General features: G+C 44.8%; 99 protein-coding genes and 1 riboswitch (2 of these 100 cut by a window edge). Of the genes, 22 read left to right on the plus strand and 77 right to left on the minus strand.

The window, feature by feature from the left end; genetic code table 11:
• The 12 genes from Q0V21_RS10260 to Q0V21_RS10315 form a co-directional block, all read right to left on the minus strand.
• Positions 1 to 580, minus strand: partial view of a HAMP domain-containing sensor histidine kinase gene (locus tag Q0V21_RS10260; protein WP_301878745.1) — the 5' end (the start) only. 791 nt of this gene lie to the left of the window's left edge; only the first 580 of its 1,371 coding nucleotides appear in the window; the start codon lies at positions 578 to 580; its stop codon lies beyond the left edge, outside the window.
• Positions 577 to 1,251 (minus strand): response regulator transcription factor, encoded by a 675-nt coding sequence (locus Q0V21_RS10265; protein ID WP_285077078.1) that lies wholly within the window; start codon positions 1,249 to 1,251, stop codon positions 577 to 579. The genes Q0V21_RS10260 and Q0V21_RS10265 overlap by 4 nt, the downstream gene beginning before the upstream one ends.
• A gap of 89 nt (positions 1,252 to 1,340) precedes the next feature.
• A complete protein-coding gene (locus Q0V21_RS10270) occupies positions 1,341 to 2,084 on the minus strand; it encodes a hypothetical protein (protein WP_301878746.1) in 744 nt (247 codons plus the stop codon).
• Between the two features lie 148 nt (positions 2,085 to 2,232).
• Complete coding sequence (locus Q0V21_RS10275; protein WP_301878748.1) at positions 2,233 to 3,309, minus strand: sensor histidine kinase; 1,077 nt, start codon at positions 3,307 to 3,309, stop codon at positions 2,233 to 2,235.
• Positions 3,306 to 3,980 carry a response regulator transcription factor gene (locus Q0V21_RS10280; protein ID WP_301878749.1) on the minus strand — a complete coding sequence of 225 codons (675 nt, stop codon included), beginning with the start codon at positions 3,978 to 3,980 and terminating at the stop codon, positions 3,306 to 3,308. Before Q0V21_RS10280 ends, Q0V21_RS10275 begins: the two co-directional genes overlap by 4 nt.
• A 130-nt stretch (positions 3,981 to 4,110) precedes the next feature.
• On the minus strand, positions 4,111 to 4,926 hold the full coding sequence (locus Q0V21_RS10285; RefSeq protein WP_301878750.1) for an ABC transporter permease: 816 nt from the start codon (positions 4,924 to 4,926) through the stop codon (positions 4,111 to 4,113).
• The gene (locus tag Q0V21_RS10290) at positions 4,923 to 5,894 is read right to left on the minus strand and encodes an ATP-binding cassette domain-containing protein (RefSeq protein ID WP_301879536.1); all 972 of its coding nucleotides are present in this window, start codon (positions 5,892 to 5,894) and stop codon (positions 4,923 to 4,925) included. The genes Q0V21_RS10285 and Q0V21_RS10290 overlap by 4 nt, the downstream gene beginning before the upstream one ends.
• A gap of 218 nt (positions 5,895 to 6,112) precedes the next feature.
• On the minus strand, positions 6,113 to 7,513 hold the full coding sequence (locus Q0V21_RS10295) for a family 43 glycosylhydrolase (RefSeq protein ID WP_301878751.1): 1,401 nt from the start codon (positions 7,511 to 7,513) through the stop codon (positions 6,113 to 6,115).
• A gap of 62 nt (positions 7,514 to 7,575) precedes the next feature.
• The gene (locus Q0V21_RS10300) at positions 7,576 to 9,330 is read right to left on the minus strand and encodes a glycoside hydrolase family 2 protein (RefSeq protein WP_301878752.1); all 1,755 of its coding nucleotides are present in this window, start codon (positions 9,328 to 9,330) and stop codon (positions 7,576 to 7,578) included.
• Between the two features lie 86 nt (positions 9,331 to 9,416).
• Positions 9,417 to 9,593, minus strand: coding sequence for a hypothetical protein (locus Q0V21_RS10305; RefSeq protein WP_301878753.1), 177 nt, complete (start codon positions 9,591 to 9,593; stop codon positions 9,417 to 9,419).
• Positions 9,594 to 10,067: 474 nt separating this feature from the next.
• Positions 10,068 to 10,841 carry a family 43 glycosylhydrolase gene (locus Q0V21_RS10310; RefSeq protein ID WP_079344397.1) on the minus strand — a complete coding sequence of 258 codons (774 nt, stop codon included), beginning with the start codon at positions 10,839 to 10,841 and terminating at the stop codon, positions 10,068 to 10,070.
• The gene (locus Q0V21_RS10315) at positions 10,831 to 11,790 is read right to left on the minus strand and encodes an ArsR/SmtB family transcription factor (protein WP_301878754.1); all 960 of its coding nucleotides are present in this window, start codon (positions 11,788 to 11,790) and stop codon (positions 10,831 to 10,833) included. Before Q0V21_RS10315 ends, Q0V21_RS10310 begins: the two co-directional genes overlap by 11 nt.
• Before the next feature lie 194 nt (positions 11,791 to 11,984).
• Between Q0V21_RS10315 and Q0V21_RS10320 the strand changes: the two genes are divergently transcribed.
• Positions 11,985 to 12,257 (plus strand): hypothetical protein, encoded by a 273-nt coding sequence (locus tag Q0V21_RS10320; RefSeq protein ID WP_301878755.1) that lies wholly within the window; start codon positions 11,985 to 11,987, stop codon positions 12,255 to 12,257.
• Between the two features lie 272 nt (positions 12,258 to 12,529).
• On the opposite strand, the gene Q0V21_RS10325 is transcribed toward Q0V21_RS10320, so the two are convergent.
• The gene (locus Q0V21_RS10325; RefSeq protein ID WP_301878756.1) at positions 12,530 to 13,762 is read right to left on the minus strand and encodes a cytochrome P450; all 1,233 of its coding nucleotides are present in this window, start codon (positions 13,760 to 13,762) and stop codon (positions 12,530 to 12,532) included.
• Between the two features lie 323 nt (positions 13,763 to 14,085).
• Between Q0V21_RS10325 and Q0V21_RS10330 the strand changes: the two genes are divergently transcribed.
• Positions 14,086 to 14,745, plus strand: a complete 660-nt coding sequence (locus Q0V21_RS10330; protein ID WP_024634364.1) for a hypothetical protein — start codon at positions 14,086 to 14,088, stop codon at positions 14,743 to 14,745.
• 67 nt (positions 14,746 to 14,812) lie between these two features.
• On the opposite strand, the gene Q0V21_RS10335 is transcribed toward Q0V21_RS10330, so the two are convergent.
• Positions 14,813 to 15,418, minus strand: coding sequence for a TetR/AcrR family transcriptional regulator (locus Q0V21_RS10335; protein WP_024634363.1), 606 nt, complete (start codon positions 15,416 to 15,418; stop codon positions 14,813 to 14,815).
• Positions 15,419 to 15,701: 283 nt separating this feature from the next.
• Here Q0V21_RS10335 and Q0V21_RS10340 point away from each other — a divergent pair, with 283 nt between their 5' ends.
• Positions 15,702 to 17,141, plus strand: coding sequence for a DHA2 family efflux MFS transporter permease subunit (locus Q0V21_RS10340; protein WP_094938594.1), 1,440 nt, complete (start codon positions 15,702 to 15,704; stop codon positions 17,139 to 17,141).
• A 160-nt stretch (positions 17,142 to 17,301) separates the two neighbouring features.
• Here the strand turns inward: Q0V21_RS10340 and Q0V21_RS10345 are convergent, their stop codons facing one another.
• From Q0V21_RS10345 to Q0V21_RS10365, 5 genes are all read right to left on the minus strand, one after another.
• Positions 17,302 to 18,201, minus strand: a complete 900-nt coding sequence (locus tag Q0V21_RS10345; protein WP_301878759.1) for a TetR/AcrR family transcriptional regulator — start codon at positions 18,199 to 18,201, stop codon at positions 17,302 to 17,304.
• A gap of 50 nt (positions 18,202 to 18,251) precedes the next feature.
• Positions 18,252 to 18,785: a GNAT family N-acetyltransferase gene (locus Q0V21_RS10350; RefSeq protein ID WP_301878760.1), complete on the minus strand. Its 534-nt coding sequence runs from the start codon at positions 18,783 to 18,785 to the stop codon at positions 18,252 to 18,254.
• A gap of 42 nt (positions 18,786 to 18,827) precedes the next feature.
• Complete coding sequence (gene tenA, locus Q0V21_RS10355) at positions 18,828 to 19,499, minus strand: thiaminase II (protein ID WP_301878761.1); 672 nt, start codon at positions 19,497 to 19,499, stop codon at positions 18,828 to 18,830.
• A 121-nt stretch (positions 19,500 to 19,620) separates the two neighbouring features.
• Positions 19,621 to 19,719: riboswitch (TPP riboswitch) on the minus strand.
• A gap of 46 nt (positions 19,720 to 19,765) precedes the next feature.
• Positions 19,766 to 19,984, minus strand: coding sequence for a hypothetical protein (locus Q0V21_RS10360; protein WP_301878762.1), 219 nt, complete (start codon positions 19,982 to 19,984; stop codon positions 19,766 to 19,768).
• Between the two features lie 8 nt (positions 19,985 to 19,992).
• Complete coding sequence (locus Q0V21_RS10365; RefSeq protein WP_301878764.1) at positions 19,993 to 21,123, minus strand: NAD(P)/FAD-dependent oxidoreductase; 1,131 nt, start codon at positions 21,121 to 21,123, stop codon at positions 19,993 to 19,995.
• A gap of 241 nt (positions 21,124 to 21,364) precedes the next feature.
• Between Q0V21_RS10365 and Q0V21_RS10370 the strand changes: the two genes are divergently transcribed.
• Complete coding sequence (locus tag Q0V21_RS10370; protein WP_079344389.1) at positions 21,365 to 21,607, plus strand: hypothetical protein; 243 nt, start codon at positions 21,365 to 21,367, stop codon at positions 21,605 to 21,607.
• 297 nt (positions 21,608 to 21,904) lie between these two features.
• Here Q0V21_RS10370 and Q0V21_RS10375 read toward each other — a convergent pair whose 3' ends face one another.
• The 6 genes from Q0V21_RS10375 to Q0V21_RS10400 form a co-directional block, all read right to left on the minus strand.
• Positions 21,905 to 22,474, minus strand: a complete 570-nt coding sequence (locus Q0V21_RS10375) for a TetR/AcrR family transcriptional regulator (protein ID WP_301878765.1) — start codon at positions 22,472 to 22,474, stop codon at positions 21,905 to 21,907.
• A gap of 205 nt (positions 22,475 to 22,679) precedes the next feature.
• Positions 22,680 to 24,158 carry an Lsa family ABC-F type ribosomal protection protein gene (locus tag Q0V21_RS10380; RefSeq protein ID WP_301878766.1) on the minus strand — a complete coding sequence of 493 codons (1,479 nt, stop codon included), beginning with the start codon at positions 24,156 to 24,158 and terminating at the stop codon, positions 22,680 to 22,682.
• 446 nt (positions 24,159 to 24,604) lie between these two features.
• Positions 24,605 to 26,341 carry an NAD-dependent malic enzyme gene (locus tag Q0V21_RS10385; RefSeq protein WP_301878767.1) on the minus strand — a complete coding sequence of 579 codons (1,737 nt, stop codon included), beginning with the start codon at positions 26,339 to 26,341 and terminating at the stop codon, positions 24,605 to 24,607.
• A gap of 323 nt (positions 26,342 to 26,664) precedes the next feature.
• The gene (locus tag Q0V21_RS10390; RefSeq protein ID WP_301878772.1) at positions 26,665 to 27,201 is read right to left on the minus strand and encodes a GNAT family N-acetyltransferase; all 537 of its coding nucleotides are present in this window, start codon (positions 27,199 to 27,201) and stop codon (positions 26,665 to 26,667) included.
• A 68-nt stretch (positions 27,202 to 27,269) separates the two neighbouring features.
• Positions 27,270 to 27,653, minus strand: coding sequence for a hypothetical protein (locus tag Q0V21_RS10395; protein WP_301878773.1), 384 nt, complete (start codon positions 27,651 to 27,653; stop codon positions 27,270 to 27,272).
• A gap of 187 nt (positions 27,654 to 27,840) precedes the next feature.
• The gene (locus Q0V21_RS10400; protein ID WP_079344378.1) at positions 27,841 to 28,446 is read right to left on the minus strand and encodes a pentapeptide repeat-containing protein; all 606 of its coding nucleotides are present in this window, start codon (positions 28,444 to 28,446) and stop codon (positions 27,841 to 27,843) included.
• 221 nt (positions 28,447 to 28,667) lie between these two features.
• On the opposite strand from Q0V21_RS10400, the gene Q0V21_RS10405 reads away from it, so the two are divergent.
• Positions 28,668 to 29,081, plus strand: coding sequence for a MerR family transcriptional regulator (locus tag Q0V21_RS10405; RefSeq protein ID WP_079344377.1), 414 nt, complete (start codon positions 28,668 to 28,670; stop codon positions 29,079 to 29,081).
• A 10-nt stretch (positions 29,082 to 29,091) separates the two neighbouring features.
• Entirely contained in the window at positions 29,092 to 29,448 is a 357-nt protein-coding gene (locus Q0V21_RS10410) for a DUF4260 domain-containing protein (RefSeq protein WP_179132566.1), read from the plus strand.
• Between the two features lie 252 nt (positions 29,449 to 29,700).
• Here Q0V21_RS10410 and Q0V21_RS10415 read toward each other — a convergent pair whose 3' ends face one another.
• The 9 genes from Q0V21_RS10415 to Q0V21_RS10455 form a co-directional block, all read right to left on the minus strand.
• Positions 29,701 to 30,414, minus strand: coding sequence for a glycosyltransferase family 2 protein (locus tag Q0V21_RS10415; protein WP_301878778.1), 714 nt, complete (start codon positions 30,412 to 30,414; stop codon positions 29,701 to 29,703).
• A 136-nt stretch (positions 30,415 to 30,550) separates the two neighbouring features.
• Positions 30,551 to 31,648 carry a Gfo/Idh/MocA family protein gene (locus Q0V21_RS10420; RefSeq protein WP_301878780.1) on the minus strand — a complete coding sequence of 366 codons (1,098 nt, stop codon included), beginning with the start codon at positions 31,646 to 31,648 and terminating at the stop codon, positions 30,551 to 30,553.
• Between the two features lie 12 nt (positions 31,649 to 31,660).
• The gene (locus Q0V21_RS10425) at positions 31,661 to 32,584 is read right to left on the minus strand and encodes an AraC family transcriptional regulator (protein WP_301878781.1); all 924 of its coding nucleotides are present in this window, start codon (positions 32,582 to 32,584) and stop codon (positions 31,661 to 31,663) included.
• A gap of 19 nt (positions 32,585 to 32,603) precedes the next feature.
• Positions 32,604 to 33,608, minus strand: coding sequence for a Gfo/Idh/MocA family protein (locus Q0V21_RS10430; protein WP_301878783.1), 1,005 nt, complete (start codon positions 33,606 to 33,608; stop codon positions 32,604 to 32,606).
• Positions 33,609 to 33,807: 199 nt separating this feature from the next.
• Complete coding sequence (arsC, locus tag Q0V21_RS10435) at positions 33,808 to 34,227, minus strand: arsenate reductase (thioredoxin) (protein WP_301878784.1); 420 nt, start codon at positions 34,225 to 34,227, stop codon at positions 33,808 to 33,810.
• A 25-nt stretch (positions 34,228 to 34,252) separates the two neighbouring features.
• Complete coding sequence (locus Q0V21_RS10440; protein ID WP_301878786.1) at positions 34,253 to 35,548, minus strand: arsenic transporter; 1,296 nt, start codon at positions 35,546 to 35,548, stop codon at positions 34,253 to 34,255.
• A gap of 80 nt (positions 35,549 to 35,628) precedes the next feature.
• The gene (locus Q0V21_RS10445) at positions 35,629 to 35,955 is read right to left on the minus strand and encodes an ArsR/SmtB family transcription factor (protein ID WP_301878787.1); all 327 of its coding nucleotides are present in this window, start codon (positions 35,953 to 35,955) and stop codon (positions 35,629 to 35,631) included.
• A 128-nt stretch (positions 35,956 to 36,083) separates the two neighbouring features.
• The gene (locus Q0V21_RS10450; RefSeq protein ID WP_301878789.1) at positions 36,084 to 41,300 is read right to left on the minus strand and encodes a S8 family serine peptidase; all 5,217 of its coding nucleotides are present in this window, start codon (positions 41,298 to 41,300) and stop codon (positions 36,084 to 36,086) included.
• Between the two features lie 693 nt (positions 41,301 to 41,993).
• Positions 41,994 to 42,653 (minus strand): DUF1232 domain-containing protein, encoded by a 660-nt coding sequence (locus Q0V21_RS10455; RefSeq protein ID WP_443145831.1) that lies wholly within the window; start codon positions 42,651 to 42,653, stop codon positions 41,994 to 41,996.
• A 164-nt stretch (positions 42,654 to 42,817) separates the two neighbouring features.
• Between Q0V21_RS10455 and ytaF the strand changes: the two genes are divergently transcribed.
• Positions 42,818 to 43,441 carry a sporulation membrane protein YtaF gene (gene ytaF, locus Q0V21_RS10460; protein ID WP_079344367.1) on the plus strand — a complete coding sequence of 208 codons (624 nt, stop codon included), beginning with the start codon at positions 42,818 to 42,820 and terminating at the stop codon, positions 43,439 to 43,441.
• A gap of 116 nt (positions 43,442 to 43,557) precedes the next feature.
• On the opposite strand, the gene Q0V21_RS10465 is transcribed toward ytaF, so the two are convergent.
• The 4 genes from Q0V21_RS10465 to Q0V21_RS10480 all read right to left on the minus strand — a co-directional run bounded on the left by Q0V21_RS10465 (position 43,558) and on the right by Q0V21_RS10480 (position 47,747).
• Positions 43,558 to 44,151: a hydrolase gene (locus Q0V21_RS10465; RefSeq protein ID WP_301878794.1), complete on the minus strand. Its 594-nt coding sequence runs from the start codon at positions 44,149 to 44,151 to the stop codon at positions 43,558 to 43,560.
• Positions 44,123 to 45,352 (minus strand): multidrug efflux MFS transporter, encoded by a 1,230-nt coding sequence (locus Q0V21_RS10470; RefSeq protein WP_079344365.1) that lies wholly within the window; start codon positions 45,350 to 45,352, stop codon positions 44,123 to 44,125. Before Q0V21_RS10470 ends, Q0V21_RS10465 begins: the two co-directional genes overlap by 29 nt.
• A gap of 75 nt (positions 45,353 to 45,427) precedes the next feature.
• Positions 45,428 to 46,240 carry an AraC family transcriptional regulator gene (locus tag Q0V21_RS10475; RefSeq protein ID WP_079344364.1) on the minus strand — a complete coding sequence of 271 codons (813 nt, stop codon included), beginning with the start codon at positions 46,238 to 46,240 and terminating at the stop codon, positions 45,428 to 45,430.
• Positions 46,241 to 46,505: 265 nt separating this feature from the next.
• Entirely contained in the window at positions 46,506 to 47,747 is a 1,242-nt protein-coding gene (locus Q0V21_RS10480) for an RICIN domain-containing protein (protein ID WP_301878796.1), read from the minus strand.
• 260 nt (positions 47,748 to 48,007) lie between these two features.
• Here Q0V21_RS10480 and Q0V21_RS10485 point away from each other — a divergent pair, with 260 nt between their 5' ends.
• Entirely contained in the window at positions 48,008 to 48,943 is a 936-nt protein-coding gene (locus tag Q0V21_RS10485; protein ID WP_301878797.1) for a carbohydrate deacetylase, read from the plus strand.
• A gap of 76 nt (positions 48,944 to 49,019) precedes the next feature.
• On the opposite strand, the gene Q0V21_RS10490 is transcribed toward Q0V21_RS10485, so the two are convergent.
• Entirely contained in the window at positions 49,020 to 50,477 is a 1,458-nt protein-coding gene (locus Q0V21_RS10490; protein ID WP_079344361.1) for an alpha-L-fucosidase, read from the minus strand.
• A gap of 113 nt (positions 50,478 to 50,590) precedes the next feature.
• Here Q0V21_RS10490 and Q0V21_RS10495 point away from each other — a divergent pair, with 113 nt between their 5' ends.
• Entirely contained in the window at positions 50,591 to 51,433 is an 843-nt protein-coding gene (locus Q0V21_RS10495; protein ID WP_301879537.1) for an AraC family transcriptional regulator, read from the plus strand.
• Between the two features lie 316 nt (positions 51,434 to 51,749).
• Here Q0V21_RS10495 and Q0V21_RS10500 read toward each other — a convergent pair whose 3' ends face one another.
• The 6 genes from Q0V21_RS10500 to Q0V21_RS10525 all read right to left on the minus strand — a co-directional run bounded on the left by Q0V21_RS10500 (position 51,750) and on the right by Q0V21_RS10525 (position 58,297).
• On the minus strand, positions 51,750 to 53,099 hold the full coding sequence (locus tag Q0V21_RS10500; RefSeq protein WP_079344356.1) for a glycoside hydrolase family 30 protein: 1,350 nt from the start codon (positions 53,097 to 53,099) through the stop codon (positions 51,750 to 51,752).
• 22 nt (positions 53,100 to 53,121) lie between these two features.
• Positions 53,122 to 54,765 carry a type 2 periplasmic-binding domain-containing protein gene (locus Q0V21_RS10505; RefSeq protein WP_079344355.1) on the minus strand — a complete coding sequence of 548 codons (1,644 nt, stop codon included), beginning with the start codon at positions 54,763 to 54,765 and terminating at the stop codon, positions 53,122 to 53,124.
• A 90-nt stretch (positions 54,766 to 54,855) separates the two neighbouring features.
• The gene (locus Q0V21_RS10510) at positions 54,856 to 55,743 is read right to left on the minus strand and encodes a carbohydrate ABC transporter permease (RefSeq protein ID WP_079344354.1); all 888 of its coding nucleotides are present in this window, start codon (positions 55,741 to 55,743) and stop codon (positions 54,856 to 54,858) included.
• Positions 55,744 to 55,758: 15 nt separating this feature from the next.
• A complete protein-coding gene (locus Q0V21_RS10515) occupies positions 55,759 to 56,748 on the minus strand; it encodes an ABC transporter permease (RefSeq protein ID WP_024628363.1) in 990 nt (329 codons plus the stop codon).
• 118 nt (positions 56,749 to 56,866) lie between these two features.
• A complete protein-coding gene (locus Q0V21_RS10520) occupies positions 56,867 to 57,889 on the minus strand; it encodes a LacI family DNA-binding transcriptional regulator (RefSeq protein ID WP_079344353.1) in 1,023 nt (340 codons plus the stop codon).
• A gap of 75 nt (positions 57,890 to 57,964) precedes the next feature.
• The gene (locus tag Q0V21_RS10525) at positions 57,965 to 58,297 is read right to left on the minus strand and encodes a thioredoxin family protein (RefSeq protein WP_301878799.1); all 333 of its coding nucleotides are present in this window, start codon (positions 58,295 to 58,297) and stop codon (positions 57,965 to 57,967) included.
• A 168-nt stretch (positions 58,298 to 58,465) separates the two neighbouring features.
• Between Q0V21_RS10525 and Q0V21_RS10530 the strand changes: the two genes are divergently transcribed.
• On the plus strand, positions 58,466 to 58,603 hold the full coding sequence (locus tag Q0V21_RS10530; RefSeq protein ID WP_161634258.1) for a hypothetical protein: 138 nt from the start codon (positions 58,466 to 58,468) through the stop codon (positions 58,601 to 58,603).
• 121 nt (positions 58,604 to 58,724) lie between these two features.
• Here Q0V21_RS10530 and Q0V21_RS10535 read toward each other — a convergent pair whose 3' ends face one another.
• From Q0V21_RS10535 to Q0V21_RS10545, 3 genes are all read right to left on the minus strand, one after another.
• Positions 58,725 to 59,018 (minus strand): DUF3817 domain-containing protein, encoded by a 294-nt coding sequence (locus Q0V21_RS10535; protein ID WP_301878800.1) that lies wholly within the window; start codon positions 59,016 to 59,018, stop codon positions 58,725 to 58,727.
• Positions 59,019 to 59,191: 173 nt separating this feature from the next.
• Positions 59,192 to 60,400, minus strand: a complete 1,209-nt coding sequence (locus Q0V21_RS10540; RefSeq protein ID WP_301878801.1) for a macrolide family glycosyltransferase — start codon at positions 60,398 to 60,400, stop codon at positions 59,192 to 59,194.
• Between the two features lie 79 nt (positions 60,401 to 60,479).
• Positions 60,480 to 61,448 (minus strand): LacI family DNA-binding transcriptional regulator, encoded by a 969-nt coding sequence (locus tag Q0V21_RS10545; RefSeq protein WP_079344350.1) that lies wholly within the window; start codon positions 61,446 to 61,448, stop codon positions 60,480 to 60,482.
• Positions 61,449 to 61,613: 165 nt separating this feature from the next.
• Here Q0V21_RS10545 and Q0V21_RS10550 point away from each other — a divergent pair, with 165 nt between their 5' ends.
• Positions 61,614 to 63,047, plus strand: coding sequence for a glycoside hydrolase family 1 protein (locus tag Q0V21_RS10550; RefSeq protein WP_301878803.1), 1,434 nt, complete (start codon positions 61,614 to 61,616; stop codon positions 63,045 to 63,047).
• A 127-nt stretch (positions 63,048 to 63,174) separates the two neighbouring features.
• On the opposite strand, the gene Q0V21_RS10555 is transcribed toward Q0V21_RS10550, so the two are convergent.
• The 4 genes from Q0V21_RS10555 to Q0V21_RS10570 form a co-directional block, all read right to left on the minus strand.
• Positions 63,175 to 64,179, minus strand: a complete 1,005-nt coding sequence (locus Q0V21_RS10555) for an ROK family protein (protein ID WP_301878804.1) — start codon at positions 64,177 to 64,179, stop codon at positions 63,175 to 63,177.
• A gap of 117 nt (positions 64,180 to 64,296) precedes the next feature.
• On the minus strand, positions 64,297 to 64,884 hold the full coding sequence (locus Q0V21_RS10560; RefSeq protein ID WP_301878805.1) for a sugar O-acetyltransferase: 588 nt from the start codon (positions 64,882 to 64,884) through the stop codon (positions 64,297 to 64,299).
• 190 nt (positions 64,885 to 65,074) lie between these two features.
• Complete coding sequence (locus Q0V21_RS10565; protein WP_079344346.1) at positions 65,075 to 66,238, minus strand: MFS transporter; 1,164 nt, start codon at positions 66,236 to 66,238, stop codon at positions 65,075 to 65,077.
• A gap of 105 nt (positions 66,239 to 66,343) precedes the next feature.
• Positions 66,344 to 67,102: a TrmB family transcriptional regulator gene (locus tag Q0V21_RS10570; protein ID WP_079344345.1), complete on the minus strand. Its 759-nt coding sequence runs from the start codon at positions 67,100 to 67,102 to the stop codon at positions 66,344 to 66,346.
• Positions 67,103 to 67,310: 208 nt separating this feature from the next.
• On the opposite strand from Q0V21_RS10570, the gene Q0V21_RS10575 reads away from it, so the two are divergent.
• Together Q0V21_RS10575 and Q0V21_RS10580 are read left to right on the plus strand one after the other, a co-directional pair.
• Positions 67,311 to 67,439 carry a DUF4023 family protein gene (locus Q0V21_RS10575; protein ID WP_036664828.1) on the plus strand — a complete coding sequence of 43 codons (129 nt, stop codon included), beginning with the start codon at positions 67,311 to 67,313 and terminating at the stop codon, positions 67,437 to 67,439.
• A 382-nt stretch (positions 67,440 to 67,821) separates the two neighbouring features.
• Complete coding sequence (locus Q0V21_RS10580; RefSeq protein WP_079344343.1) at positions 67,822 to 68,085, plus strand: hypothetical protein; 264 nt, start codon at positions 67,822 to 67,824, stop codon at positions 68,083 to 68,085.
• 76 nt (positions 68,086 to 68,161) lie between these two features.
• Here Q0V21_RS10580 and Q0V21_RS10585 read toward each other — a convergent pair whose 3' ends face one another.
• From Q0V21_RS10585 to Q0V21_RS10595, 3 genes are all read right to left on the minus strand, one after another.
• Positions 68,162 to 69,712: a type 2 periplasmic-binding domain-containing protein gene (locus tag Q0V21_RS10585; protein WP_443146397.1), complete on the minus strand. Its 1,551-nt coding sequence runs from the start codon at positions 69,710 to 69,712 to the stop codon at positions 68,162 to 68,164.
• A 102-nt stretch (positions 69,713 to 69,814) separates the two neighbouring features.
• Positions 69,815 to 70,711 (minus strand): carbohydrate ABC transporter permease, encoded by an 897-nt coding sequence (locus tag Q0V21_RS10590; protein WP_301879538.1) that lies wholly within the window; start codon positions 70,709 to 70,711, stop codon positions 69,815 to 69,817.
• A gap of 40 nt (positions 70,712 to 70,751) precedes the next feature.
• Entirely contained in the window at positions 70,752 to 71,675 is a 924-nt protein-coding gene (locus Q0V21_RS10595; protein WP_079344340.1) for an ABC transporter permease, read from the minus strand.
• Between the two features lie 335 nt (positions 71,676 to 72,010).
• Here Q0V21_RS10595 and Q0V21_RS10600 point away from each other — a divergent pair, with 335 nt between their 5' ends.
• Together Q0V21_RS10600 and Q0V21_RS10605 are read left to right on the plus strand one after the other, a co-directional pair.
• Complete coding sequence (locus tag Q0V21_RS10600; RefSeq protein WP_301878814.1) at positions 72,011 to 73,762, plus strand: sensor histidine kinase; 1,752 nt, start codon at positions 72,011 to 72,013, stop codon at positions 73,760 to 73,762.
• Positions 73,743 to 75,353 (plus strand): response regulator, encoded by a 1,611-nt coding sequence (locus tag Q0V21_RS10605; protein WP_301878816.1) that lies wholly within the window; start codon positions 73,743 to 73,745, stop codon positions 75,351 to 75,353. Before Q0V21_RS10600 ends, Q0V21_RS10605 begins: the two co-directional genes overlap by 20 nt.
• A 146-nt stretch (positions 75,354 to 75,499) precedes the next feature.
• On the opposite strand, the gene Q0V21_RS10610 is transcribed toward Q0V21_RS10605, so the two are convergent.
• The 5 genes from Q0V21_RS10610 to Q0V21_RS10630 all read right to left on the minus strand — a co-directional run bounded on the left by Q0V21_RS10610 (position 75,500) and on the right by Q0V21_RS10630 (position 82,756).
• On the minus strand, positions 75,500 to 77,146 hold the full coding sequence (locus Q0V21_RS10610; protein WP_301878817.1) for an extracellular solute-binding protein: 1,647 nt from the start codon (positions 77,144 to 77,146) through the stop codon (positions 75,500 to 75,502).
• Between the two features lie 305 nt (positions 77,147 to 77,451).
• A complete protein-coding gene (locus tag Q0V21_RS10615) occupies positions 77,452 to 79,113 on the minus strand; it encodes a response regulator transcription factor (RefSeq protein WP_301878818.1) in 1,662 nt (553 codons plus the stop codon).
• 4 nt (positions 79,114 to 79,117) lie between these two features.
• A complete protein-coding gene (locus Q0V21_RS10620) occupies positions 79,118 to 80,869 on the minus strand; it encodes a sensor histidine kinase (protein WP_301878820.1) in 1,752 nt (583 codons plus the stop codon).
• A 75-nt stretch (positions 80,870 to 80,944) separates the two neighbouring features.
• On the minus strand, positions 80,945 to 81,835 hold the full coding sequence (locus tag Q0V21_RS10625; protein ID WP_301878822.1) for a carbohydrate ABC transporter permease: 891 nt from the start codon (positions 81,833 to 81,835) through the stop codon (positions 80,945 to 80,947).
• A 15-nt stretch (positions 81,836 to 81,850) separates the two neighbouring features.
• Positions 81,851 to 82,756, minus strand: a complete 906-nt coding sequence (locus Q0V21_RS10630; RefSeq protein WP_301878823.1) for an ABC transporter permease — start codon at positions 82,754 to 82,756, stop codon at positions 81,851 to 81,853.
• 318 nt (positions 82,757 to 83,074) lie between these two features.
• On the opposite strand from Q0V21_RS10630, the gene Q0V21_RS10635 reads away from it, so the two are divergent.
• Together Q0V21_RS10635 and Q0V21_RS10640 are read left to right on the plus strand one after the other, a co-directional pair.
• The gene (locus tag Q0V21_RS10635; protein WP_301878824.1) at positions 83,075 to 83,740 is read left to right on the plus strand and encodes a potassium channel family protein; all 666 of its coding nucleotides are present in this window, start codon (positions 83,075 to 83,077) and stop codon (positions 83,738 to 83,740) included.
• On the plus strand, positions 83,724 to 85,121 hold the full coding sequence (locus tag Q0V21_RS10640; protein ID WP_301878825.1) for a TrkH family potassium uptake protein: 1,398 nt from the start codon (positions 83,724 to 83,726) through the stop codon (positions 85,119 to 85,121). Before Q0V21_RS10635 ends, Q0V21_RS10640 begins: the two co-directional genes overlap by 17 nt.
• 83 nt (positions 85,122 to 85,204) lie before the next feature.
• Here the strand turns inward: Q0V21_RS10640 and Q0V21_RS10645 are convergent, their stop codons facing one another.
• Positions 85,205 to 88,963: an alpha-L-arabinofuranosidase C-terminal domain-containing protein gene (locus Q0V21_RS10645; RefSeq protein ID WP_301878826.1), complete on the minus strand. Its 3,759-nt coding sequence runs from the start codon at positions 88,961 to 88,963 to the stop codon at positions 85,205 to 85,207.
• Positions 88,964 to 89,351: 388 nt separating this feature from the next.
• On the opposite strand from Q0V21_RS10645, the gene abnB reads away from it, so the two are divergent.
• Complete coding sequence (abnB, locus tag Q0V21_RS10650; protein ID WP_301878827.1) at positions 89,352 to 91,766, plus strand: arabinan endo-1,5-alpha-L-arabinosidase AbnB; 2,415 nt, start codon at positions 89,352 to 89,354, stop codon at positions 91,764 to 91,766.
• Between the two features lie 94 nt (positions 91,767 to 91,860).
• Here the strand turns inward: abnB and Q0V21_RS10655 are convergent, their stop codons facing one another.
• On the minus strand, positions 91,861 to 92,415 hold the full coding sequence (locus tag Q0V21_RS10655) for a helix-turn-helix domain-containing protein (protein ID WP_301878828.1): 555 nt from the start codon (positions 92,413 to 92,415) through the stop codon (positions 91,861 to 91,863).
• Between the two features lie 135 nt (positions 92,416 to 92,550).
• Here Q0V21_RS10655 and Q0V21_RS10660 point away from each other — a divergent pair, with 135 nt between their 5' ends.
• Positions 92,551 to 93,132, plus strand: coding sequence for a LysE family transporter (locus Q0V21_RS10660; RefSeq protein WP_301878829.1), 582 nt, complete (start codon positions 92,551 to 92,553; stop codon positions 93,130 to 93,132).
• 57 nt (positions 93,133 to 93,189) lie between these two features.
• Here Q0V21_RS10660 and Q0V21_RS10665 read toward each other — a convergent pair whose 3' ends face one another.
• Positions 93,190 to 94,161, minus strand: a complete 972-nt coding sequence (locus Q0V21_RS10665) for an MBL fold metallo-hydrolase (protein ID WP_301878830.1) — start codon at positions 94,159 to 94,161, stop codon at positions 93,190 to 93,192.
• A gap of 323 nt (positions 94,162 to 94,484) precedes the next feature.
• Between Q0V21_RS10665 and Q0V21_RS10670 the strand changes: the two genes are divergently transcribed.
• Positions 94,485 to 95,465, plus strand: coding sequence for an alpha/beta fold hydrolase (locus tag Q0V21_RS10670; protein WP_301878831.1), 981 nt, complete (start codon positions 94,485 to 94,487; stop codon positions 95,463 to 95,465).
• A 394-nt stretch (positions 95,466 to 95,859) separates the two neighbouring features.
• On the opposite strand, the gene Q0V21_RS10675 is transcribed toward Q0V21_RS10670, so the two are convergent.
• The 5 genes from Q0V21_RS10675 to Q0V21_RS10695 form a co-directional block, all read right to left on the minus strand.
• Entirely contained in the window at positions 95,860 to 97,341 is a 1,482-nt protein-coding gene (locus tag Q0V21_RS10675) for a DHA2 family efflux MFS transporter permease subunit (protein ID WP_301879539.1), read from the minus strand.
• Positions 97,342 to 97,404: 63 nt separating this feature from the next.
• Positions 97,405 to 97,992: a TetR/AcrR family transcriptional regulator gene (locus Q0V21_RS10680; protein WP_079344325.1), complete on the minus strand. Its 588-nt coding sequence runs from the start codon at positions 97,990 to 97,992 to the stop codon at positions 97,405 to 97,407.
• A gap of 318 nt (positions 97,993 to 98,310) precedes the next feature.
• Entirely contained in the window at positions 98,311 to 99,528 is a 1,218-nt protein-coding gene (locus tag Q0V21_RS10685) for an MFS transporter (RefSeq protein ID WP_301878832.1), read from the minus strand.
• 230 nt (positions 99,529 to 99,758) lie between these two features.
• Positions 99,759 to 100,073, minus strand: coding sequence for a hypothetical protein (locus tag Q0V21_RS10690; protein WP_301878833.1), 315 nt, complete (start codon positions 100,071 to 100,073; stop codon positions 99,759 to 99,761).
• Positions 100,074 to 100,318: 245 nt separating this feature from the next.
• Entirely contained in the window at positions 100,319 to 101,248 is a 930-nt protein-coding gene (locus tag Q0V21_RS10695; protein ID WP_301878834.1) for an NAD(P)/FAD-dependent oxidoreductase, read from the minus strand.
• Positions 101,249 to 101,641: 393 nt separating this feature from the next.
• On the opposite strand from Q0V21_RS10695, the gene cyoE reads away from it, so the two are divergent.
• Positions 101,642 to 102,565 carry a heme o synthase gene (gene cyoE, locus Q0V21_RS10700; RefSeq protein ID WP_379436314.1) on the plus strand — a complete coding sequence of 308 codons (924 nt, stop codon included), beginning with the start codon at positions 101,642 to 101,644 and terminating at the stop codon, positions 102,563 to 102,565.
• Between the two features lie 104 nt (positions 102,566 to 102,669).
• Here cyoE and Q0V21_RS10705 read toward each other — a convergent pair whose 3' ends face one another.
• The 5 genes from Q0V21_RS10705 to Q0V21_RS10725 form a co-directional block, all read right to left on the minus strand.
• Positions 102,670 to 104,439 (minus strand): ABC transporter ATP-binding protein, encoded by a 1,770-nt coding sequence (locus tag Q0V21_RS10705; RefSeq protein WP_301878837.1) that lies wholly within the window; start codon positions 104,437 to 104,439, stop codon positions 102,670 to 102,672.
• Positions 104,436 to 106,181, minus strand: coding sequence for an ABC transporter ATP-binding protein (locus Q0V21_RS10710; protein ID WP_301878838.1), 1,746 nt, complete (start codon positions 106,179 to 106,181; stop codon positions 104,436 to 104,438). The genes Q0V21_RS10705 and Q0V21_RS10710 overlap by 4 nt, the downstream gene beginning before the upstream one ends.
• Positions 106,182 to 106,315: 134 nt before the next feature.
• On the minus strand, positions 106,316 to 107,047 hold the full coding sequence (locus Q0V21_RS10715; protein ID WP_301878839.1) for a Stf0 family sulfotransferase: 732 nt from the start codon (positions 107,045 to 107,047) through the stop codon (positions 106,316 to 106,318).
• 453 nt (positions 107,048 to 107,500) lie between these two features.
• The gene (locus tag Q0V21_RS10720; protein ID WP_301878841.1) at positions 107,501 to 108,319 is read right to left on the minus strand and encodes a copper amine oxidase N-terminal domain-containing protein; all 819 of its coding nucleotides are present in this window, start codon (positions 108,317 to 108,319) and stop codon (positions 107,501 to 107,503) included.
• A 120-nt stretch (positions 108,320 to 108,439) separates the two neighbouring features.
• Complete coding sequence (locus Q0V21_RS10725; protein WP_301878843.1) at positions 108,440 to 109,675, minus strand: MDR family MFS transporter; 1,236 nt, start codon at positions 109,673 to 109,675, stop codon at positions 108,440 to 108,442.
• Between the two features lie 146 nt (positions 109,676 to 109,821).
• Between Q0V21_RS10725 and Q0V21_RS10730 the strand changes: the two genes are divergently transcribed.
• Positions 109,822 to 111,621 carry an ABC transporter substrate-binding protein gene (locus Q0V21_RS10730; RefSeq protein WP_301878844.1) on the plus strand — a complete coding sequence of 600 codons (1,800 nt, stop codon included), beginning with the start codon at positions 109,822 to 109,824 and terminating at the stop codon, positions 111,619 to 111,621.
• A 38-nt stretch (positions 111,622 to 111,659) separates the two neighbouring features.
• Here Q0V21_RS10730 and Q0V21_RS10735 read toward each other — a convergent pair whose 3' ends face one another.
• The 4 genes from Q0V21_RS10735 to Q0V21_RS10750 all read right to left on the minus strand — a co-directional run.
• Positions 111,660 to 112,535, minus strand: a complete 876-nt coding sequence (locus Q0V21_RS10735; protein ID WP_301878845.1) for an SDR family oxidoreductase — start codon at positions 112,533 to 112,535, stop codon at positions 111,660 to 111,662.
• A gap of 31 nt (positions 112,536 to 112,566) precedes the next feature.
• Positions 112,567 to 113,046: a hypothetical protein gene (locus Q0V21_RS10740; protein WP_301878846.1), complete on the minus strand. Its 480-nt coding sequence runs from the start codon at positions 113,044 to 113,046 to the stop codon at positions 112,567 to 112,569.
• A gap of 121 nt (positions 113,047 to 113,167) precedes the next feature.
• On the minus strand, positions 113,168 to 113,725 hold the full coding sequence (locus Q0V21_RS10745; RefSeq protein ID WP_024628760.1) for a MarR family winged helix-turn-helix transcriptional regulator: 558 nt from the start codon (positions 113,723 to 113,725) through the stop codon (positions 113,168 to 113,170).
• 229 nt (positions 113,726 to 113,954) lie between these two features.
• A protein-coding gene (locus tag Q0V21_RS10750; RefSeq protein ID WP_301878849.1) for a PAS domain S-box protein crosses the window boundary here: on the minus strand, positions 113,955 to 115,343 show its 3' portion. It continues 1,248 nt past the right edge of the window; the window shows 1,389 of its 2,637 coding nt (coding positions 1,249–2,637); its start codon lies beyond the right edge, outside the window — the gene reads right to left on this strand; it ends in the stop codon at positions 113,955 to 113,957.

A 115,343-nucleotide genomic window follows, 5' to 3' on the forward strand; every position in this document is an offset into this window, starting at 1 on the left:
CGATCCGTTTGGTCGCCTTTGTCAGTTTTTTGATCGGTCTAACCAGAAATACGGAAGCAATCAGAATGATAATACTTCCTGCAAGCAATGAACAGGTTGCAAAGATCGAAGCCCATTGGACGACAAACAAGGAAGAAGGTGGAGAGAGCGTCTCAAAAAACATTGCTTTCGCTCCCATTTCCGTTTTCACCGGTAAACCTAAAAGAACTGTTGCAATACCGTTCGGATTGTCCTGGACTACGCCTCCATCTAACACTTTCTTTAGTTGCTCTTTCGTCACCGTGGCCGATTTATGTCCGTTAAGCTTTCCATACGACTGGAACTTACCCGATGCATCGTAAATTCGAATATGATATGAATTCAGTAGCTTCATTCCACTCACGAACGATTCTGCTTCACTTAATGGAAGGGTCTTGTAAATCTGCACGACATCTTGGCCGAAGTTACGTATGTTAATTTGAGCATTTTCATTCAATTGATCTTCAAATATCATCGTGGACATAAAAAAAGAAATGACTGTGCCGGCGATGACGGAGACCAGAAATGTCAGGACCACACGGATATATAACGATCTAATCATTCGTAAACCTCAAGCCGGTACCCCAGACCTCGCACCGTTTCGATCCGAAAATCGGGTGTTGTTGCGAACCGTTCACGCAGGCGTTTAATATGTACGTCTATCGTTCGATCATCACCGGCGTAATCAATACCCCAGATTTGATCGATCAATTGCTCACGTGTATAGACTTGTCCGGGTGTTCCAGCGAGTTTATAGAGCAATTCGAACTCCTTCAGCGGCAACGTAAGCGACTCTGTTCCGCTTGTCACCTTGTAGGTTTGTCGATCCAGGATGACGTTGCCGAAATGGATCGTCTGCGTGGAGCCGATTTTGTATCGTTTCAGTAATGCTCGAACACGAGCCGTGAGCTCCAACGGATCAAACGGTTTCGTCAGATAATCATCGGTTCCCAGTTCGAATCCCTTCACTTTCTCCCAGGTCTCCCCTCTCGCCGTCAGCATGAGCAACGGAAGATCAGGATTGGCTCTTCGCAGCTCCTTGCATAACGTCCAACCATCCATGATAGGCATCATGATATCAAGCACAACAAGATCGACATGTGTTGAGCCGTAAACGGTCAGTGCCTCCTTGCCATCCGCAGCTTCTGCCGTTTCGAATCCGTCATTTTTCAAAAATAAACAGACGAGCTCCCGAATATTCGGATCATCGTCAGCAACTAGTATTGTAGGCATTTGTTTCCTCTTTTCCTGTTTCCATGTCATGTAGTCGTAATCATTATACTATTATTGAATTTGTAAAAAGCAAGAAGCACGTAAGAAATTTAATTACGCCATCCCCTCAGAATGTTCTGCATCCCCGCCTTGTTATGAAGAAACTGTGTCACACGAGAGCCGTTGGCACCAGATGGATGAGGGAATCCCCATAAAATTTTCCCATTGTCTATCCGATGTTCATCAAGCAATTGATGAAGTACAGCCTCCACCGACTTTCCTAATGGAATAATAAGAGGATGCTTTAACTGTTCCAATTCAGGCAGAAATGACTCAAGTACAGATTGATACAAAAATTCATTTTTAGTAATGGAAGGCTGGTGTCCATTGTAATTTTGCTTATTCACGAAGACCGGATATCGAATCAGGGAAGTTGTATGTAACAATGTACAGTCTGCTCCAAAAAGCCTTTGCACATGGGGCACTGTTAAGTAGTCATGCAGCCCTATCTCCTGGAGCATTTGAATCAAGTTGGTACGCATGGAGCCGGCCATTCTTGCCGCTATTTTGGCTTCTTTACAGGCTTGTTCGTATGAATGATGTTCCTTCAGAGCTTGGATGGCCGTTCTATAAGCAATCTCCATCTGTTGCCACCCTGGTGTGATGCCTACAAGCATGACTTTTGCGGAAGGATTGATATATTCATTATGCGGAGAATAGAATATCTCAATCTCTCCCGAAGAGCTTAATTTCAGATCATTAATCAGCAGTTGTGCTTTTGTATACTTTGGCTGTATCGGGAATGAATTCATTAGGGTAATCAGATGCTTTTGGTGAGTGGAAGATATCAGCACAATGCTCACTCCTTACGGCCTTATGGGTTTGGCTTCCCTGTAAATTATCACTTGTATCTTTTATTTTGTACAAAAAAAGCCGAATTCATTGAAATAAAAAGGGTAATTGACAGACAACGTCCATCGATTACCCTTTATGGCATTCTTTTTAGGCTGAATGGGCCGGAAGTTGTACTGTGAATGTTGCACCTTCTCCCGGCTCACTAAACACAGAGATGGTGCCATCATGCATCTCCACAATCTTATGCACGATGGACAGACCCAGCCCACTGCCTCCCATGGAACGTGTACGGGATTGATCCACCTTGTAGAATCGTTCGAATATGCGAAGCTGATCCTGTTTGGTGATACCGGGACCACTGTCCGTAATGCGAACACTCACCTTGTCTTCACTCTGCGTAAGGAAAATATCAATCTTTCCACCTTCTGGTGTGAACTTGATTGCATTATGAATCAGGTTGATCCATAACTGAATCATCAAGTCCTCGTCAGCAAAAATTTCAACTTCTTCCAGCTCTACGTTCATATCAATTTTTTTGTCATCCCATTGGGGTTCGCAAGCCAGAACAAGAGTCACCAGCTGCCGATCCAATCGGTAAGATGTTTTATGAGATGCATGCTCGGTTGAATCCAGAACGGCGAGTTTCATCAAATTATCACTGAGTCTGGACAAACGGACACATTCGGTCTCAATGATCGTCAGATACTTTTCCCGTTTCTCCTGATCCATATCTTTATTTTTCAACGCTCTGGCGAACCCGCTGATTGACGTGAGCGGTGATCCGATCTCATGTGATACGTTCGAGATGAACTCCTGACGTAGATCTTCCATCACTTTGAGGTTCGCTGCCATATCGTTAATACTATCTACCAGCTCGGCTAACGGATGATTATGTCCTGGCCTTCCGTTTCTTTTCACATAAGCCGAATCCAGATTTACACGAAAATCGCCACGGGAAATACTTCTTAACGCCTGAATCATCTCGTGTAGGAAGTCATATTCCCTACCTTTGACCAGCGGGCCGATAATGACAATGAATAATCCAAAAAAAATAAATCCGAGCATGGCATTGATGAGTAAACTAATCAAATCATGCGGATTCCACGAAATATAGGCATACGCACTCTTGGTAATGTAGAATGCCGCTGTCCAGCAGGCAAACAGGGCCAGAGATACCAGAATGAAATTTCTGGCAACATGAAGAAATCCGGGCCCCTGCTTCATTGCCTTACCTCCAGACGATAGCCCAAACCTCGCATGGTACGAATGACGAAAGCATGCTCTTCCTCCGGAAACCGTTCACGAAGACGCTTGATATGCACATCAATCGTTCTCTCGTCCCCTTCATAATCATAACCCCAGATCTTTTCGATTAACTGATCCCGGGTAAAGGTCTTGCCAGGATAGCTCGCAAGAGTAAACAACAGTTCAAATTCCTTGCGTGGCAACACAATATCCTGATCCCCCTGCCTGCACTCATACGTATCACGCCGCAGAACAAGTTCTCCAAGGGGTATCACTTGTGAAGTCATAATACGATATCGTTTCAACAAGGCCTTCACCCGTGCGACCAGTACCAGCGGGTCAAAAGGCTTCACTAAATAATCATCCGTCCCAAGTGTAAATCCTTTAATGATCTGCGAAGTTTCCCCTTTTGCCGTTAACATCAGGAGCGGCAAATCCGTCTGCTCTCTCAACTGACGGCACAGCTCCCATCCATCCATACCCGGCATCATAATATCGAGAACGACCAGGTCGACCTTATGGTCAGCGAGTAATCGCAGTGCATCCAGTCCGTCAACAGCCTCGATTACATGCAAACCTTCCTGCTGCAAAAAATGTCCTACCAGCTCTCGGATATGCGGGTCGTCATCAACGACCAATATGCTTGTCAATGTGACCACCTCCATTTTTTCAACCTTGCCTTATACTTCACATTCTGTCAAGAAGGAGACCTTATGCCCTGCGGGCATACGTCTCTTTCCTGACATCCAACACGTTTCAGCAAAATTTCATGACTTTCAATTATGTTCTACGCATATATGCCCGTACGGTCAATGGTGCAAAAATGGCGACAATGACCGCAGCTCCGGCAAGGCTAGTCACCAGATCGGTTCCCATTGTCCCTTGATTCGCCAACTCCCGTACAGCTGAGACCAGATGTGATATCGGATTGACATTGACAACCCACTGAAGCCAATTCGGCATCGTATCTACCGGAACGAAAGCGTTCGAAGCAAAGGTGAGCGGAAACAGCACGAGCATAGAAATCCCCTGTACACTGGAAGCTGTACGAGCAATAACACCGAGAAAAGCAAATATCCAACTGATTGCCCAAGCGCATATAATAACCAGCAATCCTGCCAAAGCGACATGGCCTAGTCCACCTGCAGGGCTATATCCCAATAAATAGCCAATCGTAAAGGTAAGGAACGTTGCAATGGTATATCGAATCGTGTCTGCCAGCAATGCTCCAGCCAGTGGCGCAATACGAGCTATAGGCAGCGATTTGAACCGGTCGAATACCCCTTTATCCATATCCTCACGCAATTGCACCCCCGTAACAACGGAGCTTGTAATTACCGTCTGGACCAGTATACCCGGAATAATAACCAACAAATAAGCTTGAATATTTCCCGAGATCGCACCGCCAAAAATGTACGTAAACATCAAGGTGAAAATGATCGGCTGTAGTGTAACATCAAATAACTGCTCTGGTGTACGCCGAACCTTCAAAATCCCACGATAAGCCATCGTTAAGGAATTCCGGACGGTTTGCCCAAAGCTTGTGTATTTTCTCAGCTTCCGACTTGGGTTTTGTTTCGCTATTGAACTGTTCATGCTCGCAACTCCTTTACTGCATTTGATTTTTGAGATTCTTGAGATGTTTGAGACGCATGGCCACTCGCATCTTGGCCTGTAATGGTCAGAAACACTTCATCAAGTGTAGGTTTCTGGACACTCATCTCTGCCAGATCAATGCCTGCGGAACGGAAGGCGATCAGTAGATCTGCTGCAATATTCGCATTCGCCATAGGTGCAGTAATCTTCCCTGCTTCCGCCGATACACTGGATTCTGTCCGAAGGATCTGCTCCACAATCTGCCGAGCGTGTTCAATCCGTGTCGGTTCCTGGATGCGCAGCTGAAGTGATGCAGTACCAACTGAAGCCTTCAAATCATCCACCGTGCCCTCTGCCACAACATGACCCTGATCGATTACGGCAACACGATCGGCAAGTTGATCTGCTTCATCAAGGTATTGTGTCGTCAGAAGCACTGTTGAACCTGTTTTGACCAACTGCCGGATCGTATTCCACATCTGTGCACGTGTCCGTGGATCGAGTCCAGTCGTCGGTTCATCCAGAAAAATCAGCGGCGGCTGAGCAATAAGGCTTGCTGCCAGATCCAGACGGCGGCGCATCCCTCCCGAGAACCCTTTGATCGGACGTTTCGCCGCTTCCGTCAAGCCGAATTCTTCGAGAAGCTCAGCTGTTTTGCGTTTGGATTCTGCGCGGCCAAGGCCCAGAAGCCGTGAAAATATCATCAAGTTTTCATTGGCACTAAGTGACTCGTCAACGGATGCATATTGTCCTGTGAGTCCAATCAGCTGGCGTACGATATGTGACTCCTTCACCACATCATGGCCAAATATTTTGGCCGATCCTCCATCTGGCCGGAGCAGCGTGCCCAGCATTCGAATCGTTGTTGTTTTCCCTGCTCCATTTGGACCCAGTACGCCGTAGATTGTACCCGCCTTTACATTCAAATTCACACCATCCACTGCATGTTTATCTCCAAACGTTTTCATGAGTCCTTGTGCTTCGATCGCCCATTCTCCAAGGTCATTGCCTGTTGCTCTTTGCTCTGTATTGTTCAATTGTGGTTCCTCCCATATCGTTTATAGGGGAAGAATAACGTACTTTTATGAACTGAATATGAATGGAATGAAGTTTCAATTTTACAACATTAAAACCCCGCCAAGGTCCATATGGGACACTGGCAGGGTTGGGATCGGATTTTAATTTTCTAATTTGCAGGTTTGATATCAAAAAAGTCCAGTTCTCCATATCCTTCACCTTTGGAGAAGCGAATTTTGTTCACACCAGCCTTCAGCTGAATTCTCGCAGTAGACAGTCCCCAGTTCTCCCATCCCTTGTTCGTGATGTAGAAAGGGCTGGCCATGCCTTCATTTACACTCAGCAGCAGGTTGGACCAGTTGCCACCTGCGGTGCCATTCGCCGTCCTCGCCAGGAGAACATACTGGCCAGCAGTCGCTGCATTGACGTTAAATTCCACATAGCTGTCCGCAGTATCAATATGTCCAGCTTTCATGCCTCCTGAACCGGAAGGACTTTGGGAAGCGTAAGCGATCCCGCCATAAGTTCCCTCTTCTCCTTCATATCGAACGACCGGCTTTTCTCCCGAAGGCAAGGCAATAGGAACATTGGGATTCACAGGTGCACCCAAATTCGGGGTATTGTCGGCATTCCAGGTGAACTTCTGTATGCGGATTTCTCGATTCCATCCGGAATTATTGAATTTTGCTGTGTGGTACATGATCCAGTCCTCGGTCCCGTCAGGAGACTTGGTAAAGGAATGATGACCCGGGCCGTAAAGGCCGTTACCGGATTGGAAGATAGGCTGACTGCGCTTGCTCCAGGATGCCGGATTCAGCAAATTGCTTGAGGTGTTGGCAGTAATAAGCCCCAGACAATAATCATTGGTCCAGCTGCCACTTGCCGAGTACACAAGAAAGATGACACCCTTTCGAACGATTACCTGCGGTCCTTCATTTACATTCGGAGAATGATTGGTTTCCCAGGTGTAGGTTGGTCGAGCAATCTCCACACGATTCGAATCGATGGTCCAGGGATTGCTCATATGGGCAATATACAGATTCTGCCGTACATTCGTATCTCCTTCCCATCCCGACCAGAGGAAGTAGAGCTGTCCGTTCACCTGTAATACCGTCCCGTCGATGGCCCATTTGTTGGTTGGGTCCGTAATCTGTCCTTTGTATTGCCAGGTTCCCTGTGTGGGATCAGCTGATGTATTCTCCATAACATACATGCGGTGATTGACGTTATCTCCATCATCCTTGGCATAATAGATATACCATGCACCGTTGATGTAATGAAGCTCAGGGGCCCAGATGCCGCAGCAGCCGGTATTTACAACCGTGGTTGGAGCCGCATCAACGGTTGTTAATTGTGCTGACTTCCAGATGGTAACGTCTCCGCCTGTCGTTTTGGTGAAATAGTAGAATCCGTCTGTGTGCTTGTAAACCCATGGATCAGCTCCATCCTGCATCACCACATTATAGAAGTTATTCTGAACGGTAGCTGCATGTGTCGTCTGTCCCATTGGAAAAATAAGAAATGCACATAAGGCCAGCAACAATTTGCTCCTGTAATTCATGATTTTCATCTACAGTCACGCTCCCTCTCCTATCGGATTATGAATCAAGCACGTAACTAACTCTTCAACGTTCAATCCTCGATAGCAGCCTTGCGGGAATTGATTCGACGAATGATTTCCGGGTCGAATTTGGGACGTCGGTCATAGGTGTACAGTCCATTCACTTCCTGTTCCACATCATACAGCTGGGTATAGCAAAACCCGAACATCTTTGGATGGTCCAGCAGGACATTGGTTAATCCCTCGTAGCGCGCAATGAAAGCCTCTTCGGATTGGGGTCTATCTCCATATCCCCAAGCATTCTCATCTTGCTGATCCGGGTTCCACCAGATACCACCGTACTCGCTGATAAAATAAGGCTGCCCTTCATACGTCTGCCGCTCCGGAAACGTATTGAACACTTCCCCGCCGCTTTTCATCGGTTCATATCTGTCACGGAACGTTTCCGGATTCTGATCATAGTCATGCAAATCGAAGATATCTGTCACCACATGAAAGTTACCGCTGGTATCAATGACAGGACGTGTCGGGTCCATTCGTTTAGTCATCTCATAGACAATACGGAGTACGTCGTTATCCTGACGCGTCCCACCACGATCCCATGTTTCGTTGAACGGACACCAACCGATAAGCGATGGATGATTGAAGTCACGTTCCATACCTTCCATCCATTCCGGCAGGAACCGGGCTAAACTTTCGGTCGTTGTAATATCCAGTCCCCAGTTGGCATGTTCTCCCCATACCAGGTAGCCTAGCTGGTCGGCCCAATACAGGAAACGCGGCTCAAACATCTTTTCGTGCAATCTCGCCCCATTAAAGCCAAGCTCCATAGAGATTTCGATATCCTTGCGCAGGTCCTCGTCGCTGGGTGCCGTATAGATGCCTTCCGGGTAAAATCCCTGATCCAGCACGAGCCGCTGAAAAATGGATTTCTCATTGATACGAAACGCCATACCATCCAGCCTTACCGTCCGTAGTCCAAAATACGAAGCAACCGTATCGCTGGTCTGATCCTGACCATTCAGCTTCAGTTCCAGATCATACAGTTTGGCATGCCCCGGCTCCCATAAATGGATCTCGGATAATGGAACGGTAAGCTTCACCGAAGGACCATGAACAACCGCCGTTGTCGACCCAACATCCTTTCCTTCAAAGCGGGCATTTGCAGTCAGTTCACCTCCAGCAGCGTTACCGCATATATTCGCTTCCAGGTGCACGCATGAATTATCCGGATCAGCGACGACTTTCATGTCGGATAGATACACCTCTGGCACCTGCTCCAGCCACACGGTCTGCCAGATCCCCGTAGTCCGGGTGTAATCACAGCCATGTGAATGGAATTGTTCGCTCTGTTTGCCTCGCGGCTGGCGCCCAGAACGCACATCATCTTCCGCATACACCGTGACTACATTTGTACCCGATGAGACATGGGATGTGATGTCAAAATGGAAGGGTGAGTAGCCACCCCGATGCTTACCAACGGCTTTTCCGTTGACCCAGATCTCCGCTTCATAATCAACAGCGCCAAAATGAAGCAAAATGCGTCCGTTCATCCAGTTATCTGGAATAGAGAATTCCCGTTTATACCATACCGCCGCCATAAAATCGGTATATGCCACACCGGACAGCTTGCTTTCTGGGCAGAATGGGACGGTGATCGTTCCAGCGAGATGATGCCCGGACTGCTCATAGCCGCGTTCTTTTCCGCTTTTTCCATGATCCATTTCAAACTGCCAGGTTCCGTTAAGATTGGTCCAATTGCTCCGCACCCACTGAGGGCGAGGGTATTCCGGGCGGGGTGTCTGTAACATCTTCTCTTTATTCATGTAAAATCACTCCTATTAGTCTTTGATTGAACCGAAGTATACTCATTTTACAAAAAATCAGTGAGATCCATATAAGCGCCGTCATTCTATCCGGCCTCAAGCCCCCCAGGGTAACGTTCGGGATTGATAATGATATCGGGAAGCTCGCCGGATGAGATCATCAGAGTAAAGGCATCCGCCTCCTGTCCAACGGACGGTGTAATAAAGTTCACTTTAATACCGGTCAATTGCTCCACTTGCTTTTGCACGGCTTGATTGTTCATGTCCGGAATGCTGGGATTGGCTGACATGCAAACGTTCAGCGTGGCATCTGTTTTATAGGGATAGGCTGAATAATCGTTGGGAATGATCCGAACATATCCATCCCCCCGCTACGAATTTGAAATCCTCCCCAGAACGTTTTTGATCTGAATAGTAATGTTCTGTATTCGAATCAAAGTATAGTTACACAATAATTAGATGTCAACGTTTTCAATTTAATTTATTGTAACAAATTGCATTTGCCATTCCTGATTGTTTTTCTACAAGAAACATAAGAAAACGAAATGAGTAACTGTAAAATAGCTGAAATACCGCTGATTTAATACAATTCACATGAATTCAATGACAGTAGAAGTATTGCTTTATTCCATGAATGACCGCACGCGTTTCCATCAAATTATTTACTTGTTTTGTTTTTAATTACAAAATATTTGTAACTATAGGCACACTTATACACAATTCTCGAGCCTTAGGTTTCACTCTCCCGATGGAAGTTGAAGCGCATGATCATCGCTGAAAGGCACACCAAAATCAGGTGAACCATCGCCGTTCCATTCAAATTTTTGAATGCGCGTTGCCCGTAAACCCGTATCTGCACCCGGTGCAGGAAGAGCATGATATACAATCCAGTCCTCCAGACCATCCGGTGACGTTGTAAAACTGTTGTGCCCTGTGGCATATACATTATTTTCAATACTTTTTCGAAAAACAGGCTGCAAGGATTTGGTCCATCCCGTTATAGAGTAAGGGTCAGACATCCGCATAATATAGATCGCTGACCCATAGTCCGGAAAATGACCATAACCTGCGTACAAAAAATAGAGCACGCTCCCCCTCTTCAACACGGTGCCATCCAGACCGGGGACAGGAGTTTCCAGTGCCCCCTTCCATACCCAGTCACCTTCCATAGGATTTAAACTTTCATTCTCCAGTACGCAAATTCGCCGTGAATCGTCCCCTCCACCATCATTAGCCGTATAATATATGTACCATTTTTCATTCAAAAAATGGATTTCCGGTGCCCACACACAACCGTGATGAAGCCCTGGCGGAATCATAATGAGGTCACCCGCACCCACTTTGACATTCTGCTCAGGCGAACTGTAATACCCTTCTCCATCCAGTATAAGTGTGAGTTCGTCATAAGCATGTGAATGGGACTTGAATAAGCCCTCGCCCTGCTCCAGATGAAACAAGTGAGGTTTGAAACGCTCGATACTCACGATAGATGAGGTACCGTTATTTGGCATATCTCGCATCCTTATCGCCCGCATTCATCGTATACTTTACCTGCATCTTAATATTCTGTTCATGATCTCCGAATTCATTGCCGAACAGATTCATACCGCCCTGATGTCTTGCATCCGGATGGATTCCAATTCGTAATCTTAACTTGTGTTTATCCTCGAGATGAAGATCGGACAGGGACACATCCGAAACTTTCTCTTTGTCCAGCATGGTCTTGTTGTCGTCCACACGCCATTTTTTGAGAATGCCGTACTGTGTGGAACCATCAGACCACCATGCCGGATTCAGTTTGCCACGGCGGTCACCCAAATCTCCGGGACTTGTCCACATCCCGATCTCAGTGCCATTGACCCAAACAGAAATATCCGAAGGCCACTCATTATTATAGGTTGCTACTTCAGAACAGATTTCCATGGACAATTCCAAAGCTTCAATCGTTGCACCTTGCGGAATATCCATCGGAAGCAAATATTCCAGATACCCTTTTGCCAGCCAGATGATCTGAGCATCAATATGCTTGGGATGATAAAAGCTTGCCGGGTCGTCTTCCTTCAGAATCATTTCCTCCGTGCTCGCCATACCACATGTTGGCGCAACCTCACAATCGCTGTAATGCCCTATCGGCATATGAACTTCATAGACATTCGTATCCCGTTGGAGAAAGGAACTCACCCTGTCCAGGGCAATATGAATATCATCATAATTGCGGCTGCAAACCTTCATGGCCCCGCGCGAAGCTGGAAGCATTTCTGTATGTATTAAATGGGCGGCCTCCAGCACTTTAATATGGTTGGCTACCGTCGACACTGGCAGGTTCAACGCCTCGGCGATTTCGATAATGTTTAGCTTGTTTGCATTCAAAAGCTGGAGAATGTCAATCCGGGAACGAGTTGACAAGGCGTGAGTGACACTTACTAGTTTTTCCGGGTCGTTAAAGCTAAGTTCCAGCACGATTCTGCTCTCCTTTGGAAAAGTTAAATTAAAAATAATTTTACTGAATAACAGGAATAAACGCAATGATACCATGTGTAATCCTGGTACCTCAGCTCTCATTTGAGAACATTTTCCACGTAATTTTTCCTGTAACTAAGGCAATGAATAGAGTAATCTGTATTTCTGCATTTTTAGTGAAAGGAAGGTTATACGTGATAAATGAAATCAATAGCTGGATCAGGCATATTGCTTCTAACTATATCTTGATTATTGCGGCAGCTGTTATTTTTTTTGCGATCAAGGCTGTAATTGGATTCTATACCTACAAGCATTACAATAAAAAGTTAGACCATCTGCACCACAAAGTCGATTTGCTCATGAAGGAGCAGCAGCATTTTGCCCGGTCGTTTTCCCCTCCTGACGAAAATAAGCACATGACGCAGAAAGAAGACCACGTCGAGTCATCGGCACCTCCCCTAATGTAATTTTCTCATATCTATTTGTATGGTAACCCGTGAAATCCTTCCCCTACTCTGTCACATAAATAGCTGTTTTGTCATATGTACTATCATATCTAGCTTAAGCATATATTCAGCCAACATTGCTGCAGCTCCTACTTGCGCGAATTTATCCCCTTGACTCTCTGCCACGGTTGAATCAAAGCCAATGGCTTAAACGATATAAAAGCCGCAGATCGGATGCTGTTAGGCATCCAATCTCGGCTTTTTGTATGACAAGTATGATATTCGCCTTTCTCCTAGTGCCCAATCTTCACGGGCAAGTAGGTCAGGGACTGACCTGGAGCCGAGACGGTAAGATGGTTTTCCAATTCAAATGATTCAACCGATTCGATAAAGGGCACCCTTTCTACAAATGCGGTCAAAGCAATACTCAATTCCATTCTCGCCAGTGGAGCACCCAGACAGAAATGTGGACCATTTCCAAAGGTAAGATGTTTTTTGTTATTAGGACGGTGAATATTCAATTCGAACGGATTCTCAAATACGTTCTCATCCATATTCGCCGCACTCATCCATGAGATGACAACATCCCCTTTTTTCAGTTGCACACCCAACAGATCATTATCCTTCTTAACCGTCCGATGCCGCTTGGCATTATGAAATCGATAACGAAGCATCTCTTCCACTGCAAGTGGGACAAGCTCAGGGTTCTCTCTTAATTGAACATACAGGTTGGGGTCATCATAGAGAAAAGAATAAAATGTACTGGATACCATGTGACTGGTTGTTTCAATACCGGCTCCGAGCAAAAGCATTGTGGTCCGAACAACCTCATCATCGGAAAATTTCTCGCCGTCCACATCCACCTTCAGCAGATCCGTAATGATATCGTCACCAGGCTGAGTCCGTTTCTGAACGACAATAGGGTACAGGAACTGGTAATACTCCTGCGCTGCGACCTGCTTTTTCAGTTCCATTTCCTCTGCATTTTCGTTATTTGCAGGTTGAAACAGAATGTCTACCCAGCTTTTGAAGCGATGGCTGTCTGTTAGCGGGATACCCAATAAATCAGCCATAACCATTGACGGCAAAGGTGCTGCGAGAGCTTGTACGATGTCGATCGTTGTATCGAGCTCGATGTCCTCGACCAGTTGAGTTGCAATGTTCCGAATCCGCGGCTCCCAGTTTTTCAGGCTGCGCGGTGTAAATGCAGCAGAGAGCAGCGAACGGCTTTTTTGATGGCGCGGGGGATCAATGCTCGAAATATTCATTTTGTCCGGGGGTGTACCTTCCTTGTTTTTGGCACCAACGGATATGGTTGTTCTTGAGCCTTCGGATGAGAAATATTCATGATTGCTTAGTACCTGCTTAACATCGTCATACCTGAACACATTCCAGGTGTCCGTATCCTCATGATAGTAGACAGGTTTCTCCGATAACATTTTCCGAAACCAGTGAATTGGGAAAAACTCCTCCGATCTTGACTGGAAATTGCTTATATCGTGAACACGAATCACTTCTTTGTACATCCAAACACCGCCTCTCGAACTATTTTTCTTTGTCGGCACATGAATTGACAGTTCAGCGCACAACCAATTTTATACCAACCGTATATTATTTGAAATGAAACTTTTGAACTAAATTCAAAATATGTATAATTTAAGGTGTATTTTTATACTACTCGTACATTTAATGTTGAAAATTAAGAAGAAATTTGGTTTACTGCTATGTAGTTCCATATCACTAGGAATGAACATGTCTAAACCGAATACGTGGACCATATGGTTTACTATGGTATGCTTGAACACGAGGTTCATTTTTTTTGCACATGGGTTCGTTCGGGAGGGATACAGTGAATTGGATACGTCCATTGAATAGAGGAGAATCTGTCTTTAAAGTTAAAAATAATCGCATTGTCTACTTTGCAAAATTATCTATTCCACTTAATGCCCTTATCGCAGTTGGAAAAATATTTTTGGGGATCTACTCCCTCTCTTTCTTTTTATGCATTAACGCCTTCTATAATATCGGCATTGCTGTTGCCAAGTATTTCGCAGCAAAAGCACATGAGGACTCGAATCTTGATGATTCCAGCCCGGAGGAAATCCTAAAAAAACAATACGCTGCATACCGATTTATAGGCAATATTGTACTCGCTTCAAGTGTGGTGTACATCATTTATTGCAGTAAGTTATTATTTGTTGCAAGCAGCAGAACACATTATCCTCACTATGTTGCCTTCATTATAGCTGCCGTTACTTTTACCGAAATTGCGGTATCTCTTGGGGGCGCGATTATGGCGAGACGGAATAATGAGCCAGTCATTGAAGCTATCAAGCTGACAAATTTCTCCTCATCCTTGATCTCCCTTTCCTTGACACAAACTGCGATTATGTCATTCACATACAAAGGAGATCCCACCTTTTACAATGGACTGTCAGGTATCATTTTTGGTGCTCTTGCAGCACTCATTGGGCTGTATATGATATTACGAACTCCGGCAGATGAATAGCCATCTTATAATCCGTTGAAAAGACATCCGCGTATAGTTGATCCTGACTATTGTTGGATGTTTTTGGTTATATCAAATCATTGTAAGAATAAGCCCGAATTAAAGAAAACTGTTTGGCAAGAAAATGTGGGGCATAGGGCATGTCATTGCGAAGCCAGGATACAATGGTTCCTATCAGGGCTGAGGAACTGTACCAGATGGCGATCTCCTTATGAATACCCGCTTGTGCAAGAGAGCTTCCTATCTCCAAACTTTCAATCTTGGCCGATACGAGTCTCGTTAACAATTTCAAAAGCCTTTCCGTAAAAATGGGTGTGCGTCTGGAGGCAAGAACAACACGATAGAATTTGGAATGGTCAGCAAAGTGTTCAAGCAATTTAACAAGTACAGGCCAACCATCGTCTTTGGCAGCATCCTCTAACGGAGGAGCATACTCGTCCACGATCCGTTCAATGTGCTCGATCATCTCGTCCGCCATTTTCTCCATCATGTCTGTGATGTCCCGATAATGCAGATAGAAGGTCACACGGTTGATCGTCGCTCGTTCTGCAATCCGATTGACCGACAATTTTTCGATGTCCATTTCCTGCAAAAGATCTACAAAAGCATCACGAATCAACTGCCTCGTACGAAGTATACGAGGGTCTGTAGCAGACTTCTTTTCGTTTTTCATCGCAAAATCCCCTCCTCAAATTTTAAAAATTACAATTTTAAATGATCAGTCGTTTATTTACGAATTAGACTACATATTTTATTTTTCCGTAAAATAAGCAACGAAAATACCCAAAATCGTAAATTGTATTCTTCGGGAATATGTATATAATTCAATAGATACAATGTAAACTATACAACACGTTGTAAATTTAGTCACGTGTGGATTGAAAGGATGGAATGGATTGAGCCAGGCTAGATTAAAAGAAAGAGATGACGTAAAAAAGGGCCCCATACTGTTTGTTATGATTTTGGGTGCATTTCTTGCCACATTGAACCAAACCGTAATGAGTGTGGCAACTCCGGAGCTGATGGGTGATTTTAATATCTCAGCAGCAACAGCCCAATGGTTTACAACAGGTTACATGCTGGTGAATGGTGTACTTATTCCCATCACGGCCTATTTCATGCAACGCTTCTCGACACGGCAATTATTTCAAGCTTCGATGTTTATTTTCCTCATCGGTACGATTATATCTGCCCTTGCGAGCAATTTCGGTACACTGTTGACAGGCCGTATGGTTCAAGCAGCCGGTGCTGGTATTATCATGCCATTGTTAATGCATGTCATTCTAACCTTGTTCACTCCTGAGAAAAGAGGCGCCGCAATGGGCATGGTCGGTTTTGCCATCATTTTCGCTCCGGCGATTGGGCCGACCCTTGCTGGTTATATTCTTGAAAATTACACATGGCAAACGATGTTTTACGGAATGATTCCACTAACCGTTATCGTTATTGGTTTTGCGTTTGTATACCTCAAGAATGTATCGGAACGAGTCAATACCAAATTCGACACACTCAGTGTATTGCTGTCCACGATTGGATTTGGTGCATTACTGTATGGCTTCAGCCGGGCGGGAAGTCTGGGATGGTCAAGTGCAGAAGTCATCATATGCCTTGCAGCAGGAGTTGTTTCTCTTGGACTATTCACATGGAGACAACTTGCATCTGCAAATCCCCTGCTCGATCTGCGGGCCTTCAAGTATAATATGTTCTCTCTGACCACGATCATTAATATCGCGATCACGATGATCATGTATGCTGATATGATGCTGCTTCCGTTATACCTCCAAAATGCACGGGGTTACACTGCATTGGAGTCCGGATTATTGCTGCTTCCAGGAGCGCTTGTCATGGGCTTCCTGATGCCGATTACGGGTAGATTGTTTGACCGTTTTGGCGCAAAATGGCTGGCGATTATCGGGATGGTTATCACAATCGTAACCACTATCGGGTTCATTGATTTGACCGATTCTACCAGCTACACCTACCTGGTATTAATGTCAACAGGTCGCCGAATTGGTATGGCCTTGCTCATGATGCCAATTCAAACGGCAGGTTTGAATCAGCTGCCACCACGACTTGGACCACACGGTACAGCGATATCCAATACCGTTAGACAAGTGGCTGGCGCAGTTGGTACTTCATTACTCGTGAGTGTAATGACCAGTCGTACAATGACACATGCGCAAGATATGGTTGCAACGGGTGCAGCCAACGGATTAACGAAGCAGCAGTTGGGAATGGAGTCCATGATTCAGGGAATTAATGATGCTTACGTTGTCATTATCGGCATTGCTGTTCTCGGATTGTTACTTTCCTTCTTCATTAAACGTACCAAACAGGCAACAGAGGACGATTCCAAACAGCCTGTAAGACAAAAAGTCTCCATGAATACAAATTAAAAATAGCATTTACATGAATTGCATCTTGTATAGTGCTTGGTATCTTATACAAAAAAGCGGCAGTCCGGACCCTATGCTTTACGTCCAATCTGCCGCTTTTTGTGTATTGAATTATGAATAATAGTCTTCTCACATAAGTAAGCTCAACTTCGTTATCGTTTCATTTCGTGCTCCCCATCGGGACACTCCTGATTTGTTCGAGATATGATCTGCAATTCTTGACAATCCTGCCTGCCTCGCCTTGAAGAGAACCCGATTCAAATTCCGTCTGAAATGCCTGTAGAGTTACTTCCAACATGGAAATATTGATCTCTTTCTGTTCGACTAAGCAAAGCAGCCCTTTTGTCAGTTCTTTCGCTTTAATAGACACTTCCGATTGGAGAATGGCATAACTGAATTTCTGAAGACCTGCAATCAGGCTGTTTTTATCCAGCGCAATGTCTTTGGAATCAGGAGCAATCATCGAAAGACTAGGAAAATCGATAATATGCTCCTGTCTTTCCAGCATGGAACGCAGTAAAATTTCAATATAATTCAGCACTTTTGGCACAAGATGACTCCAATCCGGTTGGTCGAGATGGAAATTTCTCCACGTATTTGAGATTTGATGTACCATGCCAAAACAAAAAATAGCTCCTTCAAAAGCAAAGGGTTTTAATTCTTCGCCAAATACCTGTACCAGTCTTTCCGATAACCAATTTAACTGCATGCGAGTCAGATTTGCCACATCACATTTCCCAGAATAAAAGCCTGTCCAGAATAGCTCCACAACACGCTGTTTTTCAGGCAAAATCATCGGCATCATAATCTGATCCACCAGTAAATCAAAATCGGAAGCATAGCTTTGACTCTCCAAATTTTTGCGAATCATCATGTCTTCCTGTACACGTTGCTCCAGAATAGCAAGAATACAATCATCTTTCGAACTAAAGAATTTATAAAATGTTCCTTTGGACACACCCGACTCATCTAGGATCATTTGTATGGAGGTGCTGGTCACTCCATGTTTCTCAAAGAGCACAAGAGCAGAGTCCAATAACATTTGTTTCCGTTTATTCATAAGTTCCCCCTGGATGATTTCGGTGGTTCACGTCACGATATCTTGATCATCTAGCGTAAATCCACTGCAAACATCAGATGCTCCTTCCATATCCCCCTGATTTTAATATTCTGGCGATCCATCTCCTGGAAGCCCGCCTTAAGCAGCACTCGGATCGATCCGGCATTGTTGGGCAGCGCACCTGCCTCCACGCGTTTTATTCCCGCATCATTCACGGCAAAATTCAGTGCTAATCCAAGGGCTTCACTCATGTAGCCCTTGCCATTGTGCGCCTGGTCGAGCACATAACCTACGATCCATTTTTGGGCGGAATCCAGTTCAAGCTCGAACAGAGAGATCTCCCCAATGAGCTCATTTGCCGTGTTCAGGAAGATTCCGAAAGAATAACGCTTCCCTTCTTCCCTGGCCTTGTTCCAACCTTCAAGCAGGGTGACCTGACCCTCCAGCGTATAGAATGTCTCCGATCGTTCACTTGCCGAAATCTCTTCAAAAACAGCCCGATTGCGGAGCTGTACATCCAGCACTGATGCCGCGTCCTCCATGTTCAAAAATCGTAAATAGATGCGTTCTCCACGATTGTTCATCTGTATGTTCATCCTTGTCTCTGGTTGTAGTCTATTTCATCATTAGAAGTACGAGAGTTTCCGTTTATACGCCATATCCCAGAACAGATATTCAAATTCAACGCTTCTTCTGAATATGTCCTCAATGGCTTCCAGTTCCTGCTCGGTTTTATGTTCACATAATGCATCCAGTGTATCATAGAACCATTCGAATGAGTCGCGGAATTCATCACTTGCATAATTTTCGATCCAAGTCTGATAGAAATTACCCTCTAATGAATCCCGATATTGTTCTTTTAATCTTGTGGCATAGTCGTAATACGTCCACGCACAAGGGAAAATGACGGCGATGATTTCGGCAACCCCGCCTGTTTGAGCAACACTCATCATATTTGACGTATATGCCTTGTTGAAAAGAGATGGTTTGACAGTATGATGTTCATCCAGCGTTATCCCAAATTCATTCATGTAATTCCGATGCAAATCCATTTCTTCGTACAGAATAGCGTGTTGAATAACCGTAAAATTCGTCATCAGTTTTTCATCCGCAGCCTTCACTGCACCCATCGCAAAAATCTTCGCATATTCAATCAGATATGTATAGTCCTGGAGTAGATAAAACTTAAACGCTTCCTGATCCAGTGTGCCTTTCCCCATCTCGTGTAAAAAAGGATGATTGTATCCATCTTCCCATACGGTTATGGACTTGTCTTTTAACGTTCTTGAAAATGACATGATCAGTTCTCCTTTGTCCAAATCATATTGTCCCATCTGCAATCCCGCTATTGCTTCCTGTTATGAAATATACACACCAAAAAGCCCTTGTCCTAATTTCGGCAAGGGCAAAAAATAACATGAGTACATGTCATTTGCTCCCTACGTCAGTATTAACTAACAGGTTCAAAGGGTCAGGTTTTAACCTTCTCAACTGCGAACAGTCCCCCTGCAAATTGCTCAGGCTTATTACAACATGTGTATCTCCAAATGTCAAACTATTCCTATTAATCTTCGAGTTTGCCTAATTCCTCTTGCAAGCTCTTCAGACGGGTGCGAATGGTTTCAATCCTATTCTGCACTTCACTTAACTGGTTCAAATCCCTTTCGTATGCCTGTTGCTCTTCCTTGGCTTTTGCCAATTCATCCTCTGCAACGCCAATCTGGTGCTCCAGATATATGATATCTGAAGAGCTGCCGTGAGTTAAACGCTGTGAATATGTCATGGTTCACCTCATTTCTGGTCTTCCATTGCTTTTCCTATATTATATGGCTGAATATCGATATCCAAATCCATACCCAGAGCCAATTTGGCCAGTTGACTTCCTATAAAGGGCCCCATCGTCAGACCTGATGCTCCAAGCCCGTTGGCTGTGATCAAGCCATCCCAACCAGGAACAGCACCCATTACCGGAAGAAAACCCGGTGTGAACGGACGGAAGCCTACTCTCACTTCCTGAAACGTGCTATCAGCTAAACCAGGAGCCAGTTCCAATCCTTTATTCAATATTTCCTGCATTCCGCCTGCGGTTACTCTTGTATCATAGCCTTCAATATCATTTTCGTGAGTCGCCCCAATCACAATCTTCTGTTGATCAAAGGCTAACAAATATTGATCCGAAGGAGGCATGACCACAGGCCATTTCTCAGTATCTTCTCGATCGTGAACCTGCAAATGCATAATTTGCGCCTTCTGATAATGAACCTTAAAATCAATGCCCAAGGGCTTGAATAGTTCATTGGCCCAAGCGCCGGCACACACAATAACCTCGTCAGCCGATATGACTTTCCCGTCAACAACTACTCCAGTTACCCGATTCGACTCATGTTGAAGTGTCGCGTCCCCATCAATCAGGACCGCTCCATTTCGCTGTGCCGATCGGATCAAGGCATCGCGCAGCGCACGGCCATCGATACGCGCAGCACCGCTGATGTATACGGATTGAAAAGTTTCCTCTAGTAGAGGAAAACGCTGATGGGTTTCTTTTGCATCCAACAGGGTAATATCACCAATCTCCGGTGCATCTTCTTTACGAAGATGTGCCCGTTCCTGCATCTTGTTGAGTTTCTCCACATCGGTATGAATACTAAGCGCACCCACTTGAGCGTAACCCGTTTCCGTTTCCCCTTCACTCTTAAGTTCTTCAATCAACCCGGGATAGAAACGTGCACCTGCCTTGGCAAGCTGATACCAATCCTGATTGCGGCGTTGGGATAACCAGGGACAGATAATCCCGGCAGCGGCATCCGTAGCCTGCCCTCGATCTTTCCGATCTATAATAAGGACCTCTGCACCCCATTTTGCTAATTGATAGGCTGTTGATGCCCCAAGAATTCCTGATCCTATGACGATGACTTTCTTCATGATTGCATTCCTTTCCTAAATCAATGTATCCATTATAGCCTATACTGTTCGACATGATAATGGCAAGGCATCGGCATGGTGATACATATTCCTAAAAGGTTTTCGGTAAAAGCTCATCGGATTGAAAACATTATTTAAATTACTGTTATTTATGTAATATAATTCAAATCAAGTTTCTTTTAACGCAGTATCCGCGCCATTTACGCACACGACCTTTAACGAAATGAGGAATAACACAACGATGCCGAAACGTAGTATGGGGAATTCGCTGGATACCGATATGCCACTTATGATTACAGGCCAAAACCAGCTGACCGTAGATGAATTGATCCATTGGAGCGACCATTCACGGGATTACGGTCCGAAGCAGCGAATCGGTGAACAGATTCAGAATGTTATAGTCCTGGTTGACTGGCACAATAATGGTGTAAAGCATGGAATCCCTCCTGTTGGATATGATGGAATGCGTGCAAAAGCGGCTTGAAACGGTATTGGGTTCAGTGCAGATTATCAACCTCCTTGTCGCAAATTCACTGTCTTAATTTGGTAATGATTTGAATCTACTAGAAATTTATATCATTTTTTTGTAAGTTTAAAATCTTAAATTATGAACACTGTTAATTTTTGAATATGTATCCCTAAGATCCATTTAATGCTTTAGAGCATTTTCGTTAGCTATCCACGCAAAAAAACACGCCCAGAGCCACTCCGTATCCATTGACACGGTTGACTACCAGACGTGCTTCAAATATAACAATACATCATTCCATATATTTAGCGGCTACGATCTGGCCTTGAAGCCATGATAGAACGTATCCACAACCAGAGAAGCTGCCGATTTACGAGCAATATCACCACTTACTACCTGCTGCCAAGTCAGAAACAAGATAGAATACAGCACATCTACAATCCAGTTTTTATTGACATCCGGACGAAAATAATTCTTTTGCTGCAACAAGCTGACCGCATGCAGTATCGGCTCTCTTAGCTTCGAATCTGCTCCTTCGATCTCAGGGTTGTAGTGAATAGCTGCATCATGGGTAAGGAAAAATATTTTATCTCCTAACGGAATGAGCACTTCAATCAGTTCCGGAATATACGTTTCACAGTTTTCCTCATCCAGATGAATGTTTTGCATGGCCTCACTTACAACCTCAATCGCACGCAAGCCCAGATAAACCATTAATTGTTCGCGACTCTCCACATAACGATGCAGGGTCGCAATGCCGATTTTTGCAGACTCTGCGATGTCATTCATGGATGCATTGGGCTTTTCAATTAGCAGTTTGGTTGCTTCGTCCAGAATGGAGTTAAGTCTCGTTTGCTTCATCGATGTCAGTTCTTTTTTCAACGGGTTTACACCTCTTGGGGAGTTTATTCTATATATTGATTCAATAATCCATCATTTGAGTGGGATATGACTATAAAATTATAGCATAGTTCCTCGCCATACCAATATCTGAACGTGACAAACATCCTCAAATATGGCTGATGTAAATGGAAAACTTAAAAGCCGCCTTTCGGCGGCTTTTAGTATCTATAACATTCCCCGTTGCTTATAGCTCGATAATTCTCGTTGCAATATTTGCGCAAAATTCACTGTCATGCTCTACAAACAGAAGGGTCGGGGAATACTCCAACAGCAACTCTTCAATTTGCATACGTGAGATGACATCCACAAAATTGAGAGGTTCATCCCAAACGTGCAAATGAGCTTTCTCACTGAGACTTTTGGCAATTAGCACTTTCTTTTTTTGGCCTGCGCTATACGTTGAGATATCCTTCTCCAACTGCAATCTGGAAAAATCCAGCTTTCTTAATATGGATTTAAACAGGCTTTCATCAATACTCTGAGCGGCTGCAAAGTCAGATAAATGGCCTCCGAGATCAGACGTGTCCTGTGACACATACGAGATTTTAAGCTGGTGATCCTTCCGAAAAAGGCCTGTATAAGGGATATTCTCACCACAAATCAGTTTAAGGATGCTTGATTTTCCAGATCCATTTTGACCATAAAGGGCGATACGATCCCCTTTTTCAACCGTGAAACTCACGTCCTTACAAACGACATTGGAATCATAGGCAATGGATACATGTTCCAATTCGACGAGTTCCTTCTTGTGATAATCCAGTTGATGAATCTGCAGGCGTTCTGCATTTTCAATATTTTTGAGCAATTTGGACTTTTCCTGAATGGCGGATTGCTGCCTCTGCTCGATATTTTTGGAACGTTTCATCATTTTGGCAGCCTTATGTCCGATATATCCTTTATCCACCTTGGAACCGGAATTTCTCGTCCCATTTTTGGTTCTTTCGACTTCATGCGACCATCCACCCGTCCGTTTGGCGGAGTCGGATAAACGTTTGATATCCTTTATTAATTTCTCATTACTGGCAAGCTCAAATTGATCTTGTCTCTGTTTATTTTCCCACCACGCGGAAAAATTCCCTTTCTGAATCTCGATGTTGTTTTTATTGATGGACAGGATATGATCCACGCTGTTATCCAGAAAGGATCGATCATGGGATACCAAGATAAATCCACTTTTACTGCGCAGATAATTACTTACAAGTTTTCTCGCATGAATGTCGAGATGATTGGTAGGTTCATCAATGAGCAAAAATCGATTATCCTTCAGGAACAAGGCAGCCAGCATCACCTTCGTTTGCTCTCCGTTGGATAAGGAATCGAAAGGTCGATACAGAATATCTTCCGACACTTTTAACAGGTTAAGCTCACGCACAAGCTGCCAGTGCAGATACTCAGGATAGATCTCTTCAATGACATCGAGGGTCATCGCTCCTTTGTTCTCAACCTGAAACGGAAAGTACTCAAAGCTGACATTTGCAGAAATAGTTCCACTGTATTCATACTTACCGAGCAACAGATTGAGGAATGTCGTTTTGCCTCTTCCATTCCTTCCGGTAAAGCCTAATTTCCAATCGGAGTCCAGCTGAAAACTCACATTTTCAAATATATTATCGTAACTGCCATCATAGGCAAAGGTTAGGTTGGTAACGTTGATTAAAGACATTAAGGATCATCCTTTTTATGTGAAATATAAAAGTTAAGCGGGCGGAGTATTTACCCACGACATGGTCCCTCACTTTATATTTGAACATAATCAGAATTTCAATCCACTCTTGAGATAAAAGACACACTTTCCCTGTCAGAGTTATGAGAATATATCCTCAAATGAAAAAAACGCAAAAAAGCCCAATTCACCCGGTGCTTTTTTTGCGTTACATCAACCTGACTATACGATGACGAAACCTGGCGTCCTGGAGCTTAACGCCAAGATGATCTATGCATAGGAGGATAAAGTGCCGGATTCTGATTAGTTATGTTGTGAACCATGTCAATGTCCATGTTCGCTGACAGGTTCACAACAACATCTACAACCTCTAACTCAGTCATCGCTCTATCCCCCCTTTAAAGGCTCAACAATTTAATACCAGAAACTTAACATGGAATGCGTGCTTAGGTCAAGGCGACCTGCTCTGCATTCATTGAGTTATCAAACGCTGCATACAGCGGTTTGTAAACCGGATGCCACATAGCAGCTTTGACTGCCTCTTCCACGTCCTTGAGCTCCACACGCGCTACGCCATCTTCGACTGCCGCTTTGGCGACTGCGACTGCAACTTTGTACGAAACAGCTTGCAGCTCTTTTACTCGTGGCAGAAGTGGAGCACCCGGTGCAGAGGAATCTACCGAATTAGCTACGGCCACTGCTGCTGCGGTGAACATGTTTTTGGTGAATTTCGATGCTTTTGCAACGATAGCGCCAAGTCCCAATCCTGGAAAAACAAAAGCATTATTGGATTGACCGATTTCATATAAAGTGTCATTAAACATGACTGGTTCAAATGGACTGCCTGTTGCAATTAACGCTTTACCATCCGTCCATTCAATCAGACTTCTTGGTGCTGCTTCGGCAAGGGATGTCGGGTTGGACATCGGCATAATGATTGGACGTTCCACATGTTTCGCCATTTCTTTGATAACTTGTTCATTAAAGGCACCAGTCACACCGGAAGTCCCAATCAGGATTGTTGGTTGGATCTGTTTCACAACTTCCAGCAAACTAACCTGTCCCTGCTCATTCAATGCCCAATCTTTCACTTCCGTTGCTTCACGTACATAAGGTTTCTGGAATTCGAATAGACCTTCCGTCTCATCTGTAAGAATTCCACGGTAATCGAAGGCCCAGAACCGACTTTCCGCTTCCTCCTGCTCAAGACCTTCTTCCATCATGGCATCACGAATCTGATCCGCATTGCCAATACCAGCAGCCCCTGGTCCAAATACAAGAACACGATGCTCTCGAAGAGGTACACCCGTCACCTGAACTCCAGACATGATAGCTGCAAGCGTGACAGCGCCCGTTCCCTGTATGTCATCATTAAACGTAAGGAGCTCTTCCCCGTATTTCTTAATAATATTTCTGGCATTCACGCTGCCCAGATCTTCCCAGTGAAGCAGGATATCCGGGAACCACTTTGTTGTTTCTTTCACAAACGCCTCGATAAATTGATCATATTTTGCCCCGCGAATACGTTCATGACGATTGCCCACATACAATGGATCATTCAGCAATTTGGGATTATTGGTTCCAACGTCCAGTACAACTGGCAGTACACGGCTTGGATCAATGCCCACGGCTGCGGTGTATACGGCCAGTTTGCCAATAGCAATATTGATGCCTCCAACACCCCAGTCTCCAATCCCGAGGATGCTTTCCGAGTCGGTCACCACGATCAGATCCACATCTCCTGCATGCAGGCCACTGTTGCGGAAGGCTTCTTCCAGCCCATCCATATCATTAATGGACAGATATATACCGCCTGGTCTGTGATACTGATTGCTATACTCCTGAATGGCTTGCCCAACCGTAGGTGTATACACAATCGGCAGCATTTCACTAAGATGCTCCTTCATTAAACGGTAGAATAGTACAATATTTCGGTTAAACAGATCACTAAGCATAATGCTTTTGCGCAAATTATCCGATTCATTTTGCAATTGCTGATATACGCGGCTCACTTGTTCTTCAATATTTAAAACCATCGGCGGCAAAATGCCGTTCAGGTTAAGCTCTCTTCTCTCTTCTTCGGTAAAAGCAGTACCCTTGTTCAACATCGGATTGGACAGAACATCCTTGCCTTTCAAAGAGGTTTTTAAATTTCCATTGGAATCCACAAAAAATGAGTTCATTTACTAATTGCCTTCTTTCATGACGTCTCTTCGCTGTCTTTTTAATATATTTTTATCACTTGATAACTTTTAGTTAGTTAAAGATCTTCCGATGACAATTATAAGGTATTTTTTATGGCATGTAAACGAACTCATGAAACTTTCATGAATGAAATTCAATTTCTCCTTGATAAATAAAATTTATCACTTTGCTTTTTTTCAACAAATTCATTTTATGGAAAAGTTCATTTCGAACACAAAAAAAGCCACGAATCTTCGTGGCTTTAGTCAATTTCCCGCTGGGTCAATTCAGCTTAATACTATTTCATATGAGATTTAATTAATCAGTATAGGTATCCTAAAAAATCGAGTTCTCCCTCACTCCAAGCCCTGGTTCCAACTTCTCTAATCATTAATCCCTCAACCTTCTGAACCCCAACTCCAATTGTAGTTAAGCTTTCATGGTCAATTTTTAACCATTTACATGTGTTGCTTACAGCTTTGAATCCATTTTTACGATACAAGTTCATATTATCAGCAAATAAAAGTACAAAATCAATATTTCCCTTAGTCAACTTTTCCACTTCACCAAGCAACAAAGAAGCGATCCCTTGGGAGCGATGTGTGATAGAGACACACAAGTCGATTATCCCTAATACTCTTACTGCTTCTCCGTTTAAATTCATCATCCTGTAGTCTAATGCTACATGTCCTACCAGTTGATTATCAGAGTTGAATGCCAATAATCTGCACTGTGGGATTTGCTTAAAAAACAATCTGTCTTTGGGATAGACCTCTGAAAAACTCGCAATAAGCAATTCTTGAAGATGTGTTATCCATTCTTCTTTCATCTCCATATCATAAGCTTTAATTATTTTCAAATAAATTCCCCCTAATCCACTTCAGACTTTTTCTCTATTTGAGCTCAGTTAACTTAGTGAAGATGAACTTACGGAATATAGGCATCCTCTACCTCAACTTTTGGTTCATTTCCGTCAACTATGTATCTTACGTTAATGACATTTCCTTTCTGGAAATGGGCGATATGTGTAACCGGAATAAAGGTCTCTACAGTTGCGGGAAAGGTACTGCCATCCACTTGGGCTACGGTCAGATCCATTCGCACTCCCGGTCTTCCATCCATACTGGATGAAGTCTGTATGATGTTATGAATAATCGCTTCTGCCGGAGTCCCATCCATTAAAATGTTTTTTCGAAGTTGTTGTTTCTTTTTAGCGCTGTGCACAAGTTTAAATACGGTAATCAAAATGATTGCACCCGTTAGAACTCCAAAACTAATGACTGCAATCACAGTAATCAATGTAGTTGACATGATAGCCTCCTTTTAATTGAAAGTTAAGTTTACTACTTCTTTTCTTTATCTGTCTATTCCTGCAACATCTGCTTACACAGGGCTCCTTCAAGCCAAAAAAGCCACCATGTTTGGCGGCCTCCTGCAGGTTATGAAGTTTATGGACTTCAACCATACTGGCATAATCTATTCGCATAATAAGTTAATCTTAATCTACTTTTGCACCATATGACCTTACAAACAGAACCGCTTGTTCCCGATCCAAACGTGCACCTTTGATATCCAATGATTTCAAATCGATTCCTTCCAGGTTGGCTCCTCTAAGATCCGCCCCTTGCAGTTTCGCTCTGCTCAAAACCACTCTTGTCAGGTCACAGTCTCTCAGATCCGCTTTGGTAAAATCCGTATCCGTAAAATCAGCTTCAAAGAAACGAATTCCTCGCAAGTCCTGTTTACCTAATCGGGTATGTCTCAGATTCGTATAAGACCAATCGCCCCGACTCAGGGTAATGCCATCCATTTGCGCACCAGAGAAGTCCGACCCCGTCATCTTGCATGAGCTGAATTTGGAAGCAAACAGATTAGCACCACCGAAGGAACAATTTTCAAAAGCCGATTCTGTATGAATGGAACCATTCATGGAAGCTCCCTTAAAGTCACATTCAATAAAACGGCAGTTGCTTGTTTCGATTTCTTCCATTGAAGCATTCATAAAGGTACACTGTTTAAAAACACAGCTTATGAGTTCTCCATACCGCAAGTCACGTCCTTCAAAATGTACCCCTTCATATTCCTGATCCTTATATTGAAACATCACGTACACCCCATCTTGTATGATTATCATGTGTTCACCATAAAAAGAGCTTTTTATAATATACCATACGGCTGTCAAGTACCGCTTAAACACCTGCAAAAGTCAAGGTTCTTATTTTTTAAAGACCTGTAACTAGCATAATAGGCCCGATGTCTTGTAACTATTTCTCTTGACCTTGGAGTTTACTCCAATGTTATGATTTTATCGGAAAGGAGGTTAATATGAAAATTACGGATTTTGCTAGCAAATATCAAATTCAAACGGATACAATTCGTTATTATGAGAAAGAGAACTTATTGAATCCGTTAAGGCGAGAAAATGGGTATCGGGAGTATGATGAAGTATGTGAAAAACAGCTACAGCTAATTATCGTATTAAAACAATTAGGTTTTACAATAAAAGAGATGCAACAATTACTTATATTACGAGACCAATCCATATCAACAGAATGTAACGATGCAACAGTATGGTTATTGAATCAAAAAATAACGAAACTTGAAGAAAAAATTCAGTTTTACCAACAGGCATTACAAGTCGTGCAAACCATTAAAGAGCTTGCAAGTGAAGCGGTATATTCAGAGAATAAAGAAGTTATCGAAAAATTGTTACTTAGTTTATTCCAAAAGGATTCATAAGGAGAGAGATATGGTGACGAATAAACAAATCGTTCATGTGGAATATATATTAGCCGTTATACTTTCTTTTTTTATTTACATGCAGCTACACTTTCCAATTTGGTTGTTTTTTGTGCTTTTATTCGTTCCTGATCTTACAATGCTTGGTTACGCAATGAATAAGAAAATAGGTGCGATGGTTTATAATTTCGGACACACATTTATTTTTCCTCTGCTTTTAGCATTAAGTTACTTATATTTTTCAAACGATTATCTGCTTTTAGGGTCGATCATCTGGATAGCTCATATATGTTTGGATAGAGCAATAGGTGCCGGATTGAAATATCAAGATTCTGCATTTACTAGTACACATATACAAAGGCTTTAAAATTGCGGCTGCACTCATTGTACCGATAATTGAAATTGGAAGGCAGCCCTTGTGAAAAGTTGAGGAATATCTTTCTTAAATGATGATTAAACGAGAAGAATGAAGGCGCTAATTGGGCGTCTTCTTTTTCGCGCTAGGAAGGCTTCGGACGTGAAGTGGTTTCTGCTCTTCTATAGCCTGACCCGTTTTCCAAGCAAAAAAGAAGACGCATCTGCACTGGACAGACACATCTTCTAATCTGGATTAATTCCTCTAGAATTCCTTATCCGCAAATAACCTGAAATCGTCCGTAATCGCTAACCTTTTGCTTCCTTCCAAATAAAATTGATCATCTGCTCTCCAGGTATGACTTTGTTTGTTTTGTCTCCGGTGATACACATAGTTAAACGGTGACGTAGCATAGGTTTTGAATCCTCTTTTTCTGCATTGCCTCAAAAAGGTTACATCTTCTCCAATGGAACGGTCCGTGAACCGGACCTTCTTTAAAATCTCCCTTTTGAACAGAAGTGTACCGCCTTGTATAAATTCCACATGTTTGTTCTTTTCTTTGGGTGATCTGACCAGCAGCGTTTTTGAAGCGCCCAAGTAAACCAGGCACGAATGTTTGCCCACGATGTCGCTTTTCGTTCGTTTTAGTCCATTCACTTGTTCTTTCAAATAATAAGGCGAGTAGTAGTCATCATCATCAAATTTGGCAATCAACGGAAATCGGGCACGGGTAATCCCCGCATTCAGACTTTGTCCGAGCGAGATTCTTTCTGGAACTTGATATACGGTAACATCCGCATGTTTTCGAACCCGGTTTCGATATAATTGCAGATTCATGCTGTCATGATTCAGAATAATGATAAGCTCTTTTACTTTATAACGCTGCCGATTGAAATTTTGCAGAATATTGTCAAAAAATTGTACCCGATTGGTACATACAATGATGGAAACACCGTTCTCCGTTCTGTTTTTAGCCATGACCTATGCTCTCCTCCACATATATGTTTCTTCATCATACGTACAGAAGTAAGGCATGGTCTGGACAAAGTGATAGCGTATAAAAGACCAAAAAACCTTTATCCTCCAATGAGGACAAAGGATTCTGAAATTCATTCTATGCTTGATTGGATTCGTTCATATATACGGCTTTACCTGTACGAGCGGACTCATAGAGTGCCTCCAGGATTTGCGAAACCACCAAAGCCTGTTTAGGTGTTACTACCGGCTCCAGATCTTTATCAATCGCTTCAATCCACTTTCTCATCTCTATATCCGGTGCACTTTCACTCTTTCCATCATAGAAAGCAACCCCGCCTGCACTCAACTCAATTTCGTTAGTGTACAAACGGCTGAATTTCTCGCCATTGATGCGCAGGCCATTCTTCATATCCGCGCCTGCTTCGCTTCCGCTCAAGCTGCATTTTGCTTCATCCACATCCAGTGAATTGAGCGCCCAGCTGGATTCCAGCATGATTGTGGCACCATTCTCCATTACGATCATACCGAAAGCGGAATCTTCAACTGAGAATTTTTCCGGGTCCCATGGGCCCCAGGCATTCGCTGCATTTTCTCTTTGTGAAAGCTCGTGATACGTTGTACCCAGAACCACCTTCGGTTGATAGTTATCCATCATCCACAGCGTCAGATCGAGTGCGTGTGTACCGATGTCGATCAATGGTCCGCCACCTTGTTTCTCCTCATCAAGGAAAACACCCCAAGTTGGTACCGCTCTTCTTCTGATCGCATGTGCTTTGGCAAAGTAAATCGAACCCAGTTCGCCAGCTTCACACAGCTGCTTCAGATACAAGCTGTCTTCTCTGAAACGGTTATTGTATCCGATGGTCAGTTTTTTACCCGTACGCTCGGCTGCTTCAAGCATTTTTTGCGCTTCAGCAGATGTCTTGGCCATCGGCTTTTCGCACATTACATGTTTTCCGGATTCCAGCGCGGCAATTGAAATCTCAGCATGGGAGATATTCGGCGTAAGAACATGAACAATATCAATCGTTTTATCCTGAAGAAGCTCCTGATAATCCGTGTATACCTTTGCTTCGGAACTGCCATACTTTTCTTTGGCTTCATCTGCACGTTCCTGAACGATATCGCAAAAAGCAACCAGTTCTACATGTTCAAGCTTGCTCAGACTTGGCAGATGCTTGCCGTTTGCAATCCCGCCACAGCCAATAATCCCTACACGATACGTTTTACTCATATCCAATCACCCTCACTTTTGGTTTGGTTGTTTCATTTTGCGGAAAGCCGATGGGGTCATCCCCAGACGCTTGCGAAAAACAGCATGCAAATAATTGGCATTGGTAAACCCTGAAGCCAGGGCAATTTGTTCAATGGAAACATGACTTTCTTCCAGATTGCGGCACACCGCGCGCAGGCGAATATCCTCCAACACACGGCTGAAAGGCATTTCTGGCTGTACCTGATAAAAGATTCGCTGCAATTGTCTGCTGCTGATATGCAGCTTCTCCGCTACATTCTCCAGTGTTACTGCGGAGGGATGATTCGCCTCCATATACTGAATGGCATAATCATACCTGTACACAGACATGTCTCGAACTGGGGCCTCCGCCCGATTTCCCCCGATATCGTAGGCTCGGACGGTCTTGAGCAGAATACTAATTACCTGCTGCTTAATGGACGTGTAATAACCGATCAGTTTACGGTCACAAGCCTCATATGCTTCCAGGAAACAGTTCATGGCGCGATGATAGTCATGTACCGGAGCAAGAGGAAGCGTTCTAAGCTTTTCAATCGTTTCCTCTGATTCGGCTGCCTCCCATGGATCTACACCCTCTCTGGGATGTTCGATGATATCCACATGAAGACATAATTCATCCATAGCCTCCTGGGAATCCGCCTCCTGATAATGAACAAGACCCGGACCCGTTAAGTACAGCATGCCTTCAGAGAGCGGATGCATCTTATCCCCCAGAATGACTTTTCCTTTCCCTCTCGGGATAAAATGGAGTTCGAATTCCGCATGATTATGAAAATCAACGATTCTGCCTGCCGGAAAAGAAGTCAGATGAAATCGCAGAACCCGTATCTCGTAGTGTCCCCACAGGATCGAGACATCCAGTCTTTCCAGGATATCCTGTCGCTCAAGCATTTTCTCAAAAGGATATCGGCTCAATGCAGCACCTCCCAATATCCTATCCCTGTAAATCCTTTAAGGAGATTTTACGCCCTTCCTTCGCAGAAAGGTTGGCCGCCTCCATCAGGCGAGTTAACTGAGTAGCCGTCTGCAAATTCTCGCTAGCAATTGTATCGTTTTGAATATGGGATACCCACTGGCTGAATGCGCTTTCTCTTCTGTCCAGCAAAGGAATCTCCGTCCATTCTTTCTGTTGCTCCGAACCGACATTCGTGCGAATCAGCAGCTTCTCCTCCGGTGTTCCGTATAACAGCGTGCCCTCCGTACCATGAACCTCTATCGCAAATGGAGAATGACTGTTCACAAACCCAGCCTCAACCACACCGATCGCTCCGGAATCCGTAAATAAGGTGGCAACCGCGTTATCTTCCACTTCTTTTCCGGTTACATATCCGAAATTAGCATTAACCCCTGTCACTTCTTGACCCAGGAACAGATTCGTCAGATACATCGGATGACAACCTAGGTCAATCAATGCACCGCCCTGGCAATCTTCCAGATGATAAAAGTGCTCAGGCAGCCAGTTGGCAATAGCTCCGTTATGCGATAAACGCACACGAACATAAGTCACTTTACCAAGTAATCCTTGGTTCAGTACATCTTGAATCGTTAATGTATATCCATCGTTCAAACGAGGTAATGAAACCGTCATTTTCACTCCGTTATCCTGTACATCAGAAATGATTGTATTAACTTCCTTCAAGGTTGAAGCGATAACTTTCTCTGTAAAAATGTGTTTGCCCGCTTTCGCTGCAGCAGTGATCACATCTTCATGAAGTCGTGTCGGTGCATCCACAATGACGGCATCGATGTTGTCCTGTGCCAGCATCTCTTCAAGTGAAGCATAGAATGGCACGTTCAGACGTTCGGCTGCTTCCTGTCCGCGCTCGGCATCTTCATCCCACACAGCAGCCATCACTGTATCTTCATGCTCCTGAGCCTGTTTAATATAATCCCAGGCATGTACGTGCCATAAGCTTACTTTACCTATTCGAATGGTCACTATGATTAACCTCCATACTATATGATATTCTGACATCTAACTATAAATTAACACAGACCTGATCTAATTTTAATAGGAACTTACGACAATAACTATATAAAATTACGACATCATTCAGATAAGTACTCACTTATAAATAAGCAAAAAGCTTTCTGCCACGGGATTGTGGCTGAGAAAGCTTTTTGCAAATAATAAATTGTTAATTGCCTGTTTCCGCAAACGTTTTAATTCGAAGTCCGATTTGGTCACGAACCTGTTGGAAGACAGCCCATTTCTCCTCATCCGTACCTGTTGCTTTGGCAGGATCATCGAACCCCCAGTGCTCCCGTTTAACTTGTGGAGGTGTTATTGGACATTTATCTGCTGCATCACCACACAATGTAACTACCAGATCTGCATTGTTTAGCCGTTCGGAATCAATGATATCGGATGTCTGACTGGAGATATCCATGCCTAATTCCTTCATAGCTTCAACCGCTTTGGGATTCAAACCGTGAGCTTCGATTCCTGCGCTATAAATGTTCCAATCCTCACTCAGGTATTTCTTGGCCCAGCCTTCGGCCATTTGGCTTCGGCAGGAATTGCCTGTACATAGAAAATAAAGTGTTTTTTTGCTCATGCCATCGTCTCCTCGCTATTTTGAATTACAGAATGCTTAACCACAAATACAAGCCTATTAATGTAATTAGCAACGTTGGAACCGTAATAATAATACCTATTCTGAAATAAGTGCCCCAAGAAATCCTGACGCCTTTGGTGCTGAGAACGTGAAGCCAAAGTAATGTTGCCAAGGAACCGATCGGTGTGATTTTGGGACCCAGATCCGAGCCAATGATATTGGCATAAATGAGCGCTTCCCGTATGCTTCCTGTAGCTGTCGTTGCTTCAATGGCAAGCGAATTGATCAAGACGGTAGGCATATTGTTCATCAGTGATGAAATGAACGCAGCAATAAAGCCCATGCCAATGGTTGCAACCAACAACCCTTGATCGGCCAAAGCCTGAATGGCGGCAGCCAGCAGATCCGTCAATCCCGCGTTTCGCAGACCATACACCACCACATACATGCCGATGGAGAAAAATACGATGGCCCAAGGAGCCTCCTTAAGAATCGATTTCGTCGGCACAGCAGAGCTGCGGGAAGCCATAACCAAGAAGAAAATAGCGGCCACACCTGCTACAAGGGAGACAGGAACGCCTATAAATTCACTACAGAAGTAACCGGTGAGCAGGATTCCGAGAACAATCCATGACAACCCAAACATCTTCTTATCCTTAATGGCTGTAGCTGGAGGTTTCAATTGACGGCTATCAAACCGTTTGGGAATGCTCTTTCTGAAAAAGAGATATAGAACTCCTATGCTTGCAGCTAATGAGAACAGATTTGGTATGAACATTCTTCCTGCATACTGCATAAACGTAATACCGAAGAAATCGGCTGACACGATGTTGACCAGGTTGCTTACAACGAGTGGCAATGACGTCGTATCGGCGATAAATCCGCTAGCTATAATGAAGGGAAATACTTTTTTCTCATCAAAGTTTAGTGCACGTACCATAGCCAGTACTATCGGTGTCAGTATTAGGGCGCCTCCGTCATTGGCAAAGAAAGCGGAAACTATTGCTCCTAGGATCGAGACGTAAACAAACATCCGAACCCCTCTGCCATAAGCCGCCTTGGCCATATGTAAGGCAGCCCATTCAAAAAAGCCAATGCGGTCCAAAATAAGTGAAATTAGGATGATAGCCACAAAGGCAAGCGTTGCATTCCATACAATCTGGGTAACATCCCATACATCCTGAAGATGAACAACACCTAAAAGTAAAGCCAGAATGGCTCCCCCGCATGCTGACCATCCAATAGAAAGGTTTTTGGGCTGCCAGATAACGAGGATCAGTGTGATCAAAAAAATGATGCTTGCCAACGCTGCCGTGAACAAACATTTCACCTCCTTTCCGTTAATACTCTGTCTTTAACATAGTTATATAATGATATACTTATATGTAAATCAAAAAAAAGTTAATTACACTTGGACGATACCCTTTCCTTGTTTAACGACTTCAGGATAGCCGCTGTATCCGGCATGCATTCCAATGCAAGTTTAATATACGGCGTATCTTCGACATTCAAAGAATAATACACCCACTGTCCGCGTTTGCTCTCTTTAACCAAACCCTGATCCTTTAATTTTCGCAAATGTTGGCTGATGCCAGGCTGCGACATATCCAGAATATCTACAAATTCACAAACGCACCATTCTCTATCCTTCAGGAGCGAGAGCATGGTCAGGCGTGTTTTGTCACCCAGTAATTTCAACTTATCCGCAGCGTCTTGAATGAAATCCATAACCCTTCCTCCCTCCTGTATGTAACTTATATAAGAACATGCTTATATTATAATGCGATAACAATAAAGTCAATACAAAAGACATCCACCATGACAAGGCGGATGTCCATTGTTTTGAAAAATGAAGTCTACTCGATCTGAGTTCCTGGCAACAGATTGTCATCATCGGAAGGTACATTTGTAACAGGCGCTTCGGCAGCAGATACAAACAACCGTCCTGGCGCTTCCACTTCTACTTTGTTACCAGCCGTATCCTGGGCGCGGATCACAATAACCCCACCCTCAAGCACAAGTGATGCAGGTGTGGTATACGTACCCGTATAATGACCAGGTTCCGTTTCCACCAATGGAATCTCTCCCCCAGCCTGTGGAGTCAGATTGGATGGCAGTTCAATTCGGAAAGAAGCCTGAAGTTTGGGCTTACTGTCGAACGAAACCGTTACGGTTTCTCCTGCCACAATCCGTACATCCTCAGCCGGAGAGATATTGGTCAGTTCAGGCAAAGACGTATCCACATTAACCGTTCGGGTCACGGTTGTTTTATTACCTGCAATATCTGTCGCTATTATTGTAATGGTGTTCTTACCCTCATTCACTAGTACGCGGTGATTAAAGCTTCTGTCCTGCTCCAATTTCACCTTTTGTCCGTTAATCGTCACCTTGTCAAGGAATTGATCCTGCACGTTGCCGGTCACATGAACCACTTCTGTGTTGGTTCGACTTCCTTCCTCAGGTGTGAGAACCGTTAATACCGGTGTGGTCTGATCTAAGATGATCACAACTGGAAGAGAACGGTCTGTCGTTTTTCCATTAACAACCGCCTCGGCAGTAAAGGCATTAACGCCTGATTGAAGCTGTGCATTATAAGTGAATTTACCGTTCTGAACCGTTGTTGAACCCACCAATTTTTTTCCGTTATAAATTTTAAGCTCTGCGCCATTCGCAGGAGAAGTTCCCGCAACGGTGAAGGCTGACTTATTGGTATACGTGTTAGCTGGTGTAGTGAGTACAGGTGCATTCACCGGATACTTAACCACTGCACGAATCATATAGTTTCCCTCTTCTGCTGGTGCAGTACTCCATACTCCGCCTACACGCTGCCAGCTCCGCCCTGCATTCACACCATTTTCATCGGTTGCAAGTCCCGGCGCGCTCGTTCCGACTGCAGTCTGTACATACACGATATAGAAATCGCCTTGTACCACTACAGGCTCAGGAAATTCCACGGTCGTCCACTGATCATTACGCAATGCTGTACCGTCGAATGGCCCCGCCAACAATCGGCCTGGCGCTCCACCTGATCCGGAGGCGTCATAGACGGCATATTTAAATGCTGTTCCGCCGGGTACTGGCCACTCTGTATTCCAGAATCGAAGTGATGCACCTGTGAGCTGTGCTGTCTCCAATTCTGGCGTCATGCGCACAGCCCATGCGTTATCTGCGGCGACAAAAGCTCTTGCATTTTCAGCAGTTCCATCGTCATAAGCGATTTCACCAGGAAATCCGATAAATGGTTTTAAGGCAACTTTCGCTTCGACTGTACCATTTCCTGGTACCGTTACACTTACAGTTTTACTATAATAGTCTGTCGCGATGATCGACAGCGTGTAGGTTCCTTCCAGAACATCCAGAATGAACTTGCCGTCTGTGCCTGTACGAACTGCCCCTACTTGAGCATCTTCCAACACAAGAACGGATGCGCCAGCTAGAGGTTTTCCTGTCCGTTCATCACTTACAGTACCTTCAATCTTTCCTTGGGGAATGGTTTCCAGATTGAAGTTGGCTGTCGCTCCACTGCCGTCCGTGATGGTTACCGTTTTCGTCTGAGGATAATATCCATAAGCCTCAGCCTTCAACGTGTAATCACCCGCCACGTGAGTAAAACTGTATTTGCCTGTTGTCGAGTCTGTCTTGACTGAACGCCCTGTTTCCAGAACGGTGACCGTTGCACTTGCAGGTAAGCTTTGCGGGGTTACAGAGCCTGTTCCAGGTTTCTGCACTTCCGGCTGCTCCTGTTTCGTTTTATTGAATTCAGCCTTGTCTGTACTTGAAACTTTATACCAAGGATTATCATATTCAGGTTTAGGCTTATCACTGCTCAGAACAACCGCGGTATCTTTCGTAACCGTCTCAGCGGCGATACCCAGAATGCGGAAGTCATCGATATACCAGCCTTGCTTGACGACACTGCTGTCCGACGTCAATCTGAACCGGAATTGAACTTCATTTCCCTTCAATGCGGCCAGATCGTAGAATACCGGAGTCCATTGTTTCCCATTCGAAGAATGAGAAAATTTACCGAGCTCCGACCATGTGTTGCCACCGTCCTTTGTAGCTTCGACATAACCATAATCATATCCACTTTCAATCTCATACCAATGATTGAACGTCAGTGTAGCTTGATCCACTTGAGTCAAATCCACGACTGGCGATACCAGAGAATAGTTTGAACCGTTCTCATAGGTGCTGTCCAGATCGGTCGCCCAAACATTCGGCGGAGAAACCGCACTGGCAGGACCAACGACAGGTACTCCACGTTCCCACTCGTCCTTGGTGCCCGAATGAGACCATCCATTGTCGCTATTGCCATCAAAGTGATCAATGAAGATATCTTCAGGGACCTCCACGGTCACGGATACCTCATTCGACTTGTCACTTTCATTGCCACTATAATCAAGCGCAGCTACCGTGTAATAATAAGTTGAATCGGTTACGGTCGCTGTATCCGAAAATGTCGTTGCAGATGTATTTCCAATAACCTCATAACCTGAGCCGGGATTCGTCGAACGATACACGTTGTAGGATTCCAGATCCTCATCGTCCGATCCCGTCCAGGACAGGTTTACGTTCCCCAGAATGTCAGCTGTAGCGGACAATCCGCTTGGCGCTCCCGGAGCAATATCATCTGGAGCTTGTACTGAAAAGTCATCGATATACCAACCAGCCTTTTGAACGGAATTGTCGCTGGTCAGATTAAACTTGATAAATACCTGTTGACCGGCGTAGTCACGCAAGTCAATATATTGCGTTTTCCAGCCTCCACCGGCACCTGTAAAGCTCAATGCCTCTTCAAATGCATAGTCACTATCCTCTGTTGCAATGTACACCTTGCCAAAATCGATGTTGCTCTCCAAATCATACCAGTGCTTGAAGGATAACAATGCTCCTTCAGGGCTCTGGGTAAGATCAATTGGTGGTGCGAGCAAATAGGCATTGCTGTTGGCTGCATAAGTCCCAGTCAGATTGGTTGCAATCAGCTTATCACCGGAATAGGCGCTTCCCGGTCCACTTGTCGGTGCTCCCCATGTCCAGGCGTTGCCAACTCCGCCCGAGCTGAAGCCCAGATTATCTTCCTCAAAATCCTGCAAATACCCAGGCTGCACTCCATTGGATACCGCAACCTTGTAAACTTCACTTTCGAATCCGTTATTACCATAATCATTGACCCGGATATAGTATTCCAAGCCCTGTGACTCGATGAGGAATGCCGGAATCGTCGCTGTGTAGGTTCCATCTTTGGCATCTCCAGCTATTCGATTCATCGGCAGATATACATACTGGCTCGTGCCCGTTGTTTTGGCGAATGCCTCCACTGTTGTTACACCGACATTATCGGTAACACGCGCAGTCAGTGGAATATCAAGCCCCGTAAACGCAGAGTTTACAGGTGTATGTTCCAGAACGGGTGCTTCCAAATCATCACCTGCTGTGACAACCCTCCCGGATACCGTGCCTATGCCTTCAAGCACGGAACCTACTGCATCCAGCGCATTAATGATACCGTGACCGTAGCCGTTATTTGGCGAGGTTGGATACCGGCTGTCTGTTCTCGGTGTCGCTGTATCCATAATAATTTGCTCCAACTGATCAACCGTAAGGGAATGATTGGCTTGAAGCAGGAGTGCAGCCAAGGCAGTGGTATGCGGGCCTGCCATGGACGTACCGTTCCAGCCACCCTCATATACGCCGCCCGGAACGGAGGAACGAATGTTAACACCTGGAGCCGAAACTTCCGGCTTAATTTCCTCATAAGGGGAAGGACCAAGTAGGGAAAAAGAAGCCAGATTCCCGTTGATATCCGTTGCTCCGGTCGCGAAGCTCTCTGGATAGTTGGCAGGGTTCGCAACCGAACCTGGGCCTCCGGGATTCGTCAATGTTACATTGCCGGCTGAGAATTCCGGAAAGATCTGTGCATCACGCCAGGCCTGAACCATCGGACGGAACCACTCGTCCAATCCTGGACCACCACCCCAGGAATTGTTAACCACATCCGGGGCAAGCTCAGGGTGCAGGTTTCCTTCGGCATCCACTGGAGCAATCAGCCATTGCCCGCCATCCAGTATAATGGCATCCGTCGTACTCGGATTGAAAATCCGGACGGAAATCCATTTTGCTCCGGGAGCAACCCCGATCTTATTGGTGCCATTGGCTTCGGAGCCTACCATGGTACCCATCGTATGTGTACCATGACCGTCTCCATCCGCAGGAAGAGAGGCATTACTATGGGGATCATACCAGCTTAGCTCGGGATCGACGATATTTCCCGAAGCATCGAGTCCTCTCCATTTACTGCGGAGCGCCGGATGGGTGTAATCGACCCCGCTGTCCAGGTTGGCAACAACGATTCCTGTACCGTCGATTCCTTTGTCCCAGACTGCAGGCGCGTTAATCGAATCGATGTTCCATTCAACGTTCTCTGTCTGCAGGCTCTTCTCATTAGCTGCTGCGCTTTCCTTCGTATCCGCTTCTTTGGCTGGTGTCTTGGCAGGCTCCGTTGCTGGGGCTGCTGTTGCCTTTTCGCTACCAACCTCAGTTTTTTGCATATAACGCTGCTCGTTAGGCAGTAATTTTTCCACCTCGGGAAGAAGTGCAATCTGTTCCATAACTTCTTTCGTACTTGTTACTGCGAGTGCATTAACGATGAAATAACTTTTATATTCTTTGACCTTGCCAAGGTCAAGTTCCTTCTCAAGAAAACTTTCCAGGGTGTATTGGGAGCGCGAGGCCGTTTCTCGCAGAGAACTGACAACCGTGCTGCGCACAGACAGTTTCGTTGCCGAAGCCGTTTGCTTTTCGATTGTTGCCTTTTGCATAGCTTGTTTGGAGACAGAGGCTGTATCTACCTGTTCTTTCATTTTCACCAGATAAGTTACATAATCATTGCTCTCAAATTCCTTGCTCAGCTTGGCGTTCACTTTGGAGGTGGTGATTTTGTCCGAACTGGATTTCATGTCGATCTTCTGCGATGCGGCGTTATCAGCTGAAACCGGATGAATGATAGATAATGCAAGGAGAAGTGACAGGCCCATGGAGAGCGGCTTGCGTAAACGATTCATCTTTATCAAACTTTTCCACTCCTTTTACCCGGTTTTTGTAATACAGCGATTTACTGTATCCATTCCTTTAAACGAAACGATGAAACGGCCTCAATATGGACAGACGTATTGCGTTCATTTACATCAAGCCTCACCTCCTTTACAGGACAGGTTATTAAATTACATCGGATGTGAAATATTATAGATAGCCATTTTCAGCATATATGGAAGAGGTAGATTTGGATTCCAGCTCAATTCATCTTGTGAGCGGAAATGATTCGCATTCATTAAGGAGGGTAATCACCAGCGTTAGCAAGAACGCATACTTTTCAAGGGAGTATTATGGATATGGGTGGCTCGGGAGATTTCTTTAAATATGTACCAACACTCTTAAAATTACATATAATATAAAATTTAGAATCCAATTGTATTTTTATGGTATATTATAGAGTCAAAAAATGAGATATACAAGCACTTTTCTTGAAAATTATAGAAAATAAGCCTTTTTAATGCTTTTATAAGTCTAATGTCTCTCCTCCCCTCACACATTTTACGCAAATGCGAATACCAGGGCTGCTCGGTTGATTCGAACGGTTCTTTATAACTATGACCTAGTCTTTCTGACATCAAAAAAGAACGACGCGAAATCCTCTCGCGCCGTTCTTTTTTGATGTCCGGGATATCGATTAAGGGCAGGAATGGATCGTCCCCTAATGAATCTACTCATGTACGCTGATTTAGACGATTCAACACCAGATAGACAACGATGGCATCATCCAGATAACCAATCGGAAAGAGATAGTCGGGAATCAGATCGGCAGATGAAATAAAGTATAACAATGCACTGCCGATCAGGGACCGATCATTCTCAGTTGTAATCTCATCACAGTATTGAAGATGCATTTCCTTCAAATGTTCAATGAACGGTCCTGCACCGTTTGTCTGGTTGATTTTCACTTCAAACTCTTTACAGATGATTCGATGCCCTTCATCCGTACGCGCATATTGTTCGTACTTGATCATTTCCTGCTCAATTCGCTCTGTTGTCACTGCAGGGTCAAATAACTGGGTATGTTGCAGGACTGACTTTATCGATTCAAGCGAATCTAGGATACCCTGCTCGGCCTCTTTTTTTCCGTGATGGATTGGATAGCCGGCAGCTTCAAGCAGAATATCCAGAGAAACATCCAGATGTTCGGAAAAGACCTGCAGATGCGTAAGCTTTGGTTGCTGCTTCCCATTCAATATCCGGGAAATGGTAGCGGTGTCCATTCCGCAAAGTGTGCTGAATTTGCGCATCGAGAGCGCACGTCTGGCTAGCAGAGGCTTGATCAAATCTCCGATATGACCATCCTTTATTTGATCATTTGCTCTCACCGGCATCCCTCCAGAGATATGATCGATAGTCTAGTATATGGGACAATGTCTGAAAGTTTACCTTATTCTTTCCTCAACGGAAGCGTTTTGTTACCTTTTTCTCAAGGACGGGCACAGGATTCTCAACACCACATACATTAGGAGCAGACTACAGATCATGAGGTGATTTTATGGCATGGATGCTTATCTTAGCTTTGGCTGTCTCTTCGAGTCTTGACAACCTGGGTGTCGGACTATCGTATGGGATCAGAAAAATCAAAATTAGCCTATTTTCTAATTTTTTGATTGCCGTTGTTTGTTTACTGTTCAGTTATTCTGGCATTTTGTTCGGGAAATGGATTTCTGTCGTGCTTCCTGGCGTCTTCCCCATACTACTGGGCACATTTATCCTGCTTGTCATCGGTTTTCGTATCATCTTGTTATCGGTTCCCCGCAAGAAGCAAGAGCATGAAGAGACCGATTCCCAGGCTCTCGGGATCGGGACCATTTTGCAAAATCCTGAACGGGTAGACCTGGATAAATCAAACCATATCGGAGTGCTGGAAGCATTGATTCTGGGCGTTGCTCTATCGACCAATGCACTGACGAATGGCCTAAGCGCCGGCCTGATGGGCTTGTCCCCCTTGTACATTTCCCTGACAGCAGCTATCGGCAGTTTTATTACTGTATGGTTTGGCGTGTGGATGGGAACCAAAGCGGCAAATGTCCGTATTGGTTCGTTCACACTGGGTCAGTTCGGAACGCTGGTCAGCGGAATTCTCTTGCTGTTGATTGCAGCCAACAATTTGTTCTGATGCATTATAGAAAACTCCAAAAAGGAGACATCGGATCCGATGTCTCCTTTTTGAGCATTTTAGAAACTCTAGTTAATAGATCCTTGCCATAATCGTGGACCATTCACCCGTCTATCCTATTTCAGTGCCGTAACCACTTCTTCACTGGACCGAATCCGACCGATTCTGGGGAAAATAGTTTTACAAACGTAGTCATGCTCTTCCTTGGTAGCAGCTGTCATAGCATCTTCTGCAAAAATCTGATGATAACCATGCTGATAAGCTTCTCTCGCTGTAGTATCCACTCCAATGGAGGTAGAAACGCCACACAATACGATTGTATCAATGCCCCGACGACGCAACTGGAGGTCAAGATCAGTACCGAAGAAAGCCCCCCATTGACGCTTGGTAATCGTATGATAAGGGGTATGGGCTGCAATTTCAGGCACGAATTGATCCCAATCAGCGGTAAATTGAGCCGCTCCACGTTCCATATCCGTCTGGGGCTTCAACATATCTTTTCCATCGACGGTCGAGACTTTTACAAGCACTACAAAAGCTCCCTTTTCGGTAAAAGCCTGCGCTAACTTGGCCGCATTCTGCACTACTGACTCACCTGTATGTGGAGCCTGTTGCCGGCTATTTACAATCCCCTTCTGCAAATCAATAACCACCAACGCTGTTTTTTCTGCTGCGAGCTGTTCAGCTTCGGCTTTTTTCAAGTTTTCCATGCTCTTCTCTCCCGTTCATTTCAAGTTTTTGGTATACCTTAAAATACACCCAGCCAGCGTTGATCCATATCAAAGCACTGGTAATCAGAAACACATATCGTATTCCCATCCAGGCGGCCACCTGTCCGCCTAAAACGGCACCGCCGAATACACCCAGATATCCGGCTGACATGTTAAAACCGAAGACTCTGCCTGTCAGAGAAGCCGGTGTAATTTTTTTAATTAACGTATTTACGGACGGAATTAGTCCGGCTGCCGCCAATCCCAATAAAAAACGCAGACCCATCAGCTGCCATGAACTCGTTACAAAAGCCTGGGCTATGAAAAGAATTCCGGCAGCTATAAGAGCAACCAATATTACTTTCTGTGCGCCTACTTGATCGGATAGCCTGCCCAGTCTTGGTGCGGCAATCAGATTGGCCAGCCCTGATGCGGAGAATACGATTCCGGCAATCAAAGCAACATGGGAAGTGTTACCGGAAAGCTGCGTAATATATACAGTGAGGATCGGCTCCACCGAATATAAGGCCACAGTTAGTACAAAAAAAGTAACAAACAAGTGAATCGTCAGACTTTTCTCAGGAACCTTTCGCCATACTTCCCTGAGGCCAAGCACCGCTTTGTTCTCTCGCGTGAACGACTCCTTCACGAATAAAGCAGTCGTAATAAACGCAATCATCATCAGACCACCTGTGATAAAAAAGGAATTCTGAAGCCCCCAGTGCCCTCCAATGAAACCTCCAATCGTCGGTCCAATCAGAGAACCTGCAATGTTGGCCGTTGAAAGTGTGCCCAACGCATAGCCCGCATGCTTGGAATCGGTCTGGGTAGCAATCAGTGTCGTACAGGCGGTGCTGTATCCGGTGATAACACCTTGTAACAGTCGAAGTCCGATGAGCATGTACACGTTGGATGCGAACCCCATACAACCTATGACTACAGCCATTCCCAAACTGGCTCGAAGGAGCATCGGTTTTCGTCCCCATCGGTCGGCAGCGGCTCCCCAAATCGGCGAAAAAAGGGCGGAAAGTACAAATGTTATGCCAAAGGCAATTCCGGAAAATTGGGCAATCGCCGCCGAATCATTCACACCAAGCTGCTTGATATAAAGCGGCAAAATCGGTGCAATCTGACTCATGCCAACCCCTGTCACAAACATCCCAAACCAGCATACAATTAGATTTCTTTTCCACAGCGGCATGTCAACAGCCTTCCTCCCACTTCACAATCATATCCTCATCTTAGCGGCCAGAAAGGCTATACACCATGCACTATGTTAAACTCCATGGACATTTTTGCTGTAAAATTCCGAAGGACTCATACCTTCCGTTTGTTTAAATAACCTGCTGAAATAGAACTCGTCTGTGTAACCAAGGAACTGAGCCACTTCTTTGACCTTACTGTCGCCTTCCAAAAGAAGCTCTTTCGCTTTGTCCATTTTCAGCTTATTGAAGAATTCAATGATAGAATATCCTGTAATTTCTTTGAATGTTCTCGATAAATAGGGAGGCGACAACTGCACCAATTCCGATAGTTCAGTCAAAGTGACTTTACCATGCAGATGGTGATGCATATAATTGATGATCTTTTCCACTTTCACGGATGTTGCATAATTACGATGCCGCTTTTTAATATTTTGCGCAATTGCAATAATTAATTGCTGTAGTAACGTCTTGGCGATAAACTCATAACCGGGCAGTTTCGTGTTCCAGGTATCCGCCATTTGTTTAAATACCTCGTCCACTTGATAATAGTCCTTTAACTGCTGGACAGCGGGCAAAGGGAACATCTTCACATCCTTGTCATTCTGCTCGATTTGCACATAGCTGAAGTGTACGGACACAAAACTTATGGGATCATCAGAATCAATCACGATGAAGTGTGGAACATCAGGCTGAAGGTAAATGAGTATCCCTTCCTGAACGGTATGTTTTTTATTATTAACGGAAATCTCCGCTTTCCCGCCTGTAATAAGAATAAGCTCATGATGCTGAAGTGTCCGCACCCCTTTATTTGAAAATTTTCGCGGTTCATTCCTTTTCCTTGAATTGCAATACAAAATATGAAAATAAAGTTGCTCAATATTCATGATTCCCTCCACGCACCTATCTTTTTGACCCTCTGCCCATCATCTCTTCGGGTTCCCCGTTTAGGATTTCCAAAGAGTGGCACATTTAGTTGCAGGCAGCTGTGTTTGACGTTTTCTCAAGTGTTTGATTTAATCCTGTTTCTGACGAAGATAGACCTAAAAGAACAAAAAAACAAGCTGTCTCCAAAAAAATCATGGAGCGCAGCTTGTTTCCTGACCTCTTTATAATTAGTACCCATCTCCCTATAAAGTATCGGGCATAGAATTAGTTTAATTTGGTGAACAACCACTTTTGGGCATCTGTTCCGTTATCATTCCATTGCTGGACCGCGGCCCCATCCGCTGTTGAGGAGCTCGCAACATCTACCGCCAACCCATTCACCTTGGAAATAATTTTATAGTAACCGTTACCCGCATCCTGGATGCTCCACCTTTGGGCGTTAGAGCCATTATCATCCCATTGCTGGAGTTGTACGCCAGCTGATGCTGTTGAGTTGGGCACATCCAGAACTTTTCCACTATGAACAGCCGTGAGTTTATAGAAACCATCTCCTGTGCTATCGACTCTGAACGTCTGGTTGCTCGCACTGTAGTTGGTCCATTGTTGTACTTTTGCCCCGCTTGCTGTGGATACATCCACAATATCCAACACTTTACCGCTTGCCTTGGCACCGATTGTATAGAGGCCCCCGCTGACAATATTCGGTGTACTTGCTGCTGCTTGATATACACGCACATAATCCACAAGCATTTGTGATGGGAACGGTGTCGCATTATTAGGGCTGCCAGGCCAATTTCCACCTACAGCCATATTCAACAGGAGGAAAAACGGACGCTGGAACTCTTCCGTGTTTCCTGTTCCATTTTCGATGTAAAACTCATTAAATTGTTTACCGTCCACAAACCATCTAATATATTTGGAGTCCCATTCGATGCTGTACACATGAAATTGGGAAAAATCAAGATTTTCCGATATCTTTCCATAATCGGCATGCCCGTTGGCATCCCAATGCACGGTACCGTTTACAAAAGCATTGTTGTTGACCCGTTCCATAATGTCGATCTCTCCGCTCTTGGGCCAACCGACGGAATTAATGTTGCTTCCCAGCATCCAAAAAGCAGGCCAAAGTCCCTGACCCGACGGCAGCTTGATACGCGCTTCAACTTTACCGTAAGTAAAGTCTTTCAACCCCTGGGTTTTGATTCGTGCCGAAGTATAATTGCTGCCATTGTAATTTTCTTTGCGCGCGGTAATGACGAGATTTCCACCATTAACTTGCAGGTTCTCGGTACGATTCGTATAATACTGCAATTCATTATTTCCCCATCCGCCGCTGCCCGTACCAATCTCTGCAGACCAATTCGACGTATTCAGAGAGCTTCCATTGAATTCATCACTCCACACCAGATTCCAATTGGTCGCTGCATTTGTCGTCGTGCCAGGCAGTAAAGCGATCAGGAAACTGAACAGCACCAGCAGACTTACGATTTTTCTTTTCTTTAACAAACTTTTCCCTCCCCATATTAACGGACTGATACTGAACAGAGATACCCCGTTTTTCTCAATCCGTAACAACGTTTACATTAAATGTATTCTGTCTGCGACTCAATTATTTCTATCCAAGAACAGGATATACACTGGACAAGACAGTATTTTGAAGTATTCTAACAGGTCTGTGCGAATGAACGGTCCATACCTTATGGGCTTTAATATATTGGGGACATGGCAACTGATTCGCTCTCAATGTGAGGAAGGAGATAAGTGGCATGAGCAGGCAAGTGATTATTAATGCGGATGATTTTGGACTGTCGCCCGGCGTTAATCAGGGAATTATTCAAGCATATCAGGCTGGTGGAATTACGAGTACTTCGATGATGGTGAATATGCCGGGCCTCGAGGATGCATTGAGCTTAGCCCGCTCGTTGCCAGAACTCGGAGTCGGTTTACATTTCAACCTGACTTACGGGAGACCCGTGTCCGACCCAGCCATCGTGCCTTCTTTGGTGAAGCCTGACGGTTCTTTTCATCAAAGCCCAATTGGATTGAAGCGAGACATCGCTGATATCGCAAAAGAACTCGATGCTCAATGGAACGTTTTTGTTCAAGCATCTCGTTATCCTACACATCTCGATTCCCATCAGCTGCTGCATCAGAACGATCCGATAATGTTCCAAATCATGGCGGAGAAAGCTGTCCGGGAAAACATCCCCCTTCGGAGATCACAAATCCAGCATTCACCCCCTGCTATGCCAGTCCCCCGGATGACAGATACGATTCTGCTGGATACTTACGGAGATCAGGAGGGTTTGCAGCGACTGCTTTTACATTTATCTAGGCTCCCAGATGGTATCACCGAGATTGTATGTCATCCGGGATATGTAGACGATGCTCTTCGAGAGATTTCCAGCTGGCTGGACATCCGGGAGCATGAACTTGCAGTGTTTGTCGATCAGGCAATCCCCCGAACGCTACAGGCGCTGGGCATTGTACCGATAAACTATAAAGCGCTGAAGGACATACCTGATGAACGCTGCATACTACCACCAATACAAATTGAATCACCTCCCAAATCTTTAGAAAAAAAAGGGCCTAGCCCTTTGCGGCAGCGGATATTGAAGCGGAAGCGTATGGCTAAGATACATCGCTTGTCCCAAAAACGAAGAAAGCTCCGTCGCAGTTCTTCAACCCGAAAACGAGTATAATCCATTGCAGAATCGCACAAAAAAACAGGGAAATAACCAATACATATACCTATTGGTTATTTCCCTTAAATATTTCCTATTCCAGTTCTAATTTAAATACGACGGGTGAGCCGCTATGCACGTTCCTTGTCGTTATCGTCAAAGACTCTTCCGTCCTGCTCCATTCTGGTTCTTCGTCGAAGCCCAGCACCTGAATATTCCTGATCAGTCCATGAAAATGATGGGAATTCTCCTTTAGCGACCGGATATGAACAGTCCCGTTCTCCGGGTAGACCAGAACCGTCGCATAGAGAAAGCTTTCTTTTACGGTAAAGCGAATATCCTCACTTGTAAAAATCTTGGTCTCACCATCAGTAAACTGTCCTTCTTTCACCTCGGTCGGCCCTTCCCCATACGTCCGCCAGAACGTCGTGTCATAGATCGCCTCACCATTCACTTCCAGCCATTGACCTATGGCAAGCAGAATGTTCTTATCTTCATCGGGAACGGTGCCATCCGCTTTGGGTCCAATGTTTAATAGAAGACTGCCGTTTTTGCTTACAATATCGACGAGATCCCGGATAATCTCGACCGCAGACTTATAATCATTATTTTCTGTATAACACCATGAATTTTTGGCGACTGCTGTATCCGTTTGCCAGAAATACGGCTTGAGGTCAGCGAATTGTCCTCGTTCCACATCCGGTACGGCACAACCGAGCATAAATGCATCATGTTTATAGTTAATCGCCACCGGGATACCCCACTCTTCACCTTTGTTATAGTAGTAGGCGCTGAACTTTTTCAAGTAAGGTTTGAACGCAGCCGTCTGGATCCACCAGTCAAAATAAAAAACGCTTGGTTGGTATTCATCCACGAGTTCACAGCAACGAATCAACCAATCTTCCAGATATTCATCCGTTGGAGGTGAGCCATATAAGTCATGATGATCCGGCTCGGGCATAGCAGGCCAGTAGAAATCACCACGCCGGAGCGGTTCCTTGATATCCGAGTCAAACGCTTTGCCATGAGACATGAAGAACCAGTGCTCCGCCCGATGAGATGACACGCAAAGAACCAACCCCTGCTTCTCATATGCGGCCTTCATCTCCCCCAAAAGATCCCGTTTGGGTCCCATTTCAACTGTGTTATAGTGAGATATGGCGCTTTTGTACATTTGGAATCCGTCATGGTGCTCTGCGACTGGCATAACGTATCTGGCTCCTGCCTTTTTAAAAAGCGCAGCCCATTCGTCTGCATCAAAATTCTCTGCCCGAAACATCGGAATAAAATCTTTATATCCAAAATCCTTCGGAGGCCCGTAAACAGCAAGGTGATGTTCATGAGCTTTGGAGCCTTCCATATACATATTTCGCGAATACCATTCATTATCAAATGCAGGAACGGAATATAGTCCCCAGTGAATAAAAATACCAAATTTCGCGTTACGATACCACTCGGGAACCTGGATTGCACTCAGTGAATTCCAGTTGTCTTTAAATTTGCCTTCGTCAATGGTAGCTTCAATATGTTGCAAATATTCATTTTTGTCCATTATGCAATATCACCCTTCCGTTATCCTATTCACCTGTATTGTAGTGACTTGAGCCATAGATAGACATGAAGAGCATTAACTTTTAGATGGACAATATTAACCTTTGTAAGGAGATGAAGATTGTGAATGACAGGACATTGCTCACGAACCACTTATCGAATCTGCAGGTTGAATTGTTCATGGTCAACTATAATCGGTGCGAAACGGACTGGAAAGATCTCGATTACACACCTGATTACAGTAAGTTCTATTTTATCTGCGAAGGGGAAGGCTGGCTCAAGATTGGAAATCAGGAATATTACCCAACACCTGGCCAACTGTTTTTGATGCCCGAAGGAATAAGACAGTCTTACTCTGCCATCAGTGATCGTCCTTTTCTCAAATACTGGTGTCATTTCAGCGCCAAAGTCGGAGGCCTCAACCTGTTTCAAATTCTACGGCTCCCGCACTTTTGTGCGCCAGCTGATCCGAGACTGGTTCAGGAAACCTTTAATAGCATCCTTACTTATGCCAGATCGGGCGAGGTCTATGCTCACATGATGGCCAAAAGCAAGCTAATGGAGTTACTTTCCTATTATGTAATGAATCTGGATCTCAATCAGATTTCTTATGTAAATGCGCCTGTCATGGAGAAAATGTCTGCGATCCTGGCTTATATCGAATCCAACGTCGAACAGAATATTACGGTTCAGGATCTGGCTCAGATCGCTTATATGCACCCCAATTATTTTATTCGTTTCTTCAAGCAGCAGCTCGGGGTTCCACCCATCCACTATATAACTAGCAGAAAAATTGATAAAGCTAAGGAGCTCCTGACCTCTACATCAAACACGGTGACTGCCATAGCTGAATACCTCGGGTTTAGTGACTTGTATTATTTCTCGAGACAATTCAAAAAGCATACAGGGCTTAACCCGACAGAGTATCGCAGACAAACAACGATTATAACCTCTTGAGGAATTATGTAAGTTTTCACCTGTAAAGGTTCCGTAAAGGGAACTCCATTGTCATAACTCGCTACGTTCCCACCTCCTTGTAGTAGCAATGTTTTATATCAAACCATTTCAGCTGGAATCAGTATGTGCTGTTTATTGATGAGAGCAGCGGAACACCAAATTTAGCGATCCAAAGAGTATAGGCTCACTGGACGCAATATAAAAAGGCGATACAGAGAGATTTTTTCTCCGTATCGCCTTTTCTTTCCATGCCATCCACTATCTAAACAGCCTGTTAGAACTACTTCCCGCCGAGCTGGGGGAACACTGCATTACTCTACTCTTGGTTGATCAAAATGGACAAAGCACTCTTGGACTCCAGTTGGAAACTTAACAGATCCTCTTCTTTTAGCTGAACCTGTACATTTCCTGTCTCTTCTCCGTCATTGAAAAGCACAACGGCAATCGAACCATCTGTATTTTTGAAGGCTACAGAACGAATGGATGCCTCATTGTAGGAAGAGTCAATACGTACCGCTTTGGGACGAATCAAGGCACTGAAATGAGCCAGAGCATAATAATCGAGAGTATACGTAAGCTCTTTAGTTTGCTGGTTGACCTTCACAATGCCACGACATGTACTTTTCCCGAAGCCAGGAACGGTAGGGCCGTTGTTCTCATCAAGTGCCATATTCCAGAGTACAAAAGATTTGCTGTAATTGCGAAGAATCTCAATACCTGTTCTGATTACATTGGAGAAGGCCTGTTCGAATGGAGGAATCCACTCCCCACCTGATCCTTCGGTGAAGTGTACCTCTTTACCGGCAAAGGCTTCATACACCTTCGTTTGAGCCGAGGCATCGCCCCCATACCAATGCCAAGCCACTCCATCTACCTCTTCTCCCGCCTCTTCAAGCACGGTTAGCGGGTAATCTGGACGATCCCAGTTGTGATCATAACAGAGGATTTTCGACTGAATATCATTTCTGACCAAAGCAGGCTTCAGATGATTCTTGATAAAGTCTGCTTGTGCTTCTGCTGGCATCAACATGCCGGGATAATGACCCGGTTCATAAAGTGCTTCATTCTGTGGTGTCACGGCATGGATAGGTAATCCATGCGAAGCATAGGCTTGGATATACTTCACAAAATACTCCGCATATGCCGGATACCACTCATTCTTTAATTGACCTGTAATCATGGAGCCGCTTGTTTTCATCCAGCCCGGGGCGCTCCATGGTGAAGCAAACAGCTTCAGGTCCGGATTCAACTCCAACGCCTTTTGGGTCAAAGGAATAACATCCGCTTCATCATGTGCAATGCTGAACCCGGAACATTCCGGGTCCGTTTGGTTTGCTGGCAGATCATTATAGCTGTACACCGTTCTCGCATAGTCTGAAGCTCCCATCGGATTACGAATGACCGACAATCCAATGCCTTCCTCGGGATGGAACAACCGGGTCATGACTTCAGCTCTCTGCTCTTCGCTTAAGATCTGGTTGATCAGATAGGCAGATGAATCGGTAAAAGAAGCCCCGAAACCATCCATCTCCTGATATGTTTGCTGATCATCCAGAAGGATTGTCGTTGTCTCCGAACCGGAGTCATGCGGTTGTAATTGATCTGGGGATACGGATACAAACAATGCATCTTCTCCCGTAGATTTGTACATTTTGAATTTCGTCATATGCTTTCCCTCCACAATCCTCTTATTGGATACCCAATTTCTCTTTATTCAGTTTCATCTTCTCACTACGTACCTTCACGATGTCATCCCAACGGTTATCACCCAAGAATGACTTGTAAGCGGCAAGTGCATTGTCAAACGAGGCATCATCCTTGGCACGTACCATGCTTACCAGTGTGGAGTTCCACTTGGCGTTGATCGCGGACAACGCACGTGCTTCAGGTGTTCCTTGATTCGGACTAATATTCTCGAGAATGAAGTGTGGTTTCAGCTTTCCTTTGCCCCACTCTTGCATTTGTTTAATAGCTTCCGGGAAAGCATCCGCACTCAGCGCTTTGTGACGGTCATGACCAAAGAACATGAATTCACCCATCCGGTATTCCTTCTTGAATTTGTCCGCATTGTGCAGCTGCAGGTCTTTCACAGCTGGCAGCAGCTCAACCGTACCATCTGCATTCTTTTGATACGTCTCGCCTTCAATACCATAGTTCATCAGAAGCTGACCTTCTTCACTAAGGAGATACGTATAAATTTGAATCGCTTTGGCCGGATCTTTGGCATCCTTGGAGATGAAGTTGATCATCCAGCCTGTAATACCGGATTGATTAAGTGTCGGTGCATTGCCCTTGGTGCTTTGTGGTCCATCAATGGCAACATACTCTTTGCCTTCATTGGCACTCAGATAAATTTGCAGATTTCCTCCCTGTTGAGGAGTTCCATCCAGCAGCATCGTTGCATATTTCCCGGATTTTACTTTTTCCTCAAAGGCCGTACCATCATCAGCAAAGCTGTCATCACTAATGTTTCCGTCTCTGTATACCTTATTTAACGTCTTCAGCCATGTAAGATAATCTTCATCCTGATTGCGATCGTAGAATTCTCCATTTGCAGTTTCAAGCGGCACGCCAATGAAATCCTGCAATACATCTCCGAGTGAACCTGTGCCTTCACCGATGGAGTTAAAACCAAATGGAATCAGCGTTGGGAACTTTTCCTTGATCTGTTTCATCACACTTTCGAATTCCTCTGGCGTTCCCATGACAGGACTTCCGATAGCTTCGTATACATCCTTACGGATGATAAATGCTGTTTTGGCCGGAATGTTACCGCTATCATAATCGGCTTGCGTATTGGAATAGTTTGGATAGCCATACGTCTTGCCATCAGCTAACTGGAACCAGTTCAGCGTGTCGGCAGCAGCTACCTTGTTAAAGTATGGATCATATTTCTCCGCAAGATCATTCAGCGGCATAGCCCAGGTTGCAGCTTTTTGCACCACCGGGGAGTTGGAGTCAAACACGGTCAGCAGGTCAGGCATGTCACCACCGGCAAAGAACGTGTTTAATTTCGTATCATCACCTGTAATGAATTTGATGTTGATGTTTAAGTCTTCTTTGATCTTCTTGGTCACAATGTCTTTGCCAAAATCCGTGTTCCACCAGTCCGCATTAACGTACCAGGTCAGGTCTGTAACCTCTTCCTTTTTATCCAGCTGCCAGGCTGGTTTTTCCGGATCGACGGTATAGCGATCTTCAATGGAAACCCAGTTCCCTTCGCTCGAACCCCCTGAACCACTACTACAGCCTGTAATCATAATCACTGCTGTCAGCAATGCCGCGCACAGTTTAACTCCTTTTTTGCCTGCTGCCTTATTCATTTTGAACATATTGTTTCCTCCTTAAAGTTAGGTGAGAAATATGGAATAGAGCGAATTTTTTAATGTACCTTGATGCACCTTGATGCACCTTGATGCACCTTACTCCTTGACCGCTCCCAGCATCATACCCGATATAAAGTACCTTTGAAGGACGGGATAGATCAGTATGATCGGCAGTGTGGTAATAACAATCGTGGCTAGTTGTACCCCTTTAGTCGTTGTTTCAATGACTGCCGAGCCGCCGATATTTTGCATCGATTGCGTCTGGGACTGAACGATAATTTCGTACAGCATCATTTGCAGCGGATACAGAGACTGATCGGTAATGTACAACTTGGTTGTCATAAAGTCATTCCACTGTCCCACCCCATTGAACAGTGCGATGGTCGCCATGGCTGGCATGGACAGCGGGATAAAGATTTTCAGGAAAATATGCCAATCCCCTGCACCATCAATTTTGGCTGACTCCTCCAGAGAGTCCGGGACATTCCGGAAGAAATTCATCAGAATGACGACATCATAAAAGCTGAACAATGCCGGAATAATGTACACCCAGAAGCTGTTGAGCAGGCCGAGTGATTTGATCAATAAATACGTTGGAATCATTCCGCCTGAGAAGAACATGGTGATAACACCCATGGCAACGTACAGTTTACGACCACGTATGTACTTTTTGCTCAGACCGTAGCCGACCATGGCACAGAAGAACACGTGTGTAACAACGCCGATGGTTGTTTTGGAAACCGAGATGAAGAACGCTTGCCAGATGTTCGAATCGTTGAACACGGCTCTGTAATTCTCCAGCGAGAACTCCGGTGACCAGAAGATGAACCCGCCTTCCGCCAAAGCTTTGCCTGAGCTAAAAGAAGAGATGATGACATTCCAGAGCGGGACTATAATAACAACAGTACAAATAACGAGCAAAATAATATTTAAGGTATCAAAGATCCGACTATCAAGATCTTCTTTAGCCGCCTTTCCATTCACACGGGATGCCCCCTTCTACAGCACAGATTGATTATCGTTTAATTTGCTTGTAATTTTGTTCGCGGTGACCAGTAGAATAACGGACACGATCGAGACGCCTAGACCAACCGCGGTAGCATACGAAAAGTCACCCTGTGACATCCCCATACGATATACATACGAATTGATAACTTCGGCCTTGTCACGGTTCTGCGAGTTCATCAGAACCAGCGTCTGGTCCAGATTGGAACCGAGTAAACCGCTTACAGTAAGAATCAGGTTAAGGCTAATAATGGACTTCATGTTGGGCAACGTAATATTCCAGATTTGTCTGAGACGGCTTGCACCATCAATTTTGGCTGCCTCATAATACGTAGGATCAATCTTCGACATAATCGCCAAATACAGAATCGTTCCCCAACCGGCCTCTTTCCAAATATCGGATAAGACTGCAATCCACCAATACTTCCCTGCATCCAGCAAAATGTTTTGCGGCTGCGAGATGACTCCCAAGCTGAGCAGTAGCTGATTAAATAATCCCGTTGTTGAGAACCAGGTGATTAACATACCGCCCAATACGATCCAGGACAGAAAATGAGGCAGATATGAAATCGTTTGCACAAACTTTTTGAAGCGTCCGCTGTTTAATTCATAGATCATGATTGCCAGAATAATCGGAATAACGAATCCAATACCCAATTTCAAAAAGCTAATCCCCAGCGTATTAACTACAGCATCCCAAAAGTATTTGTCTGACATAATAATTCTGAAATTTTCCAACCCGACCCAAGGTGCGCTTGACAGTGTATCAATGACGGTGTAATTTTTGAAGGCAATCGTCAATCCATAGATCGGAATGTAACAAAAAATAATCATAAAAATGATGCCGGGTATAATCATCGATTGAATTTCCCATTGTCTTCGGTAATCGATGACGAACTCTTTCATTCTTTGTCCGATCGGTTTCCTTCCTCCCGGCCTTACAGGCTTTTTACCGGTTGACGTCTCTACGGCTAATTTACTCACGCTCTTTTGCTCCCCTCCAACTTAAGCATTTCTTCATAAAAACGTTTTTATTTTTCGGCAAAAAAACCCCCTGATCTCAATTCTATCATTTAAAAAAGACCGGAAATGATTGAATACGTTAGGTTAAATAATCACTCCGGTCGATCTTCACATGACTTGAACCCCGTATAATAAGTTCACCCGCCAATTTTTGTGAAACTCCATGTTCCTTCTTCTTGATCATGCGAACCAGGTGGTTGATCGCCAGTATACCCTGCCTCGCAATCTGATTTCTTACGGTACTCAATGGCGGGGAAAAATATTGGGCAATATCAATATCATCGAAGCCTACTACACTTACATCCTGAGGAACCTCAAAGCCGTGCGACTTCAATGCATGGATGCAGCCAATTGCACTCACATCATTTCCTGCAAGAAAAGCATCAGGCAGCTTGGCAGGATGCAGATGAAGAAAAGATTTTACAGCACTGTAGGTGCCCTCTTCCTCAAAATACCCTTGTAGGATGTAATCATCATCCAGCGGAAGCTGGTATTCACGCAAAGCGGCCAGATATCCATCTCTACGCTGATTACTATCAAACATAGTGTCCACGCCGGAAATATAGGCGATTTTCTTGTGACCCAGTCCAATTAAATACTTGGTCGCTTCGTAACCCGCCACATAGGAGTCAAAAATGACGCTTCCCATCGTATCGCTCTGATAGACCCGATCCAAAAATACGGCCTTGATCTTGTCTTTCTCCATAGCGATAATATCCTGCTCATCAATTCGCAGCTCTTCGTAGATGATAACACCATCCACACGCCGTCCCAGAATATTACTCATAATGACCTGCTTATCCTTGGTCACAAATACATTCAGCCCGTAACCCAGACGATCGCATTCGCGAGACATGGATTCAACCAGCTTATAAAAATACGGACCCGACACACTTGTGGTGAAAAAGCCCAGCATTTTGGTTTGTCCGGACTTCAGCAGCTTGCCGTTCAGGTTGGGAACGTAGTTTAAACGCTCTGCTACCTTCAGGACATGCGATTTCGTCTCCGGGTTCAAGACATCCACGCCGTTCAAGGCGTTGGAAACCGTAGAAATGGATACACCGGCTTCCCTTGCAACATCTTTAATTGTAATCTTTCCCATAATATTTGTTCCTTTGCTATAAAAACGTTTTTATATATTTTAAATTAGCATAAAACCGTTTTCAATACAACACTTTTATGAATACATCCGATAAATCTGTTGCAACTGCTCTTCCAATCGATCAAAGCGTACAAAACGATCTGCTCGAATATATTCTTTTTGCTCTACAAACATGATCATTGTCGGGACTGTAAAAATTAAAAACCTCGACGCCACCTCTTCCACATGGTTCGCGTCGACGTGTCCCAGGTATACCATAGGGTACGCCTCAAGCAGTTCCCTGATTTTAGGAAGTAAGGCGTGACATACACTGCACTCCGGTCGAGATACGTACAAAAAAACCAATTCATTTTGTTGAAGAAACTCGTCTACCATTTCTATGGATGTTAACTCACTGTGTTTTTTCATAGTGGACTCCCTTCCGCTGTTGGCGGTTTTAGCTAAGCTATAGTTTATCATGCATGTTTATCCGGTACAAAATGTGTACGTATCTAAATTTAAACATTTTCTTTCAAATACAGCCTGCCTGAATTACAATAAAATGGAAGATCACCCCAAATGAAAAGAGGTTATTCAATGAAAAAATCAGTTCTATTTCTGTTCACTGCCCTGATTGTCGTGTCCTCCTTCTCCGCTTATGCACCCGTGTCGGATGCCGCTGGCGATATTGGAGTCAGCCTGCAATCCGATCGGCAACAAGGCACGGTAAAATAAACAATACACACTTTTCCAAAAACACTCTTTCAAAAAAAGATGTTGCACAGAAACAGCAGGCGACCAGTTCGGATAACTTCCGGAGTTGGTCGCCTGCTGTTATTGTTCTTTTCATCGATTCTTACGTCCAGTCTCTCTTGCGAAGATAGGATTCGAATACAAATGTTCCAAAAGGCAACAAGCCGGCTACCAATCCCATGAACCAGCGTGAAGCTTTCCATTTCTTCACAACAGCCAAATGCACAAGTGCAATCAGATATAGCGGAAAAAGAATGCCGTGAATCATGCCCATAATGGTTACCGGGGAAGATATATCGGCAAAATATTTTAGCGGCATGGCTATAAAAATCAACAGCAGCAACGATACCCCTTCCCATATGCCTGCAATTCTGAATCGACCTGTCACTGTCTTCACCTGTTCTATCTCACCTTTCCAGCGGTTAGTTTGTGAAATATGTAACTTGTTACAAGATACTTCAAGTTGAAGCTGCATCGTATGTAATGATGCAGCTTCTTGAAACTTCTTGTTCAGTATACCGCATGGTTCCGGTTCAAAAATGCTTCAATTTTGAATAATTGATGACTGAACTACCCGTGAGTGAGATATTGACTTTTAAATTCAAAAATCGCATCAACAGCGCAATGATAACCGCCTGATTTTTGAAAGGACTCCCTGATATTTGCAGCAGCTGTCTTGAAAGCAGAGACGTTTAACACTTGATCTACCGCTTCACGCAGCTGACGGGCAGTCAACGTTTGCATAGATAAACGGATGCCGGCTCCCCTACTGGCCACCTGCTCAGCAATGATCGGCTGATCCGCGCTTTGAGGAAGTATAATTAGGGGAACCCCGAAATATAGTGCTTCATTCGTACTGTTCATCCCGCCGTGTGTAATGAATAATTTTTCAGACTGCAACACATCCATTTGTGGAACATAACGTTTAACGATGAAATTTCCCGGGATTGCTCCCAAATCAGCCATTGGTGTTTTCTCCCCTACAGACATGACAATGGTATCATTGGTATTCCCAAAGACTTCAAAACAAAGCTTATAGAAATCAAGGGCTTGGTTAAAAATTGTACCCAGTGAGATGTAAATCGGTCTTTTCCCTTTAATTGCTGCCAGGTCGAATTCTTCATGCGTTAATCGCGAAAAGATGGATGGTCCTACAAATTGATACGTGTGGTCAAATGCTTCTCCATCAGGCTGGAATTCCCTTGTTGTATATACGATGGTAAGCGGTGCGGGATTGCAAAACACTTCGTAGGGAGAAGGAAGCTCCACTTCATATTTTTCCTGTAACCTGATCGTCAAGCTATGGAATTTATCATTTATAGGTTGGACGATTTCCGGAGGAACGTTGAAGTGAAATTGTTGCATCAAATGATTGAATGATTCTTCGGTCTGTGCAAATGAAGTACATGAATTAATTGCAGGAAGCTTCAAAATTTGCGCAAGCAAGCGTCCGCAGCCAAACATGGAATCATGGATAATGTAGTCAAAATGTTCACCCTTGATCTGTTCAAGCACGCTCGGAATGACGATATCTGCCGTAAGCAAAAGACCGTTAACCCGTTCAAGCAAATAATCTCTGCCACCTGAAATAAAGGCTTTAATGAATTTTTGATCGTCAAAGGTTCGGACTATAGCACCCGTCTTCTCCATACGTTCCCGATACGCTTCTATCGTAAAGTACACAACCTCTTCTCCGTATGAAACCAGCTCTTGCACTACCCCGATCGTTGGATTGACATGTCCCTCTGATCCACCATTAATGAATAATACCCGCGCCATTTCGACCACTCCTTCGGTATACTGCTGTTCTCCTGAACATTGTAAAAATTTGCAAACGAGTACGTCCTTTCCCCCGCATTTAGGTAGTTGAACGCTCAATCAGCTGAAATTCCAGCTGCTGAGCCTGTAACTCCTGCTTGCCAAGGACGGCCCATAATCGATGAAAGGCCTGCGTAGCCTGTTCTGCAATCGGATTATGTATAGTTGTTATCCCAAGAACCCGGGACAGCTCAATGTCATCGAAACCAACAATGGCAAGTTGTTCGGGAACCCGTATATTCTTTTTGCGTGCCTCAGACCAAATTCCAATCGCTGCATAATCATTCGAACATAACACGGCTTGAGGAAGTTCTGGCCGACTCGCCATTCTTCGCATCGCTTCTTCTCCATCAGATGAGCTAAACACTGAATATTGATAGGCTTCACGCCATACAGGCAGACCCTTATCTGCCATAAATGATTCATAGGCTAACCGCCGGCTCTGGGTATTCAGGCTTTCTGCTCTGCCAAAGGCATTCGCAATACGTGTATACCCTTTGGAAACCAAATGCTCAAGTGCCAGCCTGTAGCCATGCGCCTGATCCATGGCCACTGACGGAATTTCGTCATTTCCCATCCGCTGCCAGGATACAATCGGACCATATTCGCAATAGGCTTTCAGCTTGTCGGGATGATTGACACAGGTCATAATTACGAGTCCATCCACCCGTTTACTCCGCAGATCCTCGAACGCCTGCAATTCAATTTCCTTATCTCCACGCGAAGTATAAATCAAGGTCTGAAATCCATAATCCATCGCGGTATCAATGAATTGATTCATGAACGTAAGAATAATCTCGTTGGTTGCGGATGTGACAATCCCAATTTGTTTCGTCTGTCCGGTGGATAACGAAACGGCATTTCGATTCGGTATATAGTTGAGCTGTTTCATGATTTCCGTTATTTTCTGCCGGGCCTCGTCACTCACATGCGGTGAATGATTAATCACTCTGGACACCGTAGCCTTCGAGTAGCCAGACTGCTTCATAATTTCATCGAACTTGGACACATGAAGTCTCCTTTCTTGCTGACTTTCTATGATGAATTACAGTTTGCCTCAGAATATATAAAAAGTAAAACTTGACGTGTAACCCGTTCCAACGTTTAAGCTTTTTTATGCAGTGCTGCTGTATGTAACATCCACAATGAATTCATAACGATAGGAGCGATATGTATGAGTCATTCTCTACATCCATCATTCAATTTCCCCAAAAACTTCCTGTGGGGTGGTGCCATTGCGGCCAACCAGGCAGAAGGCGCATATAATCAAGGTGGCAAAGGATTGTCCACCCAGGATGTCGCACCTAAAGGTATCATGGGTCCGATTACTGAAGAACCTACTGAAGATAACATGAAACTGATCGGAATTGACTTATATCATCGTTACAAAGAAGATGTGAAGCTGTTCGCCGAGATGGGTTTCAAGGTATTCCGTACTTCCATCGCCTGGTCCCGCATCTTCCCTAAGGGCGATGAGTTGGAACCTAATGAAGAAGGTCTTCAATTCTATGATGATCTCTTTGACGAATGTCTTCAATACGGAATTGAACCACTGGTCACACTTTCTCATTATGAGACACCCCTGCATCTTTCCAAGGAATATGACGGCTGGGTCAATCGGAAGATGATTGGTTTCTACGAGCGCTATGTGACTACCGTATTCAAACGTTATCAAAATAAAGTAAAATACTGGCTCACATTCAACGAAATCAATTCCATTCTGGAAGCACCATTCATGAGTGGTGGCATCTATACACCGAAAGAGAAGCTCAGCAAGCAGGATCTTTATCAGGCAATACACCATGAGTTTGTAGCCAGTGCTTCTGCTGTGAAGCTCTGTCATGAGATCATTCCAGGTGCGCAGATTGGCTGTATGATGCTCAGTATGCCGACTTATCCGCTCACACCGAATCCGGATGACATGATTAAAGTAATGGAATTCGAACATAGCAATTATTTCTTCGGAGATGTGCATGTAAGAGGCCGTTATCCAGGATACATGAAACGTTATTTCCGGGAAAATGGAATCCAGATTCAAATGGAAGATGGCGACGAAGACATGCTGCTGCATACCGTTGACTTTATTTCCTTCAGCTATTACATGAGTATCTGTCAAACGGCTGATCCGGACAAACAAGTTGCGGGTGAAGGTAATCTGCTTGGCGGTATACCTAACCCTTACTTGCCTGCAAGTGAGTGGGGATGGCAGATCGATCCGCAAGGACTTCGCTATGTTCTGAACATGTTCTATGACCGTTATCAGAAACCACTCTTTATTGTGGAAAATGGTTTGGGAGCTGTGGACGAACTTATTACCGGATCTAATGGTGAGAAGACAGTGGAAGATGACTACCGTATTCAGTATCTGAATGATCATCTTGTTCAGGTCGGGGAAGCCATTGAAGACGGCGTTGAAGTTATGGGATATACATCCTGGGGATGTATTGATGTGGTCAGTGCATCTTCTGCACAATTGAAAAAACGCTATGGTTACATCTATGTTGACCGCCATGACGATGGTTCAGGAACACTCGAACGGTATCGCAAAAAGTCGTTCCACTGGTACAAAGATATCATCAGCAGTAATGGTAAGAGCCTAAAACGTTAAAAAATTACTATCATTGCAAGCAGGTGCATTCCTGCTCGCCCCCAGCAGAACATACGGACAAGCATTGGGTACACCATGTTTTGTATTGTTTTCTGCTGGGGGATTTTTATTCATTCATACCATAGATTCAATTGAATTGGACCAGGGTCGGTTCCAGTGATTTCAACGTTAACCACCGCATTCCTGCTTCAAAATCTGCCTGGAAAGAATCGATCAGAATAATGTCAGGATAAGATGGCATTGATAGCTCAGTTTGATACATTTCCCATGCTTGAACAATCGCTTCTTCTTCAACTATCTTCTGGTATATCACAATTTTATCTGGTGCAAGAATCGCATTGACCGTTTGAATCATTTTGCATACCGTTTCAATAAACGTTTCCTTTGCCACTGAGGAATACCAATCCATTCCCATTGGGAGGTACTTTACTTCCCCCGCCATGCCAAGTTTTCCTTTGATCACTTTGCCATCCAGATAAATGCCCATGCCCGGAGGATATTTGGTTGGAAAATAGATCCCAATGACACAGTGATCTTCGTCTAGCTCCTGTTTGGCGCAATATCCGCTGATTGCAGCATTCACATCATTTTCCACCATCACTGGTAATCCGAACTGCGCTTCAAGATCTTCAATCATGCGTATACCTTCTAGCTGTTGGTGACTGCTCACCATAATTTTCCCATTCACGGTTTGCCCCGGAATACCGATACCGATCACTTTAATGGAAGCATGCTGAGCCAGCACGTTTTCAATAATTTCATAGAAGTGTTTCTGATCAAAGGTTGGCATCGTATATTCTTCTCTGAACACCATACGATCCTCTAGGTTAATGACAGTGGCCGTGATCAGATCCTGCCCCTGCTTATCGTTGATGTACATGACCAAAGCCAAGCTGAAATCATAATTATATCGGTAGGTTAGTGCCGGTCTTCCCCCATTGGATGGAACTGTCTCATCCTCAAACAGCTCACCCAGATCACATAACTCTTTTACCAGTGAATTGACGGTTACTACACTGAGCTTGGTCAAGGAGGCCAGTTGAGGTTTGGTGGCTGTTTCCACCCGTTTCATGACCTGGCGTACATGGTTTATATTAATTTCTTTCATCAAATACGCATTCGCTATTTTCACAAGCACCCTCCTCCAAAGTTTCTTATTCGATGTAGTAACTATACAATATCTCCATAGGGTTTAAAAACACCCGATGAAAAACATCGGGCATCCTGAAGGTTGATATACACTTGGTGATTAACCTCTGCTGTACTTCATTTTGTCTGCTTCCGTTATTTTGCGAATAACTCTGCACGGATTACCCGCAGCGATTACATCAGAAGGAATGTCTTTCGTGACTACACTGCCTGCCCCAATAATTGTGTTATCTCCAATAGTCACACCCGCAAGAACAGTCACGCCGCCCCCGATCCATACATTGTTGCCCACTGTGATGGGACCTACAATCTCTAGACCTTCGTTACGCTGTTCTACATCATAAGGGTGACCGGCAGTATAGAATCCAGAATTCGGAGCAACAAAAACGTTGTCACCAAAACTGATTTTGGCTCCATCCAGCATAACGATATTATGATTACTGTAGAAATTCTCACCAATTTCAATGTTATAGCCGTAGTCACATACAAACGGCTGCTCGATCAGGAAACGATCCGTCGTTTTACCAAGCAATGTTTTGAGCAACGCTTCTCTCTCGGTGGTCTTGCCTGGGTGAAGCTGATTATACTCGTAACAAAGCCCCTTCGCGTACAAACGCTCATCGATCAATTCTTTGTCGTAATTCGCATTATACAGCAGTCCCAGTTGTGATTTCTCTTTTTCTGTCATGAATTCCTGTGCCTCCAGCTAGCTCTTCTGCCACTCGTTTTCCGTACTCTGCACCTGTTATCCGCTTAAATGAATTCAAGGACAAGAAGTACGATATAATAAATTAAGATACTTTATAAAGCTATAATGATTATATGAAATAACGTAAATAAATCAAGTTCTTTCACAAAATCCACTGGAGAGATTGGCTTTATCCAGCCGCCTGAACCGTTTGCTCCTTACGACTAATTGCATAAACGGCTGACACAAGACCCATCAGGATCAAAACAGATCCTACCCATCCGGTATACATAATGGACGAATGCTCGATAACCACCCCACCAATATAGGTTCCCAGAGCAATGCCAGCATGTGCAATCCCCGAATTGGTGCTAATTAACGTTTCAGCCGTTGCCGGTGATGTTTTGATAATCAGACTATTCTGTACCGGGGTAACCGTCCAGCTTAACGCACTCCAGATACTTAGCAAGATCAAGAAAGCAATCAAAGGCAGTCCGGTACTAAATGGAATAACCGCCATGCTCACGATAAAGGGTATCAGCACGATAACAATGGCTTTGGCCGGGTGCAGACGATCTGATAATATACCGCCGATTCCTCCCCCTGCCACAGCTGCAATACCAAACATCATATATATAAAGGTGACCATTGTTGAGCTGGCTCCCAGCGATTCCTGGAGAAATGGTGTGAAATACGCATATAACGTCAAATGCCCTGCGAGCACAAGTAATGTTGTAACATGGATCGCCAGCATTTTTGGATTCCATAGAGCAGCTAGCTGCTTCTTCAATGATACGGCTGGAATCGGCTGCACACGTTCCATGGCAATGCCGATGGCAACCATAACTACTGCAGTCAGAATTGCAATCAACATAAACACTTCACGCCATCCGGCGAGGTTACCCACAAAGATTCCGATAGGTACACCCAAAATCAGTGAAGCACTTCCTCCCATCGTAATTATTCCCACGGCACGCCCTTTATACTGAGGCTCCACAATGCGAGCTGCAAGCGTCAGAGACAGGACAAAAATTAGTGAGCCCGTTGCGGCTCCCAGTGCTCTTCCAGCCATGAGGATATAGAAGTTGGCACTGAATGCAGAGATCAGATTGCTAATCAAAAAAACGAATAAAGTACACATGTATACTTTTTTACGCTCAAATCTGGCCGTCATATTTAGCAAAATAGGCGCAGATATCGCATAGACAAGCGAAAAGATGGAGATTAAATACCCGGCTTTTGCCAGGGTTAGATGAAGATCTGTCGCAATCAAGTCCAGAATCCCGCCTAAAATGAGTTCAACGGTGCCAACCACAAAAGCCGCGATTGCAAGGACATATACTTTTTTGTTCATTTTTGAATCCTCCTCGAAAGTTACAACTACGATAGTAACCCAACGAAGAAAAGATTTCAATACAAAAAAGCCATTCTCCGAAAGAATAGCTTTTCCATACATGGTTCAATAAATTAAACGCGCCAGCAGACGTGCAATTTCTTCGTCCTGAAGCAGCTGGTCACCATATTTTTTGGTAATTTGAGTAAGAGCGACGTCATGATAGAAATAATCCGTCATTGCTTTAACAATTGGTTTGGATGTCGTCTTGATGGCCTTCCATGAGTCATGCTCAATACCAGCAAACAAAAGATAGGCATAATCCACAATGATCAATTGCGAAGGTTCAAGTTTACTGTCCTCAAGCATGGGAATTAACGAATATTTATGCGTTAGAGAGGATTGTAATCCTCCCACAGCCAGAACCTCTACATGTACCCCTTCTACCTCTTTCTGCTCCAAAAGCTCCCGGTATTGGTCCATTTGCTCGTTCCAGGCCAGAAAAAGAATGGATGAGTCGGCTTCTTCAATAAGCTGTTCAATATTTGATGCAATGGATGATGCGTCCTTCAATGTCCAGATATGCTCATCCGTGAATGTACGTTTGATTTTATAAGTCTTCAACTCCTCAATATCCTTCTCAAAGTCGGCCCTTATTTTGAGGATAATGGACTGAAGATCAACCGCCATATACAATTTCTTCTTCCCATGCATCGTTGTTAGGACTGTTCCCTTATCAATAAGCCGATTAAGCACTTCGTATATTTTGGCCTTGGGCACATTGGAGGAATTGACGATGGATGTAGCATCCAGTGGTTGGTCCTGCGCAAATATAGCCTCGTATACCTGACTTTCATATTGTGTAAAACCAAATTTCTGCAACATGGTCCGATCGGCCCGTCCCTTCTTGTTTGTATCTTTCTATACAGTGTAGACGCCTTACCTTTGCATGTCCAGTTTATCCCGCAGACCTCTGTCATGGCTAATTTTGTGAAATGAAGTCGAGATTGAGCTTCCAAAATATAATGATCTCTCCGTGGTTATATTAAGATCCAGGCTGCACATTTTAATTTTAAAGGAGGTATCCTCAAACATGGAAAGCACCCATGATTTTGTGAAGAAGGTAAACGAAAATGCCGAGAAAGCGCGTCATAACAAAAACAATGGCAAGGGAACACCAACAGATAAATTGCCAGCGAAGCAGCACAGCACAAATAAGTAGGGCCTACATGAACTGCTGGGATGAAAGAGTGGATATACTATGCTCCTCTTTGTTCCGGCACAACAAACAGGATCTCTGGGAAGAGATCCTGTTTCAACAATCTGTGATTCAGCGGCGGCCCAAAGTTATCAAACGATCTAGGCCCATGATCCCCCACTTTTAGCGAGTTGCTGTCATCCGATATTTTAACCCCTTCGTTGGAAGACATCTCTGTTCCGTTATTATCCCGAAGAAAGGCATTTAATGTAATATCGCATGGGATTTTCCTTATTGGCAACTTGATCATTGCCCCATTTCTCAAACATAGCGTCTTTTGTCTAGCACCTTCCTCATCTACTTTTCATTTACTATAAAGAAATTTAATAGAAAAGAGATGATGAGGATGGCTGCTGTAAAAGCTGTTCCACAACCGGATTTGGTATTAATCTATTGGTCCAGAAATCCACTCGTTCCCGGTTCACCGCGCAGAATCAAAAGTGTGCGTGTGATCGGAAACACTTCCCCTTGTACCTTCACACTGGTACCTGGTGCATTGCTGATCAATGCCTTAAACTGTTTGCTGGACAATGATATCGGCTTTAAAGTGGTATATCGTAAAAAAACATCAAATATCAGTGGCGTATTATTGTTAAAACGCAGAGCATAAACAAATAAACAGGTGCGTTCCTTCAACTCGGAAGCGCACCTGTTTGTTATTTAAGAAATGAACGGCTGATTCGAGCCTATTTGACGTTCATATAACGCTCGAAGGCATTGTTACGGATGGTCAGTAACTGTTCAAGTCCCATATCATTCAGCTTTTTGATATAAGCATCCCAGCCCTGTTCGATACCGCCCTTCGTTACCCACTGGGCACGCATCGTTGCCACGTAACCATCAATATCCGTTGTTAGCGTTGGCAGCTCTTGGAACTCTTCTGCATTGTACATGACCTTCGGATAAGGTGTCGTTACATCGGCACTGCCCAGCTGATCGATTTGCAGTTTGAGTCCGTCGCCTGCCTGCGGATTAAGTTTAATTTTCTCTTCAAAGGAAGGGCTTACATATTTGGGACCAAAGTCACGCAGGGATTGATCCCAGTACCATGCATCGGCGCTGGTGCCTGCCGGCGGGTCCATGAGCGTGTATGTGCCATCATCGTTTTTCTTGATTACCGTTCCGATCGCACCCCAGAAATTCTGGATGCTGGCTTCATTGGAATAGAACTGGTCAGCCCAGCGTGCAGCTACTTCAGGAACAGTACATGAAGTCGTAATAAGCAGTTCGTTCCGGGCCAGGTTCATGCCGCCGGGGTCACCCGGCTGATAGCGTTTGCCGTCAGGTCCGGCAATGGGAGCAATGGCTTCATATTGGTCACTCCATTTGCCAAATACCGCATCAGGTGTCCACTGATTGCTGAAACCGACGATTGGGATGTCTGCATTTTGCCATTTGGCTGATGTCATGGTGTTGTCCTGTGTAAACAGTTCCTGGTCAATCAGTCCCTCAGAATAGAGCTTATTGGTATAAATAAGGGCTTGTTTATAGGCGTCGGTTGTTGGATAGAACACGGGCTTTCCATCCTGGACAATCATGCTGCTGGCATTAATGTCCGTAATCCCGAACGGATTCAGAAAATCCACATTCAGTCCCGTTTCCGTGTAAGGAATTTCGTCCTTTTTGCCATTACCATTCGGATCCTTTTCCCTAAACGCTTTTAATACCTGATACAGTTCCTCTGTTGTTGTTGGTGCCTTCAGGCCCAGCTTATCGAGCCATGCCTTGTTGATTACAGGCTGGTTCCGGCTTTTTGGACGGGAAGGAAGTCTGGTTGGCATGGAGTAGATTTTGCCATCTGGAAATGTACTGATTTTCTTCATGTCTGGCGTCTCTTCCATAGCTGCCTTCAAGTTGGGCATATACGAGTCAATATATTCATCCAGTGGGCGGAAATAGCTCAGGTTGTTTACAATGTCCGAATCACTAAACACCTGGTCGCCCAGAATAATGTCCGGGAGTGTGCCACTGGCAAGCATAATGGATTTCTGTTCACCCCAGTCATTAGAAGACATCACCTGCCACTCAATCTTCACATTGGAATCTTTCTCCAAATCCTTGAGCCATTGGTTCTGAGTAAAGGTGTCGCCCATATTTCCCCAGCGAACCGTCAGTACCTTGAGTGTGACCGGTTTATTGACAATCGGCAGACCTTCCTGATTGAAGTCACTTGATATTGTAGGCTCTGCAGGTTCACTACCCTTTCCACTACTACAGCCAACAACGCTGACCAACATGACCGACGCGAGAAGCACGCTGCTCATTTTGGTAAATAATTTCTTGCCTATCTTTTTCCCCATTTGGGAACCCCCTTGATTCGTAATGAATTTCAACCTGCCCTATTCCTTCACGGCGCCGATCATCACCCCCTGATTGAAGTACTTCTGGATGAACGGATACACACACATGATCGGAATTGTAGCGATAATAATAACGGAATACCTCATCAAATTGGCAAGGCGCAGGGCAACTTGTGCGGCTTCTCCTGTACCCATGCCGGACTGCATCTGATTCGTGATGAGGATATTGCGCAGAATCAATTGAAGCGGATACAGATTCGGATCTTTCAAATAAATCAGGGCGTTAAAATATGAATTCCAATATCCTACGGCAATCCATAGTCCGAGGACTGCAATGATTGCTTTGGACAGCGGTAATACGATCAGTACAAAATACCGCAGGTTCCCACAGCCATCGATCTGGGCAGCTTCCCATAGATCCCCCGGAATGCTGGTCTGGAAAAATGTCCGGGCAACGATCATGTCGAAAACCACCACAGAGAACGGAAGCACCATCACCAGGAACGTGTTGTAGAGATGGAAGTCGCGAATCGTCAGGAAGGTTGGAATCAATCCTCCGCTGAAGAACATCGTAAAGATAAAAAACAGTGAGAAAAACTTTCGTCCGACCAGGTCTTTTCTGGATAAAGCATAAGCCGCCGAAATATTAACCACAAGTCCAAAAAGTGTTCCCACCACCGTATACAGAATGGTATTGCGATATCCAATCCAGATATTCTCGTGTCGCAGCAGCTCCTTATACCCTTCCAGCGTAAAGCCTTTTGGAAACAGCCACACCTGTCCGTTAGCCACGGATGAAGGATCACTGAAGGAAGCGATGACAATAAAATAGATCGGGTAAATGATAGCAATCAGAAAAAGAACAGCAAAGGCATACAGCACGACTTCTGCAACCGAAAAAGGTGTACGACGTTTGGTACGGGGAGTTCTGGTCATTGCTGCCGGTTCCATAACGCTCATCTTGTTTTTCTCCCCTCTACCATAGACTGTTTTCACTGTATTTCTTGGACAACTGGTTGACCAGAATAAGCAAAATGAAATTAATAACCGTGTTAAACAGGTTGATCGCCGAGGAGAAGCTGTATTGGCTGCTCAGCAGACCGATTTTGTAAACATACGTGGACAGAATCTCACTGGAGAGAATGTTCAAGTCGTTCTGCATCAGATAGACTTTCTCAAATCCAACCCCGAGTAATCCGCCCATCCGTAAAATAAGCAGCGTGATGATCGTTGGCAGCAGCATCGGAATATCGATATATCGAACCTTGTGCCATCGACTTGCTCCGTCAACCGTTGCCGCTTCGTAAAGACTTGGGTCTACGGCAGACAATGCAGCAATATAGATAATGCTGTCCCAGCCAACATGCTGCCACACATCAGACCAGACATATACACTGCTGAATAAAGCGGATGAACCCATCAGATCCGGTGCTTCCGCTCCAAAAAGCTGATACATGTTACCTACGAGCCCGGTACTTGGTGAGAACAGGATCAGCATTAACCCCACCATAACTACGGTTGAAATAAAATGGGGCATATACGAAATGGTCTGGAAAAACCTTTTGAATCTCCCCGATCTCATCTGGTTCACGAGTAGTGCAAGCATAACCGGAATCGGAAAGGTAGCCAGACTGTACAAGCTAATCACGAGTGTATTGCGAATCGTATTGGTGAATTGATAGGAATGAAAAAACTTCTCAAAGTATTTGAATCCAGCCCAAGGGCTGTCTCCGATCCCCATGGCCGGACTGTAGTCCTTAAACGCAATTAATACGCCGTACATTGGCTTGTAGGCAAATAATAGAGTCAACAGAACTGCTGGAAAAAGCAGAACGTAAAGGCCCCAGTTTCGCCTGATTCTCTCTAGCCTTTTTCCGATATATAATGGATTGGTCCTCATGGTTCTTCCTTCCCTCCTGTAATCTATACTGATGCTGCTTTCCCCCTGGACCTGTCATCTCTGGAATAGCTTCAGTATAAACCCCATCACATTCGGTTTATCGGACCGCTACGGACGTTATTCGGACTTCTGTGGTTCCATTGTTCAATTTCACGAGTAACCGAAACACTTGGGAGCAAAAATCATATCGTTATCCAGACTTTCGTGTGTGTATTTCGGACTTATGAATCAAAAAACGCAAATCTTTATGCTTTTTTCAAACAAAGGTTTTATACTATTCCTGAGATATTAAAGCGCATTCATAACCAAGGAATCAAGAAAGTGGTGCATTGCTTATGGCAAACCTGAACGTCATTAAACCCTATCCCATTCGGCATTATATCCGCATGATGTTCGTCATTTCATTTGTCGTGTTCATTCTGGATCTGGTCATCAGCATTGCTTCCATCTCCATGGTGAAGCAGCAATCCACCCAATACTTGCAGGATGCGGCCGATCTGTACATCAATCGCATTAATCACGATTTTGCGTACATTAATCATTTCATGGGATGGACACTGGCCAATGACGAGAATCTCGACAACATGAATACATATGGTGTAAACAGTATTCCGTTCCTGAAGGCCAACGAAAAACTACATATGCTCTTCGCCGAACTACAGCGAAACTACGGGCAATCGTACAATTTCTTTTATTATTTGGAGAATAGTGAATATTTCCTCAACTGCGCGCCAATAAGCATCTCCTATTCGGATTATTCAGAAGTGAAAAAACAGATCATTACGCTGACCCACGATAAAGCTGTATATGAGAAGTTCTATTCCCATTGGACACCCATCCACGTGAACGGCACTTCTTATCTTATCAATATTGTGCCGTACTACAACCGTTATCTGATTGCCTTGATATCCGCGGATGATCTGATCTCCCCTCTCCGGCAGATTAATCTGGGTGCCAACGGATACGCCTCTCTCGTTGACGAGAATGGTGTGCAACTTTCCGGGCCTGCCGGCGGGGATCACATACCGGAAGAGAGACATTCATTTCTTGATCTGTTCCAGTCTCACAATGTCGTGAGCAGCGACTTCTCCAATGCGGCATTCAGCGCACATATGGTTATCAAGTTTGGCGCATTCGAGAAAATTATGGTGGCCCAGCTGCTCATTATGCTGCTTTTTCTGATCGTAACGTCCTCGTTAAGCGCAATTATGTTGTTTTTCAGAAAAAATCTGCTGGTTCCCATTCAGCGATTTTCCAAAAATCTGGCGCGTATTAACGAAGGTGACGAAGCTACAGACTTTAAGAGCAGCCGAATTATGGAACTGGAGCAGGTCAATGCACAGTTCAAGGAACTGGTGGGCCAGATTAAACGATTCAAGATTGATCGCTACGAGCAGGAATTGGAGAAACAAAAAATACGTTTGGATTATATGAAGTTACAGATTAAGCCCCACTTCTTCCTGAATTGTCTGACGAGCATGTACAGTATGGCACAGATGCAGATGTACGAAGAAATTGAGAGCATGGCTCTGGCTACATCCCGATATTTCCGCTATATCTTTCAAAGTGGGGAGAATTTCGTTCTTCTGGAGAACGAGATTGAGCATGTGAGAACGTTCCTGGACATCCAGAAATCACGTTATAGAGATGCTTTTTCCTATCGAATTGAACAGCCAGAGGTTATTACGGGCATCGCTGTGCCACCGCTTGTTATTCAGACATTCATTGAAAATGCCGTCAAGTACGGGGTCTCCCGGGACCGGGAATTATGTATTACTTTATCTGTGACGGAAGAACGTCAGGAACATGGCGATCATGTGCTCATCCAAATTTCGGATACAGGTCCAGGCTTCAGCCTGGATGTTCTTGACGCACTCATGCGTGGAGAAGCGCTCGAACAAACTGGCGGCAACCGAATTGGCATTATGAATACTATCCAACGTTTGGAGTTGCTGTATGGAGAGGAAGCGAATATTACATTTGCAAACGACGCAAGTGGCGCTCAGATCACGCTTTCCTTACCCAAAATGATACTGAATTCAGATACTACGGGAGAGGTGACAAACCATGAATGCATTGCTGGTTGATGATGATTACTTTGTCGTCATGGCTTTGGAAAAGAAAATTGACTGGAAAAGCCTTGGCATCGACACCATATTCACAGCCTATAACATTGCGCAGGCCAAGGAGATTTTACAGAGCCATCCTGTTCAGATCCTCATTTGCGATATTGAAATGCCCCAGGGAAGCGGACTTGAACTGCTGGCATGGGTCCGGGAGGAATCACATAGTGTACAAACAATTTTTCTCACTAACTATGCCGATTTCAACTATGCCCAGAAAGCAATCGAACTGCAGAGTTTTGATTATTTCCTGAAGCCTATTGAGTTTGACAAGTTGACTCTTATTATTCAAAAAGCGGTTGCCAAAGCCCGAGATCAGCAGTTCATTGCCAAAGCCATTCATGAGGGTGAACTGTGGCAAAAAAATCGTAGCAAGCTCATTGAGGACAGCTGGCGCAGGCTGATCTCTGGTAAAGCCTTTCCTTCCGGCCCTGCCGACGTCTCTGCCTTTTTGACAGAACAAAATCTTCCATATGAACCAACGGATCTATTTCTTCCTATTCTGGTTAACCTGTTTCCGTATGATGGCACCCTGGGCAAGACCGACAAGAACCTGTTCGATTACGCTTGTTTGAATGTAATGGTTGAACGGTTTCAGGACGCTCTCTTCTCCATTGAAGCCATTATCGAGATCAAGGAGCATAACTGGATGATTATTCTAAAATGGAACAGAGCACCTGATGCACCACTGATCGAATCCATGTGCGGTTCGTTCATCCCGGAGGTTAATAATTACCTGAAGTCGGATGCCTGCTGTAGTATCGGCTTTTCTCTGCCACTGGGTCAGATTCGTCACACGATCAACGAGCTGTTGCTAATGAATGAAGAACGAATCAAACACCGCAACCAGACCTTTTTTCTGAAGAACTACAGCACGCCTGAATTGAATTACACACCGCCTGATCTGGCATTGCTGGAGCAATTGCTGAATGAGAACCGCTTTCAGGCCTTTCTGGATGAAACCGTTCGTTATATGCACCAACTTGTTCGTGAAGGGGTGGTCGGTACTGCCGTGCTCAGCCTGTTGCGTCTCGATCTGGTACAGCTTGTCTATGCCCAATTGAAGAGCAAAGGGATTGAGGTCCACAAACTGTATATGGGCAAAACGAATGATCAATTATTCATGCAATCTCTGTATTCTATTGAAGATATGCAATCCTACATAGCCTATCTGGTTAATACTGCTGCGGAATACCTGAATGTTGCCGAGCAGCCGAAATCGGTTGTACACGAGATTACCCATTATATACGCACTCATTACGGGGAAGATCTAACGAGGAATAACCTGGGGGAAATGGTCTATCTGAATCCGGACTATCTCGCACGTCTGTTCAAGAAAGAGATGGGAATCTCACTTGGAAATTATGTCATACATACCCGTCTTGTAGCCGCTCGCCAGCTGTTGGAAACGACTACACAATCGGTCCATGCCATTGCCGGACATGTGGGTTATACCAACTACTCACACTTTACCAAGCTGTTTAAGCAAGAGATGGGCTGCAGTCCCAATGAATATCGCAAGAGGCACCGGGATGGCGCTCATGAAACAGGATGATCTGCAGACCTGAAGCGGAATAACGTAGGGTTATAACTTGGTTTGTGAATCTGATTCTTCTGATCCATATGTTCCTGTCCTCCACCATAAAAATGCCACCCTGCGTATCGTACGCAGAGTGGCATTTGCTGTGCATCAACTTTTCGTTACTTATTCACATGAATGACTTCATTCACTTCCTGAGTGATTTGGTCACCACCAAGTTTTTTCCAATTGGCAACAAAGCTATCGAACTCATCAATAGACAGGTTGCCGTAGATGATTTTCAGAAACGTCTCCGCGCGCAGCTTATCCAGGGTTGCCTGTTTCGTGTTCATGGTTCTCGTTGGTGCGTAGATAAATTCATTCATGACAATCAGGTCGTTATCCCGATAATATTTAATAACGCCCTGCGAGCTCTCCGGTCCAAAAATACGTTCCATATGCCACTTATCCAGATTACCATTGCGGTAATCCATAATATCATCGTAGAACAGCTTCGCTTCAAGCTCTAATCCCGAAGTATCTCCCGTTTTGAGCGCCTGCTCCACTTCATCCTGTGCTTTTACGTTTTTGTTGGCAGGCAGATTGGATACGGTCGCATTATGAAAACCAAGTCCGGTCAACCCGTTCAAATACGCAGCGCGCTCTTCCTTGGCAGATTCACCGAACATTTTTTCTGCCTGGAAGTTCAGCAGCTTGATCAATGCTTCCGGGTGCTCATAGCCTTTACGTACGGCGAATATGCCGCCCAAGCTAAGGTGGTTCTGTGTTTTGGCTGGCTGATCGTCGATTGATTGTACCGGATAAGGCAACCAGTCCACGTTTTTATCCTTCTTGATCATGCTGCTAACCTGAAATGGCGCCCATTGTGGCAGAAAGAACATGCCTGACTTGCCTGCATTCACATCTTCCATCATCTTCGTAAAGTCCTTAACGCCAAACTCGGGATCGAGTACACCCTTCTGATACAGATTTTGCAGCTCACGCAATCCTTCCTTCACTTCAGGTTGAATGGTACCATTCACAACCTTGCCTGAAGCATCCTTGATCCAGGTTTCCAAATAACCATGATAACCAAGCAGGAACGCATTAATGGGCAAATCCTTATTAAGTGCAATGCCGTACGTATCATCTTTACCATTTCCGTCCGGATCTTCAAAGGTGAAAGCTTCTGCAATCTGGATGACGTCCTGCATGGATTTTGGCGCTTCAAGCCCGACCTTTTTCAACCAATCCTGGCGAATCCAGATCATATCCGATGAATCCAGCGAGCCTGGAAAGCTTACCATCGCGTATATCTTGCCGTCCTTGGTTACTGGCTTCAAACCTGCTCCATCCTCAGCGGACATAAACTCCTTGACCAGATCCGATGCATACTTATCATAAACCTCAGTGAGATCTTCCAGCATTCCCGCCTCATGCAGCTGCTCGAATTGCACAGCACTCACTTTGAGTACATCTGGCAAATCGCCGCTAGCCAGGGTGACGTTCATTTTGTCGTTATAATTGGCATCCGGAACAATCCAGTCGTAGGTGACATCGATACCCAGCTCGTCCTTGTATCCCCGGGTCCAAATGTTATTGGCATGTGTATCACCTTCAGCAAGCGATTCTTTTCCGGTTTCATTCATGGTTGATGTTAATTTGATGGGTGGATCATATTTCGTAAGCGGACCTCCGGCATCCTGCTCTGTGTTGTTCGGCTGGGCTTCATTCTCCGCGCTACCCGTACCGGATGAACAGGCTGCAAGCGTAGTTGCCAGAACCATGGTTAACGTTAACAATGAGAATTTCTTTAATGACATGTTCATGCGAATCCCCCTTTTTATTCCTCCCGTGAGGTATATAAGATGAACTAATGAATATTAAACGTTGCACTCCGATAGCAGAACAACCTTTTGATCGCTGTTATCCCCAGATTTCCTTTATCCCTTTTAGAAGGGAGAAATCCGGTGATAAAGGCGAACGCTCCGCTTCTACAGGTCTCTTCTGCTCTCTCCGTTATGGTTTAATCTTGCTTCATCTTATATATAATTTATTGTAATAAGTAAGCGCTATCACTTCGAGTGTACCCCGTTGACATCTGGTATCTTTGATTTACCATTTCATACTTGATCTAACTTTTTTGATCCCGATATTCCTGAGGCGTGCAGCCGGTAGATTTTTTGAAGAATCGATAAAAATAATGCTGATCACTAAATCCAACCTTGGCAGATATTTCATGCATTTTGCAGGCCGAGCCGAGAAGTAATTCCTTGCTGCGCTCAATGCGCCGGTCATGGATATAGTCGGATATGCCTTTGCCTGTTATGCGCTTGTACCAACGGGACAGATATGACGGATTGAGAGAAACCTCCTGTGCAATTCGGGTTAACGAAAGGTCATCCTCCAGATGGTGCTTGATATAATGATGAATAGTAATAAGAATCTGCGACTGATCATGAATGCGTGTAACACTCCGTTTGGAGATGATCCATTCATATGCCGATTGATAGAAAACCACCAGATCAGACCAAGCCGTATGGATGTCAAAATGAAGCATTCGAGACAATGCTATTTCCTCCATCGCCGATTCGTACAAGCCCAGTTCATGAAGAAGATCGATCAGCCCGCTGCCTGCTCCTGTATAGATTTTCATTCGAAAGAATGGATCCTGAAGCCCTTCTTTTGAAGCCTCTGTCCATTTGTGAAACGACTCCATCCACTCCCTATCACCTGCTGTAACGCGCTGCTTGATCTGATCCAGATGAAGGGCTGCAACACTCTGTTGATTCAAAATATTGGGGGTGTATGGCAAATCATGCTGCACATTGACACGAAGCAGCTTCTCCATCCCGAGTCCAGGGCCCTCATGAATAGACAGGCGCAATTGCGCGATGGCCTGATTCAGCCCCATCCACTGCACTGCCTGCTCGCTCACCATAATAGAGACGGACAGATTCAGGCAGTCCGCACAGGATTGCTGCACAGACTCCAGCGTTCCATAGACAAAACGCAGTGTCTGTTCCCACTTCTCCTGTCGGCATCCATGGAAGCTGTTCACAGACTCAACCATTGGTTGAACAAAGCAGGCAATGACTTGATAATCCAGATCGATTGCTTTGACCTTGGCCTTGTCCTGAAGCAGTTCCTCCGCAACATTGGCAACGGCATATCGAATTAAACTCCGGTCTGCCTGGGATTGATAGTTGTTCCACTCCTCGACCCGAATGATGACCGGGATTACAGACTCAGCGGATATGAAGGGGAGCTGGACAGCATCCAATTCTTCCTGAAGCGAGGCGATATCATGCCGTTCCGTTCGCTTTAGGAGATCCAGCAGCAACTGTCTTTGTAGCTGAGGCAGCGCTCTGGGCAGCTTGCTGCGAAACCAGGCGTGCTGGTACCGGAAATCATTCTCCTCCGAAATTTGTGTTAACGCCCGCTCTACCGCAGCGCGGATATGACTCATGCCCTCTGTCTTTAACAGGTAATCCACAACACAAGGGTTGCGTATCGCTTGATGCGCATAATCAAATTCGTTATGACCTGTCAGCAAAAGAACTTTGCATCGTGGCCACCGATCCATAATCTTCTCGATCAGCTCCATGCCATCCATGCCAGGCATACAGATGTCGCTAAGCACGATATCAATTTTGACGGAGTTCAACCACTCGATTGCTTCAAAGGCCGAGTACGCCTTGATGATCTCCATATCCTGCAAATCCGCCTTTTGAAAGAAAGCATAGAGTCCATCCAAAATAACCGGTTCATCATCTACAATTAACATTCGCTGCATACGACTACTCCCGTCTCCATGGAATATTTATAATCATGCATAGCCCGCCCAACGCACTGCGCTGCGCGCTAAGACCATAGCCTGTCCCAAACTTGATTCGTAAACGTTGATTCACATTCATCAGCCCTGTAATCTCTTCATTCCCTGATCTCTGATTCGCAGATTCTTGAAAGGACGCTTGCAGATTGCTCAAGATTGCATCCGTTAACTGATCCCCATCATCCTCAATTCGAATGGACAGTTTGTCTTGATCCACTTGATAGGATAATTTCAGAGTCCCCCCCTGACTGCGTTTGGCAAGGGCATGCTCGAAGACATTCTCCACAATCGGCTGAATGATGACCCGGGGAATGGAAATACCTCGATAATCCCTGCTTAGTTCCTCCAGTTGCAGCTGGACTCTTGACCCAAACCGGATTTTTTGAATTGAAGCATAGACCAAGGCGTGGTCCATCTCTTCACCGAGCGATACCTCGGAATGAGAATCCCTGGACATATACCTGAAATATTGTCCCAAATAATCGGTAAACTCCTGAATTAATTCAACATTCTCTACCTCGGCCATTTGCTTGATGCTGAACAGGCTGTTATATAAAAAGTGAGGCTGAATCTGAGACTGCAAATGTTTAAGTTCTGCCTCGCTGGTTCGAATCCGGGCAACATAATTTTCATCAATCAGAATGTGTAAGCGCTCTATCATGTGATTGAAACGAGAGTACAAATAACCAAATTCGTCCCGTCTGGATTGAGGAATATGAATGCTTGTCTGCCCCTGCTCCGCCATTCTGAACCCGCGGATGAGCACAGATAACGGCTTGTGAATGGACCTGTAGATCGAAAAGGAGAAGATCATAATAATAACGATTGAAATAAGCGTCAGCATCCACAACCACAGGTTGTATTGTTCCAGAGGAGCTTTGAGCACATCATTAGGAATGCTGGCCGTCAGCGTGAATGAGTGATCGGGATCATAAAGCGAATAGTACAGAAATGGATCGGATTGAAACCTCGTAACCTGCATGGATACCGGAGATTCTGGAGATACCTGCTGCAATTGTGCCGACGATGCAGGTTCATCAGAAGAAGAAATGACCACATTGTGATGCTCTCCGAAGCTCAGCGTAATATCACTGCCCCCTGTTTCCGCGAGCTGCTGCAATCTGTGCTTCAATTCTTCAGCAGACAAACGTATGCCTAATATGAAATTGGGCGGTTCCTCATGATTCATGTTGTACGGGTTGCTTTTGAGAAAATAAAGATTGTTATCCGAATAAGACAGCTCACCATTCAGATTTCCCATGGTTGCCAGCAGATCCTTCCATTCGCCATCCTCCACATTGCGAATTCCGTCCACTGCGCTGACCCGTTTATGCAGAGCCGGTACGTAATACACAACATCACTGATATAGGGACTCGTTACCATGATCTGACCCAGCTTGTTGTGGATATTATTGAGACTGGAAGTCACCTCATACCTGCTCATGATCGCTGCTCGTGTACTTAGCGTGGACATCGTATCATCGAACGAAAATTCGGTCACAAGCCCACTCATTCGCTCCAGTTCGAATTGCAGATGATTGTGGTAAAAATACAGCTTTGATTCATGCGCCTTCTCCACTTCTGTCTGCATTTGCTTGGAGCTGGTATGTGTGATCATAATGCTGATTCCATACAGGGGCAGAATGACAAGCACAAAGGCTATCATCAGCTTGACGACAATGGATGCATTTTTCCAGGTGCCCACCGCAAATCTCATTTCCCTCCACTCCTTTCCTCAACGGCAAAAAGGAGCCGGAAATCGGCTCCTCCCATTGGCTTTCCTCCATCGATCTTATCCCTTTACACTGCCTACAACAAGTCCATGGACGAAATACCTTTGCAGGAATGGATACACGAGCAGAATGGGTATAACGGACAAAAAGATTTGGGATGCCTGAGTCGTTCTGTCCGACACCTGGCTTAACAGCGTTGCGTCCTCCAGGGTCATCATCTCACTTTGAAGCATCGTCACTTGCTGGAGCATCGATTGCAAATACGTTGCTAGCGGATAACCTTCCGGACTCTTCATGTAGATCATGCCATCAAACCAGGCGTTCCAGTGTCCTACCATGGCAAATAGTGTGATGGTTGCAATACTTGGCAATGAAATGGGAAGGTAAATGCTCCATAGTGTGCGAAAATGGCCTGCGCCATCCATCCATGCTGCTTCTTCCAGTTCCTTCGGCAAGCCTCGAAAGAAATTCAGCATAAGCAATACATTAAAGATGGGAACAGCACCCGGCAAAATCAGGGCCCAGATTGAATCCAACAAACCTGCTTCCTTAACGATAAGATAACCGGGGATCAATCCCCCACTGAACAGCATGGTGAAGACAAAAATCCACGCATAGAACGTTCTGGAACGGAACTTCGCTGCCTCTTTGGAGAGCGGATAGGCTACAAGAATCGTGAAGACCAGATTGGTCGCAACCCCGAGTACAACGCGGAGAAGACTTGTGCTGAACGAATTTAGAAACTGCTGATTCTCCAGAATGTATTTATAGGAGGACAGGGTGAAGTCCACCGGCCAGAATGTCACACTCCCCGCCTTGACTGCATCACTTGAACTAAACGAAATCGCCAGAATATTCACAATAGGAAACAGACACAGCAAGGCAAGAAGGGTCAGGATGACGTAATTCAATCCCAGAAACCATCGATAGGCTCTCGAAGCGTGATGCATGTTCTTGCCTCCTTTCTAGAAAATCCGATAATTGGCTAATCGATAGGCCAGGAAATATCCAAGCCCGATAAAGATGAACGAAACGGCTGATTTAATGAGGCCCAATGCGGTGGATACGGAGTACTGGGCATCCTGCAAACCAATCCGATAGATCATTGTATCGAGAATATCTCCCGATTCGTAGACGAGCGGATTATATAGATTGAACACTTGGTCAAAGCCGCCATTCAGTACGTTACCAAGGCTTAGCGTAACCATCAGTATTACGATTGGACGAATGCCGGGGAGCGTAATATGCCATGTCTGCTTCCATCTTCCCGCACCATCCATTACGGATGCTTCATACAAGGATTTATCAATGTTTGTCAATGCGGCCAAGTATATAATGGTGCCAAATCCGAATTCTTTCCATTGGTCCGTAATGACGAGTATGTAAGGAAACCATTCGTTGCTGGCCAGGAACTGAACAGGTTCAACCCCTATCGCCTTAAGCAGCATATTTACGATTCCTGTGCTAGGGGAGAGCACATCCACAATGATCCCGGCCAATATGACCCATGAAAAGAAATGCGGCATATAGATGACCGTCTGTATTGTTCGTTTAAACCCTGTTTTGCGTACCTCGTTCAGCAATAAGGCCACAAGCACCGGAATGACCAAACCGGACACAATTTTCATGGCGGAAATAAATACGGTATTCCATACGACCTGCCCGAATCCAGGCAGATCGAACAAGTACCTGAAATTGTCCAAACCGACCCAATTCATATTTTTGAATCCGGCAATGGGAGAAAAATTCTGAAAGGCAATGGAGAGTCCCGCCATCGGAATGTAACCGAATACAATAATGATGATCAGTCCAGGCAATATCATAAGATGAAGCGGAACGTTTCGTATAAATTGTTTGTAGTTGGAACGCATGAGCTGTCTCCTCCTTCAAATTCATTATAGAATCCGTCAGGAATCAGCCATAGTGTAGGCTATTTACTTTAGGTATCTTTTGTTGACCATTGTCTACAGACCAACAATACAACTAAAAAGGAACGCATCGGTTGCAATTCTATTCTTAAGCAATTAAAATAAACTCTTTTGAGATATGTATAGATATATCGTGTATTTGGTAATTCCACCCTGGTTTGATACTGAACATATGAAACCTTACAATCCTATGTACGTAATATTTACCTATTAAGATTTAGAGGTGACAATTATTTATTTTGATAACAAATGAGGGATAACATGAAAAAACAGTTTATCGTACTTGGTCTTGGACGATTCGGTTCAAGCCTGACACGGACGCTCATTAACAATGGACATGAAGTGCTCGCAGTAGACAAGAATGAAAATCTGGTTCAGGAAATTTCAACAATAGCCACCCATGTTGTACAGGCGGATTGTACGGACAAATCAGTCCTCAAAGAGCTGGGAGCAAGCAACTTCTCTCACGCCATTGTCGCAATCGGCGAAGATCTGCAAGCCAGTATATTGACCACTCTGTTATTGAAGGAACTCAATGTACCCAAAGTAACAGCCAAGGCCAAAAATGATAACCATGGCAGTGTGCTTAGCAAGATTGGTGCCGATCAGATCGTTTACCCGGAACGTGACATGGCCACAAGGCTGGGGAATCAGCTTAGCTCAGACAACATTATTGATTCCATCGAATTGTCTCCAGACTACAATCTGGTCGAGATCAAAGCTCCTGAAAGTATGAATCAGAAAACGCTGCAAGAACTCAACATCCGGGCAGGATATGGATGTACTGTTATCGCCATCAAAACGGGGAGTAACCTGAATATCTCTCCAAGGGCAGAAGACACCGTTCGTACGGGAGACAAGCTCTTGCTAATCGGCAGTAACGAAGACATTCGGATTCTGGAGAGTGATTATGAGCAAAAGAAATAAACGCGTACCGAGAACTTCAGCTCTATCCATCGTTGAATCGATTGTAAACAAACTGAAAAATAATATGAGCCCTCCTCAACTTATCATGATGATCTTCTTCGCTCTCATCTGGATCGGGGCCATATTACTTGTATTGCCGGTATCTTCGAGTACCGGAACATCTATCGGTTTACTTGATGCCTTGTTTACAGCAACCTCTGCCATATGTGTAAATGGGTTAATTGTTTTGGATACAGGGAGTGTCTTTTCTACATTTGGACAAGTCATCATCATGATTCTGATTCAGGTTGGCGGATTAGGGTTCATGACACTAGGTGTAATGGTCGCCATTATTCTGGGGAAACGGATTGGATTGAAACAGAGGCTCCTTATTCAACAAGCCACCAATACATCTTCTGCTCAAGGTCTGGTTAAGCTTTCGATGTATATTGTGCTCATAGCCTTCGCTTTTGAAGCTTTGGCTACATTGATTCTTACTTTGCGATGGCATAGTGAACTCGGATGGGGACAAGCTCTTTATTACGCGATATTCCACTCTGTGTCTGCTTTCAACAATGCGGGTTTCTCCTTATGGCCTAATAGCCTTTCCCCCTTTGTTGGCGATCCGGTAGTCAATCTTACGGTCATTTCGCTCTTTATCATTGGCGGATTAGGTTACATTGTGGTTGTGGATGTTTTTCGCAAACGATCATGGAGAAAGCTATCTCTGCATTCGAAGATTGTATTAATCGGCAGTTTTTCTCTATATTTGTTTGGATTCATCACCATCCTTTTACTTGAAAGTTGGAATCCTTCCACGTTTGCTGATTTATCTTATGGCGAACGCATATGGGCTGCTCTATTTCAGGGTACTGCCCCTCGAAGCTCCGGTTTCAATACAATTGATATTGGTAGCATGCTTGCAACATCCCAATTTTTTATTATTATCCTGATGTTTATTGGAGCCGCTTCCGGCGGGACGGGTGGAGGAATTAAAGTTAACACCTTTGTCGTGCTTGTTCTAGTGACCATTCAAACATTTCGGGGCGGCGGGCAAACACATGCTTTTGAGCGTAAAATAGCAGAAGAAACCGTTATGCGCGCACTCGCTGTTGTCATGAGTTCACTGGCGTTTGTGCTAGGAATCTCCATACTTCTGTCCATCTCCGAAGGAATTCTTGAGAATCATTTTCTGGATGTTCTGTTTGAAGCGACTTCTGCTTTTAGCACTACAGGACTATCGATGGGCCTTACAAGTGAGCTGAGTGCTACTGGAAAAATTCTAGTCATCTTCACCATGTTTGCAGGTCGGTTGGGACCTTTAACACTCGCTTTTGCATTGGCCCAGAAGAAACGTACGTCCAAAATTGGTTATGCCGAGGATCATGTTCTTATTGGCTAACCTATAGGCTCCTGTTAACTCTATTCAAAATGCCCCCTTATCTAAGACGACCTAACGTCTGGATAAAGGGGCATTTTTGTTAATTATTTATACAGACGCTCCATGATCAGGACATTCACCGAATGCGCAGACAGATGAACCACAACCGAATCCTCCTGTAGATGAATCACTTGTTCTTGTGGAACGATCTTCTCATCGTTCTTCTGATTCACGTTGGGAACATGTAGCAATTCTTCATCGCCGCTAAGTGTTATCATTCTAGCAACAGAGGCAACGTTCAGATCCTGAAGGTGAATTTGAGTTGCTTTATCCACCCCATCTGCGTTCACCAGCTTCACATACACATGCTGTGCATCTCTCGTAACGGAATGGAATACGTCCCGGTTGTATGCTTCGAGCTTGTAATCCAGAATTCGGCTGGTAGTGTGACCATCGGTATAAGAGCAGATCAGATTTTTCCCTGTTTCACCACCATAATTCACCGTAATCGTATAATTCGTGTCGTTCTCCAGTGATTCATAGTTGGCTGCCCGGAGATTTCCCGCTGCAGAACTGGAAGAATAATCACCCAGGGTGTAGCCTTCTATACCTTGTTTGTATACTTTGACTCCCGTTGCATTGCCGCCATATCCAATCGCGTATTCAATGACATCCTTTTTCTCAGGGGATATATCCGTCAATCCCACACCGATGGTGAAGCCATCCTCGCCCGCTGTGCGCTGAATCTCAACTTCAACTTTATAACTCGTCCATTCATCGTTCAGAAGATATACCCCATTCAGACCACTTGCCTGCGCTTTTAAAATCAGCCCTTTTCCCGTCTCCAGCGTGTATCCTGCCGATCCCGGAATCCGATTCCACTCCACATTCAGAGCTGTCTGCTCCCTGAAATCTTCTGTAAACAGCACCCTGCCATCCTGGTTCGATGTGACCGTAATACGTTTCACCACAATGTCAGCATGACCTGTCGCAATCTCGATCCCGCCGCGCGGAATGAGCTCTATCGGTTGACCCTTGCTGTATGTTGAAAATGAAGTGCTCAGCACCTGATCGCCCACGTACTTGGCAAAAAGCTGCTGTACATAGTAATTCGGTGTGTACCACACCGTCTCATCATCAAACCAGATGCAGTCCGGCGTCCAGCGGTAGGTGCCGTCTGTTAGTACCTTGTTAAATAGTGGCGCATAGGCAGCCAGGCGAACAACGTCCGCATTATTTTCAAACCCGGTCATGATCGCCGCTTCGGCAACCGCACCTGCCAAGGTATTTTTATCCGTTGACGCATATTCTCCCACAAATACCTTAGATGTCTCTTTCCAATCCATACTGCCATCTTCGTGATACGCCCGCTCGTAATAGTTGTACCGATCCACGTTGTTTAGCAGATAGTCATTGGAACGATAGTAATGTTCATCGGCAATGGTATCCATATAGTTGTCCTGGTTCTCATACCAAGTGACCGTCTCCTCAATCACCTCTTTGCCATCTGCAAAAGCGACTTGAGCTGATCCGGTCAGATTGCCACTCAGGAATTTCCATCCCTGCTGGTACGCATCATCGTCTGCCTGAGCGCCGACTGTCGAAATGATGTGCAGCTCATGATCAGGATAGTTACGCTTCATATAGTCATCAATTGACGTCTTGAATACTTCAAAGTTCGCAAAAAATTCGGTTCCCCAGTTCTCATTACCTACGCCAAGATAACGCAGATCGAACGGCTCAGGATGTCCCATGCTGCTCCGTATGGCCGCCCATTCATTATGTTCAATATCCGTGCTGAGCGCAAAATCGATCAGGTCTGTAAAGTTACGGATATAATACTCCCTCAAAGCGCCACCTGCCGGGTGTGCATAATCCGAACGCGCCTGGCACAGAACGCCACAGGCCATGACCGGAACCGGAACAGCATTCAAATCTTCAGCCAGTTGGAAATACTCCATGTATCCGAGGCCCATCGTCATCATGTAACCCCAGACATTATAGTTCTCCTTGCGAAGTTCAACCGGTCCCACCGAATCCTTCCAGTCATACACATTGTCCCAAATAAATGAACCTTCCGAAATGCATCCCCCCGGGAAACGCAGAAACTTTGGATGCAGATCGACGAGCGCTTGAACCAGGTCTTTCCGGAGTCGATAGTTTGGATTACCCGTGTAGTTGGCATGCGCTGACGCGGATATTCCCTGCTCTTTCGGATTGGCTCCCCATACATCTTGCGGAATCAACGATACCATATCGATGGAAATGTCCCCTTCGAAGGTGAGAGCCAATTGCCCCAACGCAGTTTCCGTTCCAGTCAGGATCACGTTCGAATTCGGGATTCCGTACTTCCTCCATGTGTTACCACCTTCCACTTGCAGCGCAACTGAATCACTGATGGCATCGCCGTTCCCATCCTGCAATTGAATCGTAATCGTTCCTGCGGATACTGCCTTGGCCCAGACAGTAAAATCATACGCCTTACCCTTCTTAATGGACATGGCACAATGTTGGTTGGAATCCGAGAAGCCGCGATTACGAATCGTCGCACCAGCCTGAACCGTTACATAATAAGCATTCACTTCCGGGTCTTCCACGTTAAAATGAGTGTTTAATCCATCGGTCTGCTGCACGATCATTTTGTCGGTATCTCCGGACCAAGCATACAACGGATCACGGTTCCGACCTGTCGAACAACCACATTCCCCTGAGTCATGCGAGTATGTATCGAATGCAAAGGATTCAAACGAGCGGTTCTGAACAAGCTCTGCATAGATTCCCCCGTCTGCCGCATTGTTAATGTCCTCGTAGAAGAGGCCGTACATTACTTCGCTAATATCCGCTACACGTTGATCCCCGTGAATCGTAACGGTATAAGGCGGGAGGTGCTCTGGAACAACAGAGACATCAAAACTTTTGTTTGACGTACTTCCACCCTTGGTCAAAAGTGCATTCAAACGAACTCCCTGTGCAGAGCTCAGAGATTGAATTACTCCATTCGCTGACAGAACTTCAGGCTGACTTGAACTCCATTGAACGTTCACCTTTCCCCCTAGCAAATCTATAGGCAGTGACACATCTTTGGTAATAATCCGGGCTGGAGCAGACAAATATTTATCTCCGGCAAGCTGCACAATCTCTTCATCGGTCAGGGACTCGCACATCACCTCAATGACTTCATCCATGGATAGAGCCGCCTGATATATCCGAAAATCAGATAGTGATCCCGCAAAGTCCACATCTGCCGGGTACTGAGAACGTCCAATATAATTACGGCTATAGTTCACAGGGTCCACGAACGAATCAAACCATCTGCGCAGCTTGGCATAATTGCCGCTGGACGTCTGGCTGATGGAGCCATCCGCCACCATCTCCCCATTCACATATACAACCGGACCTGCGCTGCTGCGTGTGCCGCCTTGACTGCCTGCCACCGACAAGGCAATATGCATCCATTCCCCACTGGCAAATCCGCGTCCCGGGTCTACAACCAAATCATCTCCTGCATATAACGTACCTCTCATCTGACGAGTCAGAAATAAATAGGGGCCCTTCTCGCCATTGCCGAAGTCGAAAATTCGCTCCCACACATTCGAACCTTTGCCCAAATGGACCCATGCCGAAACAGTCACACCGGTGTTATCGCTTACATCTTGCAGCAAATTCGAAGGCAGCTCCAAATAGGATGTTCCGTTCGATCCTCCGGTAAAAGTCACCGCCCATCTGCCATTTACTTCGGAAATGCTGGGTAGTTTTTCTCCTGAGGCTGTTCCATTGTGTCCGTTCCCTGAGCTATCCTTGCCGATCTCGGCTGCATCTTCAAACTTGTAGTGTGCGATGAGTTGATTGTGAAATGTAGTCATGTTCATTCCTCCTATGTAACGTAAATTATCGTAGATGTCTTTCTTTAATTCGTATAAATGTAAATTGATTAATAATTATATAAACAACTGATCTAATCGTATAGTATCTTATTCCGAGTCATGATTTCAATCCCAAAATTACAGAAAGTCCAACGTAGTACAGGAATTCATACGAATCAATCCATCTTTTTGCTTATCTCCCTCTCAATCATAAAGACACTCTAACGATAATATTTATGGTTTACAAATATATAAACTGATTGATAATATAACAAATGAAAGCGCTTGATATTTAATATTATCGAAAAGGAGGACTGTCCGGCCATATAACGTTTGCGGCAGTGAATAGGTTGATTTTTCATTTCAGGTATTGGGAAAGGGGAAACGTATGAAACGTTATTGGGTAAGCGTACTTAACATTTCTTTACTGAGCACTGCATTACTTACGGCAACAGCTTTGGCACCCGTGTCCGTATTGGCGGACAGTCCAGGGGCAGACAGTTCCAAATCGCAAGTTTCCACATCCATTGAGAATACGGCTCCATCATTCAGAAATGTTTCCGTTCATGACCCTTCCGTTATTAAGGTCGGTGATACCTTTTATATTTTCGGCTCACATCTCCAGGTAGCCAAATCCAAGGATTTGATGAAATGGGATTCGGTCGCCTCCGGGGTTACGGATGATAATCCTGTTGTGCCCAATGTAACCAAGGAATTCGCAGAAGCCCTAGTATGGGCGCAGACCGATACGTTATGGGCAGCAGACGTCATTCAGCTGGAGGACGGCAAATTTTATATGTATTACAATGCGTGCAAAGGAGACTCTCCCCGCTCTGCATTAGGCGTTGCTGTCGCAGACAACATTGAAGGGCCTTATAAGGATCAGGGCATTCTGCTGAAATCCGGCATGTGGGATCAGATCAGTGAGGATGGCACCATATACGATGCAACGATCCATCCGAATGTGGTCGACCCTGATGTGTTTTTCGATAAAAACGGAAAATTATGGATGGTTTACGGTTCCTATTCCGGGGGGATTTTCATTCTGGAAATGGACAAAACGTCGGGAAAACCACTCCCTAATCAGGGGTATGGCAAAAAACTGACCGGAGGCAATCACAGCCGAATTGAAGCTCCTTATATGCTCTATAATCCCGAAACCGACTATTATTATCTGTATCTTTCTTATGGCGGATTGGGTGCTGACGGGGGATATAACATTCGTGTAGCTCGATCCAAAACGCCGGATGGCCCTTTCCTTGATGCCGAAGGAAACGATATGATCAACGTCAAGGCGGACAAGGACAAACCCTTGTTTGATGACCGCTCGATCGAGCCTTTTGGCGTGAAATTACTAGGGAACTTCCTCTTTCAAAGACAGATCGGTGATCCCGGCACTGGTCAGGGTATCGGCTATGTATCACCAGGTCATAACTCCGCCTATTATGACGCAGAAACCGGAAAACAATTTCTGATTTTCCATTCCCGCTTTCCGGGTCGCGGCGAAGAGCATGAAGTCCGCGTACATGAGATGCATATGAATTCGGAAGAATGGCCTGTCGTTTCTCCCTATCGCTATGCAGCTTTAGAAGAGGATACTGACCATCTGACAACCCAGGATATTGCTGGACAGTACCGATGGGTGAATCACGGGAAGGAAATCACGGCTGAGATCAAATCATCGCAATCCGTCCAGTTCACAGCAGATGGGCAGATTAATGGTGCCGTAACGGGAACATGGACTCTTGAAGCAGACAATCAGGTGCAAATCACATCAAATAACGTCGTATATAATGGCGTTTTCACGCATGAATGGGAGCCGGATTCCCAGAAGACGGTTCTGACCTTTAGCGCGCTCTCCTCCTCTGGTGTGGCCATCTGGGGGAGTCAGATGACTGCAATGAAGGATCAGGATATTGTTAATGCGGTCAAAAAGGACCTGAACATCGGCGACACGGGGAACATATTCTTTAACCTGTCCCTCCCCACCAAGGGAACACGCGATTCAGAGATTACTTGGAAGTCCTCCAACGCCTCTGCCCTCTCTGCTACAGGGGTAGTGAATCGCCCTCGTATTGGCAAGGGAGATGCCAAGGTGGCATTGACGGCAACGATCCGCAAAGGAAGCGCGGTGAGCTCCAAAACGTTTAATGTTACCATTCCACAACAAGCGGTGAGTCCACTGCTTGGAGAATATACGTTTGATCAAATGAAACTTGCAAAAATCGCACAGGATTCCAGCAAAAATGAATATCACGGCCAACCCTTTAATGTGACGACTTCTGCGGTTAACAGCAAAAATCAGGCTGCCGCCTTCAATGGAACAGACAGCTATATCCAGCTGCCCGGAATCATCACAGATACGACGGATTTCACCTTTAGTGCATGGGTCAACTGGAGTGGTGGCGGAGCCTGGCAGCGAATTTTCGATTTTGGAAATGGCCTGACCAGACATATGTTCCTTACCCCCGCACAGCATACAGGAGCTCTGCAATTCACCATCCATGACCAGAGACGGGATCAGAGCCTCATTGCTGCTGAACCGCTGCCCTCCAATCAATGGGTACATGTCGCTGTCACCCTTCAGGGAGATACAGGTACTCTGTATGTGAACGGAAAAGCTGTGGCAAGCAGCACCGAAATTACGTTTAACCCGAAGGATCTTCAAGTGACGGAAGCTTATTTGGGCAAAAGCCGTTATACAGCCGATCCCTTCTATAAAGGCTCGATGGATAACGTAAAAGTATATGATAAAGCGTTAACCTCCACGGAAATTCAGCGCCAGGCAAAAGAAAAGCCTTAATCAGCAGCAACCTTGCCGCTGGAGTTAAATCTATAACAGAACGCCCAATACAGTAGCCGAGTTTACAGACTGCTTATTGGCGTTCTGTTTCATTTCATTTTGAATAATGGATGACCATGCTTAACTTGTTCGCAGAGGCACCCGAATTCTTATAGGCATGAGGCTTGTCCGCGCGAAAACGGATCGACTCCCCTTGTTTTACCGTATAATCCTCCTCCCCAACCCGAATTGTAACTTCCCCTTCAAAAACCGTAATAAATTCCTCTGCCCCATCGATATGCGGTTCAGCATTCAAAGAAGACTCCGCATCCATCTCCATAACGTACATTTCAAAACGGCGCCCTTCTTCAAAAGTAAAATGCGGATAAATCCGAATCTTGCCCTCATTCTCCATCAATGCTTGAATATCACTGCCCGTTACGACTGTGGTGTCCGACTTCGGCTCGTGGATCAAGGCGGTAAATGATATTTTCAGACCGTTCGCAATCTTCCATACAGTAGCAATTGTAGGGTTCGATTCCCCCCGTTCAATTTGACCAAGCATCGTCTTGCTAATTCCAGACAACTCGGCAACCTTGTCCAGACTAAGCTTTCTTTGCTCCCTGAGCTGTTTCAAATTTTGCGCAAGAACAACATTAATGTTTTTCAATATAAAGTCACCTCTGTTTTTAAAAGATTAAATTGTGCTTTATAGAGCACATAATGTACAATTATAAAGATCGTACGTTATAACGTACATTTCAACTAAATATAACATACACCGAGAATCAATTGTGGAGGACTTATGAATATTATACCGTTACTCACGTACGCAATCGTGGCTTCATTCACACCGGGTCCCAACAACATCATTGCCATGACCCACGCAAGAAACGAAGGATTCAGAAAAACCCTTCCGTTTATTGGTGGCGTTGCAGCCGGCTGCCTGCTTATTATGGTTCTGTCCAGTTATTTCAACCTTATTCTGCATCAATACATCCCAAGGATCAAACCAGCCCTGAACGTGTTGGGATGTGTATACATGATCTATTTGGCAATTAAAATTATGCGAAGTAAACCTACGAGTGCCAAAGATCCCAAGGTGAATCGTTTTTCATTTCTCTTTGGCTTTACCCTGCAATTCATCAATCCCAAAGTCATTCTGTATGGTCTTACGGCTATCTCCGTATTTGTCATGCCTCTTGGGCAGTCACATGTCCATATTATCGTTTTTTCGTTGCTTCTCACCATCATAGGTGTTAGTGCGAATATGACGTGGGGGTTATGTGGTGTGTTATTCCAAAGTTTTTTATTGAAATATGAACGTCCTTTTAATATGGTGATGGGCGTTTTGCTCATCTGCAGCGCCCTATCGATTCTATTATAAATACAAAAAAGAAAAAGCGTCCTCTCATCCGATGAGGGAACGCTTTTTCTACCAACCTCAGTTCGATCTCCACCACGGTTGGCTCGGGTAAGTCTCCGAATGCAGCACAACCTTCTCACCGATTTTGGGTGTTGCAATGTCGACATTCAATGCATGTGCAGCCTTGGTAATCCGTTCAACCGGCTCGTTCCATGCATGATAGGCCAATGTAAAAGCGGCCCAATGAATAGGGATGAGCAGTCCTCCCTTGACATCCAAGTGAGCCTGCACCGTTTCTTCCGGCATCATATGAATGTTGGACCAACGCTCGTCATATTGGCCGCATTCCATCAGAGTCAGGTCAAAGGGTCCATACTTACTACCGATTTCCTTGAAATGAGGACCGTAGCCGCTATCACCGCTAAAGAAAACCTTCGTTTCCTGTCCGGCAATGACCCACGAACACCATAATGTAGAATTGCGATCCAGCAATCCTCTACCCGAGAAATGCCGTGCAGGCGTACAGGCAAATGTCAAACCCTTGAAGGACAGCTTATCCCACCAGTTATGTTCAGTAATCTGTTCCGAAGGCACACCCAGTTGAATTAGTCGTCGACGCACGCCAAGCGGGACAATAAACCGCTCTGTTTTATTCTTTAATCTGCGGATGGAAGAGTAGTCCAGATGATCATAATGGTCATGCGATATAATGATCGCATCCAAGACTGGAAAATCCTCAGGTTGAATCGGCAGGTTAGTGTTGTATCGTTTCGTACCCGCCCAGGATACAGGAGATGGACGGTTGCCGAGCATTGGATCAAAGAGCAATCGGTGTCCTTCAATCTCAAGCAGAAAAGCCGAGTGTCCGAACCATGTCACCTGTGGGTTATCGGATATGTTTAATGATTCCGCTGGTTCATATTTCTCCACGGGAATGCTGCTCGCTGGTCTCCGCTCTATATTTCTCCGCATGGAATCCCTTAACATGCTTACAAGGGAGCTGAAGCTCATACCTGCGGCTGTTGGAATCTGATTTTCGTATTTTGTCATTATTCATACCTTCTGTTCTCTAAAATCAATCATTCAATCCATCATTCAATCTTGAGTATAACAGGAGTAATATTGCTTTATATTAAATCATTGTTCGTTTATAATCAATTTCGCCTTCGGTTATCTGAATTTGAACTTCAATTAACCCTAATCAGGTCGAAGATTTTACAGCCCAGCGACGAACATCTCACAGGACTATAGCACTAACCCATGTTGATTCATCTCCTGGTTAAACATAATTAAGGTGGAATTAAGACTCTGTTTTCTCTCCAATAAGACTGGGCATATATAATAGAGAAAATACAGCAGAGAGTATGTGAGAGATGATGAAAAAATGGCGCAGAAGATTATTTAAAACGTTTATATTCGGAGTTGTTGCGATTCTCCTCCTTTTGGGGACAGGCGTAATCTACCAACAAGTGAGTGCACGGCAGGATGCAAAAACATTCATTCCTCCTGGCAAGCTGTACAGCGTGCATGGTGACAATATGCATTTATATACGGGTGGTCAGGGAGATACAACGGTCGTCCTTGCATCCGGATGGGGTACTGCTGATCCTTATGTAGACTATTATCCGCTTTATGAAAAGCTTGCACCTTACACGAAATTCGCGGTTTACGATCGCTTTGGCTATGGTTATAGCGATAGGACCGATAAGAAACGCGATGTCGATACTGTGGCAGATGAATTGCACGAGTTATTAGAGGTATCTGGGCAAAAGCCACCATACGTCCTGGTAGGTCACTCCCTTGGATCGCTTGAAACACTCCGGTTTGCTCAAAAGTATCCGGATGAAGTACAAGGTATTGTCATGTTGGATGGGGGAAGTCCGGAATATTACGCCAATGACACTGACGATATGGCAAGTGTGATTGGTGGCTTCATGAACCAATTCCGGATTCATACGGGGCTGCTCCGCTTGTCCTTACAATCTGACGCAGTCGTGGAAGCCTCCAATGCCAATCGAAACGGTCTGAAGTTTGTGCCTGATGAACTGAAGAAGATCGATACAACGGCCCTGCTGCTTAACTATGGGAATGCCAACACCGTGGATGAGTTACGTGAAATGACAGCCAATGCCAAGGTTGTTGTCGACAACAAAAAGCCCTTCCCGTTTCCACTTACCATACTGACAGCAGATTACTTCGGAGCCAGTGAGCCTATATGGGATAAAACTCAAGCTGAATTTACGTCCTGGTCGGAACACTCCAAGCATGTAACCGTTAAGGATACCGAGCATTATATCCATCAATATCACCCGGACCTTGTCGCCAATGAAATATTGGAACTGGTTAAGAAGTAGATTCCCTGAATAAACGCTGAACTACCAAACCAACCAATTCATGCCAAATAAAACCCTAACGATTCTGGTAATCGTCAGGGTTTTATTGTGTTAGAGGTCTCACTGTGCTTTTGCCATCCTCGGTGTTTGTGATCTAAAATGCGCCAATGCCTCCTGAACCTCCGTGCTCGTAAGACCGTGTCGATCAAAATAATGCATGAGCTCTTCCAGCTCAGTTCCATCACCGCCGTATATCCGCTCCATTTTTCGAATGATCTCTCAAGATTTATTTGATTTACCTTAGCAGGTCTATTTTCAATCTAATGGATGGAACCCGTTTCATGTCAAGGTACAAAAAAACGATGCCCCCCTTTTGAAGGGAGAGCATCGTTCGTTACTTTTATATGCCGTTCAATTAATGCATAGGACCTTGTTGTTCCTGCTGAGAACCCACCTTAACTCGCTTCAGGAACAGTGAGATGATCAGTCCAATTACAGCGAGAATCAGTGCGAAAACAAATGCATTTTGTACACCGGATGTGAAACCTGCCAACTGATTCTCTGGGCTCTCAGGATTCGTCACACCGCTCAAGAAGCGGGTCGTTCCTGCGCTCAGTATACTCACCGCAACAGCTGTACCAATAGCTCCCGATACCTGCTGTAATGTATTCATAATCGCGGTCCCGTGAGGGTAGAAATCAGGTGGCAATTGATTCAAACCGTTGGTTTGTGCAGGCATCATGATCATTGAAATTCCGATCATCATGAACACGTGCATCGTAATAATCTTGCTCAGTGTTGTAGTCGGAGTGATTCCCGTGTACATGAAGAGTACAATCGCAGTGATCGCCAGACCAATAATCACAAGCCACTTCGGACCGAACTTGTCGAACAGACGCCCCATAACCGGGGACAAAAATCCATTCAGCAAGCTGCCCGGCAGCAGAACCAGACCGGCAGTCAATGGCGTAACCGCCATACCTTGTTGCAGATACATCGGCAGAATCAGCATGGATGACAACAGCATCATCATACAAAGGAAGATCAGAATCAAGCCAATCGTAAACATTGGATACTTGAACGTTCGCAGATCCATCATCGGCTGTTTCATTCTCAATTGACGGATGCTGAACAGCAGCAAAGATAACACGCCAATAATCAGTGTGGCTACAACGATAGGACTGGTCCAGCCACCGCCACTTTCCCCATGTCCTCCAGCACTACTGAATCCGTACACGATTCCACCAAAGCCCAGTGTCGAAAGTACAATGGAAAGAACATCAATTTTGGGCTTGGTCAATTTCGATATATTCGGTAAGAACAGCAAGCCACATACCAATGAGATAATGAAGAACGGCAAGGAGATCCAGAAAATCCAATGCCAGCTCAGATTTGCCAGAATCAGACCCGAGATACTCGGACCACTTGCTGGCGCAAACATGATAACCAAACCGATCAAGCCCATGGCAGCGCCACGCTTTTCAATCGGGAAGATAACCAATATGGTGTTGAACATTAGTGGCAGTAACAGAGCTGTACCTACAGCTTGTAATACCCGTGCCACCAACAAAATTTCAAAGCTCGGTGCAATAGCAGCAACAAGCGTTCCTGCAATCGAAAAAATCAGAGAAGTTGTGAACAACTGTCTCGTCGAAAACCATTGCAACAGCATACCGGAAACCGGCACCAAAATACCCAAAACGAGCAGATAACCTGTCGTTAACCATTGGATCGTAGTAGGCCCAACTTCGAGCAAGCCCATAAGCGGTGTCAATGCCACATTCAGAGCTGTTTCACCAAACAGTCCAATAAAGCCGCTGAGCAGCATGGCGAATAAAATCGGAAATACTTTATATTGTTTTGTTTCTTGTTGATCCTGTACAGAACCAGCTTTCATGGAAGCCTCCACAATCCCATCCTCCTCAAACATTCTGACGATTTCTATTTCTCTTTACGAAGCTTATTGCTTCTCTCTTGCATTCTTTGCCACAACAGACAAATAATCAGCAGCCGTCAGCAAAGGCTTTTTGTCCTGGTTGGTCAGGCTGATAATCAATGCTCCCTCCATTAAGGAAATGACCAGAAGTCCCATCTCTTGTGCTTTCTCTTCACCTATGCCATCCAAAATCAGATGTTTCGTAATCATTTGCTGCCAACCTGCAAACACATCCTGACAGGCAATTCGCAATTGCTGACTGATACAGGAGGTCTCCACGGCTGCCCAGAAACTAAATGGAAGAAAGCCCGTAAAACCTGCCGCCTCTGTTTCAACCGCTAAGTCATGGATAAATTGCTGAATGGCATCCCCCGTATTGTCATGGGCTGCAAATGTTTCTTCAAACTTCTGCAGAATGTTTTCATTGGCTTTTTGAATGCACTCATGAGCGAGCTCTTCTTTGCCATGTGGGAAATAATGATATAACGAGCCTTTTGGCGTACTGCTCTCCTTAATAATCTGATTTAGACCGGTCGCATGATATCCTTGTGAAAAAAACAGTCTGGCTGCAGTGCTGACGATGAGTTCTCTAGCACTAGACTTTTCACTCAATAAAGCCACATCCTTCAATGAATTATAACAATCGGTCTATATAATTAAAACCGTTTCGAAAAATACTGTCAACCTAATATTTGAGCCCATTCTGATGAAAGCGCTATAGATTAGCAAAATAAAAAAGCGAGAATTGCTCCCGCTTTTTTTATTCATTATATGGAATATTGTATCCCTTACTCGAAGAAATCATCGAACGACCGCACAGGTTTTACATCCATAGGCTGCTTGGACGCAGCCAGACATGCATACGCCCCCACATATACGATCAAGCATAACAATATTAATGATAGCATGATAAGCACTCCCTTTTTTTATCTATCCATTCAGAATCCTCTTTCTCAAAATACGATTCACTTGCTCTGAGCTGGCCAGCATCAAGATAAGGAATACAAGTACAACCAGCGGGAAAAAGCCGATATTGGTTTTTGCAGCAAGGACGCCAAAAAGCGGAGGAAGCAATGTGGTTCCTGTGTATGCCAGTGCCATCTGGTATCCCATTAATCGGGCAGAATTCGCTTTGCCGAATCGGGCTGGAGTTTCATGTAGAAGTCCGGGATAGATGGGTGCAAGTCCCAAACCAATCAGCATAAATCCAGCCAGTGCAAACGAAATCGATAATGGAAGTAATAAAATGATTCCACCCACAATGGCGGTCACTTGACCCGCCAGAATTAACACCCGATTTTTAATTTTCAACGTGATAAAGCCTGTAATCAGCCTGCCAATCGTAATGCCACCGTAGTATAAGGAGATCCATCCCGCAGCCGTTTCTGCCGTGATGTTTCTTGCGCCTACCAGATAGCTGGCTCCCCATAACCCCACCGTTGTTTCCACGCCACAATAAAACAGAAATGCGATCAGTGAGTTTTTGACTCCCTTAATCTTCAATACATTCCGTTCAGGTTTGTTCTCACTTTGTAGAAATGTGTTTTCCGTTTGCACATGATCTGATTCGTTTATCGGCCTCGCACGTTCACGACTAGCAGCAACACGCTTCCACAAAGGCAACGTCGCAAACAAAATAATGACGAGACAAAACTGGACGATGGCTACAGCTGTATATCCGTTTCTCCAGGAATGTTGATCTGCAATATAATACGACATAATGATAGGCCCCGTCGTCGCGCCCACACCCCAGAAACAATGCAGCCAGTTCATATGGTGTGCTTTGTAGTGCTCTGCGACATAATGATTCAACGCAGCATCAACGGCTCCGGCCCCAAGACCCAGAGGAATGGCAAGAATGACGAGCCATACCAATGAAGGGGCAAAGGAAAATCCAAGGAGTGCTCCGGCTGTCAGACAACAGCTAATTAGTGTAACCTTGCCTGTTCCCCATTTTTGAATAACCGTTCCGCTTGCCAAGCTTGAAACGATCGTTCCCCCTGCAACAACCATGGATAGAATTCCTGCCGACCCAAACGAAGCCCCAAGTTCAGGCCACATCACTGGCCAGGCTGAACCTAGCAAGGAGTCAGGAATCCCCAAACTGATAAACGCCAGGTAGATGATGATAAGAAACCAAGTTGCCATAATAAATCCCTTCCCTGCATATAAAATGAAAAACAATTCTGATATTACTGTATAAAATATTTCATTCGTACACTTTATAAAGTATGTTTATTTATATGTTTATATTGCATTAAAGAAAATTCTTTGTCAATAGATCGTATCATCCCAAATTAAAACAGCCACCAATCTGGATTTTCATCCAGATTGGTGGCTGTTTTTTGGATAGGTATCAGTATTGAATGATAAATTGATTAATAGGTGACGTAACCCTCATAGGTAACCGTCCACGTATAGCCTGTCTGACCATCGACTGATTTTAATGTAAGTGTCCCCCGGTACGGATCAACATTATAACTAGCCGTCATAGGAATATCACCAAGCGTTGGAAATTGAGATTTGGGTAAAATGGTTTGCCAGGTTATATACTTTTGTGCGTAAGGAACTACTTGTGTACTGTCTGGTAAACTACTAGTTGAAGTTGAAGGTACACTAGCTGCAAAAGATGTAGAGCCTAGCGTGAAACATGCAACGACAGTTAAAAGACCGACTATAAGTTTCTTTTTCATCTTCATCTTCCTTTCGTTTTGGAGTACAGCTCTATCATATAAGAAAGGCTTCTATTAAAATGTAATATTTGTCATATAGTGAAAATATTTGTTTACGCCAATACCGGTCGGAACCACTCCACTCGACAACAGAGAAGATCTGTTAAACACAAAAAGGGAATTGCCTCTGCAATCCCCTTTTGAATTTGAATTATTTAGTTAAATTCTTATGCAAAGTCATGGAGATGAAACTCTATATCGTTATCCTATGGGTTTAAATGTTTACCACGCTCATCCCAAGCTTCCATATTCAGCTCACTGTTGATCGTTACAGCGGTTAATGCACCTAGGGACGCCGCAGTAATGGCCTGGTACATCTCTGACGCTGCATCTCCGGCGCTGAATACACCTGGTACAGTCGTTTTGCCGTAATCATCCACAACGACCGTACCGGCCTCGTTAACCTCACATCCTAATGTCCGCGGCAGTTCAGATCCAGCAGTCAGTTTCGGTCCAAAGAAAATTCCCGTGCAAGAGATTTCGGTGCCATCCTCCAGTACAACCTGCTGCACCATCCCATCGCTGGATTCGATAGATCGAATTGGAGAGTCCCATACCGGAACACCATGCTGCTTCAATTCCTCCCGCTGCTCATCTGTTAATTCATCTGGTCCATTCGTGCAAATGGTAAACCGACTTGTCCAGCCGGAAATGGTCTTTGCCATGTGAAATGCCTTGGCACCATTAACAATAATAACGAGAGCTTGATCTCTTAATTCCCAACCATCGCAATAAGGACATACAAAAGCACTCTTGCCATATACCTCTGTCAACCCGTTAATATCCAGCGGAAGGTCTTTTTTTCCTACTGCAAACAAAACTTTCTTCGTGCGATAGACTGCTCCCTGTGCCGTCGCAACTTGAAAATCACCATCGGTTCCTGTCACTGAGGTCGCTGTGTCTCCTACAAAATGAACGGACGGATATGCGCTAATCTGTTCTTTCGCAACCTTCCGAAATTCACGTGGACTTGCGCCATCTCTCGTCAGAAAACCGTGTGTTTCACGCGTGACCCAATTACGCGGGCGTTCATCATCTATGACCACAACCTGTTTACGGGCTCTGCCTAGTACAAGTGCTGCATTAAGACCCGCAGGTCCTCCTCCAATAATTAATACATCCGTCTGTTGTTCCATATTTAACACCCTTTCCAGATATTCAATATCCTTTATTGTTTCAAAAAAAAGTCTAACCCAGCTGCTTCTTGCCGCTTGCAGTTGGTTCTATTGACAGTAATGTAAGAGGGATCAATTGAATACTATTAAAGACCTCTTATATCTACAATATACAAAACCGATTCAATATGCAAGAAAAATATTCTTTTATTGTTACTGCTGCTTGGTTTCAATGACCTGTATCACATAAAATCATTTTTAACAATTAAAATAAACCTTGTTTTTAAATTGTTCACAATCAAATGACATTATTTTAAATACTAAATCGTTAATTAATTCACATAGTGTATTGAATGCTATAATGAAACCACGAGATATATAAGTATAGATATAGGAAGTGAGTTCTTGAAAACATTGAATAAAGGGTCACGGCCCGAAATCAGTCTGGAGTATACTAGCTCGATTCCGAAAGTTTTCTTTGATACCATCAAAATCGGAATCATCAAGTCCAATCTGATCGCCATGTTTGCCGGTTTAAGTTTGGCTTTGTATGTTTTTGATGCATCCATTTTAGCTAATATTGTACCCATTATTCTCTCTGTCATCGGGTCTTCCCTGATTATCGGAGCGGCCGGGGTGTTTAACAATTTGTATGATCGGGATATTGATGCGATCATGGAACGCACCAAAACACGTCCTACCGTAACAGGTCGTGTAGATACCAAAACAGGTTTGATCCTCGGTATTGCCATTACAATTATCGGGGGCATCATGTTGTATATCGCTTCCCCTTCGGCTGCCGTATTCGGTATATTGGGACTGCTGCTGTACGTGTTCCCGTATACGATGTGGACCAAGCGGACAACGGTTTACAATACGGAAGTAGGAAGCCTTTCGGGTGCTGTTCCTCCCCTTATCGGTTGGGCAGCCATTTCACCAGAGCTGGGTCATTATGAAATTTGGGCTTTGGTCGTTACCATGCTGTTGTGGCAGATGCCTCACTTCTATGGCATTGCCATCCGGAGATTTGATGAATACAAAGCCGCTGGTGTTCCTATGCTTCCTGTCGTCAAAGGAATCAGACGGACATACATCCAGACGAATGTTTATCTGGTATTGTTGTTATTCTCCAGCTTCTTGTTCTGGCCAATGAGTCCTTTCATTGCCATTGTTGCGTTTCTGGTAAGTTTGGCCTGGCTTATTCTTAGTGTGGCAACTTTCGATAAGAAAGAAACCAAGAAATGGTCACATAAAATGTTTATTTTCTCCATTAACCACATCACGATCATCTTCCTGGTCATCATTGCGTATTCATTGATTGCACAGCTGATCAAATAAAGATTGACCTATTGTGCCATAATAAAAGCCGTACAGATCTTAACTCTTTCGACAAGAGTTGTCTGTACGGCTTTTTTCATTTGTTACATATACTATATCTTACACTACCCCACTTTAACCGGTGATTGCTCACCTTGCCACAGCAGCTGCATCTCTTCATTTGTAGCAAGCAATTCGGATAGGCTTCCCTCGGCCTCAATTCGTCCATCCTTCATGACGATAATATGATCTGCCTTGGCAAGTGCTGCTCTGCGATGAGACACTGCAATACATGTGACATCTGGCTCCTGGAACAAGCCTTCCCATACCTGTTGTTCGGTTTTCACATCCAGGGCACTGGACAGATCATCGAAGATGAACAGGTCAGCTTCCGTCATCAACATGCGTCCGGTTGCCGCGCGCTGAATCTGACCACCCGACAGCATGACACCTCTCGGACCTACGGACGTTTCGAGTCCTTGATCCAGGTTTTGAATATCCTCATCCATAACAGCCAGGCGAATAGCTTTTGCAAGAGCAATCTCCGTATGACCCTGTTTGCCCTGAACCATATTCTCTTTCAGCGTATCACTGAACAGTCGGGGTACTTGCGGCGTATACGCTGCTCTGGGCGGCATCAGGAAAGTAGCGGGATCAACATCTTCTCCATTCCAGCGAATCGTGCCTTCCTGTTTGGGCAGCAGTCCCAAGAGTGTGCGTACTAGAGTCGATTTGCCAGAACCGATCCGTCCCGTAATGACCAGAAATTGACCCCGCTTTACACGGAAGCTGATATCCTGTATTCCATTAGCAGAATGAGGATATTGGTACGCCAGATTACTGATCTCCAGCTCTCTTAGCTTTTCCTTAGGATCTCTCTTTTCAGTAGGAAGCTCAGGCGGATCTTCATTCAGATATGTCTCTCTGAAATCCATGATCCGGTCTTCCTCACCCGGACGAAATAGAGTTCGCATCCGGTCAAAAGATACTTTGAGCCGTTTATGCTGAAACACCATATATCCAAACAAAGAAATACTAAAGCCAATATTGGCAAGATAACTGGTGAACAAGGCAAAATTACCTACGGTGAAACTGCCTGATTTCATCTCGGCTGCACACATCAGGAGTATGAGACCTGTACAGATACTGAGCACCTGCTGATTAAGGGATCTCATCCACTGTTTGAACAGATTATCCCGGAGCGCAGCTTGACGACGTTCTTCATTCAGTTTGTTAAAACGAGCAGAGACATGCTCTTCTGCCTGCCCAAGTTTCAATGCCTGAACAGCACCAAAGGTCTCCGCAATGAAACTGGTAATTCGTCCAGTCGACTCACGATTGACCTGGGCATATCGACGGGCCCGATTACCAGACAAGTTGTTCAACAACGTTACAACCACCAGCGGCAAAACAGCCACCAGAGTGATTTTCCAGTTGATGTTTGCCATAATGATGATGGATACGATAGCGAACACGAGCCTTCCCCAGAAATCGACCCAGGATTCCACGTACTCAACCACTTCATCCACATCATCCCGAAAGCGACTCATCGCCTCTCCCGGTGAAGCTGGCAGATTGCGTCCTGGCCAGCGCATAATACCGGCGAGCATGTTGGTACGCAAAATGGCCTGAATATGGTAGATATACGTAATCCATGCATAGAACGCGGCAAAAAACGTCCCTACTCTTGCCGCTCTAATCAAAGCAATGAAGATCAGCGGAGCTGCCAGCCACATATAATCACGGGAACCCGCCGTTGCCCGGTCAAAGAACCACTGCATACCAACTCCGATTGCCAGCGGTAAAGAATGAAATATGCACCATGACAATCCGTTGATCAAAAATAGAAAAGGCCTGAATCGAAACAAACGGCCTATAAATCCGGTTACATTCACGCCAATTCCTCCTCTCGCCCCGTAATCAGCAATCTTGCATAATGTGACGCCGGATCGCTGGCGAGTTCTTCTCTGGCTCCGAATTCCAGTACCTTGCCATCACCCAGTACCATAATCTGATCGACCTTCTCCAACGTAGCCAGGCGGTGTGCAATAATAATTCCGGTACATTCCTTCATCAGCTGGTCAATGGCAGACTGAAGCATGCTCTCTGTAGCGGCATCCAGCCGTGAAGAAGGTTCATCGAGAATAACCAGGCTTGGTTCGGTCAGAAATACACGCGTCAGGGCAAATAGTTGAGCTTCCCCTGCGGACAAGGAAGAACCACCCGCCTTCAGATGTGTATCCAACCCTGCGGGCTGTGATTCGATCCAGTGACTTAATCCCAGTCGATCCGTGGTCTCCTTAATGATCTGATCCGAGACGTCCTGGTTGAACAGTGTTAAATTGTCTCGCAGCGTCCCGTCGAACAGCTGTACATCCTGCGTAACCATACCGACCCTGCGGTAGAGTGCAGGCAAAGTGAGTTCTGAAATATCTTTGCCACCGACACGAATCGTTCCGCTATCCAGATTATACAGGCGCAGAAGCACCCGACTGAGACTTGACTTGCCGCTCCCTGTACGACCAATAATGCCAAGCCGTTCGCCGGGTTTAATGGCAAAGTTAATATTCTTCAATACAGGTTTATCCTCGTTATAACTGAAGTTCACCTGTTTGAATTCCAGACCAAGCGGCCCTTCTGGCAGCTGATCCTCTTCTCCGTCCTTGATCTCACTACGCAAAGACAACAGTTCTCTCGAACGGAGCATACCGGATTTTGCCTTCTGAAACTCTTGAACCTGATCGCCCAACATCTCAATAGGATCATTGAGCATCTGTGTGTATTGATAAATCAGAAACAGGGTTCCGATGCTGATCATGCCTTGCATGTAATAATGAACACCAAGCAGAAGTACCGCCGTGACAGCAAGGGCGAACAGAATGACCGTCGTATTCCATGGAATAACCCGAAGCAGCCAGGCTTTCCTGCCCTTTTGAAATACAACTCGCATCGTACGATAAAAGCGATTCATCACATAGGGGACATGCCCATTGGCTTGAACATCTTCTATTCCCGCGATACGCTCTTCAATTAATCCGAACAAAGACGCGCTCGCTTCACGCTCATTTTTGGAAGAGTTTACTCCGAGATTGCGAATGAACACCATAAACAGAATCGATAACAATGTAAACACCGTCATGACGATCGCAATCGGTACGTTTACGCTGAACATAAACCCGAGGATTCCAGCTAGTAATACAAAGCTTCCAACCACCTGTACAATGAACATCGCGAAGAAGTTGGAGATACTCGTTACATCACCATCCACCCGTTCAATCATTTCTCCAGGTGTCTTCACATTATGAAACCGCATATCCAGACGCAGGCAATGCTTCAGGAGATCCCCCCGCAATCGGTTTGTTGCCCGCCAGGCCACATCGTTACCCAGATAACTAACGGCTACTGTAATCAATTGATTTACAACAGCAACAATCAGAAACAATCCGGCGAGCTGGATCAGGTTAGCAAGAACTCCCCCACTTGCTGCCGTATCAATAAAGCGTTTAATAATCTGTGGATTCAGGAGCTGCAGCCCCGTTGACGTTAGCAACATCACCATAAGTAAGGCCAATCGGCCTTTAACGGGTTTTAGATATTGCAGCAGCCAGGACATGGAGCGTTTCTCTGTTTTGGGCATAGCCCCTCACCCCTTCGTAACATTTCTATTTTATTTTGTGATTTAAAGCATTGTGGTCCCTCACTAAGATGAATCATGCATAATAACAATAAATGCAGCATTTCCAACCCGTGGATGAATCTTTTCAAGTGTGTTTACCATTTTACATTCTCCCAATCCCTCTGGCATTCTTCCCGAAATCTTTGTACCCATTGTTCAGAAATCTCGTCTGCAATCGGGTCAAAGAACGGAGGTGATACGGTTACACCGTCAGATTGAACATCCAAAAACTTTAACACATTCATGACGGTTCCCTCGTAATCTTCTATAAAATCCTCATACACAATCGTCAGCGGCACAATGCCTGACTCAGACAGAAAATCTTCAATTGCTGCTTCGCACATGTTGCTCTCTACAAGCAGATGCTTAATGGCATCAAAGTTATATTGATCTGCAATATCCTGCTGCTGAGGGCTGTCTCCGTGCTTGCGATGCCATTCACCCGAGACAATGGCTCTCCACCAGGACACAGCCAATCTGACTTTGTTGCGACGTGTCATATAGATATGCTTGGTGCAATTAGGGAAACCCGTACTCCATACCTCAGCCCGCGATAACGCTGTTGGCAGACTATAGAGACTGCGGAATGCGTCAATCCATCGTTGTTCAAAATTAATTTTGATTCCGAATACTCCGTTCGACGTTGTTCCCTGATCCCAAATCTGTTCCAGATCTTCACGCTTTAATGTGTCCGGGCTTTTATGCTGATAATGCAGCCACTCCCTCGGATATCCTGCGACACCCGTAGAACTTAAGGCTTCCCCTAGCAGAGTACTGCCCGTTCGTTGAGAAAACCAAATGGTATAACTTTGAGTAGGTCGTTTCATACCACTACCTCTCTTTCTCCTCTTAGGGATAGTTTCATGCTAAAAAGCACTGCAAATCTCCCTTCCATGTGCAACAAATTGGGTGGAATGCATGCAAAAAAGCCATAGATGAACTAATGTTCATCTACAGCTTGTAACAATAAGAGAACCATATGAAATAAGAAGCGTTTCCGGATTTCTCCTCTGCACGCAATTATGATGAGCGTCCACGACAGGGGTGCACAAACATGACTGTCTAGACGCCAATATACAATCCATTGGTTAAGTCACTATGCTCATGCGTATTCAGTTATCGATTCAGAATGCGCCCTGTCTGGAACATGTTCATCTTAACCACCCGTCACACATATTTGTTGTTTATTGTATTCGCTGCACCGTAATCCGTCAAGATAATATTAACTCAATTGTTATTTCCTTCATGCCACTGAACATCATATGCTGCAATTTCAACGATCATAACCCCAGATAGGGAATTTCTCTGAGATTAAACATTAACTGATTCACTTTCCATACACCATTACTGTACACAAGTTCAATATTTCGATCATTAACATAATGAGAATCACCCGTTAATGTATTTCCGATTACGAACGATTGGGATAACGTCGCTGTTGTACTGCTTGTATAATGAACGGAAGTCTCTGGAGCATCATACACCATCCAATCACTGACTAGATCCTGCCTCTTGAGAATAAATTGGATTAAATCTTCTGTAAAATAAGGCTTGAAATACGCACTGACCTGCTTAATCTGAGACAAGCTTGAAATTTCATTCAATTTCTCTGACAAAACATTTAACCGCACCTGGGTTATTTTCCCAGTATCAGGTATTTGGATCGTCTCCTCTTTCATACTTACTATCATGTCTTGATTATTCAGGTGGATGGTTGCTTGTTTAGTTTGTGGGTTCCACTCCAGCTTGGCTCCTAACGTTTGGCTGACAAATCGCAAGGGGACATATGCTGTATTCTCAATTAATTCAACAGGAGAATCCATTCCCATGATCTGTTCATTCACTCTCGCATTTTTGAAGTTAGCTACAAGCCAAATTTCTTTTTCATCCTTTTTAATTCGAATGCTCTTCCCGTCCTTATACCACGTTACGTCTGCCCCCAAATTGCTGGACACGACCCTCAAAGGAATTAAAATTCGGTTATTGGATAATACTCCAGTCCCAATCTCTAGCGTGGTACCCTCAGCTAAACACGGCGTTGAAAACACGGCAAACATAATACACGCAAGCAATGTTGAAGTGAACTTTTTAACTATCATTTGGAACCCCCATGAGGAAATGTTTAACTAATTAAACACGGATTACTCAATGAAAGTTACACTCTCAATAAAAGTTAAAACAGCTAACACTTATTTGCATTACAACTCGCACCGCTTAAGCTATGCACTCACTTCTATTGGTGTAGATTCCCTCTCCCTGACGACAAGGCGCCGATGCGCTACGATCAGAAATGGCAGTCCGAATGCAGTGGTCAGTGCCAGCGGTACAAAAACGAACAGGCCATTCCCCATCCCAAATTGAGTTAATAGGAGCCCTCCCAAAATCGGTGCCATGACGCTACCCAAGTTATTGAATCCAATCGTGCCAAAGTAGGTCCCTTTCCATTCGGGTTTGGCAATACGGTCAATCAGCACATCCATCATCGTGAACATGAGCACTTCCCCAATCGTGAACAGAACGACACTGATCATCAGCAGCATAACGCCTTCAGCGATACCAAACAGCAACAGACTTGTGGCAACCAGCAGATTTCCAAGAATGAGGGGCACCACCGGCGGGAATTTGCTGGCCACCCGCACAATCGGGAACTGGACCACAAGCACCGTCAACGCATTAAGTGAAAGCATATAGGAAAACACTTGGCTCCCATGTTCGAAGAGAGGATTCTGGGCAACATACTGAGCCAGGGTAGAGCTAAAATGCCCATACCCGAGTACACAAAACGTAGTCCCGATAAGTACTGGCAAAAATACACGGTCACGTCCGGTGGTAGCGAGTGCATCTCGTAGGCGGGGGGCACTGACCTGGACATGTTCTGGCAGAGTTGCACGCTGCAATTGAAATTGCAGGAACAAAACCAGGCCGTAAACGATATATACCAACCCGGAGATCATAAACGGAAACGTGGACTCTGCTGATCCCAGCTGAAGACCGATAATGGGTCCGAACACAACTCCCAGATTGATAGCGGCATATCGGAGATTGAACACAAGCAGTTTATTCTGCGGCGGAGTAATATCCGATAGAAGTGCACGGGACGTGGGCTCAAACACGGCGCGGCATAATCCGTTTAATGTATTGGCGACAAAGAACACCCACAGATGCTCTGCTGCTGAAAAGATAAAGAAAACACAGGCCCAGCCAAATACGGAGACCATCATGACTTTTTTGCGACCGATTCGATCTGAAATATAACCTCCATAAAAGCTGACCATAACCCCCGCCAGAGAACTGACCGCGACGGTTACGCCAGTCTGTGTTGGTGTAGCTCCCAAAACCTGAGTCAGATAAATGGATAGAAACGGAATGCTCATGGACGTAACGAGACGTCCAAACATCGTTCCCACAATAATGGTCCAAGCTAAAGGGTGAATCTGCCGTAAATGTTGCTTCATTGCGTATGGTTCTCCTGTTCTTGTTGCTTTGTCTTAGTGGGCTGTCTTTCCCTGTCTCTTAATGTATAATTGTATCGATCAAAGGGGGAAATAAAAGTGTAAGATTGCGATAACACTTTTCACCTTTTATAAAGGAGCATCCCAACATGGATACCACAACAACCCATTATGTTCGTCTTGCAACAGCAAAAGAACTTTCTCTTACACTTGATGAACCAGTTCCAGTAACCATCGACAGTCTTTCCGATGCCTTATGCTGTACTCCACGCAACGTGAAGTTTATTCTTCGCAAGCTGGAGGAACAAGGTTTTATTCATTGGCAGCCTGGGCGTGGACGGGGACATTATTCGGAGATGACGCTGCTGCGCAGTGTGAATGAAACGCTGGAGAATCACCTGCGGGAACTGATTGGGAGAGGTAAAATTAAAGAAGCAATCGAGCTGATCAGCACTATTGACATCCATAAAACACTTCAGGAACAATTGCTGCGATCACTTAACAAGCATATGGGATTTCACAGTCATGCCGAAACGGCATCCGGTCAGGATGTGCTGCGCATGATGAGATCACGCAGACAAGGCAATCTGGACCCTGCTTTTGTTTATACAGCTTTTGAAACCTACCTGCTCGGTCAGGTCGGCAATACATTAGTCACTTACGATGCCAAATCCAATTCGTTCCAGCCCGATTTGGCGCATATGTGGGAATGCAGCGAAGATCATACCGTATGGATCTTCTATCTCCGTAAAGGGGTGCGTTTCCACCATGGACGTGTCATGACATCCAAGGACGTACAAGCCACATTACAGCGATTGCATGATGTGCACAGCCCGTCCATCTGGTTATATCGGGATATTGAACGTGCCGAAATCACTGGCGATTACTGTATCCGATTTGAACTAAGTCGGCCGAACCGCTTCTTTTTGCATCTGTTTAGCTGTATACGAATGACCATTCTGCCCTACGATATGGGTGTCTCCGAACGGCTGATTGGCACCGGACCTTTTCAGATTACGAAGATGAATGAAGATGTGCTGGAGCTTGGCGCATTCGAAGCTTATTACGGTATTCGTCCCCATCTCGACCAAGTCCATATTTGGTTTGTTCCCGATTTGGGCCCGAATGATCGGTACTATGAACTTCCTGGAACATCTCGGCTGAAGCTCCCATCAACCGATTTCAATACAAACAGCATCAATTATCCTGCGCTCGGGTGCCAGTATATGCTCTTCAATTTTCGTAAGGAAGGCATCCACCATCATCCGAAATTTCGCCAAGCGCTGAGGATGGTATATGACTCTGTGGCACTTGTGAAGGATCTCGGCGGTAATCGAATTACACCCGCAGGCAGCTTCTTGCCATGGAAAAGTGAAATACTAGACTGGACAGAATCCTCGCTTGAACACACATGCGAGTTGCTACACAGCAGTGGATACCAAGGTGAGACCATTGCATTATCGTATACTTTGAACAAAGATTCAAAAGCTGCGGAGTGGCTTCAGCGGCGTGCACAAGTCATTGGCCTGCGCCTTGCCATGTGTCCCTGCGAAGATAATATTCATTTTGGAGAAACAATGAATGCCGAATTGATCATGGCTGAAGAGATTCTGGAGGGAGATTGGCAATATGGCATGATTCACTTTTTCAAAAACCTGTCCAATCATTTTCATATGTGCATGACTCCTGATCTGCAATCTATACTGGATCAAAAACTGGATCAGTTCGCCCAGCTGCCCAGCATAGAACGTGCAGAGCTACTAGATGAAGCTGAGGAAATGCTGCGAGAAAACAACTGGATTTTGCACGGTTGTCACATGAACAAGCGCGCTCAACTCGATCAGAGCATCTTCGGCATGCAAACCGCCGAATTTGGTTATATGGATATCTCTCAATTATGGATCAAAATCAGCAGTGAGGTTTGTTTTGCATCAAAAGAATCCCCCTAAAGAATGATTAGGGGGATTCTCCTTATTTCAATGCATGGTTATAGCCTCGGTTTAAATGCATCCCGATACTCTTCCAGAAATGCATCGAGCGAGCGAGGCTCTCTACCGAGCAAGCGTCGAACGGTATCCGTCGGCTTCTCTGACACAATGGTAGACATCGTCTGGATTTCCACAACGTGGTCTGCGAGCCAAGAAGGCATCTGTCCATGTTCCATCAGATCAGTTCGCAACGCCTCAGGTTTGAGGTTAAAGAATTTGATCGGTCGATTGAGCAGGATGGACAATTTATCTGCAATCTGTGAATAGGTGAACGTTTCGGAACCCGTCAACGTATAAATGCTGTTAACCGACTTGAACTGTGTCATTACTTCCGCGGCAACATCTGCGATATCCCGGCAATCGATGAAGTTGCACGGTGAATCTCCAATACAGCCGAAGAACATATCCTGGGTTGTTATGGTTGGTGCGAGACGCAGCAAATTTTGCATGAACGCATAAGGTCGCAATATTGTATACGTAATTCCTGATGTCACCAGAGCTTGCTCGATATCGGCATGCCATTTTGCTACTGCTACAGGTGAACGTTCCTCATAAGCTGGACTGGATATTTTGACGATATGCTTCACTCCCTCTTGCGCAGCTATCTGAATAATGGATGTCTCTAATTCCACTTGTCTGGGGTTGTTAGATAACGCAAGGAATAGTTGGCTGGCACCAGCCAAAGCTCTGCGCATCGATTCAGGATCATTCGCATCGGCAATACAAAGTTCAACACCGGACAATGCCAAGTCCACGATTTGTTGACGAAGCTTATCCGGCTCTCTGCTTATTGCCCGAACGGGAACGCCGCCCTCCATCAAACGTCTCAGAAGTGCATTTCCAATCATACCTGTTGCTCCAATAATTGTAATCATGTTTTCATATCTCCTTCTCAAGTGAATTCATTTATTTTGTAAAGGAAGCTCTCCAACGCCAGGTCATGATCGTGCAGGCTAATGCACCGGACAGCGGAAAATCGAACCCGATATGATCCAGCCAAGTCCATGAAAGACTCGGGTTTACGATATACAGCACGTTGGAAATCCCCCACGAGGCCATAAGGCCAAGCATTGCCCCTGCAAGTGCAAAGCAACCCACGACGATCACACGAGGCGTTTTCACCACCCAGCGTGTACGGCTCCCGCGCTTACGCAGCCAGAGTCCAATCCATAGAGCGATCAGCAGGGACGCCCCTCCTATCGTTGTTAGGGCTCGTAACTGCAGCACTTTATCAGCGGTAACGATTCCCCCGATGCTTGCCATAATGGCAGGCGATAAGTAAGCTGGGATTAATTCTCGCCATAACACAAACGGTTTTTGGCGAGGCTGTGCGGATCGAGCAGCATAACTTTCCTCTGATCGAATGGGGTCTTTTTGGTTAAACATATCACTACTCCTTTTATTTGAAATTAAACCCTAGTGTTTCACTATATAATTAGGAGCCTAACTATATGGCGATGAAAATGGGCTAGCTGATCTAGCCCGTTTCACCTTTCTTGCTATGCTCCTAGGATTTGGGTTCAGAGAAGTCGATTGACTCCTCTGTAAGTGCCGAGATGCCTTGGGTTACACGCCCCAGCAGATCGAGAAACACACTCCGTTCCTCAATGGTAAGCAAGCCGACCATCGCTTCCAATCTGGCAAAATGCTCCGAAGCCATATCCGTCAGCTTTTTGGCGCCCTTGGCTGTCAAGATGACTGACTTCTGACGGCCATCGACGGAACTCGTCCGACGAGCGACCAGTCCATCACGTTCAAGAATCTCAATTAGACCAGTTACGGTTGCACGAGTAACGCCCAGATTTTCCGCGAGTTGCGAGGGCAGCTCTTCGCCATCGTTATCCTCTAGATCTGCTAACAGACGATAACGACCTGTTGATAAACCAAATCTGGAGAAGTGAATTTCCGCAGCATGCCCAAGCTTGGCTCCCGCTACCATCAGCCTGGATGCGACAAGCACGGCTTGTGCATCAACATCTAATTGATAGCGATCAACTTGTCGCTTCGTTTGTACTAACGAGGGGATGAGATACATGTCATTTGTTTCTTTATTATGGTTGGTCATAGATGTAGTATGGTGCCTAACTATATATTTGTCAACTTTTATTCAGCACTTTCTATCACTCCGATTTCTGTCTAACGTTAAACAGCCGTTGACTTATCACAAGGATAAATCAACGGCTCTTTTGCCAAACAATGGGTAATCCGTTCATACACCTAAGGAAATCTTAAACCATGGCCATGTCTGTAATGGTACATACTATATATTCTCCATGGTCATGTTCGTTTGCAAATCATAAACGATTCTTTTGTTTCTTTGTTTTGTAAAACTCCTCCATCACTTGCATAATGGATTCACTTTTAATTGGTTTGCTCACATACGCATCCATTCCAGCCTTCAGACACTTGTCCATATCTCCTCTAACCGCGTTCGCAGTAACTGCTACAATATATGGGCATGTGTCTGGTGTCAGAGCTTCCTTAATCGCTTTGGTCGCTTCAAATCCGTTCAGTCGAGGCATGTGCACATCCATAAAAATAATATCGTACACACTTCGTTTGACCGCCTCCACTGCCTCTATCCCGTTCACCACATAATCCACAAAATGCCCTTTCTTCTCAATCATCCGGCGCAGAACAAGCTGGTTCACCTCATTGTCCTCCGCAATCAGAATTCGCAATTGATCTGTTTTAATCTTTTGCTGTTCTAGATCATATCTGTTGAACTCCTCCATGTTGCTGACTTTAAACGAAGCTGTAAAAATAAATGTAGTTCCCGGATCATCGGACTCTTCAATCCAGATATCTCCCTGCATAAGCTCTACAAGCTTCTTGCTGATCGCCAGTCCAAGTCCAGTACCTTGAGGCTTGCGCGTCATGAAATTCTCCAATTGGTAGAAGGCCTCGAATAAATGCTCTCTTTTCTCGACTGGAATTCCAATCCCTGTATCCTTCACTTTAAACTGAAATTGAACGTTATTATATTCTTGTCCGATAACCTTTACCTCGATTTCAACACTGCCTTCCGGGGTGAACTTCACGGCATTGCCGATGATGTTGGTTAGGACTTGTTTTAGACGGTAAGCATCCCCATACACGGGAAGAGGAATGGCGTCATCGAGGCTTAGATGAAGATGCAACTGCTTCTCCCGAATCATTGGCGTTACGATATTAACTGTCTCCGTCACAATTTCCTTAAGATCGAAGGGTTCATCCACCAGATCGGTTTTACCCGACTCTATTTTGGAGAAGTCGAGAATATCATTGATAATCGCAAGCAGTGAATCCCCACTCTTTTGGATGATTTCGATGTATTCCTTTTGCTCTCCGCTAAGTCCAGGTGTATCCAGAAGCAAATCCGTCATCCCAATCACTCCATTCATGGGGGTACGGATCTCATGGCTCATCATTGCCAAAAATTCACTTTTTGCCTTATTCATTCGTTCGGCAGTCTCTTTGGCTACAAGAAGCTTCTTCTGTTCCGTAATATCCTTCGCAATCAGATAGAAGCCCACGTTTTTTTCATTAATAATGATGGGCGCAAGCGTTGCTAATACTTCTGTCTCAGAACCATCTAAGTGCTGAATGGCATTGATTTCTTTCTCAGCCATCTCATACTGGCTATTGAGAATAAGTCCGAGATGATACATTCCGATAAACCTGCATATGCTTGTTCCGATCAT

Origin of the sequence: Paenibacillus sp. 11B (assembly GCF_030487755.1) — a bacterium.
Lineage (GTDB): Bacteria > Bacillota > Bacilli > Paenibacillales > Paenibacillaceae > Paenibacillus > Paenibacillus vandeheii.

Bases quoted from the DNA above. Each gene is read 5' to 3' on its own strand.
- Q0V21_RS10265 (WP_285077078.1), bottom strand. From the start codon at position 1,251: ATGCCTACAATACTAGTTGCTGACGATGATCCGAATATTCGGGAGCTC.
- Q0V21_RS10275 (WP_301878748.1), bottom strand. From the start codon at position 3,309: ATGAAGCAGGGGCCCGGATTTCTTCATGTTGCCAGAAATTTCATTCTG.
- Q0V21_RS10285 (WP_301878750.1), bottom strand. From the start codon at position 4,926: ATGAACAGTTCAATAGCGAAACAAAACCCAAGTCGGAAGCTGAGAAAA.
- Q0V21_RS10290 (WP_301879536.1), bottom strand. From the start codon at position 5,894: ATGAAAACGTTTGGAGATAAACATGCAGTGGATGGTGTGAATTTGAAT.
- Q0V21_RS10295 (WP_301878751.1), bottom strand. From the start codon at position 7,513: ATGAAAATCATGAATTACAGGAGCAAATTGTTGCTGGCCTTATGTGCA.
- Q0V21_RS10300 (WP_301878752.1), bottom strand. From the start codon at position 9,330: ATGAATAAAGAGAAGATGTTACAGACACCCCGCCCGGAATACCCTCGC.
- Q0V21_RS10305 (WP_301878753.1), bottom strand. From the start codon at position 9,593: ATGAACAATCAAGCCGTGCAAAAGCAAGTGGAGCAATTGACCGGTATT.
- Q0V21_RS10310 (WP_079344397.1), bottom strand. From the start codon at position 10,841: ATGCCAAATAACGGTACCTCATCTATCGTGAGTATCGAGCGTTTCAAA.
- Q0V21_RS10325 (WP_301878756.1), bottom strand. From the start codon at position 13,762: ATGTACAAAGAAGTGATTCGTGTTCACGATATAAGCAATTTCCAGTCA.
- Q0V21_RS10335 (WP_024634363.1), bottom strand. From the start codon at position 15,418: ATGAAAAACGAAAAGAAGTCTGCTACAGACCCTCGTATACTTCGTACG.
- Q0V21_RS10340 (WP_094938594.1), top strand. From the start codon at position 15,702: ATGATTTTGGGTGCATTTCTTGCCACATTGAACCAAACCGTAATGAGT.
- Q0V21_RS10345 (WP_301878759.1), bottom strand. From the start codon at position 18,201: ATGAATAAACGGAAACAAATGTTATTGGACTCTGCTCTTGTGCTCTTT.
- Q0V21_RS10350 (WP_301878760.1), bottom strand. From the start codon at position 18,785: ATGAACAATCGTGGAGAACGCATCTATTTACGATTTTTGAACATGGAG.
- tenA (WP_301878761.1), bottom strand. From the start codon at position 19,499: ATGTCATTTTCAAGAACGTTAAAAGACAAGTCCATAACCGTATGGGAA.
- Q0V21_RS10360 (WP_301878762.1), bottom strand. From the start codon at position 19,984: ATGACATATTCACAGCGTTTAACTCACGGCAGCTCTTCAGATATCATA.
- Q0V21_RS10365 (WP_301878764.1), bottom strand. From the start codon at position 21,123: ATGAAGAAAGTCATCGTCATAGGATCAGGAATTCTTGGGGCATCAACA.
- Q0V21_RS10370 (WP_079344389.1), top strand. From the start codon at position 21,365: ATGCCGAAACGTAGTATGGGGAATTCGCTGGATACCGATATGCCACTT.
- Q0V21_RS10380 (WP_301878766.1), bottom strand. From the start codon at position 24,158: ATGTCTTTAATCAACGTTACCAACCTAACCTTTGCCTATGATGGCAGT.
- Q0V21_RS10385 (WP_301878767.1), bottom strand. From the start codon at position 26,341: ATGAACTCATTTTTTGTGGATTCCAATGGAAATTTAAAAACCTCTTTG.
- Q0V21_RS10395 (WP_301878773.1), bottom strand. From the start codon at position 27,653: ATGTCAACTACATTGATTACTGTGATTGCAGTCATTAGTTTTGGAGTT.
- Q0V21_RS10400 (WP_079344378.1), bottom strand. From the start codon at position 28,446: ATGTTTCAATATAAGGATCAGGAATATGAAGGGGTACATTTTGAAGGA.
- Q0V21_RS10405 (WP_079344377.1), top strand. From the start codon at position 28,668: ATGAAAATTACGGATTTTGCTAGCAAATATCAAATTCAAACGGATACA.
- Q0V21_RS10410 (WP_179132566.1), top strand. From the start codon at position 29,092: ATGGTGACGAATAAACAAATCGTTCATGTGGAATATATATTAGCCGTT.
- Q0V21_RS10415 (WP_301878778.1), bottom strand. From the start codon at position 30,414: ATGGCTAAAAACAGAACGGAGAACGGTGTTTCCATCATTGTATGTACC.
- Q0V21_RS10420 (WP_301878780.1), bottom strand. From the start codon at position 31,648: ATGAGTAAAACGTATCGTGTAGGGATTATTGGCTGTGGCGGGATTGCA.
- arsC (WP_301878784.1), bottom strand. From the start codon at position 34,227: ATGAGCAAAAAAACACTTTATTTTCTATGTACAGGCAATTCCTGCCGA.
- Q0V21_RS10445 (WP_301878787.1), bottom strand. From the start codon at position 35,955: ATGGATTTCATTCAAGACGCTGCGGATAAGTTGAAATTACTGGGTGAC.
- Q0V21_RS10455 (WP_443145831.1), bottom strand. From the start codon at position 42,653: ATGCCGGTGAGAGCAAATGATCAAATAAAGGATGGTCATATCGGAGAT.
- ytaF (WP_079344367.1), top strand. From the start codon at position 42,818: ATGGCATGGATGCTTATCTTAGCTTTGGCTGTCTCTTCGAGTCTTGAC.
- Q0V21_RS10465 (WP_301878794.1), bottom strand. From the start codon at position 44,151: ATGGAAAACTTGAAAAAAGCCGAAGCTGAACAGCTCGCAGCAGAAAAA.
- Q0V21_RS10470 (WP_079344365.1), bottom strand. From the start codon at position 45,352: ATGCCGCTGTGGAAAAGAAATCTAATTGTATGCTGGTTTGGGATGTTT.
- Q0V21_RS10475 (WP_079344364.1), bottom strand. From the start codon at position 46,240: ATGAATATTGAGCAACTTTATTTTCATATTTTGTATTGCAATTCAAGG.
- Q0V21_RS10485 (WP_301878797.1), top strand. From the start codon at position 48,008: ATGAGCAGGCAAGTGATTATTAATGCGGATGATTTTGGACTGTCGCCC.
- Q0V21_RS10490 (WP_079344361.1), bottom strand. From the start codon at position 50,477: ATGGACAAAAATGAATATTTGCAACATATTGAAGCTACCATTGACGAA.
- Q0V21_RS10495 (WP_301879537.1), top strand. From the start codon at position 50,591: ATGAAGATTGTGAATGACAGGACATTGCTCACGAACCACTTATCGAAT.
- Q0V21_RS10500 (WP_079344356.1), bottom strand. From the start codon at position 53,099: ATGACGAAATTCAAAATGTACAAATCTACGGGAGAAGATGCATTGTTT.
- Q0V21_RS10505 (WP_079344355.1), bottom strand. From the start codon at position 54,765: ATGTTCAAAATGAATAAGGCAGCAGGCAAAAAAGGAGTTAAACTGTGC.
- Q0V21_RS10520 (WP_079344353.1), bottom strand. From the start codon at position 57,889: ATGGGAAAGATTACAATTAAAGATGTTGCAAGGGAAGCCGGTGTATCC.
- Q0V21_RS10525 (WP_301878799.1), bottom strand. From the start codon at position 58,297: ATGAAAAAACACAGTGAGTTAACATCCATAGAAATGGTAGACGAGTTT.
- Q0V21_RS10530 (WP_161634258.1), top strand. From the start codon at position 58,466: ATGAAAAAATCAGTTCTATTTCTGTTCACTGCCCTGATTGTCGTGTCC.
- Q0V21_RS10540 (WP_301878801.1), bottom strand. From the start codon at position 60,400: ATGGCGCGGGTATTATTCATTAATGGTGGATCAGAGGGACATGTCAAT.
- Q0V21_RS10550 (WP_301878803.1), top strand. From the start codon at position 61,614: ATGAGTCATTCTCTACATCCATCATTCAATTTCCCCAAAAACTTCCTG.
- Q0V21_RS10560 (WP_301878805.1), bottom strand. From the start codon at position 64,884: ATGACAGAAAAAGAGAAATCACAACTGGGACTGCTGTATAATGCGAAT.
- Q0V21_RS10565 (WP_079344346.1), bottom strand. From the start codon at position 66,238: ATGAACAAAAAAGTATATGTCCTTGCAATCGCGGCTTTTGTGGTTGGC.
- Q0V21_RS10570 (WP_079344345.1), bottom strand. From the start codon at position 67,102: ATGTTGCAGAAATTTGGTTTTACACAATATGAAAGTCAGGTATACGAG.
- Q0V21_RS10575 (WP_036664828.1), top strand. From the start codon at position 67,311: ATGGAAAGCACCCATGATTTTGTGAAGAAGGTAAACGAAAATGCCGAG.
- Q0V21_RS10580 (WP_079344343.1), top strand. From the start codon at position 67,822: ATGGCTGCTGTAAAAGCTGTTCCACAACCGGATTTGGTATTAATCTAT.
- Q0V21_RS10585 (WP_443146397.1), bottom strand. From the start codon at position 69,712: ATGTTGGTCAGCGTTGTTGGCTGTAGTAGTGGAAAGGGTAGTGAACCT.
- Q0V21_RS10590 (WP_301879538.1), bottom strand. From the start codon at position 70,711: ATGACCAGAACTCCCCGTACCAAACGTCGTACACCTTTTTCGGTTGCA.
- Q0V21_RS10595 (WP_079344340.1), bottom strand. From the start codon at position 71,675: ATGAGGACCAATCCATTATATATCGGAAAAAGGCTAGAGAGAATCAGG.
- Q0V21_RS10600 (WP_301878814.1), top strand. From the start codon at position 72,011: ATGGCAAACCTGAACGTCATTAAACCCTATCCCATTCGGCATTATATC.
- Q0V21_RS10605 (WP_301878816.1), top strand. From the start codon at position 73,743: ATGAATGCATTGCTGGTTGATGATGATTACTTTGTCGTCATGGCTTTG.
- Q0V21_RS10610 (WP_301878817.1), bottom strand. From the start codon at position 77,146: ATGAACATGTCATTAAAGAAATTCTCATTGTTAACGTTAACCATGGTT.
- Q0V21_RS10615 (WP_301878818.1), bottom strand. From the start codon at position 79,113: ATGCAGCGAATGTTAATTGTAGATGATGAACCGGTTATTTTGGATGGA.
- Q0V21_RS10620 (WP_301878820.1), bottom strand. From the start codon at position 80,869: ATGAGATTTGCGGTGGGCACCTGGAAAAATGCATCCATTGTCGTCAAG.
- Q0V21_RS10625 (WP_301878822.1), bottom strand. From the start codon at position 81,835: ATGCATCACGCTTCGAGAGCCTATCGATGGTTTCTGGGATTGAATTAC.
- Q0V21_RS10630 (WP_301878823.1), bottom strand. From the start codon at position 82,756: ATGCGTTCCAACTACAAACAATTTATACGAAACGTTCCGCTTCATCTT.
- Q0V21_RS10635 (WP_301878824.1), top strand. From the start codon at position 83,075: ATGAAAAAACAGTTTATCGTACTTGGTCTTGGACGATTCGGTTCAAGC.
- Q0V21_RS10640 (WP_301878825.1), top strand. From the start codon at position 83,724: ATGAGCAAAAGAAATAAACGCGTACCGAGAACTTCAGCTCTATCCATC.
- Q0V21_RS10645 (WP_301878826.1), bottom strand. From the start codon at position 88,963: ATGACTACATTTCACAATCAACTCATCGCACACTACAAGTTTGAAGAT.
- abnB (WP_301878827.1), top strand. From the start codon at position 89,352: ATGAAACGTTATTGGGTAAGCGTACTTAACATTTCTTTACTGAGCACT.
- Q0V21_RS10660 (WP_301878829.1), top strand. From the start codon at position 92,551: ATGAATATTATACCGTTACTCACGTACGCAATCGTGGCTTCATTCACA.
- Q0V21_RS10665 (WP_301878830.1), bottom strand. From the start codon at position 94,161: ATGACAAAATACGAAAATCAGATTCCAACAGCCGCAGGTATGAGCTTC.
- Q0V21_RS10670 (WP_301878831.1), top strand. From the start codon at position 94,485: ATGATGAAAAAATGGCGCAGAAGATTATTTAAAACGTTTATATTCGGA.
- Q0V21_RS10675 (WP_301879539.1), bottom strand. From the start codon at position 97,341: ATGAAAGCTGGTTCTGTACAGGATCAACAAGAAACAAAACAATATAAA.
- Q0V21_RS10685 (WP_301878832.1), bottom strand. From the start codon at position 99,528: ATGGCAACTTGGTTTCTTATCATCATCTACCTGGCGTTTATCAGTTTG.
- Q0V21_RS10690 (WP_301878833.1), bottom strand. From the start codon at position 100,073: ATGAAAAAGAAACTTATAGTCGGTCTTTTAACTGTCGTTGCATGTTTC.
- Q0V21_RS10695 (WP_301878834.1), bottom strand. From the start codon at position 101,248: ATGGAACAACAGACGGATGTATTAATTATTGGAGGAGGACCTGCGGGT.
- Q0V21_RS10710 (WP_301878838.1), bottom strand. From the start codon at position 106,181: ATGCCCAAAACAGAGAAACGCTCCATGTCCTGGCTGCTGCAATATCTA.
- Q0V21_RS10715 (WP_301878839.1), bottom strand. From the start codon at position 107,047: ATGAAACGACCTACTCAAAGTTATACCATTTGGTTTTCTCAACGAACG.
- Q0V21_RS10720 (WP_301878841.1), bottom strand. From the start codon at position 108,319: ATGATAGTTAAAAAGTTCACTTCAACATTGCTTGCGTGTATTATGTTT.
- Q0V21_RS10725 (WP_301878843.1), bottom strand. From the start codon at position 109,675: ATGAAGCAACATTTACGGCAGATTCACCCTTTAGCTTGGACCATTATT.
- Q0V21_RS10730 (WP_301878844.1), top strand. From the start codon at position 109,822: ATGGATACCACAACAACCCATTATGTTCGTCTTGCAACAGCAAAAGAA.
- Q0V21_RS10735 (WP_301878845.1), bottom strand. From the start codon at position 112,535: ATGATTACAATTATTGGAGCAACAGGTATGATTGGAAATGCACTTCTG.
- Q0V21_RS10740 (WP_301878846.1), bottom strand. From the start codon at position 113,046: ATGTTTAACCAAAAAGACCCCATTCGATCAGAGGAAAGTTATGCTGCT.
- Q0V21_RS10745 (WP_024628760.1), bottom strand. From the start codon at position 113,725: ATGACCAACCATAATAAAGAAACAAATGACATGTATCTCATCCCCTCG.